At 63.5% G+C, this 108984-nt stretch carries 108 protein-coding genes and 1 riboswitch (1 of these 109 running past the window's edge); of the genes, 60 read left to right on the forward strand and 48 right to left on the reverse strand.

Annotated elements, in window-relative coordinates:
* The 3 genes from HMPREF3170_RS02900 to guaA form a co-directional block, all read left to right on the forward strand.
* Positions 1-832: the 3' portion of a GuaB3 family IMP dehydrogenase-related protein gene (locus tag HMPREF3170_RS02900; protein ID WP_070477608.1), read on the forward strand. Its footprint begins 323 nt before the window's first position; the window shows 832 of its 1155 coding nt (coding positions 324-1155); the start codon falls outside the window, past its left edge; it ends in the stop codon at positions 830-832.
* 24 nt (positions 833-856) lie between these two features.
* On the forward strand, positions 857-2149 hold the full coding sequence (locus tag HMPREF3170_RS02905; RefSeq protein WP_070477610.1) for a PAS domain-containing protein: 1293 nt from the start codon (positions 857-859) through the stop codon (positions 2147-2149).
* A gap of 212 nt (positions 2150-2361) precedes the next feature.
* Positions 2362-3915 carry a glutamine-hydrolyzing GMP synthase gene (guaA, locus tag HMPREF3170_RS02910; RefSeq protein WP_083290814.1) on the forward strand — a complete coding sequence of 518 codons (1554 nt, stop codon included), beginning with the start codon at positions 2362-2364 and terminating at the stop codon, positions 3913-3915.
* Position 3916: 1 nt separating this feature from the next.
* On the opposite strand, the gene HMPREF3170_RS02915 is transcribed toward guaA, so the two are convergent.
* Positions 3917-4993: a PspC domain-containing protein gene (locus HMPREF3170_RS02915; protein ID WP_070363031.1), complete on the reverse strand. Its 1077-nt coding sequence runs from the start codon at positions 4991-4993 to the stop codon at positions 3917-3919.
* Positions 4994-5104: 111 nt separating this feature from the next.
* Between HMPREF3170_RS02915 and HMPREF3170_RS02920 the strand changes: the two genes are divergently transcribed.
* Together HMPREF3170_RS02920 and HMPREF3170_RS02925 are read left to right on the forward strand one after the other, a co-directional pair.
* Positions 5105-6232 carry an ATP-binding protein gene (locus HMPREF3170_RS02920; protein ID WP_070363030.1) on the forward strand — a complete coding sequence of 376 codons (1128 nt, stop codon included), beginning with the start codon at positions 5105-5107 and terminating at the stop codon, positions 6230-6232.
* Positions 6229-6864, forward strand: coding sequence for a LuxR C-terminal-related transcriptional regulator (locus HMPREF3170_RS02925; protein ID WP_070477614.1), 636 nt, complete (start codon positions 6229-6231; stop codon positions 6862-6864). Before HMPREF3170_RS02920 ends, HMPREF3170_RS02925 begins: the two co-directional genes overlap by 4 nt.
* Here the strand turns inward: HMPREF3170_RS02925 and HMPREF3170_RS02930 are convergent.
* Positions 6861-8756, reverse strand: a complete 1896-nt coding sequence (locus tag HMPREF3170_RS02930) for an FAD/NAD(P)-binding protein (RefSeq protein WP_070477616.1) — start codon at positions 8754-8756, stop codon at positions 6861-6863. The genes HMPREF3170_RS02925 and HMPREF3170_RS02930 overlap by 4 nt on opposite strands.
* Before the next feature lie 211 nt (positions 8757-8967).
* On the opposite strand from HMPREF3170_RS02930, the gene HMPREF3170_RS02935 reads away from it, so the two are divergent.
* Genes HMPREF3170_RS02935 through HMPREF3170_RS02955 form a run of 5 tightly spaced genes read left to right on the forward strand, consistent with a single transcriptional unit; the run spans position 8968 to position 15167 of the window.
* On the forward strand, positions 8968-10521 hold the full coding sequence (locus HMPREF3170_RS02935; RefSeq protein WP_141742168.1) for a TIGR04028 family ABC transporter substrate-binding protein: 1554 nt from the start codon (positions 8968-8970) through the stop codon (positions 10519-10521).
* Entirely contained in the window at positions 10506-11519 is a 1014-nt protein-coding gene (locus tag HMPREF3170_RS02940) for an ABC transporter permease (RefSeq protein WP_083290815.1), read from the forward strand. The genes HMPREF3170_RS02935 and HMPREF3170_RS02940 overlap by 16 nt, the downstream gene beginning before the upstream one ends.
* A gap of 5 nt (positions 11520-11524) precedes the next feature.
* On the forward strand, positions 11525-12337 hold the full coding sequence (locus tag HMPREF3170_RS02945) for an ABC transporter permease (RefSeq protein WP_070477620.1): 813 nt from the start codon (positions 11525-11527) through the stop codon (positions 12335-12337).
* A gap of 3 nt (positions 12338-12340) precedes the next feature.
* The gene (locus tag HMPREF3170_RS02950) at positions 12341-13951 is read left to right on the forward strand and encodes a dipeptide ABC transporter ATP-binding protein (RefSeq protein ID WP_070477622.1); all 1611 of its coding nucleotides are present in this window, start codon (positions 12341-12343) and stop codon (positions 13949-13951) included.
* Complete coding sequence (locus HMPREF3170_RS02955; protein WP_070477623.1) at positions 13944-15167, forward strand: alkylhydroperoxidase domain protein; 1224 nt, start codon at positions 13944-13946, stop codon at positions 15165-15167. Before HMPREF3170_RS02950 ends, HMPREF3170_RS02955 begins: the two co-directional genes overlap by 8 nt.
* Here the strand turns inward: HMPREF3170_RS02955 and HMPREF3170_RS02960 are convergent.
* Complete coding sequence (locus HMPREF3170_RS02960) at positions 15164-15598, reverse strand: hypothetical protein (RefSeq protein ID WP_070477624.1); 435 nt, start codon at positions 15596-15598, stop codon at positions 15164-15166. The two genes, HMPREF3170_RS02955 and HMPREF3170_RS02960, sit on opposite strands and share 4 nt — an antisense overlap.
* A gap of 106 nt (positions 15599-15704) precedes the next feature.
* On the opposite strand from HMPREF3170_RS02960, the gene HMPREF3170_RS02965 reads away from it, so the two are divergent.
* Both HMPREF3170_RS02965 and HMPREF3170_RS02970 read left to right on the forward strand, forming a co-directional pair.
* A complete protein-coding gene (locus HMPREF3170_RS02965) occupies positions 15705-16418 on the forward strand; it encodes a hypothetical protein (RefSeq protein ID WP_141742169.1) in 714 nt (237 codons plus the stop codon).
* Positions 16415-17959, forward strand: coding sequence for a Y-family DNA polymerase (locus tag HMPREF3170_RS02970; RefSeq protein ID WP_070477626.1), 1545 nt, complete (start codon positions 16415-16417; stop codon positions 17957-17959). The genes HMPREF3170_RS02965 and HMPREF3170_RS02970 overlap by 4 nt, the downstream gene beginning before the upstream one ends.
* A 3-nt stretch (positions 17960-17962) precedes the next feature.
* On the opposite strand, the gene HMPREF3170_RS02975 is transcribed toward HMPREF3170_RS02970, so the two are convergent.
* A complete protein-coding gene (locus HMPREF3170_RS02975; RefSeq protein WP_246814896.1) occupies positions 17963-18556 on the reverse strand; it encodes an AMIN-like domain-containing (lipo)protein in 594 nt (197 codons plus the stop codon).
* A gap of 143 nt (positions 18557-18699) precedes the next feature.
* Between HMPREF3170_RS02975 and HMPREF3170_RS02980 the strand changes: the two genes are divergently transcribed.
* Positions 18700-19605 (forward strand): sucrase ferredoxin, encoded by a 906-nt coding sequence (locus tag HMPREF3170_RS02980; RefSeq protein ID WP_070477627.1) that lies wholly within the window; start codon positions 18700-18702, stop codon positions 19603-19605.
* Here the strand turns inward: HMPREF3170_RS02980 and HMPREF3170_RS02985 are convergent.
* From HMPREF3170_RS02985 to HMPREF3170_RS03000, 4 genes are read right to left on the reverse strand one after another with little or no spacing between them, the layout of a single operon-like run.
* On the reverse strand, positions 19602-20390 hold the full coding sequence (locus HMPREF3170_RS02985) for an HAD family hydrolase (protein WP_083290833.1): 789 nt from the start codon (positions 20388-20390) through the stop codon (positions 19602-19604). The two genes, HMPREF3170_RS02980 and HMPREF3170_RS02985, sit on opposite strands and share 4 nt — an antisense overlap.
* A gap of 29 nt (positions 20391-20419) precedes the next feature.
* Positions 20420-21112: a methionine ABC transporter permease gene (locus tag HMPREF3170_RS02990; RefSeq protein ID WP_070477634.1), complete on the reverse strand. Its 693-nt coding sequence runs from the start codon at positions 21110-21112 to the stop codon at positions 20420-20422.
* Positions 21109-22140: a methionine ABC transporter ATP-binding protein gene (locus tag HMPREF3170_RS02995; RefSeq protein ID WP_070477636.1), complete on the reverse strand. Its 1032-nt coding sequence runs from the start codon at positions 22138-22140 to the stop codon at positions 21109-21111. Before HMPREF3170_RS02995 ends, HMPREF3170_RS02990 begins: the two co-directional genes overlap by 4 nt.
* Before the next feature lie 3 nt (positions 22141-22143).
* A complete protein-coding gene (locus HMPREF3170_RS03000; RefSeq protein ID WP_070363016.1) occupies positions 22144-23034 on the reverse strand; it encodes a MetQ/NlpA family ABC transporter substrate-binding protein in 891 nt (296 codons plus the stop codon).
* Between the two features lie 144 nt (positions 23035-23178).
* Between HMPREF3170_RS03000 and HMPREF3170_RS03005 the strand changes: the two genes are divergently transcribed.
* Genes HMPREF3170_RS03005 through HMPREF3170_RS03015 form a run of 3 tightly spaced genes read left to right on the forward strand, consistent with a single transcriptional unit; the run spans position 23179 to position 28212 of the window.
* Positions 23179-26316: an error-prone DNA polymerase gene (locus tag HMPREF3170_RS03005; protein ID WP_070477638.1), complete on the forward strand. Its 3138-nt coding sequence runs from the start codon at positions 23179-23181 to the stop codon at positions 26314-26316.
* 19 nt (positions 26317-26335) lie between these two features.
* Positions 26336-26842 carry a PH domain-containing protein gene (locus HMPREF3170_RS03010; RefSeq protein WP_240492743.1) on the forward strand — a complete coding sequence of 169 codons (507 nt, stop codon included), beginning with the start codon at positions 26336-26338 and terminating at the stop codon, positions 26840-26842.
* Positions 26839-28212: a PH domain-containing protein gene (locus HMPREF3170_RS03015; protein ID WP_070477640.1), complete on the forward strand. Its 1374-nt coding sequence runs from the start codon at positions 26839-26841 to the stop codon at positions 28210-28212. The genes HMPREF3170_RS03010 and HMPREF3170_RS03015 overlap by 4 nt, the downstream gene beginning before the upstream one ends.
* Here HMPREF3170_RS03015 and HMPREF3170_RS03020 read toward each other — a convergent pair.
* Together HMPREF3170_RS03020 and HMPREF3170_RS03025 are read right to left on the reverse strand one after the other, a co-directional pair.
* Positions 28209-29177 (reverse strand): S1 family peptidase, encoded by a 969-nt coding sequence (locus HMPREF3170_RS03020; protein WP_070363013.1) that lies wholly within the window; start codon positions 29175-29177, stop codon positions 28209-28211. The genes HMPREF3170_RS03015 and HMPREF3170_RS03020 overlap by 4 nt on opposite strands.
* A 69-nt stretch (positions 29178-29246) precedes the next feature.
* Complete coding sequence (locus tag HMPREF3170_RS03025; RefSeq protein WP_070477642.1) at positions 29247-29717, reverse strand: tRNA (cytidine(34)-2'-O)-methyltransferase; 471 nt, start codon at positions 29715-29717, stop codon at positions 29247-29249.
* 23 nt (positions 29718-29740) lie between these two features.
* Between HMPREF3170_RS03025 and HMPREF3170_RS03030 the strand changes: the two genes are divergently transcribed.
* Positions 29741-30589, forward strand: coding sequence for a bifunctional methylenetetrahydrofolate dehydrogenase/methenyltetrahydrofolate cyclohydrolase (locus tag HMPREF3170_RS03030; RefSeq protein WP_205634833.1), 849 nt, complete (start codon positions 29741-29743; stop codon positions 30587-30589).
* On the forward strand, positions 30582-30917 hold the full coding sequence (locus HMPREF3170_RS03035; RefSeq protein WP_246814897.1) for a DUF3017 domain-containing protein: 336 nt from the start codon (positions 30582-30584) through the stop codon (positions 30915-30917). Before HMPREF3170_RS03030 ends, HMPREF3170_RS03035 begins: the two co-directional genes overlap by 8 nt.
* A gap of 7 nt (positions 30918-30924) precedes the next feature.
* On the opposite strand, the gene HMPREF3170_RS03040 is transcribed toward HMPREF3170_RS03035, so the two are convergent.
* Together HMPREF3170_RS03040 and HMPREF3170_RS03045 are read right to left on the reverse strand one after the other, a co-directional pair.
* Entirely contained in the window at positions 30925-32019 is a 1095-nt protein-coding gene (locus HMPREF3170_RS03040; protein WP_083290817.1) for a homoserine O-acetyltransferase MetX, read from the reverse strand.
* A gap of 1 nt (position 32020) precedes the next feature.
* Positions 32021-33343: an O-acetylhomoserine/O-acetylserine sulfhydrylase gene (locus tag HMPREF3170_RS03045; RefSeq protein ID WP_070477647.1), complete on the reverse strand. Its 1323-nt coding sequence runs from the start codon at positions 33341-33343 to the stop codon at positions 32021-32023.
* 345 nt (positions 33344-33688) lie between these two features.
* Here HMPREF3170_RS03045 and HMPREF3170_RS11235 point away from each other — a divergent pair, with 345 nt between their 5' ends.
* Positions 33689-34549 carry a hypothetical protein gene (locus HMPREF3170_RS11235; protein ID WP_168161608.1) on the forward strand — a complete coding sequence of 287 codons (861 nt, stop codon included), beginning with the start codon at positions 33689-33691 and terminating at the stop codon, positions 34547-34549.
* Positions 34550-34779: 230 nt separating this feature from the next.
* Here HMPREF3170_RS11235 and HMPREF3170_RS03055 read toward each other — a convergent pair whose 3' ends face one another.
* A complete protein-coding gene (locus HMPREF3170_RS03055; RefSeq protein WP_070477649.1) occupies positions 34780-36993 on the reverse strand; it encodes an NADP-dependent isocitrate dehydrogenase in 2214 nt (737 codons plus the stop codon).
* A gap of 103 nt (positions 36994-37096) precedes the next feature.
* On the opposite strand from HMPREF3170_RS03055, the gene HMPREF3170_RS03060 reads away from it, so the two are divergent.
* The 4 genes from HMPREF3170_RS03060 to HMPREF3170_RS03075 all read left to right on the forward strand — a co-directional run bounded on the left by HMPREF3170_RS03060 (position 37097) and on the right by HMPREF3170_RS03075 (position 41034).
* Positions 37097-38014 (forward strand): exodeoxyribonuclease III, encoded by a 918-nt coding sequence (locus HMPREF3170_RS03060; RefSeq protein ID WP_070477798.1) that lies wholly within the window; start codon positions 37097-37099, stop codon positions 38012-38014.
* A 1-nt stretch (position 38015) separates the two neighbouring features.
* The gene (locus HMPREF3170_RS03065) at positions 38016-38804 is read left to right on the forward strand and encodes a trimeric intracellular cation channel family protein (RefSeq protein ID WP_070363005.1); all 789 of its coding nucleotides are present in this window, start codon (positions 38016-38018) and stop codon (positions 38802-38804) included.
* Positions 38805-38847: 43 nt separating this feature from the next.
* Positions 38848-39855, forward strand: a complete 1008-nt coding sequence (gene trpS / locus HMPREF3170_RS03070) for a tryptophan--tRNA ligase (RefSeq protein ID WP_070363004.1) — start codon at positions 38848-38850, stop codon at positions 39853-39855.
* 81 nt (positions 39856-39936) lie between these two features.
* Entirely contained in the window at positions 39937-41034 is a 1098-nt protein-coding gene (locus tag HMPREF3170_RS03075) for a YhjD/YihY/BrkB family envelope integrity protein (RefSeq protein ID WP_070477651.1), read from the forward strand.
* Here the strand turns inward: HMPREF3170_RS03075 and HMPREF3170_RS03080 are convergent.
* On the reverse strand, positions 40994-42265 hold the full coding sequence (locus HMPREF3170_RS03080; protein WP_070363002.1) for a D-alanyl-D-alanine carboxypeptidase family protein: 1272 nt from the start codon (positions 42263-42265) through the stop codon (positions 40994-40996). The two genes, HMPREF3170_RS03075 and HMPREF3170_RS03080, sit on opposite strands and share 41 nt — an antisense overlap.
* 88 nt (positions 42266-42353) lie before the next feature.
* On the opposite strand from HMPREF3170_RS03080, the gene HMPREF3170_RS03085 reads away from it, so the two are divergent.
* Complete coding sequence (locus HMPREF3170_RS03085; protein WP_070363001.1) at positions 42354-43043, forward strand: VIT1/CCC1 transporter family protein; 690 nt, start codon at positions 42354-42356, stop codon at positions 43041-43043.
* Here HMPREF3170_RS03085 and HMPREF3170_RS03090 read toward each other — a convergent pair.
* The 4 genes from HMPREF3170_RS03090 to HMPREF3170_RS03105 form a co-directional block, all read right to left on the reverse strand.
* Positions 43040-44125, reverse strand: coding sequence for a trimeric intracellular cation channel family protein (locus tag HMPREF3170_RS03090; protein ID WP_070363000.1), 1086 nt, complete (start codon positions 44123-44125; stop codon positions 43040-43042). The two genes, HMPREF3170_RS03085 and HMPREF3170_RS03090, sit on opposite strands and share 4 nt — an antisense overlap.
* A 64-nt stretch (positions 44126-44189) precedes the next feature.
* A complete protein-coding gene (locus HMPREF3170_RS03095; protein ID WP_070477653.1) occupies positions 44190-45428 on the reverse strand; it encodes a hypothetical protein in 1239 nt (412 codons plus the stop codon).
* 12 nt (positions 45429-45440) lie between these two features.
* Complete coding sequence (locus HMPREF3170_RS03100; protein ID WP_083290819.1) at positions 45441-46403, reverse strand: C40 family peptidase; 963 nt, start codon at positions 46401-46403, stop codon at positions 45441-45443.
* On the reverse strand, positions 46403-46684 hold the full coding sequence (locus HMPREF3170_RS03105; RefSeq protein ID WP_070362998.1) for a hypothetical protein: 282 nt from the start codon (positions 46682-46684) through the stop codon (positions 46403-46405). Before HMPREF3170_RS03105 ends, HMPREF3170_RS03100 begins: the two co-directional genes overlap by 1 nt.
* A gap of 62 nt (positions 46685-46746) precedes the next feature.
* On the opposite strand from HMPREF3170_RS03105, the gene upp reads away from it, so the two are divergent.
* From upp to HMPREF3170_RS03125, 4 genes are all read left to right on the forward strand, one after another.
* Positions 46747-47382: a uracil phosphoribosyltransferase gene (gene upp, locus HMPREF3170_RS03110; protein WP_070477655.1), complete on the forward strand. Its 636-nt coding sequence runs from the start codon at positions 46747-46749 to the stop codon at positions 47380-47382.
* Positions 47383-47482: 100 nt separating this feature from the next.
* The gene (locus HMPREF3170_RS03115; RefSeq protein ID WP_070362996.1) at positions 47483-47800 is read left to right on the forward strand and encodes a helix-turn-helix domain-containing protein; all 318 of its coding nucleotides are present in this window, start codon (positions 47483-47485) and stop codon (positions 47798-47800) included.
* A gap of 52 nt (positions 47801-47852) precedes the next feature.
* Complete coding sequence (locus HMPREF3170_RS03120; protein WP_070477658.1) at positions 47853-49031, forward strand: amidohydrolase; 1179 nt, start codon at positions 47853-47855, stop codon at positions 49029-49031.
* 91 nt (positions 49032-49122) lie between these two features.
* On the forward strand, positions 49123-50529 hold the full coding sequence (locus HMPREF3170_RS03125; RefSeq protein WP_070477660.1) for an NAD(P)H-quinone dehydrogenase: 1407 nt from the start codon (positions 49123-49125) through the stop codon (positions 50527-50529).
* Here the strand turns inward: HMPREF3170_RS03125 and HMPREF3170_RS03130 are convergent.
* Positions 50510-51820, reverse strand: coding sequence for a helix-turn-helix domain-containing protein (locus HMPREF3170_RS03130; protein WP_070477662.1), 1311 nt, complete (start codon positions 51818-51820; stop codon positions 50510-50512). The two genes, HMPREF3170_RS03125 and HMPREF3170_RS03130, sit on opposite strands and share 20 nt — an antisense overlap.
* Positions 51821-52007: 187 nt before the next feature.
* Between HMPREF3170_RS03130 and prpD the strand changes: the two genes are divergently transcribed.
* From prpD to HMPREF3170_RS03150, 4 genes are all read left to right on the forward strand, one after another.
* Positions 52008-53519, forward strand: a complete 1512-nt coding sequence (gene prpD, locus HMPREF3170_RS03135) for a 2-methylcitrate dehydratase PrpD (RefSeq protein WP_070477664.1) — start codon at positions 52008-52010, stop codon at positions 53517-53519.
* A 1-nt stretch (position 53520) separates the two neighbouring features.
* Positions 53521-54441, forward strand: coding sequence for a methylisocitrate lyase (gene prpB, locus HMPREF3170_RS03140; protein ID WP_070477666.1), 921 nt, complete (start codon positions 53521-53523; stop codon positions 54439-54441).
* A gap of 51 nt (positions 54442-54492) precedes the next feature.
* Entirely contained in the window at positions 54493-55653 is a 1161-nt protein-coding gene (locus tag HMPREF3170_RS03145) for a bifunctional 2-methylcitrate synthase/citrate synthase (protein ID WP_070362990.1), read from the forward strand.
* 194 nt (positions 55654-55847) lie between these two features.
* Positions 55848-59297, forward strand: coding sequence for a pyruvate carboxylase (locus tag HMPREF3170_RS03150; protein ID WP_246814898.1), 3450 nt, complete (start codon positions 55848-55850; stop codon positions 59295-59297).
* A gap of 17 nt (positions 59298-59314) precedes the next feature.
* Here HMPREF3170_RS03150 and HMPREF3170_RS03155 read toward each other — a convergent pair whose 3' ends face one another.
* The gene (locus HMPREF3170_RS03155) at positions 59315-59812 is read right to left on the reverse strand and encodes a GNAT family N-acetyltransferase (protein WP_070362988.1); all 498 of its coding nucleotides are present in this window, start codon (positions 59810-59812) and stop codon (positions 59315-59317) included.
* A 64-nt stretch (positions 59813-59876) separates the two neighbouring features.
* Here HMPREF3170_RS03155 and HMPREF3170_RS03160 point away from each other — a divergent pair, with 64 nt between their 5' ends.
* On the forward strand, positions 59877-60779 hold the full coding sequence (locus HMPREF3170_RS03160) for a chymotrypsin family serine protease (protein ID WP_141742170.1): 903 nt from the start codon (positions 59877-59879) through the stop codon (positions 60777-60779).
* On the opposite strand, the gene HMPREF3170_RS03165 is transcribed toward HMPREF3170_RS03160, so the two are convergent.
* The 3 genes from HMPREF3170_RS03165 to HMPREF3170_RS03175 form a co-directional block, all read right to left on the reverse strand.
* Entirely contained in the window at positions 60766-61251 is a 486-nt protein-coding gene (locus HMPREF3170_RS03165; protein WP_070362986.1) for a GNAT family N-acetyltransferase, read from the reverse strand. The two genes, HMPREF3170_RS03160 and HMPREF3170_RS03165, sit on opposite strands and share 14 nt — an antisense overlap.
* A gap of 3 nt (positions 61252-61254) precedes the next feature.
* Entirely contained in the window at positions 61255-63027 is a 1773-nt protein-coding gene (locus HMPREF3170_RS03170) for an acetyl/propionyl/methylcrotonyl-CoA carboxylase subunit alpha (protein ID WP_070477672.1), read from the reverse strand.
* Between the two features lie 104 nt (positions 63028-63131).
* The gene (locus HMPREF3170_RS03175; protein ID WP_070477674.1) at positions 63132-63998 is read right to left on the reverse strand and encodes a sulfurtransferase; all 867 of its coding nucleotides are present in this window, start codon (positions 63996-63998) and stop codon (positions 63132-63134) included.
* A 295-nt stretch (positions 63999-64293) separates the two neighbouring features.
* On the opposite strand from HMPREF3170_RS03175, the gene HMPREF3170_RS03180 reads away from it, so the two are divergent.
* The gene (locus HMPREF3170_RS03180) at positions 64294-65352 is read left to right on the forward strand and encodes a Cj0069 family protein (RefSeq protein ID WP_070477676.1); all 1059 of its coding nucleotides are present in this window, start codon (positions 64294-64296) and stop codon (positions 65350-65352) included.
* A gap of 38 nt (positions 65353-65390) precedes the next feature.
* Here the strand turns inward: HMPREF3170_RS03180 and HMPREF3170_RS03185 are convergent, their stop codons facing one another.
* The 5 genes from HMPREF3170_RS03185 to HMPREF3170_RS03205 form a co-directional block, all read right to left on the reverse strand.
* Complete coding sequence (locus tag HMPREF3170_RS03185; protein ID WP_070477678.1) at positions 65391-65786, reverse strand: DUF3151 domain-containing protein; 396 nt, start codon at positions 65784-65786, stop codon at positions 65391-65393.
* 5 nt (positions 65787-65791) lie between these two features.
* Positions 65792-66385 carry a Maf family protein gene (locus tag HMPREF3170_RS03190; protein WP_070477680.1) on the reverse strand — a complete coding sequence of 198 codons (594 nt, stop codon included), beginning with the start codon at positions 66383-66385 and terminating at the stop codon, positions 65792-65794.
* A gap of 3 nt (positions 66386-66388) precedes the next feature.
* Positions 66389-66592, reverse strand: coding sequence for an acyl-CoA carboxylase subunit epsilon (locus HMPREF3170_RS03195; protein ID WP_070362979.1), 204 nt, complete (start codon positions 66590-66592; stop codon positions 66389-66391).
* Positions 66593-66607: 15 nt separating this feature from the next.
* A complete protein-coding gene (locus HMPREF3170_RS03200; protein WP_070477682.1) occupies positions 66608-68134 on the reverse strand; it encodes an acyl-CoA carboxylase subunit beta in 1527 nt (508 codons plus the stop codon).
* Between the two features lie 105 nt (positions 68135-68239).
* Positions 68240-68662, reverse strand: a complete 423-nt coding sequence (locus HMPREF3170_RS03205; protein WP_070477684.1) for a DoxX family protein — start codon at positions 68660-68662, stop codon at positions 68240-68242.
* Positions 68663-68693: 31 nt separating this feature from the next.
* On the opposite strand from HMPREF3170_RS03205, the gene HMPREF3170_RS03210 reads away from it, so the two are divergent.
* Positions 68694-69416, forward strand: a complete 723-nt coding sequence (locus HMPREF3170_RS03210; RefSeq protein WP_070477685.1) for a biotin--[acetyl-CoA-carboxylase] ligase — start codon at positions 68694-68696, stop codon at positions 69414-69416.
* A 10-nt stretch (positions 69417-69426) separates the two neighbouring features.
* On the forward strand, positions 69427-69888 hold the full coding sequence (locus HMPREF3170_RS03215; protein WP_246814899.1) for a hypothetical protein: 462 nt from the start codon (positions 69427-69429) through the stop codon (positions 69886-69888).
* On the opposite strand, the gene budA is transcribed toward HMPREF3170_RS03215, so the two are convergent.
* On the reverse strand, positions 69889-70626 hold the full coding sequence (gene budA, locus HMPREF3170_RS03220; RefSeq protein ID WP_070477688.1) for an acetolactate decarboxylase: 738 nt from the start codon (positions 70624-70626) through the stop codon (positions 69889-69891).
* A 57-nt stretch (positions 70627-70683) separates the two neighbouring features.
* Between budA and HMPREF3170_RS03225 the strand changes: the two genes are divergently transcribed.
* The 5 genes from HMPREF3170_RS03225 (at position 70684) to HMPREF3170_RS03245 (ending at position 73970) form a co-directional block, all read left to right on the forward strand.
* Positions 70684-71847, forward strand: coding sequence for a 5-(carboxyamino)imidazole ribonucleotide synthase (locus HMPREF3170_RS03225; protein WP_070477690.1), 1164 nt, complete (start codon positions 70684-70686; stop codon positions 71845-71847).
* Between the two features lie 18 nt (positions 71848-71865).
* Positions 71866-72366: a 5-(carboxyamino)imidazole ribonucleotide mutase gene (purE, locus tag HMPREF3170_RS03230; RefSeq protein WP_070362972.1), complete on the forward strand. Its 501-nt coding sequence runs from the start codon at positions 71866-71868 to the stop codon at positions 72364-72366.
* Positions 72359-72838, forward strand: coding sequence for a YdcF family protein (locus HMPREF3170_RS03235; protein WP_071572702.1), 480 nt, complete (start codon positions 72359-72361; stop codon positions 72836-72838). The genes purE and HMPREF3170_RS03235 overlap by 8 nt, the downstream gene beginning before the upstream one ends.
* Positions 72839-72898: 60 nt before the next feature.
* Positions 72899-73534, forward strand: coding sequence for a DUF305 domain-containing protein (locus HMPREF3170_RS03240; protein ID WP_070477692.1), 636 nt, complete (start codon positions 72899-72901; stop codon positions 73532-73534).
* A gap of 250 nt (positions 73535-73784) precedes the next feature.
* Positions 73785-73970 carry a DUF4282 domain-containing protein gene (locus HMPREF3170_RS03245; protein WP_240492828.1) on the forward strand — a complete coding sequence of 62 codons (186 nt, stop codon included), beginning with the start codon at positions 73785-73787 and terminating at the stop codon, positions 73968-73970.
* A gap of 6 nt (positions 73971-73976) precedes the next feature.
* Here HMPREF3170_RS03245 and HMPREF3170_RS03250 read toward each other — a convergent pair whose 3' ends face one another.
* From HMPREF3170_RS03250 to HMPREF3170_RS03310, 13 genes are all read right to left on the reverse strand, one after another.
* Complete coding sequence (locus tag HMPREF3170_RS03250) at positions 73977-75065, reverse strand: ThiF family adenylyltransferase (protein ID WP_070477696.1); 1089 nt, start codon at positions 75063-75065, stop codon at positions 73977-73979.
* On the reverse strand, positions 75062-75853 hold the full coding sequence (locus HMPREF3170_RS03255) for a thiazole synthase (RefSeq protein WP_070362967.1): 792 nt from the start codon (positions 75851-75853) through the stop codon (positions 75062-75064). The genes HMPREF3170_RS03250 and HMPREF3170_RS03255 overlap by 4 nt, the downstream gene beginning before the upstream one ends.
* A 2-nt stretch (positions 75854-75855) precedes the next feature.
* Complete coding sequence (thiS, locus tag HMPREF3170_RS03260) at positions 75856-76053, reverse strand: sulfur carrier protein ThiS (RefSeq protein WP_070362966.1); 198 nt, start codon at positions 76051-76053, stop codon at positions 75856-75858.
* A gap of 9 nt (positions 76054-76062) precedes the next feature.
* Positions 76063-77160, reverse strand: a complete 1098-nt coding sequence (gene thiO, locus HMPREF3170_RS03265) for a glycine oxidase ThiO (protein ID WP_070362965.1) — start codon at positions 77158-77160, stop codon at positions 76063-76065.
* Positions 77157-77807: a thiamine phosphate synthase gene (locus tag HMPREF3170_RS03270; protein WP_070362964.1), complete on the reverse strand. Its 651-nt coding sequence runs from the start codon at positions 77805-77807 to the stop codon at positions 77157-77159. The genes thiO and HMPREF3170_RS03270 overlap by 4 nt, the downstream gene beginning before the upstream one ends.
* A complete protein-coding gene (locus HMPREF3170_RS03275) occupies positions 77800-79308 on the reverse strand; it encodes a bifunctional hydroxymethylpyrimidine kinase/phosphomethylpyrimidine kinase (RefSeq protein ID WP_070477698.1) in 1509 nt (502 codons plus the stop codon). The genes HMPREF3170_RS03270 and HMPREF3170_RS03275 overlap by 8 nt, the downstream gene beginning before the upstream one ends.
* A riboswitch (TPP riboswitch) is annotated at positions 79300-79396 on the reverse strand. (Overlaps the previous gene by 9 nt.)
* Before the next feature lie 276 nt (positions 79397-79672).
* Positions 79673-79882: a PEP-CTERM sorting domain-containing protein gene (locus tag HMPREF3170_RS03280; RefSeq protein ID WP_070477699.1), complete on the reverse strand. Its 210-nt coding sequence runs from the start codon at positions 79880-79882 to the stop codon at positions 79673-79675.
* 3 nt (positions 79883-79885) lie between these two features.
* Entirely contained in the window at positions 79886-80200 is a 315-nt protein-coding gene (locus HMPREF3170_RS03285; RefSeq protein WP_070362961.1) for a hypothetical protein, read from the reverse strand.
* Positions 80201-80270: 70 nt separating this feature from the next.
* Positions 80271-81092: a carbohydrate ABC transporter permease gene (locus tag HMPREF3170_RS03290; protein WP_070477701.1), complete on the reverse strand. Its 822-nt coding sequence runs from the start codon at positions 81090-81092 to the stop codon at positions 80271-80273.
* Positions 81089-82093 (reverse strand): carbohydrate ABC transporter permease, encoded by a 1005-nt coding sequence (locus HMPREF3170_RS03295; RefSeq protein WP_070477703.1) that lies wholly within the window; start codon positions 82091-82093, stop codon positions 81089-81091. The genes HMPREF3170_RS03290 and HMPREF3170_RS03295 overlap by 4 nt, the downstream gene beginning before the upstream one ends.
* Positions 82094-82194: 101 nt before the next feature.
* The gene (locus HMPREF3170_RS03300) at positions 82195-83451 is read right to left on the reverse strand and encodes an ABC transporter substrate-binding protein (RefSeq protein ID WP_070477704.1); all 1257 of its coding nucleotides are present in this window, start codon (positions 83449-83451) and stop codon (positions 82195-82197) included.
* A 123-nt stretch (positions 83452-83574) separates the two neighbouring features.
* Positions 83575-84267, reverse strand: coding sequence for a TIGR03089 family protein (locus HMPREF3170_RS03305; protein ID WP_070477804.1), 693 nt, complete (start codon positions 84265-84267; stop codon positions 83575-83577).
* A 24-nt stretch (positions 84268-84291) separates the two neighbouring features.
* A complete protein-coding gene (locus HMPREF3170_RS03310) occupies positions 84292-85854 on the reverse strand; it encodes an LCP family protein (RefSeq protein ID WP_083290820.1) in 1563 nt (520 codons plus the stop codon).
* Positions 85855-86001: 147 nt separating this feature from the next.
* Between HMPREF3170_RS03310 and HMPREF3170_RS03315 the strand changes: the two genes are divergently transcribed.
* The 3 genes from HMPREF3170_RS03315 to HMPREF3170_RS03325 all read left to right on the forward strand — a co-directional run bounded on the left by HMPREF3170_RS03315 (position 86002) and on the right by HMPREF3170_RS03325 (position 88589).
* Positions 86002-86874: a glycosyltransferase family 2 protein gene (locus tag HMPREF3170_RS03315; protein ID WP_070477706.1), complete on the forward strand. Its 873-nt coding sequence runs from the start codon at positions 86002-86004 to the stop codon at positions 86872-86874.
* Positions 86875-86899: 25 nt separating this feature from the next.
* Positions 86900-87994: a mannose-1-phosphate guanylyltransferase gene (locus HMPREF3170_RS03320; RefSeq protein ID WP_246814900.1), complete on the forward strand. Its 1095-nt coding sequence runs from the start codon at positions 86900-86902 to the stop codon at positions 87992-87994.
* Between the two features lie 304 nt (positions 87995-88298).
* Positions 88299-88589 (forward strand): WhiB family transcriptional regulator, encoded by a 291-nt coding sequence (locus HMPREF3170_RS03325; RefSeq protein WP_305083192.1) that lies wholly within the window; start codon positions 88299-88301, stop codon positions 88587-88589.
* A gap of 9 nt (positions 88590-88598) precedes the next feature.
* Here the strand turns inward: HMPREF3170_RS03325 and HMPREF3170_RS03330 are convergent, their stop codons facing one another.
* Entirely contained in the window at positions 88599-89069 is a 471-nt protein-coding gene (locus HMPREF3170_RS03330; RefSeq protein ID WP_070477708.1) for a metallopeptidase family protein, read from the reverse strand.
* A 37-nt stretch (positions 89070-89106) separates the two neighbouring features.
* Here HMPREF3170_RS03330 and HMPREF3170_RS03335 point away from each other — a divergent pair, with 37 nt between their 5' ends.
* The 3 genes from HMPREF3170_RS03335 to manA all read left to right on the forward strand — a co-directional run bounded on the left by HMPREF3170_RS03335 (position 89107) and on the right by manA (position 92376).
* Positions 89107-89670, forward strand: coding sequence for a DUF3499 domain-containing protein (locus HMPREF3170_RS03335; protein ID WP_083290835.1), 564 nt, complete (start codon positions 89107-89109; stop codon positions 89668-89670).
* Between the two features lie 10 nt (positions 89671-89680).
* Positions 89681-91066 carry a phosphomannomutase/phosphoglucomutase gene (locus HMPREF3170_RS03340; protein WP_070477711.1) on the forward strand — a complete coding sequence of 462 codons (1386 nt, stop codon included), beginning with the start codon at positions 89681-89683 and terminating at the stop codon, positions 91064-91066.
* A 125-nt stretch (positions 91067-91191) separates the two neighbouring features.
* The gene (gene manA / locus HMPREF3170_RS03345; RefSeq protein WP_070477809.1) at positions 91192-92376 is read left to right on the forward strand and encodes a mannose-6-phosphate isomerase, class I; all 1185 of its coding nucleotides are present in this window, start codon (positions 91192-91194) and stop codon (positions 92374-92376) included.
* Here the strand turns inward: manA and HMPREF3170_RS03350 are convergent.
* Complete coding sequence (locus HMPREF3170_RS03350; RefSeq protein ID WP_141742172.1) at positions 92373-93164, reverse strand: hypothetical protein; 792 nt, start codon at positions 93162-93164, stop codon at positions 92373-92375. The two genes, manA and HMPREF3170_RS03350, sit on opposite strands and share 4 nt — an antisense overlap.
* A 199-nt stretch (positions 93165-93363) precedes the next feature.
* On the opposite strand from HMPREF3170_RS03350, the gene HMPREF3170_RS03355 reads away from it, so the two are divergent.
* The 8 genes from HMPREF3170_RS03355 to secA all read left to right on the forward strand — a co-directional run bounded on the left by HMPREF3170_RS03355 (position 93364) and on the right by secA (position 102613).
* The gene (locus tag HMPREF3170_RS03355; protein WP_070362950.1) at positions 93364-93723 is read left to right on the forward strand and encodes a DUF4259 domain-containing protein; all 360 of its coding nucleotides are present in this window, start codon (positions 93364-93366) and stop codon (positions 93721-93723) included.
* A gap of 30 nt (positions 93724-93753) precedes the next feature.
* Positions 93754-94359 carry a dTMP kinase gene (locus HMPREF3170_RS03360; RefSeq protein WP_070362949.1) on the forward strand — a complete coding sequence of 202 codons (606 nt, stop codon included), beginning with the start codon at positions 93754-93756 and terminating at the stop codon, positions 94357-94359.
* A gap of 18 nt (positions 94360-94377) precedes the next feature.
* Positions 94378-95049 carry an MtrAB system response regulator MtrA gene (mtrA, locus tag HMPREF3170_RS03365; RefSeq protein WP_070477811.1) on the forward strand — a complete coding sequence of 224 codons (672 nt, stop codon included), beginning with the start codon at positions 94378-94380 and terminating at the stop codon, positions 95047-95049.
* Between the two features lie 9 nt (positions 95050-95058).
* On the forward strand, positions 95059-96693 hold the full coding sequence (mtrB, locus tag HMPREF3170_RS03370; RefSeq protein ID WP_305764002.1) for an MtrAB system histidine kinase MtrB: 1635 nt from the start codon (positions 95059-95061) through the stop codon (positions 96691-96693).
* Positions 96683-98389: an MtrAB system accessory lipoprotein LpqB gene (gene lpqB / locus HMPREF3170_RS03375; protein WP_246814901.1), complete on the forward strand. Its 1707-nt coding sequence runs from the start codon at positions 96683-96685 to the stop codon at positions 98387-98389. The genes mtrB and lpqB overlap by 11 nt, the downstream gene beginning before the upstream one ends.
* A 5-nt stretch (positions 98390-98394) precedes the next feature.
* Complete coding sequence (locus tag HMPREF3170_RS03380) at positions 98395-99039, forward strand: ComF family protein (protein WP_070477717.1); 645 nt, start codon at positions 98395-98397, stop codon at positions 99037-99039.
* A gap of 129 nt (positions 99040-99168) precedes the next feature.
* Positions 99169-99861 (forward strand): ribosome hibernation-promoting factor, HPF/YfiA family, encoded by a 693-nt coding sequence (gene hpf, locus HMPREF3170_RS03385; protein WP_070477719.1) that lies wholly within the window; start codon positions 99169-99171, stop codon positions 99859-99861.
* A gap of 211 nt (positions 99862-100072) precedes the next feature.
* Entirely contained in the window at positions 100073-102613 is a 2541-nt protein-coding gene (secA, locus tag HMPREF3170_RS03390; RefSeq protein WP_070477721.1) for a preprotein translocase subunit SecA, read from the forward strand.
* A gap of 34 nt (positions 102614-102647) precedes the next feature.
* On the opposite strand, the gene HMPREF3170_RS03395 is transcribed toward secA, so the two are convergent.
* Positions 102648-103055, reverse strand: a complete 408-nt coding sequence (locus tag HMPREF3170_RS03395) for a hypothetical protein (RefSeq protein WP_070362944.1) — start codon at positions 103053-103055, stop codon at positions 102648-102650.
* A gap of 151 nt (positions 103056-103206) precedes the next feature.
* Here HMPREF3170_RS03395 and HMPREF3170_RS03400 point away from each other — a divergent pair, with 151 nt between their 5' ends.
* Complete coding sequence (locus HMPREF3170_RS03400) at positions 103207-103620, forward strand: HAD family hydrolase (RefSeq protein ID WP_070362943.1); 414 nt, start codon at positions 103207-103209, stop codon at positions 103618-103620.
* On the forward strand, positions 103620-104114 hold the full coding sequence (locus tag HMPREF3170_RS03405; protein ID WP_070477723.1) for a DUF6912 family protein: 495 nt from the start codon (positions 103620-103622) through the stop codon (positions 104112-104114). Before HMPREF3170_RS03400 ends, HMPREF3170_RS03405 begins: the two co-directional genes overlap by 1 nt.
* On the opposite strand, the gene rsgA is transcribed toward HMPREF3170_RS03405, so the two are convergent.
* Together rsgA and aroA are read right to left on the reverse strand one after the other, a co-directional pair.
* Positions 104088-105110, reverse strand: a complete 1023-nt coding sequence (gene rsgA / locus HMPREF3170_RS03410; protein WP_070477725.1) for a ribosome small subunit-dependent GTPase A — start codon at positions 105108-105110, stop codon at positions 104088-104090. The two genes, HMPREF3170_RS03405 and rsgA, sit on opposite strands and share 27 nt — an antisense overlap.
* 10 nt (positions 105111-105120) lie before the next feature.
* Positions 105121-106389 carry a 3-phosphoshikimate 1-carboxyvinyltransferase gene (aroA, locus tag HMPREF3170_RS03415; protein WP_070477815.1) on the reverse strand — a complete coding sequence of 423 codons (1269 nt, stop codon included), beginning with the start codon at positions 106387-106389 and terminating at the stop codon, positions 105121-105123.
* Between the two features lie 21 nt (positions 106390-106410).
* On the opposite strand from aroA, the gene HMPREF3170_RS03420 reads away from it, so the two are divergent.
* On the forward strand, positions 106411-107058 hold the full coding sequence (locus HMPREF3170_RS03420; RefSeq protein WP_070477727.1) for an SOS response-associated peptidase: 648 nt from the start codon (positions 106411-106413) through the stop codon (positions 107056-107058).
* On the opposite strand, the gene ybaK is transcribed toward HMPREF3170_RS03420, so the two are convergent.
* Entirely contained in the window at positions 107055-107522 is a 468-nt protein-coding gene (gene ybaK, locus HMPREF3170_RS03425) for a Cys-tRNA(Pro) deacylase (protein ID WP_070477729.1), read from the reverse strand. The genes HMPREF3170_RS03420 and ybaK overlap by 4 nt on opposite strands.
* A gap of 45 nt (positions 107523-107567) precedes the next feature.
* Between ybaK and HMPREF3170_RS03430 the strand changes: the two genes are divergently transcribed.
* On the forward strand, positions 107568-108179 hold the full coding sequence (locus tag HMPREF3170_RS03430; RefSeq protein WP_176754820.1) for a sigma-70 family RNA polymerase sigma factor: 612 nt from the start codon (positions 107568-107570) through the stop codon (positions 108177-108179).
* On the forward strand, positions 108179-108454 hold the full coding sequence (locus tag HMPREF3170_RS03435; RefSeq protein ID WP_070362937.1) for a hypothetical protein: 276 nt from the start codon (positions 108179-108181) through the stop codon (positions 108452-108454). Before HMPREF3170_RS03430 ends, HMPREF3170_RS03435 begins: the two co-directional genes overlap by 1 nt.
* The last annotated feature ends 530 nt before the right edge of the window (positions 108455-108984 follow it).

Here is a 108984-nt window from a genome sequence, read left to right on the forward strand (position 1 = left end):
GGAGAACTACCACGAGATTCCTAGCAAGATTGCCAAGGCTACGGCGACGCTGCAGAAACTCCATCAGGCGCCAATTAATTTGGACGTGTTGAGTGAGCGCATTGCGCAGGTCCGCGCGTCGGGCGCGACCATCGCTGTGCGCGTGAGCCCGCAGAACGTGCGCGAGCTTGCCCCTGCAGTGATCAAGGCCGGTGCAGAGATCCTGTTCGTGCAGGGTACGTTGATTTCCGCCGAGCACGTGCAGCCCGGTGGGGAACCGCTGAACTTGAAGGAGTTCATCGGCTCCCTCGACGTTCCGGTCATCGCAGGTGGTGTCTTCGACTACACGACGGCCACGCACCTGATGCGTGCTGGCGCAGCCGGCGTGATTGTTGGTTCGGGTCGCTCCTCTTCCGGCCTGGCGCTGGACGTTCCTCTCGCAACTGCGATTGCTGACGTGGCTGCAGCTCGCCGCGACTACTTGGACGAGACCGGTGGCCGTTATGTCCACGTCATCGCTGATTCGGCACCGTCGAACGCCGGGGACATCGCGTTGGCACTCGCCATGGGCGCCGACGCCGTCATGGTAGGCAGTCTGTTTGCGAAGGCGAACGAGGCCGCTGCTGGCGGCGCGTATTGGGAACCGGCGGCTGCGCACCCGCGCTTCCCGCGCGGCGAGGTTGCCAACTGGGAGTTCGGCGATCGTCTTCCGCTGTCTGAGATTTTGTTCGGTCCATCGAGCGATTCGGGCGCTGCCACGAACTTAGTGGGCGGTTTGCGCCGTATTATGGCGAAATGTGGGTACACTGATCTCAAGTCGTTCCAAAAGGTCGACGTGACCGTCCGCCCGTAAACAGATTGACCTAATATATCGAATATGGCCTACGAAGTAGTTATTAAACGAGATGCCCCTGACGGCCCACACCACGAGGTTGATGTCAACCACATCTTCTTCTCGGTGACGGACAGCAAGGGCATTATGACCCATGTCAATGAGGTCTTTATTCACTACGCGCAGTATCCCGAAGTCGAGATGATCGGGAAGCCACACAATCTCATTCGCCATATTGAGATGCCTGGTGGCGCGTTCAAGCTGATGTGGGACGTCATTGAGGACGGCCGACCGTTCGCAGGCTATGTCCGTAACCGCGCAAAGAGCGGCTCTGCGTACGACGTGTTTGCTACCGTGACGCCTCTGCCAAATGGCGACTACCTCTCGGTGCGCACCCGCCCGATGACCGAACTGTTCAAGGTCGTCGGCGACGTGTACCAAGCGGTGAACGACGTTGAGTGGAAGGCGCGCCACGAGGGCGTTGGCCGTCGCCGCCGTGCAGAGCTTGGCTTGGACAAGCTGCAGGAGCTTGTGCCTGATTACGACGCCTTCGTTGCCGAAGCGCTGCCGGCCGAGGTGCTGGCGCGTGAGGAAGCGGGCTTCGACCTTCCAGAGGGCACCGGCGAGGTGTACGAGGCCACTAAGCGCCTCTACCGCGAGCTGGACCGCTTCATGGAAATCCAGTCCTCCATTAAGGAAGCCGCCGAAGAACTGGCAAAGGCCAGCCAGACTTTGGTGGAAGAAAACGCTGTGACCAACAGTGTGAAGGGCGAGATGGAAAACGTCATGGCGGAGGGCGCTGCCCGTACGCTGTTGCTTGCACCGCTGCAGGTGTGGGCAACGATGCGTGGCATCATCGACGAGAACGCGCAGTCACTCAACGAGGTGGCTGGCGAGTTGGCGAAGAAGGCGGCGTCCGCGCGTATGGCGATTGCGCTGGCTCGTCTGCATACTGCGCAGACCGCGATTTTCTCCCTTGAGGCGAACCGCGGCGAGGTGCTCTCTATGCTGTTCGACGCCCTCGAGGTGGACGTGAAGCAGATGGACGACGCAGTCTTCCTGCACTCCTCCCTGGCGAACCGCGTGGACCTGAAGGTGAACTCGATTTCCGAGCTGACCAAGATGCCGCTCGAGATGATTCGTCGCTGGTCCCAGACCACGGCGCAGGAGCCGTTCGGCGAGAACATCGAGCCGCTTGTTGCTCAGGTGCACCGCGCTATCCAGGCTGCTGATAACTCTATCGAGCGCCTGCACGCTTCCTCGCAGAAGCTGGGCTCCGACCCGGCGATTGACGGGGTACACGATGCGCTGGAGAACCTGCGCGCGCTGCTGAAGTAGTCTGTTGTAACGTCGCAACGCTGAAGACACCACCCGCCAAGCGGGTGGTGTTTTGTTGTTTCGAAGGGATTCCCGCACCAGATTCCAGTATTTCGGCCGGGTGCATTGGCGTTTCCCCAGGTCCCGAATTGTGCGCGCGGGAATGTGGTGCGCAGGACACTGTCATCGGGCTCACGTACACATTAGGTGCTGCGTAGGTTAAGATTTGGTGCGTGACTACAGCTCAAACTCGCCCTGTTCTTGTTGTTGATTTCGGTGCGCAGTACGCGCAGCTCATTGCGCGTCGTGTGCGTGAGGCGCACGTGTTTTCCGAAGTCGTTCCGTCCACGATCTCCGCTGCGGAGGTGAAGGAGAAGCAGCCGCTGGCGCTTGTCCTGTCCGGCGGCCCGTCGTCCGTGTATGAGGATGGCGCCCCGCAGTTGGACCCTGAGATTTTCGAGTTGGGGATTCCGATCTTCGGCATCTGCTACGGCTTCCAGGTGATGACGCAGGCGCTCGGCGGCAAGGTTGAGCAGACCGGCGCCCGTGAGTACGGCCGCACGGCGATGAACGTCAAGGGCGGCGTGCTGCACGCCGACTTGCCGGAGGAGCACAAGGTGTGGATGAGCCACGGCGATTCGGTGACGCAGGCTCCGGAGGGCTTCGAGGTCACCGCGTCTTCGAAGGGTGCGCCGGTCGCCGCGTTCGAGAACGTGGAGCGCAAGTTCGCCGGTGTGCAGTACCACCCGGAGGTGATGCACTCGCCGCACGGCCAGGAGGTGCTGACGCGCTTCCTCACCGAGATTGCTGGTCTGGAGCAGAACTGGACGGCATCCAATATTGCGGAGCAGCTCATTGAGCAGGTTCGCACCCAGGTTGGGGACGGCTACGCCATCTGTGGTCTGTCCGGTGGTGTGGACTCGGCTGTTGCTGCGGCGCTGGTGCAGCGTGCGATCGGGGACCGCCTGACCTGTGTGTTCGTGGACCACGGCCTGCTGCGTCAGGGTGAGCGCGAGCAGGTGGAGAAGGACTTCGTCGCCGCGACCGGCGCGAAGCTGGTCACCGTGGACGAGCGCAAGGCCTTCCTGGACAAGTTGTCTGGTGTGACCGAGCCGGAGGCCAAGCGCAAGGCGATCGGTGCGGAGTTCATCCGTTCCTTCGAGCGCGCTGTGGCTGATGTGTTGTCGGACCACAAGGTTGATTACCTGGTGCAGGGCACGCTGTACCCAGACGTCGTGGAGTCTGGCGGCGGCGCCGGCACCGCGAACATTAAGAGCCACCACAACGTCGGCGGCCTGCCGGACGACGTCGAGTTCGAGCTGGTCGAGCCGCTTCGTCTGCTGTTTAAGGACGAGGTCCGCGCGGTCGGCCGCGAGCTGGGCCTGCCTGAGGTGATCGTGAACCGTCAGCCGTTCCCGGGCCCGGGCCTGGGCATCCGGATCATCGGTGAGGTCACCGAGGAGCGCCTGGAAACCCTGCGCGCTGCTGACGCGATTGCTCGCGAGGAGCTGACCAAGGCTGGACTGGATGACCAGATTTGGCAGTGCCCGGTTGTGCTGCTGGCCGATGTGCGTTCGGTTGGTGTGCAGGGCGATGGCCGCACCTACGGCCACCCAATTGTGCTGCGCCCTGTCGCATCTGAGGACGCGATGACCGCGGACTGGGTACGCATCCCGTACGAGACGCTGGAGGTCATCTCGACCCGCATCACCAACGAGGTGGCGGATGTCAACCGCGTGGTGCTGGACGTGACCTCCAAGCCGCCGGCCACCATCGAGTGGGAGTAAGTCAGTTTCTTTCGCCCGCGTCCTCGCGGGCGTAGTACGCGGACACGGATCCGACGCGCTGCGACACGTTAATCGTGAGTAGTGCGCTGTCTGTGTTCGCGTTTTGTCGTTCTTCGGGGCATGCGGCCTCGCCGATGTTCACCTTGCAGTTGATGTCGACGGGGACGTTTTCCGGCAGGATGATATCGGTGCTGCCGATGTTGTTCGCAATGTTGACCGTTTTCGGCTCACTCAGCGGTTCGAGATCGGTGAAGTCGATGTAGGACTCGCCGATGAAGTCGGGGGTGCCCATTGGGTCTGGTAGCTCGTCGACGTCGTACACGGTGATGTACGCGCTGCCGAAGCGGCTGTAATTGCCAAGTCGCACTTCGCTGGTGGCCCCCAGCGCAAACACTGTTGCCGTTGTCAGCACCAGCGTGACGGGGATCCACAGCCAGTAGCGCTTCTTTGGTCGCGCACGCTCCGGCGCTGGCTCGGTTGGTTCGGGTAGGTGCCACAGCCCGGGTGCCGCGCCGAGCGGGTCCCACGCGGGTGGCGTGCCAGGATGCTCGTAGCCTTCGGACACGGTGAGGTGCGAGGTGTCCACGGTGGGGCCTTCGCTTGTCGGCGCCTCCTCGGGGTTCATTGCCAGCAGTCCTGCCGGGGGCTCGGGTCGGCGCTGGTGAGCGAGGTACCAGCCGAGCGAGAACAACACGAACGTAACGAGCACCCCGTTGAGATCGCCTGCGGCTGAGACAGATGGGAAGAAGACCACTAGGCCAAGCAGCAGCCACCAACCGGTGCTGCGGTCCTTCTTCTCCGGTTCGGTGAGTTGTTCTTTCGGCGTGATAATTGCGTTCCACGGGCTGCGGGTCATGCCGAAGCGTGGCATGTTGATCCAGCACAGCAGGTAGAGGAAGAGGCCACCACCGAATATGAGTGCAAGTGCTACGAAGATAACGCGGATCAGTGTCGGGTCGATTTGGTAGCGGGCGCCGATGCCTTCGCAGACGCCGCCGATGGCAGCCTTGCCGCCCTGGTCCTTTGGGATGCGGGGTGGGCGGGTCTCCCACATGCGCTTCAGTGTGTTGGTTTCCATGTCTTTATTGTCCCGTGGTGGGCCCGCGGGCGGTATCGGGAATGACCCTGATTTTTGATTTCAGGGTTTACCCCGATGTGCCCAAGGAACTGTGCGTGTAAAGATGAGTGCATGTCTGCTTTGTATCCCCGGCTGACCCGGGACCCGTCCCGCCGCGTCATTGCGGGTGTGGCTTCTGGCGTGGCGGGACACCTTGGGGTGGATGTGCGGTGGGTGCGGCTGTTTTTTGTTGTCGCCAGTTTCGCCGGTGGGCTGGGGGCGTTACTGTACTCGGGCTTGTGGATGTTCACCCCGGTTGCCGAGAGCACCGAGCCTCGGCAGCGTCCTGGAGCGCTGGATGTTTTCCTCGTGTTGGTGGGGTTTGTGGGCGCGCTGCTGTCCTTGCAGGGCTCCTCGGGTGTTGGATCGGCTGTGCTGTTCGTGGTTGGCGTACTCATAGTGGGTGCGATTATCGCGTTGCAGGCCTACGACCGCGGTACGGCCTCATGGAAGAACCTCGCGGCGCTGTCCTTGGGAGCGCTGCTCGTGATGGGTGGGGTGCTGGCGGTAGCGCTGATGGGGGAAAGCAGCGGGGTCGCCGGTGTGGTTGTCTCTGTGCTGGTGACGGTGCTGGGGGTGGCGGTGCTGGTGGTGCCGTTGATTACGAAGTTGGCGAACTCGCTCGTCGCGGAGCGTGAACAGAAGGCGGTGGCGGACCAGCGCGCGGAGATCGCCTCCCGCTTGCATGACTCGGTGCTGCAGACCTTGGCGCTGATTCAGCGCCAGGCGGGTGACCCGGACGAGGTGGTTCGGCTTGCCCGTGGCCAGGAGCGTGAGCTTCGCGCCTGGCTGTTCGACGATACCGTGTCCAACCACACCACCACCTTCGCCGCGTTGCGCAAGGCTGCTGGCGAGGTGGAGGACGCCTATGGGGTCGTGATTCAACCGGTCACGGTGGGAGACGACTTTCCTTTCGACAAGCGCACCGAAGCGGTCGTGCTCGCCGCCCGGGAGGCGATGGTCAACGCCGCAAAGCATGCGGGGGTGGACACGATCGACGTCTACGCGGAGCACCTCGCGGGCAGGCTCGAGGTGTTCGTGCGCGACCGGGGTGCCGGCTTCGACCCGGAGGCGGTGCCGGCGGACCGGCACGGGCTGCGCGATTCCATCGTGGGGCGGGTTGAGCGGGTTGGGGGAGAGGCGCACGTGGTGTCGTCGATAGGCAATGGCTCCGAGATCGAACTAGCGTTAGACCTATGACGCGCGTGTTTCTCGTAGACGACCACTCGGTGTTTCGGGCCGGAGTGAAGGCCGAACTGGCTGCCGCAGGCGACGGCCAGCTGGACATCGTCGGTGAGGCTGGCACGGTCGCCGAGGCGGTGCGAGGGATCGAGCAGACACAGCCCGACGTCGTGCTTCTCGACGTCCACATGCCCGACGGCGGCGGCCTCGCAGTGCTGAAGCGTGCACCCGGCCCGGCGTACTTGGTGCTCAGCGTGTCCGACGCCGCCGAAGACGTCATTGCCCTAATCCGCGCGGGCGCCCGCGGGTACGTGACCAAGAACATCGCGGGCGCGGAGCTCACGGAGGCCATCGAGCGGGTACGCGGCGGGGACGCGTACTTCTCGCCGCGCCTGGCGGGGTTCGTGCTTGATGCGTTTGCGAGCAGGCCTGTCGTCGAGGAGGACGACCCGGCGGTGGACTCGCTGACCCGGCGCGAACTCGAGGTGCTGCGCCTGCTGGCGCGGGGCTACACGTACAAGGAGATCGCGCAGCGCCTGTTCATTTCCGTGAAGACGGTGGAGACGCATGCGTCGAGTATTTTGCGTAAGACGCAGACCTCGAACCGCCACCAGTTGACCCGGTGGGCGGTTGCGCGCGACCTGGGCTAGCGTACACCTACCTGCCGCAGCAGCGACTGTGCGGTTTTGTCTGTTTCCTGCAGTATGCGCGGGTCGGTGCCGGGCATTGGGGAGATGGTGGTGTCTGCCCACTGCTTGCCGGTGGGGATGCCTGCGATGTGCAGGCGCGGGTCCAGGGTGCCGTCGGGGTGGATGGTGCGGCGGGTATCTGCGTCGGTTTCGGGGGAGCCAGTGGGCGTGCCGAAGGGCGCGAAGGGGCGGATGCGCTCGCTTTCCAACAGTGACGCGGTCAGTGGGTCGGCTGCGCGGGTGATGTTGGGGGACGGCAGGAAGGCGTCTGCGAGGGTGTCCGCGGTGACGGTGCGCTCGGCGCTGGTGGCCGTGAAGTGTGTGCCCGATTGCGTGACGGTTGGGGTTGGGCCGAGCAGGGTGACCAGGCCGGCGTCGATAAGCGCGAGGAGCTCGCGGGAGCGGAACATCGGAGGACCGGAGCCGACCATCTGGCCGAACGCCATGTAGTCGGAGAGCGCGCCGCGCTGGTCCTCCGGGGTACCACGGCCGTTCTCGACGGCGATGGCGGTCGGTTTGCGGCCTGCGGAGATCACCCACAGGGCGGACTTGATGGGGGAGTCGTGGGCGGCGACGGCCTCGGCGATGTCGCGGGCCAGGGCGTCGGCGATGACGCAGTTCAGGCTCTCGGCGTCGAGGCCGTCACACCCGGCCAGGGGGTCGATCCAGTAGGAGATGTCGAAGGGCTCGGTGGTGGCGTCGGCAAGGGCGTCGTTGAGCGCGCGGGCGCAGGGCAGGAGGCTGGTGCGAGTGGCGGCGCCGGCGAGTGGTGCGGCGTCGATGCGCGAGATGATGTCCGCAAGCGGGATGCGCAGGGCGTCGGGGCGTACGCGCGCAAGCGTGGTGTAGTAGGCGGCGTAGGAGTCGCGGATGAGGGCAGGCCAAAGCTGCTCGCCGAAGCTGAGTGTTGTGGCGTCGCTGTGCTGCTCGATCGCGGCGCGCAGTCGCGAGAGGTCGGCCTTGGGCGGCAGCGAGTGGTACTCGGATTTCGGCAGGTAGGGGTAGCCGCGACCCGAGGTGACCACGAGGTGAGGCTCGGCGCCGCTGGGTTCGTAGCGCAGCCCGGAGCGGGTGTCTGCGGGCACGAAGCGGCCGCCACGGTTGATGGTGCTCAGCGCCATGAGGTCGAAAAAGCCCATGCCAAGCCCGCGCACGATTGCGGTTTCGCCAGCGACCAGCGTGTCGACGTCCTGTTCCACCGGGTTGCCGGGCTGAATCCAGTGCCCGCGGAAAGCCACCGGGTGCTCTGGGACGACCCAGCCCGTGGCGAGCACGGTGGCGTCGGCGTGGACGGTGGTGCCGTCCTCAAGCGTGATGGCGTCGCGGCCGTTCTCGGCGGTGATGCGCTGCGCGCGGGAGCGGTGGTTGGTGACGGTCACGTGTTCGGGGAGCTGCGCCAGCGCGACCGTGAGGACCCAGTGGAGGTACTCGCCGTACAGCGCGCGGGATGGGTTGGACTCCGGGCGGGTGGCAGCCAGCTCCGCGCCGAAGTCGGCGGTGACGTGGTCGGGGGTTGGGTGGGCGTCGAAAAGTGATTGCTTGGTGGCGGACACGGCGTCGCGCTCGCCGCGCAGGAGCTGGATCCACTCGTACATGGTCGGGCCCTCGAGTACGGGGGCGGTGACGGTCGCGCCGGGTTCGGTGAAGAGGGTGACGGCGCCGGCCAGCGTGTTCATGCACAGCGTGTGGGTTTGTGTGGTGTCCCAGACGCGCCCGGCGCCGTGCTGGGCGTCGTCGATGAGGTGGATTGTCAGCGGCTGGTTGGAATTAGATTCGTTGAGCGTGGCGGCGACGCGTTCGATGATGGAAATGCCGCGTGGACCTGCGCCGACGATGGCGATTGCTGGCTGCACTGTGTGTTCCTTCCTGTTGCGACAGTGACCGTTTAGACTGCTTAGTCTAGACGTATGAGACCGCTCCGTCTAATCTGTGTTAGCGTTATCGCTCATCGAAGGGAGAACAGTGAAGCACACACGTCGAACGCAGGCCGGAGCGCTGCTTGCGGCTACCACGCTACTCGGGTTATGCACCGCATGTGCAGGACAAACAGAGCAAAGCGGGGACATGCAGGCAATCACGTACCTGGAGCCGAACTGGTTTACCTCGCTCTATCCGCCTGCGGCCGGGTTCTACCCGAATGGTGGCGTCGTGAATCAAATAACAGACAGACTGCTCTATCAGGACCCGGAGACGCTCGAGCTGCACCCGTGGATCGCCACGAAGCTGCCGGAGATCAACGAGGACGCGACGGTATACACGTTCGACATCCGCACCGACGTCACCTACTCCGACGGCTCGCCGCTCACCGCGGAGAACGTCGTGGCCAACTTCGACCTCTACGGCAAAGGCGACAAGGAGCGGCTGCTCAACGCCTCCGAGCAGATCTCGAACTACGACTACGGCGAAGTCATCGACGAAGACACGGTGCGATTCCACTTCACCGCACCCTCGCCGGGGTTCGAGCAAGCGGTCTCCGTGTACAACGCCGGGCTGCTTTCCGACGCCACCCTGGCGCTCGACAACGAGTCCTTCGGGCCGGGCAGCGCCCACAACATCATCGGCTCCGGCCCGTTCGTCATCGCCGGTGAGGAGCTGGGCACCTCCATCGAGCTGCGGGCGCGCGAGGACTACGACTGGGCACCGCCCATCCTCGAACACCAGGGCCGCGCCCGGCTGGACAGCGTGACGTACCGGCTCGCCGCCGAAGAGGCGATGCGCACCGGCGCGGTCCTATCCGGGCAGGCGGACATCGTGCGCGACGTGACTGCGTCCGCCGAGCGCCACCTGAAAGACCGCGGCGTGCAGATTGTCTCCCGCGGCACGAACGCGATGAACAACCAGATCGCGATGCGCCCGCAGCACCCGTACCTGCAGGACATCCGGGTGCGCCGCGCGATCACGCACAGCGTGGACCGCGAAGAGCTGCTGCGCATCCTGTTCTCTGACTCCTACCCGCTGGCGACCTCGAGCGTGGCCGCCACCGGCTTGGGCTACAAGAACCAGGGCGACGCCTACACATACGACCCGGAGCTTGCCCGGCAGCTCCTCGATGAGGCCGGGTGGGTCGTGGGTGGCGACGGCATCCGCGTCAAGGACGGGGAGCGTCTGCACCTGACCGTCAACTACGCGCAGACCCAGCCGCGCGCCCGCGAAGTGATGACGATGGTGCAGTCCAACCTGCGCGACATCGGCATTGAGCTCTCCGTGCTCTCCGGCGACCGTTCGACGCAAAACGTGGCGTCGAAGGACCCGAACAAGGTGCAGCTCTACCACACGATGGTCGGCCGGGCGGACTACGACGCCATCGAGTCGCACTACGCGGTCGGGCGCCGAGACTCCTTCATTAACCAGGATGAAAACGACAACGTGATCGACCAGCACCTCGAAGACCTGCTGCAGACCGTGGTCTCCACACCCGACGACGCCGGCCGGGCCCGCGCAGTGGAAGCCGTCCAAGATTACGTCACTGAGCAGGCCTACACGCTGCCGCTGTTCGAAGAACCACAGGTATACGCCGTCAGCCCACGTCTGTGCGGGTTCGGCGTGGAAGCCGTTGCACGCCCTGCGCTCTATAGCGCCTACCTCCAGGAAGGGGATACGCCATGCCGTACATCGTAAAGCGGGTAGGCCAAGCACTGATCGTGCTGCTGCTGACCTACACTCTCGCATTCTTTCTGCTTTCGGCTCTGCCATCCGACGGTGTCATGGCCCGCTACGCTGACCCGGCACTGGGACTCAGCCAGGCTGAGATTGAGGCGATCCGTTCGGAGATGGGCGTCGATAAGCCGTTGCTTACGCAGTACGTGGCGACGCTGACGGGTCTGTTCACCGGCAGTCTCGGCTACTCCGTGCGCACTGGTACGCCGGTGGGCCAGCTCATCGCCGACGCCCTGCCGCATACGCTGGCGTTGGCCGCGACCTCGGTCGGGCTCGCGATCATCGTGGCACTCATCACCGCATTCGTCGCGACGCTGCCCGGCGCCGGGCGCATCGGCGCGCTGTTTCGCGCGGTGCCCTCCCTGATGGTGTCGCTGCCAGGGTTCTGGATCGCGATCGTGCTGCTGCAGCTCGTGTCCTTCGAGCTCGGCTGGATCAACGTGATTGCGCCGGGCCCGCTCGAGGGGCTCGTGCTGCCGACGCTCACGCTGTCCGTCCCGATGGCGGCCCCGCTCGCGCAGGTGCTGATCCGCTCCATCGACGAGGTGCAGCGCAGCCCATTCGTGCAGGTGGCGCGTGCGCGCGGCGCGAGCGAGACCCGCATCTTCTGGTCCGACGTGCTGCGAAACGCGCTGCTCCCAGCGCTGACCATGGCTGGTTTGCTCTTCGGCGAGCTCGTCGGTGGTGCTGTGGTGACGGAAACCGTCTTCGGGCGTACGGGGTTGGGCTCCATGGTGGTCACCGCCGTGTCGAACCGCGACACGCCGGTGCTGCTGGGCGTAGTCCTCATCGCGGCGGTGGCGTACGTGACCATCAACCTCATCATTGACCTGCTCTACCCGGTGCTTGACGTGCGGCTGCGCACCGCCGGCGGACCGTTTGCCGCAACACCGAAGCAGTACGCCAGCCAGTCCGCCGACGCCATCGACGTGCGGGCAATCGAAACGGGACGGGAGTAGCAACCATGCGAACGACGAATTGGAAACAGCATTGGAAACAACCAGGCACGGTTCTCGCACTGCTCGTGCTGCTGCTTGCGTGCGCGTGGGCCCTGCTGCCGGGCATATTTGCCACGCACGACCCATACAAGGGCGTCGACGTGGCCCTTGCAGCGCCGAGCGCGGAGCACTTCTTCGGCACCGACGCCGTGGGGCGCGACGTGTACTCGCGCGTGGTCTACGGCGCGCGCCAGTCGCTGCTCGGCGCGGTGATCGCGGTGGCGGTCGGGCTGGTGTTCGGCACGCTGATTGGCCTGGTGGCGGGCGCGCTGCGAGGCAAAGTCGACACCGTACTGATGCGGATCGTGGACGTCCTGCTCGCTATCCCAGGCATCCTGCTGTCTCTGTCCATCATCATCGTGCTGGGCTTCGGCTCGCTGCAGGCCGCGTTCGCCGTCGGTATGACCACGGTGGCGACGTTCGCCCGCCTCGCCCGCTCGCAGGTGATGCAGGTTGTCGGTGCCGACTTCGTAGAGGCCGCCTACGGTTCAGGTGCGACGAAGTCCCAGGTGCTGGTGCGCCACATCCTGCCGAACTCGCTCACCCCGGTCATCGCGCTGGCGGCCCTGCAGTTCGGCACGGCGATCCTGCAGCTGTCCATCCTCGGGTTCCTCGGCTACGGTGCCCCGCCGCCGATCCCGGAGTGGGGCCTCATCATCGCCGAAGGCCGCGACTTCATGGCCACCGCCTGGTGGATCATCGTCCTGCCCGGCGTGGCGATCATCGCCACCGTCATGAGCGCGAACCACCTGTCCCAACTCATTCGTACGGAGGCCTAACCCATGCAACCCCTGCAACCTTTACTTGAAGTACGTGGCCTGACCGTCGCGTACGGCAATCAGCCGCCATCGGCGCAAGACGTGTCCTTTTCCGTCGCGCCTGGCAAACTCACCGCGATCGTGGGGGAGTCCGGCTCTGGCAAGACGACCTCGGTGATGGCGACTCTGGGACTCCTCGGCGGGTCCGCGCGGGTGCTGGACGGCGCAGTCTATTTCCAAGGCAAGGACATCACGCAGTTGTCTCCGCGGCAGTGGCGTCAGCTGCGCGGTGCGAAGATTGGCTTGGTGCCGCAGGACCCGAACAATTCGCTCAACCCGCTCAAGCCCGTCGGGGCCTCGATCGAGGAGGCGATGGCGGTCCACGGTATTGGCACAGCCGCCTCCCGTCGCGCACGCGCGCTGGAGCTCATGGAGGCCGTCGGCATCGACGACCCGCAGCGCCGCCACGGCCAGTACCCGCACGAGCTCTCGGGCGGGATGAAGCAGCGCGTGCTCATCGCAGCAGCCATCGCGCCCGAGCCGCAGGTACTGATCGCCGACGAGCCGACGTCCGCCCTGGATGTGACCGTGCAGGAAAAGGTGCTGGACGTGCTCGACGAGATGCGTGAGCGCCTCAACCTCGGCATCGTGCTGATCACGCACGACTTGGCGGTGGCGGGTGACCGTGCCGACGACGTGGTGATTATGCAGCGCGGCGTCGTCGTGGAGGAAGGCCCCGCCGCGGAGGTGCTCGCCGACCCGCAAGAGGAGTATTCACAGCGCCTGCTTGCCGACGCCCCTTCGCTCGCCGTCGCGAACGCCTACCACCGGCCAGCGCCAGACGGCGACGTGCTGGTGCGCGTGGATCACCTGCGCCAGGAGTATGGGGACTTCGTGGCCGTCAACGACGTCTCCTTCGAAGTGAAGCGAGGGTCCACGCACGCGATTGTGGGCGAGTCCGGCTCCGGGAAGACCACGACCGGGCGGGCTATCTCCCTGTTCCGGGATCCGACGAGCGGCAGCGTCACCATCGGCGGCAACGTCGTGACCGGCGTCGACGACGCCGCCCGCCGGAGGCTGCGCTCCACGGTGCAGCTGGTGCACCAGAACCCGTTTTCTTCCCTGAACCCTAAAATGACGGTGGAGGCCATCGTGGCCGAGCCGGTTCGGAACCTGACGGGGGCGTCGAAACGCGAGGCGCGCGCGAAGGCGCACGAGGTGCTGGCGCGCGTGGCGCTGGACCCGCAGCAGTTCGCGCGGCGCACCCCGTCGCAGCTTTCCGGCGGGCAGCGCCAGCGCGTTGCCATTGCGCGTGCGCTCGTGGTGGAGCCGGAGCTCGTCGTGTTCGATGAGGCGGTTTCCGCGCTCGACGTGACGGTGCAGGCGCAGATCCTCCGGCTGCTGGAAGACCTGCAGCAAGAGCTGGGCCTGACCTATATCTTTATTTCCCACGATTTGGCGGTGGTGCGCCAGGTTTCGGACACGGTCAGCGTGCTCAGCCGTGGTACCCAGGTGGAGTACGGCCCGACGGACGACGTCTTCCAGTGGCCGCGCCACGAAGTGACAAAGAACCTGATCCATGCAATCCCGGGCGCGCGCTTCCGCGCCCGGCAGTTAGGAGAATTTAGTGTCTAACATCATCGATACGCTTGCCGACGCCTCTCCGGAACTCGCGCGCCTTCGCAGGCGCCGCCCGGAAGCAGTCGAGAACGCAGAGCTCACGTTTACGGCCCTCTTCGAGCCTGACGACGAGGGCGACGTGCCACTGGCCTGGCGCTATGGTGTCGCCGCGTTCGTGGCAGGGCTGACCGGCTTGCCTACCGCGAGTGCGTTCTACCGGGAGTTGCTCGAGGACCTCGAAGACCAAGCCCCCGGCCTAGCCGAGGCCGTCGACGCCGCCATCGCGCGCGGTGCATCCGAGGGGCCGTACTGGCACGGCGACTTCGTCCTGTTCGGTGACGTCATTGGGGAGGCGTCCGAGCAGTTCGCCGCTGCCCTGGACTTCGCACACCTGCTGGTCTTCCACCCGAAGGATTCCACCGCCGCAGCGATCGGTCACCTGCAGACCTCCGGGTGGAGCGACAACGGCATCGTCACGTTGGGGCAGCTCATCGCGTTCGTGGCGTTCCAGTTGCGCGTCGTGCACGGCGTGCGGGTGCTCGGCGGGGTTGACGCTGGTGGAGCGCAGCGGGCGTCGATTAGCGGGCGCGCGCACGGCGTGGCTGACCCCGGCTGGGAGCCCGGGCCGCGCACCTTGTTGCCCGAGGTCGTGGCGCCGACGAAGTTCGTGGAGCACTCCCTGGGCTGGCGCGCGTGGGTGCCCAGCCTGGACAAGTCCGAATTCACCGAGGTGCACCGCGACGCGCTGCTCAAGCCCGAGCGAATCGATATGGAGTACTTCCGGCTGCTCGCGCGTGACCCTGCGGTGCTCAAGGCTCGCACCCTGACTGACCTGGACATTTTCTACAACACCGACGGCGGGCTGGGGCGCGCCGAGCGCGAACTCGCCGCGACCGTGGTCTCCCGTCTCAACGGGTGCGAGTACTGTGCTTCCGTGCACCAGGGGCGCGCGAAGCAGGAAGGCGGCGACGCCGAGGCGATCTCCCGGCTCCTTGCCGAAGGCGTGACCGCGGACCTGGGCACCCCGCTGTGGAACGCGCTGCGCGACGCCGCCGTGGCGCTCACACACACGCCGATCGCGTTCTCGCAACAACATGTCGAAGCCCTCCGCGAGGCCGGCTGCGGCGAGCTCGAGATCCTCGACCTGATCAACTCGGCGGCGTTCTTCAACTGGGCCAACCGCCTCATGCTCAGTCTCGGTGCGGCTGACGTACCGAAGCGCTACCGCTAGCGCTTCTGGATGGGCGCTGCGGGCGCGTATGCGAGGCGCCGCGTGCCGTCGACGTGCGGCATGAGCACCCACGCCACCACAAACAGCCCACCCGCAAGCAGCGCCAGCCCCCAGCCGGGCAGCGGCGCGATCAGCGGGCTCAGCATGATTGCGAGCCACCACAGCATCAGCGGCACCACCATGCTGAGCGACGGCACCTGCGAGACGTTGCGGCTGCGCGCAAACTCGGCCATAGCCTTGCGGTACGGGTGCGCCCGGGTGGTGAAGCGGGCAACGAGCACCGCGGCGAGAGCAATGCCGACTTTCGCGGCTGCGGGCAGCGGTGCAGCCATCACGCTTATCGACGCCGCTACGCACCCCGCCGCCACAGCCCGCACAATGGGTGGCGTGGGAATTGGGGTGACGCGGTTGCGGAAGTCTGCGTAATACATAGGGCAGAGCGTACCGCATAGAGGCCTGCCTTGTGGCGCTACTATTCGAAATAGTGTTCGACCTTTACTGTTGCTCGTGTCGGGGGTGCGGTGCATACTTACATGCATGAATGGAACACCTATTCGCTTGCGTGAGTTTGCCTCGGACGGTGGCGGACAGCTCAGCAAAGCTGAGCAGATTGCGCAACTCCGAGCGCAATTAGCCGAGCTCGACGGTGGTGCTGTGCAGGAGCCGATCGGGAGCGAGGGTGTTGTTCCGCTGTCTGCAGAGTTGGCGCGCGTGCTCCCGAACGGGGGTTTGCCAAGACGGCAAGTCACACAGGTGAGCGATACGCCGTCGCTTATCGTAGAGATCCTGCGGCAGGTCACGGAAGCCGGAGGATACGTGGCCGTGGTGGGGTGGCCGGAGTTGTCCTACGCAGAGCTCTCGGAGCAAGCGCTGCGCAGAACCGTAGCGGTTCCGGAACCGGGGATGGACGCCATGCACGCCGCAGGGGTGCTCGCCGAGGGGCTAGACGTGGTGGTGCTACACACCCGAAGCGAAATCCAGTACACGCCCGCCCAGGCACGCCCACTGCTTGCCCGCGTGCGCGTCGGGGAGGCGGCGATGCTGTGTGTGAACGCGACGGTGCCTTCGCCTGCATTGCGCATGAGCGCGGACATTGCTAGCTTCCACGGCATCGGGCGCGGTCGTGGGCGCATCGCAGGCATTGACCTGGAGGTGTCCGCGCACGCGAAAGGCTGGAAGCGGCCACCGGCACTGCTGACGCTTGGGGCCGCGACGGGCGGTGTCACGCACTTGAAGGCGGTGCCCTCATGAGGGTTGCGGCGCTCTGGTTCCCGGATTGGCCCGTGCAAGCAGCCAAGCTCGAAGCCGAGGACACGCTGGAGGAACCGATCGCGATCGCGGTGCAGCACCGTATCAAGGTGTGTTCGCAGGAGGCGCGGCGCGCCGGGGTCCGTCGCGGGATGCGGGTGCGCAACGCGCAGGCCGTCGCGCCTGAGCTGACGGTGGTGGAGGACAACCCGGAGCGCGACGGCCGCACGTTCAGCGCGCTCGCGGGATCCCTGGATGACGTGGCGGCCTCCGTGGAGGTGCTGCGCCCTGGCCTGGTGGTTGCGGACCTCGCCGCGGCGGCGAAGTTCCACGGCGATGAAGATACGGCGCTTGAGATGCTTCTCGACGCCGCCGCACGCCACGGCATCGACGTCATGGCAGGGGCGGCGGACGAGATCGCCACCGCGGTGATCGCCACCCGGAGCTCGCACGTGGTTGCAGCGGGGGAGTCGGCGCAGTTCCTTGCAGTACAGCCGCTTCGGGTGCTCACCGCCGAGACAGCACTCGGCACGGACCCGGAAACGGTCCGTACCCTGGGCCAGCTGGGCATCCAGACGCTGGGGCAGCTCGCGCAGCTGCCGGCCTCTGCCGTGATGACTCGCTTCGGGGTCGCAGGCATCCACCTCCACCGGATCGCCAGTGCGGCCCCGGACCGGCGCGTCGCCCCGGAGCTACCCGTGGAGGACTTCGCCGTCGAGATGACGCCGGAGGAACCGATTGAGCGCGTCGACGCTGCCGCGTTCGCCGCCCGCGCGCTCGCGGCCACGCTGCACCAGCGCCTCAAGGGGGCCGGGGTGCACTGCCTCCGGCTGAAAATCTCCGCCGAGCTTGTCGACGCCGCCCGGGTCGAGCGCGTGTGGCGCACCCGGGAAGCGCTAACGGAGGCTGGCACCGCTGACCGGGTGCGCTGGCAGCTCGACGGCTGGCTCACCAACGGGGGCGCAGGGCCGATCGCCTCGCTCATGCTGGAACCACTTGAGCTTGCGCAGCCCGACGTGGTGGGGGAGCTGTGGTCCGACGGGGCGTCGGACGAGGGGGCGCGGCGCGTGATCGAGCGGGTGCAGTCCCAGCTCGGAATGGAGGCGGTGCTGCAGCCGGTCGCGGTTGGAGGTCGCGGCGTGGCCGAGCGTATTCAGCTGGTGCCCTATGGGGAGGTGCCGCCGCAGGGCCGCGGGGCGTTCGTCGGCGCCGTTCCGTCACCACTTCCAGCCCGGCTCGGCGGTGGGATCGAACACCCGTCATCGCGGGTGCAGCTGCTGGACAGCGCCGACCAGCCGATACTGCTCAATGCCGAAGTCCTGCTCAGCGGCCAGCCGACAACGCTAGTGTGGGGCAAGCGCTGCTACGACATCACCGCGTGGGCAGGGCCTTGGCCCGTTGACGAAGAGTGGTGGGGTGCTCATCCGACCCGGCTTGCGCGCCTCCAGGTGTTGGGCCACGACCAGGCGGCAGAAACAGGGGAGCGTGGGTGGCTGTTGGTGTGGCACCGGCAGCGATGGAGCGTCGAGGCGCTCTACCACTAGGTGTTAGGACTGCACGATGTCGACGACCAGGCGCAGCGGGTGCTCCAGAATCTGCACCGAATACGGCAGGTCAGAGCGCAGCCCTACGACCACGCGGCTGCGACCCTCGTAGGTGCCGGCGTTGACGACGTCGATAATGTTGCCGGTCTCTGCCGGGGTATCTACCTTGATCTGGTCCGCGTCCAGGCCAAGTTCGTAGGGGTAGACGGTGCCGTCGATGTTGATATTGAGGAACGCGTTGCCAGTCACCTTCAGTGGTTTGCCGGTGATCTCCTGCATCGGGGTGGAGGTGTAATCCACGAACCAGCCCGGCTCGCCCTTGCCGACGAGGTCCACGACAACGCGGTCGAACCCCTCGTGGGTGCCCACACGCACGCCAGCCACGGCGAGCTGAGCAGGCGCGGAAGGCCGCTGAGTCTTCGGGCTCGCGTTCGCGGTACCGAGCGGGCGCAGCTGCGTCGTTGATGGCGCAGCATGCATCGAGCCGACGCGGGTCGCGGCCTGGTCCTGAGCAGGAGAAGACACGCACCCAGCGAGCATGGCGCCAGCAATACAGGGCGTCAGCGCCGCAACGGCGAACTTCGGTAAGGGAAACACGCAAATTACCGTAGCCAGAACGAATCTCGAAGAGCAAAGCAGAACGGCAAAAAATCAAAAAGGTTATCAAAATGTTAACTGCCCGACTCGGCCCGGTTTAGGTATACCTAATCAATCGGGAAATTTTCGCTACAGTAGGTGACATGACTACAGCCCATGCACGCACACTCTGCTCCGATACGGACAGTGAGCCGCTGCCGGGTACCGCGAAACCCGGCTCGACCTACGTTTTGTTTGAGTGGCCACACAAGTGGAGCCACGACGTACTCGACGGCGACACCTTCGGGGACGAACTGACCGAAAAGTTGAAAGCGCACATGCAGCGCTACAACGCCACCTTGCTGCTCATCCGCCACCCAACGAGGGAAGGCCGCCAGATTGAAGACCACCACGTCTACCTGGTCTTCGCCGACCAAGCAGCAACCGAGGTGCTGCACGTCGATGGGCCTGAGGCGATCCTGGATCTCGACCTGTCAGGCCCAGGGCAAAACAGCGCCAAGTCGCGTACGAAACCGCTGGTCCTGGTCTGTACCCACGCGAAGCGCGACATGTGCTGCGCCATCAAGGGTCGCCCCATCGTCAACGAGCTCGTAGAGAAGTACCCGTTTGGGCAGGGCAACGACGTGGTGTGGGAAACCTCGCACATCAAGGGGCACCGTTTTGCCGCCACGATGCTGCTCATGCCGTGGGCGTACAGCTTTGGCCGAATGAACCTTGAGGCTACTGAGGCCATGCTTGAAGCTGCGATGCGCGGCGAGTACTTCGTGCCGGGCAACCGCGGCCGCGGCACCTTCAGCCCGGTAGGTCAGGTGGCGGAAGTGGACGTCGCAACGCAGCTCGCCACCCGAGGGGACAAGGTGCGCTACGGCCAGCTCGAAGTCACCGCCGAGCGTATCGACGGCCCCTCCGCCCACGTCACCGTCACCGACACCGCGACCGACACTGCCTACGAGGTGACGTTGGAACAGCGCGACGTTGATGCCGTGATGGCATCATGCGGGAAGGACCCGAAGCCCGGCAAGAGCTGGGTCGCAGTCGGGCGCTCCTAGATGTAGCTGGGCAGCACGTCTGCCACCCTGTTGATGACGTGGTCGGTGCGCTGCTGCACTTCGGCGGGCGAGTGGTGGAAGCTGTGTGAGTGATCTGCGATCTCGTGCATGGACAGGTCATTCCACGAGTCGCCGAAGGTGTACAGCTCGATGTCTTCGCGTGGGACGTCGAGGAGCTGCAACAGGTCCTGGATGCCTGCGCCCTTCGTGCGACCGGGCGCCATGATGTCGATGAAGTCCTGGTTCTGCGCTACCGATACATGCGGCAGCGCGCGCGTCCACTCGTAGACTTCGGCGCGAAGCGCTTCGTTGGCTGGGATCCACAAGGGGACGACGGCGAACTCGTGGTGGGGAATGTCGGCCGTCGTCATTGCGTCGAAGTTGACGGTAAAGCTGCTGCGGGCCTGGGTGTTGTTGCTGAACTCACCATCGACGTGGCCGATCGTGGTGCCGAACACCGCCACCCCATCCGTGTCAGCGAAGTGCGTGACCACCTGCTCGACGATCTCCGGGTCTACAAGGTGCGAGTAGAGCAGGCGCTCGTTATCGCCGGTGGTTGCGGAGCCGCCGTTGGAGAGCACCTGGTAGTCGAAGCGGATGGGGCAGTGGCGCATTCCGAACTCGAGCGCGGTGCGCGAGCGTCCGGTGGCAGAAATGGCGATGTGGCCGGCGTCGCGCCAGGCCTGGATTGCGGCCATGTCGGCCGGGTCGAAGCCGTGCTCGCCCGTGTCAGTGTCCGTGGAATGATGAAGGGTGCCATCAAAATCAAACGCTGCGATTTTCATGGCACCCATCCTAACCAACTGATCACACCTTAGCGGCGCATCACCTTCTTGGACAGCCAGTTGCCCAAGAACTGCGCCAGCTGCACGATGACGACGATGACGATCACAGCCGCCCACGTCACCTGCGGCTCGAACTGGCGGTAGCCATACACGATGGCGAAGTCACCGAGGCCGCCACCGCCGATGTAGCCGGCCATCGCGGACATATCGATCACCGCGATGAAGATGAACGTGTAGCCGAGGATCAGCGGACCGAGCGCCTCGGGGAGGATGACGGTGCGGATGATCGTCCACGGTCCTGCGCCCATCGAACGTGCGGCCTCAATCATGCCGGGGTCGATGGACACCAGGTTCTGCTCGACAATACGGGCCACGGTAAAGGTCGCGGAGAAGCACATCACGAACGTGGCTGCACCACGACCAATCGTCGTGCCCACCACCGACAACGTGATGGGGTAGAGCATCGCGATCATGATGATGAACGGGATCGGCCGGAAGAAGTTCACGGCGAAGTTAATCACCCAGTACACGACGCTGTTCTGCAGGATGCCACCCGGGCGGGTGGTGTACAGGAACACGCCAAGGATCAGGCCGCAGATACCACCGACCAGCAGGGTGATGCCCACCATCCAGAGCGTGTCGCCGATGGCGTCTACGAACGTGGGACCGAGGCGGTCCCAGTTCGGCTGCGCCAGAATGAATTCATTGACAGCACTGTTCATCGACGTATCTCCTGAATATCCGTGGTGCCCTGCAGCGTGTGCAGGAACTCGTTAATCGCTGCATCGTCGCCGTTGAGGCGGACCGTCATCTTGCCGAAGGAGTGCTCCTGCAGGGTCGTAATACCCGCATGCACCGGCTGAATCGACACGCCGCGTTGGCGCGCCTTCTCCGCCGCGCCGAAGAATCCCGAGTGTTCGGTCAGGTCGACGGTGAAGAGACGCCCAGGCGCCGCGTTCAGCAACTCGAGCTCCTCGTGCTTGTCTGGGGTGTTGCGAAGCGACGTCGATACGAAGCGCTGCGCGACCTTCGTCTTCGGGTCCGAGAACACCTTGTAGACGGAGCCATACTCGACGACCTTGCCGGCCTCCATCACGGCGACCTTGTCCGCAATCGCGCGGATCACGTCCATCTCGTGGGTAATCACCACGATCGTGATGCCAAGTTCCGCGTTGACGCGGCGCAGTAGCTCAAGCACCTCGTGGGTGGTCTCGGGGTCGAGGGCGGAGGTGGCTTCGTCGGCAAGCAAGAGCGAGGGATTCGTGGCGAGCGCACGAGCGATGCCCACGCGCTGCTTCTGACCACCCGAAAGTTGCTCGGGGTAGTTCTTGCCGCGATCCGACAGGCCGACGAACTCGAGGAGCTCCTCGACGCGCGCCCGGCGCTCCTGCTTGCCCAAACCGGCAAGCTGCAGCGGGTACTCAATGTTGCCCGCCGCAGTTCGGGAAGAGAACAGGTTGAACTGCTGGAAAATCATCCCAACGTTTCGGCGCACTTCCCGCAGGCGCTTCTCGCTCTTGCCGACGATATTGGTGCCGTCGAGGAGGAGTTCGCCGCTGGTAGGCATGTCGAGCCCGTTGATCAGCCGCACCAGCGTGGACTTGCCAGCGCCGGAGTAGCCGATCACTCCAAGGATCTCACCAGGCTCGACCGTCAGCGACACATTGTCGACGGCCACAACCTCGCGCCCACCCGTTGTAAAGACTTTCGATACGTCCCGGAACTCAACCCGGGTGCCGGTTTTCGTCACGGATTACTTCTCCTGAAGGCGTGCGAGGATAGCGTTTGCGTCATCACGGGAGCGCTCAACAGCGACCGCGGTGCCGCGGGAATCCTCCTGGACGGCAGCTGCGACCTCTGGGGAGTTCCACAGCTCTGCGAGGCGGTTGTAGGTCGGGTTGTCCAGGTCCTCAGCGCGTGCAGCGAAGACGTTGATGTATGGCTCGCCCTGCTCGGAAGCCGGGTCATCCTGGAAGATAGCCTGCTTTGGCTCAATGCCAGCGCGCTCCAGCCAGGAGTTGTTGATGATGGCCGGGCGGCCTTCCTTGTACGCGGAGGTCGTCTGGGAAGCGTCGACCGGAACGACCTTCACCTTCGACGCTGCCTCGTCGATATCTGCTGGGGACGGTGCCAGTTCATCAGCGCCATCCTTCAGCGTGATCAAGTCAGCCTGGACGAGGACGTTGATTGCGCGGCCCTGGTTCGAGTCATCGTTCGGGATAGCAACCTCGGTGCCTTCGATGCCGTCGAGGGAATCGTGATCCTTCCAGAACAGTGCCAGCGGGTAGATCTCCGTGGTGGACAGCACCTTCAGGTCGTTGCCGGAAGCCTCGTTGTAGGTGGCGAGGTAGAGGATGTGCTGGAACTTGTTCAGGTCAATCTCGCCCTGGGCAAGCGCCTCGTTGACTGGTGCGTAGTCAGAGAACTGCACGATGTCGAGGGTGATGCCGTTGTCTGCCGCGAGGTCCTCGAAGACGGACCATGCCTTCTGGTCAGCGTCGGTGGTACCAATCTTGACGACGGTGTCCTCGCCGCCACCGGCAGCGTCGGTGGTCTTCTCGGCAGAGTCGTTGGAGCAAGCTACCAGGCTGGTAGCGGCGAGGGCTGAAGCTGCGATGGTTGCAATCACACGGTTGAGGCGCATGATGTCTCCTTTATGTCTTTCGTTGGGGAATCATTGATGGTTTGAAAACTTAGCATCTATTGGACCGCTTAGTCTATCCCTGGCTGCAAACGTTGAATATAAATCCACTTGCGCGAGCATTCGAACATGTTTACACTATCGAACATGCGATTCAATGGGGGTGCTCCACTGACATGGTCAAAGCTGGAGCGGATACTGTCTGGGAACGACGTCGGTCCTGTCGTTCCGGTAGATCACCTCACCTTTGCTGGTGAAGCGGAGGGTGAGGGGGTCGGTGGGCGGCGCGGTGGGGTGCCATTCGCCGAGTTGCACGCGGTGTCGTCCTATAGCTTCCTTGGCGGGGCGAGCGAGCCTGAACAGCTGGTCGCGCGCGCTCGGTCGCTCGGTCTTTCGGCGCTTGGCCTGTGTGATCGTGACGGTTTCTACGGTGCAGTGAAGTTTGCGGAAGCTGCTGCTGCGGCCGGGATGCCCACGGTGTTTGGTGCAGAGCTGACGCTGAAAGAGGGGGTGCTGCCCGTCCTGGCCCGTGGTGCGGAAGGGTACCGGAGGTTATCGCATCTGATGTCGCGCGCACACATGGAGGGTAGGCAAAAAGGCGAGCTCTCGTACCCGCCGATGTGGGAAATCGGGGAGTGGCTTGATGGCTCCTGCTTAGCGCTTGGCGGGTGGGAGTGGACCCCGCTATTCGATAAATTGAGCGAGAGCTTCGGGGTGGAAAATGTGGTGAGGGAGTACGTGGTCTCACTCATGCCGGATGACGCCGATCATCACCAACAATTAGACCGCTTCGTTCATCTTCCCGCCATAGTGAGTACCCGGCCTGCCGCTGCGACGCGCCGACACGCGCGCCTCGCTGCAGCGAAACATGCGCTTGGCCAGCGCCGCGCGCTGCGGCAAGACGTTGCTGACCTGCACCCCATGGGGGCGCACTGGCTGCGCAGCGGGCAGCAGCTCGCCCGGCTGCTGCCGGGATGTGAGCCGATGCTGGCCACCACCGTGGAGGTTGCCGAACAGTGCGCGTTTACGCTCGACCTTGTCGCGCCAAACCTACCGGACTACGACACTCCTGCTGGCCACAATGAAATGGGCTATCTGAAGGAGTTGACCTACGCGAGTGCGCAGGTGCGGTACGCGACGCGACCGGAAAACATCCGTGAGCAGGCGATGAAGCAGATTGCTTACGAACTCAGCGTGATTGAGGAGCTCCAATTCCCCGGCTACTTCTTAATCGTGTACGACCTGGTCGATTTTTGTCGGCGCAGCAATATCCTGTGCCAAGGCCGTGGGTCGGCGGCGAACTCAGCGGTCTGCTTTGCTCTCGGGATCACGAACGCCGAGCCGATCAGTGCTGGCCTTCTCTTTGAGCGTTTCCTGTCGCCGGACCGCGATGGCCCACCGGATATCGATATTGATATTGAGTCCGGCAGGCGCGAAGAAGTAATCCAGTACGTTTACCGGCGCTACGGCCGCGAGCGTGCCGCGCAGGTGGCGAACGTGATTACGTACCGGAGGAAGGGTGCTGTTCGTGACGCTTCCCGGGCGCTCGGGTACCCACAAGGTGCTGCGGATGCCTGGTCAAAAGGACTCAGCGACCCGCCGGAGCAGGTATGTACGTTGGCGGAGGAGTTCATTGGCCAGCCACGCCACCTCGGGATCCACTCGGGCGGGATGGTGATCTGCGACCGGCCGATCGCGGACGTCGTTCCCATCGAGTGGGCGCGCAAGGAACAGCGCTCTGTGGTGCAGTGGGACAAAGACGACTGCGCTTCGGCGGGGTTGGTGAAGTTTGACCTGCTCGGGCTCGGCATGCTGGAGGCCCTGCACCACATGGTGGACCTCGTACGCGATACAACGGGCACCGAGGTGCACCTGTGGGAGCTCGACCTCGCCGACACCAACGTCTACGACATGCTGTGCCGCGCTGACGCCGTCGGGGTGTTTCAGGTGGAGTCGCGCGCGCAACTTTCCACGCTGCCACGGCTGAAACCACAGCGCTTCTTTGACCTCGTGGTCGAGGTGGCCCTCATTCGCCCAGGCCCAATTCAAGGCGGATCCGTTCACCCATATCTACGGCGCCGCGATGGCCTCGAGCCCGTTCTCTACGATCACCCGGTGCTGGAAAAGTCCCTCGGGAAGACGCTGGGTATTCCGTTGTTCCAGGAGCAGCTCATGCAGATCGCCGTCGACGCCGCAGGATTCAGCGGCCGGGAGGCTGACGCGCTGCGCCGCGCGATGGGTTCGAAGCGTTCTCCAGCAAAAATGGCGGCGCTCAAAGCCCGGTTCTTCGAGGGCTGCAACACCACGAACGGGATCGGGGCGGACGTCGCGGAAAAGCTCTGGAACAAGATCGTCGCGTTTGCCGCCTACGGATTTCCGGAGTCGCACTCGCAATCGTTTGCGTCGCTTGTGTACTTCTCCGCGTGGATGAAGTACTACTACCCGGCGCAGTTCTGCGTCGGCCTGCTGCGGGCACAGCCGATGGGCTTCTACTCGCCCCAGTCCCTGATTCAAGACGCCCGCCGCCACGGCATCACGGTGTTGCCGGTGAGCGTGAATGGGTCCGGCGTACAGGCGCGCTGTATAGATAATGACACAATTCGGATCGGGCTGAATTTGGTGAAGGGGGTCGGGGAGAAGGCTGCGGCCAGGATCGAGGAGGCCGCGCCGTTTACGGACATCGCGGACCTGGCGCGTCGGGCGGAGCTGACCGTGGAGCACGTCGAGGCGCTCGCTAAGGCCGGTGCGCTGGACTGCTTCGGAGGGGAGCGTCGACAAGCAGTGTGGGCTGCGGGTATCGCAGCAACAGAGCGCGACGGGATGCTTCCTGGGCTTTCAGGTATCGACGCCCCAGTGCTGCCCGGGATGACCGCGTTCGAGCTACTCGCGGCCGATGTTGCCGCGACCGGCGTCACCCCTGATGCTCAACCGATGCAGCTGCTGCGCGAACACTTGCAACGGGAGGGGATTCTCCGAGCGGTCGACCTTCGTAGCGTGGAAGACGGTACCCGCGTCCGCGTCGCAGGCGTGGTCACGCACAGGCAGCGGCCGCAGACGGCATCAGGCCTGACGTTTCTGGGGATGGAGGACGAAACCGGGCTGCTGAACATCATGGTGTCGCCGGGGCTGTGGAAGCGACAGCGCGTAGTGGCGCGCACAGCGCACGCGCTGGTGGTGCGCGGGATTGTCCAAAATGCGTCAGGTGCGGTCAGCGTCGTGGCGGACCGTCTGGAGCAAATCGATGTCGGCCAGTGGCTCTCGCGTGGTTCACGTGATTTTCGGTGAAGTCGCTAGGGTAGGGCCCATGGAACAGCAGACTGACGCACTCGCGAGACCACCGCTACCGGCCTCGGTTGAGCAGATGCACCGCGTATCACCGAAGTACATGGTGCCCATGCTGGTGACCAACACGGTGTGGGCGCTGATTGTCATCGGCAGCCTGCTGTGGGCGCAGTGGAAGTACGGCGGCTGGTGGATGTGGGGAGCGGCCGTCTGCGGAGTGTTCTTCATCTGGAAGTACTTCCTTATCCCGTTCCAGGTACGCAACCTGGCGTGGCTGGAAACGAACAACGAGCTCATCCTGAGCCAGGGGAAGATGTGGCACACGCTCACCGTTATCCCTTACGGGCGCATCCAGTTCGTGGACGTCAACACGGGACCGGTGATGCGGATACTTGGGCTCAAGAAGTTGGTGGTGAACACGGCATCGGTCAGTTCGGTGACCACGCTGCCTGGACTTCCCGCCCACGACGCCGACGCGCTGCGTGACCGGCTTGTAGTCAAAGCACGCGAACAGATGAGTGGCCTATGACGGCGGCCTCTGAGTACCGGCGGGTCCACCGACTGACCCCGTTGCTGCGCGTGTGGGCGACGCTGCTTGCGCTGCTCACGATCGCTGTCTTCAACTTCACGATGCCCCTAGTCAACTGGCTGCAGGACGAAGGCATCGGCATCATGGATGTGGGCGTGGCCGTTGGCGTGTTCGTCGTTGGCCTGCTCGTAGTGTTCATTATTTCGCAGCTGTGGTGGGCCAAGATCGGATTCCGCGTTGGCGAAGAAGACATCGAGCTGACGCGAGGGGTGCTCACCACTAAGGTGCGCACCGCTCGCTACGACCGGATCCAGGCAGTCGACGTCATCGAACCGTTCGCGCCGCGCCTGTTCGGGCTTGCGGCGGTGCGCGTCGAGGCGGCCGGAGGCAACAATTCGGCCATCGAGATCGCCTACCTGCCCCGCGCGGAAGCGGACGAACTACGCGCCGAGATCCTGCAGGCCATTGCTGCCCGCCCCGGCGCAGCTGCGTCCGCGTTGACGCCCACCGAGCAAGACGCCGACCCGGCTAATACGCTGGTGCCACCAATCCCGATTGGTCGTTCGCTGCTTGCTGCGGCGTTCCAACTCTCAACCATCATTACTGTCGTCTCGAGCGCCGTCCCGCTCTTCACCGATCTTTCGATCACCGCGGCAGTACCGATCCTCGTCGGGTTCGTGCCACAGATCTGGCGCACCATCGACCACTCGTGGCGCTTCAATTCAGTGCTTGACGACGCCACCTCCGGCAGCAACGGGGCCGTCATCAACATGACGTACGGGCTTGCGAACCGCAGGCACCAAGCAGTCCCGCTGCACCGCATCCACGCGGTACAGCTTCGCCAGCCACTGCTGTGGCGCATGTTTGGGTGGTGGACCGTCTCGGTGACTGTGGCCGGGTACGGGTCCGAGCGCAACAAGGCAACTGGCACGTCCAAGCTGCTGCCGGTCGGGACCTTGGAGCAGGCCATGCAGGTCATCGACGCGATTGCGCCGCTGTCCGGTGAGGCGATGCGAGACATGTCGCGTGCACAGCTGCGCTCCCCGCTCTCTGCGCGGTGGGTTTCACCGGTTGATTGGCGGCGGCAGACAGTCGCGCTGTACCCAGAGGTCACCGTGCTCACATTCGGTCGCCTGTCCCAGCGGTACCAGATGGTGGAAAACGCGCATATCCAGGAGCTTTCCTTCAAACAAGGGCCATTGCAGCGCAGGCTTGGCCTCGCGCACGTGCGCTTTGATCTGGTCCCTGGAGCCGTCAAAATGGTGGCGCGGGATATGCGCGCGGGGGAGGGGCGTTGGCTCGTCGATACGCTGCGCACCCGCACGCTGCCTGGCATGGACGATGCGGTAGCGCTCGTCGAGGAGACTTAGTTGTGGATGGTCAGGCCCCAGTATTGGATGGCGCTGCCGATCTCCATGGCGCCTACGCGGGTCTTATTCGCATCGGACACGTTGGAGTTGACGCCTACGGCCCACACTCCAGAGTTGTCGGCGGCGAAGACCGCGCCGCCTGAGTCTCCGCGATCGGTGATGCTGCGGAAGTAGAAGAGGCCGTTGTTTCCGATGCTTTCGAACTCTCCACATGAGTAACCGGTGGTGGCGCCGAGACGGCAGATGGCCATGCCGCGTGCCTGTGCTTCTTGCGGGGTGATCCAGCCGCGGAGCGGAAGATCCAACGGGAGTGTTGAGGAATATCGCGCATCGCCGGTGATTTCGATCAGCCCGATATCGGCGCCGACGATACCGCCGTATGCGTCCTTCTCCAGATAGGACTCCACCATCTCTCCGACATACGACCAGTTGCCTTGGGCGTCCTGCACGTAGAACTGATCGCCGCGATCGCCACAGTGGCCCGCAGTGATGATGAAGATCCGCTCGCCTTTGGATGCAAGGAAGCCCGTCGAACAGCCCGAGCTTTGTGTCTCGTTGATGATCCTGCCGCCAGGTACGATCCCGCCAGGCTGCTCCAGCCACTTCCAGTCGACGGAGTTGTGGTAGTACACGCCACGGTTGTCGTCGCGGCCCCGTTGCCCAGATGAGTCGTTTCTCGGATCGATGACGTTGCGTTGAATCGGTGGCTCGACGCGCTGGCTGGGGGCGCTTGGGCGTTCGCGGTAGTCCGGCTCTGGCCGGTACGGTGACTGACGGGCGGAGGTAGTAGTAGCTGGTGTCGGAGAGTTCTCGTTAAGCATTGAGGCTATGTCCGAGACTGCGGCGTCTTGCTCGGCGCGCCACGCGTCGAGCTCCTCATCGGAGGAACCCGAACAACTCGCCAACAATGCAGAAGCGGCGAGTACAGCGGTCAAACGGGCACGGGATGCAGTCGTAGAGAGCATGGCGGACTCGTTTCAATTAAGGGGCAGGGTAACAGGCACAGATCTTAACAGCTGTAGCAACCCTTCCGCTTAGACTCCGCCGACGAATCCCAACTGCCGCCAGGCCTCGAAGACGGCGACGGACGCGGAGTTGGAAAGGTTCATTGACCTGCGGCTCGGCAGCATCGGGATGCGTAGCTGCTTGGTCACGCGCGGGTGGCTGCGGTGTGCTTCGGGAAGACCGGTCGGCTCGGTGCCGAAGAGGAGGGCGTCGCCGTCGCGGTACTCGACGTCCTGGTAGTAGTCGGTTGCCTGCGTGGTGAACGCGAAGATGCGGGCGTCCGGGATGGAGGCGAAGCAGGCGTCGATAGTCGGGTGGATCTGCACGTCCGCTAGGTCGTGGTAGTCAAGGCCTGCGCGCTTCAGGTGCTTGTCTTCGAAGTTGAACCCGAGTGGCTCCACCAGGTGCAGTACGGCGCCGGTGTTTGCGCACAGCCGGATTGCGTTGCCGGTGTTGCCTGGGATGACGGGATTGTCAAAGATAACGTGAAAAGCGCACATGGTTACAGTCTAGGATGGTCACCGTGACTGCGATTAAATTAGACGGAAAACTGTACCGCGAGGAGATCTTTGCGGATCTCAAAACACGAGTTGCCGCCCTGCGCGAGCGTGGGATTACGCCGGGGCTGGCCACCGTGCTGGTCGGCGATGATCCGGCGAGCCAGAACTACGTGCGCATGAAGCACCGCGACTGTGAAGAGCTGGGCATTGCCTCCATCATGAAGGAGCTGCCAGGGGACATCACGCAGGAAGCACTCGAGGAAGTCATCGAGGAGCTCAACAACGACGACGCCGTCACCGGCTACATCGTGCAGCTGCCACTGCCGAAGCACTTGGATGAGAACCGCATCCTGGAACTCATCGATCCAGACAAGGACGCCGACGGCCTGCACCCGGTCAACCTGGGCAAGCTGGTGCTCAACGAGCCCGCGCCGCTGCCGTGTACGCCGAACGGCTCCATCAAGCTGCTTGAGCGCTTCGGTGTGGATCTGAACGGTGCGATCGTGTGCGTCATCGGCCGCGGAGTAACCGTGGGCCGCCCAATCTCGCTGATGTTGACCTCGCGCAACGTCAACGCCACGACGGTGCTGTGCCACACCGGCACCAAGGATCTGGCCGCGGAGACGCGCCGGGCGGATGTGGTCATCGCGGCGGCTGGCAAACCACACATGATTACTGCGGACATGATTAAGGAAGGCGCCGCGCTGCTGGACGTGGGCGTCTCTCGTGTCGACGGCAAAACAGTCGGCGACCTGCACCCGGATGTGTGGGAGAAGGCGGGCTGGGTCTCGCCGAACCCTGGTGGCGTTGGCCCGATGACTCGCACGTTCCTGGTCCGCAATATCGTGGAGCGGGCTGAGCAGCTTGCCTAACTCGGCCGAAGGGTTGTCGCTGGACAACCCTCATGACATTGGGAACCCGCCCTCGCCCCTGCCTCGGAACGTGCAGGTGGCGATGGTCGGCGTGTTCATCCTGGGGTTTGTCGCCGCTGGGGTGTGGTCGCTGACGGACCACTGGCGGCGTGCCACGTTCACACTGGGGGCGACCATGCTGTGGTGCGCACTGCTGCGCCTGACCTGTGACTCGCAGGTCATCGGCTTGTTGGCGGTGCGCTCGAAGCGGTTTGATATCGCGTTTGCCACCGGCCTGGGCGCCGCGATGGTGTGGCTAGCCTGGTCGGTGGACGCGCTGGGCTCCTAAAGGGATCTTACGCGCTGGTCAGCGCGATGAAGTTGCGCAAGATGTTGTCCATCTGGCGGGCCTCGACGAGAAACGCGTCGTGGCCAACCGGGGATGACAGCTTGTGCATCCCCAGCAGGTTTCCCAGGTTGCGGGACATGTGTTCCTGCTGGTGGTAGGGGTACAAAATATCCGTATCGACGCCCACAATCATCGTCGGCACCGTCGACGAGTGCAGCGCCTTGTTCAGGCCTCCGCGACCGCGGCCGATGTCGTGGCGGTTCATGGCTTCAGTGAGTGTGACGTAGGCGCCGGCGTCGAAACGCTTGACGAGCTTCTGCCCCTGGTAGTCCAGGTAGCTTTGCACAGCGAAGCGCTGGTCGTGCTCGCGGTAGGGGCCGAGTGGGTTTTCGCCTTCTTGGGCGCTTGTGCCGAAGCGCTCGTCGATTTCGAGCTCACCGCGGTAGGTGAGGTGTGCGATGCGCCGGGCGGCAGCCAGTCCCTCATCGGGGGAGGTGCCGGTGGAGTAGTAGTCGCCGCCGTGCCAGTTGGGGTCGCGCACGATGGCGTAAATCTGAGCCTCCTGGATGCCGATCTGCCAGGCGCTTGCGCGCGCGGAGACCGCCATGACGCAGGCGTAGCCGACAGATTCGGGGTAAAGCAGCGTCCACTCCAGGGTGCGCGCCCCGCCCATGGAGCCCCCCATGATGGCATGCACACGGTGGATACCGAGCTGGGTGAACAAGGTGTGTTCGGCGCGGACCTGGTCGCGGACTGAAAGTGCGGGGAAGCGGGACCCCCACGCGACGCCGTCGGGATGCGTGCTCGCAGGGCCAGTCGAGCCGTAGCAGGACCCGATCACGTTGGTGCAGATCACGCACCAAGTGTCGGTGTCGAGTGCTTTGCCGGGGCCAATCGCCCCGCCCCACCACTCGGCGGCGTTGGAATCGCCGGTTAAGGCGTGCTCAACAACAAGGATGTTGTTGTCGCCCTTCGGGTCACCCCGGAACTGCCCCCACCGCTGGTACGCGATGTGGGCGTCCTGGATAGTGGCTCCGGCCTCTGTGGTGAAGTCGCCAATCGGGACTATCTGCAGCTCGCCTTCAGGCGCCAGGTTGGGCATGTTAGATCGCTGCGAATCCGCGCTCGAGGTCCGCAATGATGTCGTCGGCGTCTTCGATACCGACGCTCAGGCGGATGGTTGCCTGGGAGATACCGGCGCGCGCCAGGCCCTCCGCGTCCGACTGGGAGTGCGTCGTCGTGGCCGGGTGAACCACCAGGGAGCGGACGTCGCCGATGTTCGCCAGGTTCGAGTGCAGCTTGAGGGCGTCGATAAACTTCCAGGCGTTGGTGTGGTCGTCCTTGTCGCCTGCGATCTCGAAGGAGAGCACCGAGCCGGTGTAGCGCAGGCCGAGCTTCTCCTTCACGGCGTAGTGCGGGGAGGACTCGAGGCCAGCGAAGTTCACTTTCGCTACCTTGTCGTGCTCGCTGAGGAACTTTGCCACCTTCAGTGCGTTCTCGTTGTGGCGCTCCACGCGCAGGCTGAGCGTGTCCAGTCCCTGCAGCGCAACCCACGCGTTGAACGGGGAAATCGCAGCACCGGTATCGCGCAGGATGCCCGCGCGGGCCTTGAGAGCGAAAGCCGGTGCGCCGAGGTCGGCGTACTTCAGGCCGTGGTAGGCCGGGTCCGGGGTGACGAAGTACGGGAAGACAGGCTTCCCGTCGCGCTCGACGGTCCAGTCGAACTTGCCGCCGTCGACGAGGACGCCGCCGATAGCTGCGCCGTTGCCGGTGTAGAACTTCGTGGTGGAGACGACCACGATGTCCGCGCCGAGCTCCAGTGGGCGGACCAGGGCAGCGGTGGCCATCGTGTTATCGATAATCAGTGGCACCTGGTTGCGGTGCGCGACCTCCGCGACGGTCGGGATGTCGAGCACGTCGGCGATCGGGTTGCCGAAGGTCTCGCCGTAGAACGCCTTCGTGTTCGGCTGGACAGCCGCCTGCCAGCTCTCTGGATCGTCAGGGTTGTCCACGAACGTGACGTCGATGCCGAGGCGTGGCAGCGTCACCTGGAACAGGGTCTCGGTGCCGCCGTAGATGCGAGGCGAGGTGACGATGTGGTCACCTGCTGACGCCAGGTTCGTGATGGCGGCGGTCTCTGCAGCCATGCCAGAGGCGAATGCGGTCGCTGCGACGCCACCCTCGAGGTCCGCGATGCGGTCTTCGAGCGCCTGCTGGGTTGGGTTTGTCAGGCGGGTGTAGATCGGGCCTGGATTGGAGAGGTTGAAGCGGTCTGCTGCGTGCTGAGCGTTGTCGAACACGTAGGAGGTGGTCATGTAGATGGGCTGGTTGCGAGCCCCGTAGTCGCTATCGACGGCCTGCCCGGCGTGGATAGAGCGTGTGGTGAAGGACCAGTCTTTCGTATTGCTGTTGTCGTATTGTGTCATGGGGAACAATGTAACGCTTGGTAGGTTCTGTGTGAACCAAGCTGTCTAGCAATACTGTTTAACCAGGCGATATATGTGAATATAAATAGAATAGTGAAGAGCGTCCAGCGCCACGCTCACCCCGGGCGGTAGTCATGCCAACTTGCTGGTTCAACCATGTTGACAATAGTGACGGTGATGTACGTTCGTGAACCTTCGCGTCGCGCAACGCGGGGTAGGCCTTCGGCGACGGGAGGGAACCGGTGCCGGGTTTTCGCCGTCAGAAAAGACATGGGGATTGACAGAGCTCATAAGGCACAACAGCAACGGTGGGAGGAACGGAAGGAAGAGCTACGGCGGGGGATTGTGGACAAGCGGGTTCTTTCCCACAAGAAACTCGACAAACTCCGAGGTCCGTATCGGGTGCTCGACACGAGCATTGTGTATGCAGAGACGGGATGGAAAGCGCTGAGGTTCCACGAACGTCAGTGGCTGCGCGTCGAAGCTGCTGCGATGATGAGCAGGGAAGCGGTGTTGGTCGGAAGATCGGCCGCGCGCATGCACGGCATTTGGGTGATCAGTACGACGGAAGAACCCGTCGAACTGTGTCTGCTTTCGAGGGGGAGCCCGCCATCTCGCCGAAACCGGGAGGGGATAATGTTTCGGCGCATGGTGCTGCGTAGCAACGAAATCTCGTTGCGCGACGGCCACCGGGTTACTAACGGTTTCCGAACGTTTGCTGACATCGCTCGCCATTACGGCTTTGTCGAAGGACTCGTCGCTGCCGACTACCTTCGGTGTAGTGGGTTTACGTTTGAACTTCTTGAACGGGAGGCATCCCAACTTGGCAGGCTAAAGGGCGTTGCCGTGGTCCGGGAGTGCATCCGGCACTGTGTCGCGGATTCCGGTTCGCCCTACGAATCTTTCGCACGCGCTCTGCTGATCCGGGCGGGGATCGGCCCTTTGTTTACGCAGTACGAAGTGGCTGGACGCTACGCGGACCTCTGCGTCGACGGCTGGCTGCTCATCGAGATCGACGGCAACGTGAAATACCAGGGACCCAACGCCGAACGCGCGCGGCAGGAAGAGTTCGAGCGACAGAAGATGATCGCCAACAGGGGGTATGTCTTCCTCCGCTACTCGCCGTCGTTCTTGCGTCGGTACCCTGATCAGTTCGTCCGCGAGGTCCGCGACACCATCGCTGGCCGCCGGGCAGCCCTCGGGTGAGTACCTGCTTCTCGACGCCACCACACCCGCAGCCCGCTCTTCGCCCAGGATGGTAACCAGAGGATGGTAATCAGCCGAGTAGAGGTGATCGCCGTTGGCCCAGTTACTCGGCTGATTACCATCCTCTGGTTACCACGTAGAGGTACCATCCTGGGCGCCAGGTCAAGAACCGTAAACGAAACCCCGGCCGCCGCGAAAACGCAGCAACCGGGGCCGATCAAACCGAGGGTTTACTTCAAACCGTCAATCACCTTGTTAAACGTTGCCGACGGACGCATGACGGCAGTGACCTTGGCCTCCTCAGGCCAGTAGTAGCCACCCAAGTCGGCAGGGGAGCCCTGCACCGCGAGCAGCTCTGCGTCGATGGTCTCGGCGTTCTCTGCCAGCGCCGCAGCAACCGGGGCGAACGTGGCCGCCAGGTCTGCGTCCTCGGACTGTGCAGCGAGCTCCTCAGCCCAGTAGCGTGCCAGCCAGAAGTGGGAGCCGCGGTCGTCGATCTCGCCGACCTTGCGCGATGGCGACTTGCCTTCGTTGAGCAGCTTCTCCGTTGCGCGGTCCAGCGCGTCACCGAGGACGCCTGCCTTCTCGTTGCCCTTGGTGTTCTTCTCGTGGCGGAAGGACTCTGCAAGTGCGAGGTACTCGCCGAGGGAGTCCCAGCGCAGGTGGTTCTCCTCCTGGACCTGCTGCACGTGCTTCGGTGCGGAGCCGCCAGCACCGGTTTCGAAGAGGCCGCCGCCAGCCATCAGTGGAACGACGGAGAGCATCTTCGCGGAGGTGCCCAGCTCCAGAATCGGGAACAGGTCGGTGTTGTAGTCGCGCAGGACGTTACCGGTCACGGAGATGGTGTCCTCGCCGCGGCGGATGCGCTCGACGGAGACCTTCGTTGCCTCAACTGGGTTCAAGATGGAGATGTCCAGGCCGTCCGTGTCGTGGTCCTGCAGATATTTCTCAACAAGGGAGATGAGGTTGCGGTCGTGTGCGCGCTCCTCGTCGAGCCAGAAGATGGCCTTCATGCCGGACAGGCGTGCGCGGTTGACCGCGAGTTTGACCCAGTCCTGGATCGGGGCGTCCTTGGTCTGGCATGCGCGCCAGATGTCGCCGGCCTCGACGTCGTGCTCAATGAGTACGTCGCCGGCCTTGTTTACAACCTGGACCTTGCCGTCGGCAGGGATCTTGAAGGTCTTGTCGTGGGAGCCGTACTCCTCAGCCTTCTTCGCCATCAGGCCGACGTTTGGCACGGTGCCCATGGTGGTTGGGTCGTAGGCGCCGTTGGCGCGGCAGTCGTCGATAACCGCCTGGTAGACGCCCGCGTAGGAGGAGTCCGGGATGGTCGCCAGGGTGTCCTGCTCCTGGTCGGCAGCGTTCCACATGTGGCCCGAGGTGCGGATCATCGCAGGCATCGAGGCGTCGATAATCACATCGGATGGTACGTGCAGGTTGGTGATGCCCTTGTGGGAGTTGACCATCGCCAACGCCGGGCCGTCCTTCAGTGCCTGCTCGAAGGCCGCGCGGATCTCCTCGCCATTATCGACGCCAGCAAGGCCATCGAGGATCGCGCCCAGGCCGTTCTCGCCGTTCAGGCCAGCAGCGAAAAGGGTCTCGCCGTACTTGTCGTAGACGTCCTTGAAGTATGCGCGGACGACGTGGCCGAAGATGATTGGGTCGGAGACCTTCATCATCGTTGCCTTCAGGTGAGCGGAGAAGAGCACGCCCTCTTCCTTGGCGCGCTTGACCGCGTCGAGAAGGAACGCGTCGAGCGCCTTGGCGGACATGAAGGTGCCGTCCACGACTTCGCCAGCTTCGACAGCCAGGGAGTCCTTGAGGACGGTCTCGGTGCCATCATTGGCGACCAGCTTGATGGTCAGGGAATCGGCCGCCGGCATGATGACGGACTTCTCGTTGTGGCGGAAGTCTCCAGCATTCATGGTCGCAACGTTGGTCTTGGAGTCCTTCGACCACGCGCCCATCGAGTGTGGGTGCTTCTTTGTGAAGTTCTTGACGGCCTCCGGCGCACGGCGATCGGAGTTGCCCTCGCGCAGGACGGGGTTCACGGCGGAGCCCTTCACGGCGTCGTAACGCTTCTGTACTTCGCGCTCTTCGTCGGTGGAAGGATTGTCCGGGTACTCCGGCAGGTCGAAGCCAGCGGCCTGCAGCTCTGCGATGGCCTTCTTCAGCTGGACCAGGGAAGCCGAGATGTTCGGAAGCTTGATGATGTTCGCTTCGGGGGTAGTAGCAAGCTGGCCGAGCTGCGCAAGTGCGTCGTCCATCTTCTGCTCGTCGGTGAGACGCTCCGGGAACTGCGCAATGATGCGGCCTGCAAGCGAGATGTCAGCGGTGGTGACATCGAGTCCCGCCTGAGCGGCGAATGCCTCAACGATTGGCTTGAGGGAATAGGTTGCCAGCAGTGGCGCTTCATCGGTGCGTGTCCAAATGATTTGAGCCATGGTTCTCCTTAAGTATCGCGTCAAATGTGTTGCCTAAACCCACAGCGTACAGCTTTTACATACCGCGTGTCTTGTATTAGCGGGGAAAGGTAGGGTCATGGGCATGGTTTTAAGCATTGCTTCGGTCAACGTCAACGGAATCCGCGCGGCCACGAAGGTCCGCAACGAGCTTAATCACGGGATGCACGCATGGCTCGACGCCTCGTCTGTCGACGTCGTGCTGATGCAAGAGGTGCGGGCAACGCAGCAACAAACCGAGCTCGCGCTGGCGCCTGCGCTTGAGCAAGGGTGGTATCTCGCCGTCGCCCCGGCAGAAACTCCGGGCGCGAAAGGCCGCGCGGGTGTGGGAATTCTCTCACGAACCCCCCTATCTGAGGTAAGTGTTGGTATCCCAGGATTCGAGGACGCGGGGCGCTTCATTGCGGCGACGCTCGAAAATGGTGTGCGGGTGGCATCGCTCTACCTGCCGTCGGGTGCGGCGGAGACGGCCAAGCAGGACGAGAAGTACCGCTTCTTCGACCAGTTCGGCCCGGTGCTCGAGGAACTGCCCGCGAAGTACCCCGACATGGTGATCGCAGGCGACTGGAACATCTGCCACCGCCGCGAAGACTTGAAGAACTGGAAGACGAACCGGAAGAAGTCCGGCTTCCTGCCCGACGAGCGCGCGTTCATGGACTCCGTCTTCGGTGCGTTCCCGGATGACGCCGCGCAGGACCTCGAAGACAAGGAAGCAAGCCGGTGGGCTGGGGCGGTGGAGTATGAGTCGGAGGGGCGTCGACAAGCGAATGAGAGCCCGCAGTGGTTCGACGTCGCGCGCCGCCTGCAGCCCGAGGACGCGCCGTACACATGGTGGACCTACCGTGGCCAGGCGTTTAACAACGACGCCGGCTGGCGCATCGACTACCAGGCCGCAACGAAGTCCATGCTCGAGCGCGCGCAGCGCAGCTGGGTGGAAAAGGCGCCTACGGTTGAGCAGCGCTGGTCGGATCACTCCCCACTCATCGTGGAATACGACATTTAATATGGACGCAGTCAGCACCGATCAGCTCATCACCGCGCTCTTCATCATCGGCATCGTCGCAGAGGCCATGACCGCCGCCGTGTCCGCGGGCCGCATGCGCATGGACCTCTTCGGGGTCATCACCCTCGGCGCGTTGACCGCGCTCGGCGGCGGCACGGTGCGCAACCTGCTGCTGGGGATTTACCCGATGGTGTGGGTGGAAAAACCCGAGTATCTGCTGCTCGTCGTAGTTGCTTCCGTACTGACTGTCCGCATTAGTTGGCTGATGCACCAGCTGCGTCGCGGCTTCTTAGTTGCCGACGCCATCGGGCTCGCCGCGTTCGTTGTTGTTGGTATTCGAATCGCGATTGAGAACGGCCACGGGTTCATCATTGCCTGCGTGGCCGCCATCACCACCGGTGTGTCCGGCGGTATCATTCGCGACGTCCTCTCCGATCGTGTGCCGCTGGTGTTCCGGAAAGAGCTGTATGCGTCGGCGGCGGTGATTGGCACCGTGGCGTGGTGGCTCATGATGATGGCGAGGGTCCCGGAGTGGGTCAACGTCATTGTTACCGTGCTGCTCGTGCTGGGTATCCGCCTGGTTTCCCTGAAGCGTGGCTGGTCACTGCCGGTCTATGTGTACGACGACGAGCGCGTCGCCGAGATCGACCCGAAGTACGCGCTGACCTCTTACTTCTACCGGCGAGCGCGGATGGTGCCGGGGGCGCGCCAGGTCTACCGCGGCATCAAGCGCATGCGCCGAACCGACCCGCGGCCAAACAATAAGACCGACAAAGAGGAAAAAGAATAGGGCAGGTACCGCACGCGCACGTTCCGGTCTACAGTAGGTAGGCATGACTAAAAAACAGCGCGTACTTTCCGGCATTCAACCCACGGCAGATTCCTACCACCTCGGCAACTACCTTGGGGCATTGAAGCAGTGGATTGACCTGCAAGACGGGTACGACGCGTTTTATTTCATCCCGGACCTGCACGCCATCACGGTCGACCAGGATCCGAAGGAGCTGCGCGAGCGCACCATCGCGGGCTGCGCGCAGCTGATCGCGCTCGGCATCGACCCAGAGAAGTCCACTCTGTTCGTGCAGTCGCATGTGCCTGAGCACACGGAGCTGACCTGGGTGCTGCAGTGCCTCACCGGCTTCGGCGAGGCAAGCCGCATGACGCAGTTTAAGGACAAGAGCCAGAAGCAGGGCCAGGATCGCACCTCGGTCGGTCTGTTCACCTACCCGGTGTTGATGGCCGCCGATATTTTGCTGTACTCGCCACAGGTTGTGCCCGTTGGTGAAGATCAGCGTCAGCACCTTGAGCTGACCCGCACGCTCGCCGAGCGTTTCAACTCCCGCTACGGCTCCACGTTCGTTGTGCCGGAGGGGCTGATTCCGGAAGGCTCGGCAAAGATTTACGACTTGCAGGACCCGACGTCGAAGATGAGCAAGTCTGGGCAGAACCCCAAGGGTCTGATTAACCTGCTGGATGATCCGAAGGTGTCCGCGAAGCGGATCCGTTCCGCGGTGACGGATGATGATGGCGTCGTCGCCTATGACAAGGAAAACAAGCCAGGTGTTTCCAACCTCTTAGTGATCCAGTCTGCGCTGACCGGCACCCCGATCGACTCGCTGGTGGCCAGCTACGAGGGCAAGGGCTACGGCGCACTGAAGGTTGACACGGCCGATGCACTTGAGGCCTTTACGACGCCACTTCGCGCCCGCTACGACGAACTCATGAACGACCGTGGACAGCTGGAACGCATCCTTGCGGACGGAGCGCAGCGCGCACGCGAGATCGCGGCGCCGTTGGTAAAAGACGTGTATGAGAAGGTTGGTTTTCTCGCGGGAGCCTAGCAATTCGGTGGCTAGATGGTGGACCTTTCCTCTACGATGGTGTGCTTAACGTAACAAACCAGAAGTAGGGAAGGGACTGTGATGGCCACTTCGACGTCGCCACAGACGGAGTACACCGATCGGCAGGGCATTGAGCGCGCCACGAAGCAGCAAACAGAGGGCGCTGCGGACGAGATTGCGAAGAAGGCTCCGGCGGTCGGGCACCTGATGCGGATGAACGAGCGTTTCTCCGCGCAGGGCGGAAACCAGCTTTCAGCAGGTATTACGTACTTCTCGGTACTGTCACTCTTCCCGCTGGCGATGTTGCTGTTCGCTGCCCTCGGTATGTTTTTGAACGGGCGCCCGGACATCATGCAGCAGGTGCAGGACCAAATCACTGAGAACCTCGAAGGGGGACTCGGCGAGACCGTCAACGAGTTGCTACAGGCAGCGATCGACCAGCGTGGAGCCGTCGCAGGTGTCGGTTTGCTCACAACCCTCTGGTCCGGCTTGGGATGGATGAACAACCTGCGAGTCGGCGTTTCGGCGATGTGGAACCTTGACGCGAATGATGGTGGAAACTTCGTCGTGAAGAAGCTGACGGACCTGTTGGGCTTGATCGGTTTGATTCTGCTCTTCATCGTGGCGTTCGGTGTGACCGCTGTAGGTGCATCCTCCTGGACCTCGCAGGCGATGGAGCACTTCGGTCTCGGTGACTTCCCGGGGGCCCGCCTCGTGGTGTGGGCCGTCGGCCTGTTGGTCGGTGTGCTGGCGAACTTCCTGGTTATGTGGTGGATGGTCACGTACATGCCGCGCACGAAGGTGCCGATGAAGTCCGGCCTGAAGGGCGCGCTGCTCGGCGCGGTCGCGTTCGAGCTGGTGAAGCAGTTCGCAACCGTGATCGTCAGCTCGGCGACGGGCAACCCAGCCGGCGCGATCTTCGGCCCAGTGATTGTGCTGATGGTGGTGCTCTATCTCATCTGGCGCGTTGTGCTCTACGTTTCTGCCTGGACCGCAACTACAGAGGAGTCGTTGGAGCTCGAGCCGGTTGAGGTCCCGGAGTCCGCGATCATTAATGTGCGCGCGGGCGCGTACCAGGACCCTGCTAGCAGCGCCTCGGCATCGGGCAAGGCGCTAGGCATTGGGGCCGCGATTGGTGCTATTGGCGTCGGGATCGTTTCTTTGCTGACGCGAAACTAAGCGCGACGGCGAGTGCGGTAACCACCAGCACGCCGCCGACGAGCGCGATGGAAAGCCAGGGAATGCCACCCTGGCTTTTTGCTGTTCCAGGCTGCTCATCAGCGGTATCGGTCGGCTGCGATGTTGTCGTCGGCGTTCCCTCGACAGGGTTCAGCGACGCCACGTGGGTGTGGCCCTCGGAGGCGTAGGCGTAGGACTCGTGGAGAAGCGTCTGCGCCTGCTGCCACGCGCGCATTTTATCCACCGTGGTGTCCAGCACTACCGCCACCAGACGCACGCCGTCGTGGTCGACTGCGCCTACAAACGTGTGGTTCGCGTCATCCGTGTAGCCGGTCTTGCCGCCGATGCCGTCTGGGTCGTTGAGGTAGAGCTTGTTGTCGTTCCACAGCTCGTAGCCCGGGATGTCACCATAGCCGGGGAAGGGGTAGGAGGCGGTGTCTGCGATTTCGGCGAACGCCGGGTTGGAAAACGCGGCCCGGTAGGCGAGCGCCATATCCCATGCCGAAGTGGACATCCCAGCCCGATCCAGCCCGGAGTAGGAGGTTGCGCGGGTGTCGAGCATGCCGAGCTCGCGGGCTTTCGCGTTGATCTTCGTCAGGGTGGCGTCGTCACCGCCGAGCGCCTGCGCGAGCGCATGGGCGGCGTCGTTGCCCGAGGCCATCAGCAGGCCGTGTAGCAGGTCGTTGACGGTGTACTCGCCGCCGGCCCCGATGCCGACGGCGGAGCCCTCCTGGCCAGCGGATTCCTCGCTGACCACAACGCGCTGCTCGCGGGGCAGCTCGTCAATCGCCACGAGTGCGAGCAGCACCTTAATAATCGAGGCCGGCCTGTACCTGCCGTGCGGATCCTTCATCGCAATCACGTCGCCGGTATCGAGGTTGGCGACCAGCCACGCGGACGCGAGCACCCCCTCATCGACATGGAATCCCTCGGGCGCCTCGATGCCGCAGGAGCCCTCGTAGGTTACGGGGAGTGGTTGGAGCGTCTCGGTTTCGCGGGCCTCGGACGTCGATACTGGCTCGGGTGGCCACAGGGAGCGCTCGCAATTGTTCGTGTCCGGCGCATGGAGGCGGACAGGGGGGACCCAGTTGCCGTAGTCGTCGTAAAACCCGGGGCGGGGTGTGACCGTGGTCGTGACCGTCGTATCCTCCGCCTGCGCAAGCGGGGCAGGGGCGAGAGTCAGGCACAGGGGCGCGCACACGGCGCTTGCGATGCGTATTGCAGTGTTCATCGCAGGCTATCGTACGCCAGGTCACCCACGATATTGGTGAGGCTGCGCTTTGTTGCGCGGGTGTGTAGTTTCAGCCACGATGTAGCGCATGGTTGCGGTTGAAGGCATGAATGAGCGGCTGAACAAGCTGCGCGCGGCAGTGCTCGGCGCGAATGATGGCATCGTTTCGACGGCCGCGGTGGTCGTCGGCGTCGCGGGTGCTACCCCGAACGTTCCCGCGATCGCTACGGCCGGCATCGCCGCGCTGATCGGTGGCGCAGTGTCGATGGCGCTCGGCGAGTACGTGTCCGTGTCCTCCCAGCGGGATATGGAAAGCGCCTTCATTGAGCGCGAGCTTGAGCTGCACAAGGAGGACCCGCACGAGGAGTTCGAGCACCTGGTCGCAGGCTACGTCGCGTCTGGTTTGAGCTCGAAGACGGCGCTGAAGGTGGCGAAGGAGCGCACCGCCGAGGACCCCATCAAGGCCCACTTGGAAATGCACTACGGCATCGACGAGGACGACCTTGCGAACCCATGGTCCGCGGCCATTGCGTCGTTCATTTCCTTCTTCCTCGGTGCGTTGCTGCCGCTTGCTGCGGTGCTACTTCCGCCAGACTCGTGGCGTGTGGCGTCGACGTTCATTGTGACTCTCGTGGCGCTGGCGGCAACTGGCGCGATCTCTGCTCGCACTGGTGGCGCGAGCGTGACGCGCGCCGTGTTGCGCTTGGTCATCGGCGGTGGGCTTGGACTTGCCATCACCTTCGGCGCTGGCTGGGCCTTCGGCACCGCGGCGCTCTAAGAGTTTCGTGCCTCGTACTGCTTGACCAGCCGCTCGATGAGTTCGTCGGTGAGTTTGTCGTCCTGCAGAATCATGTCCAGCATCTTGCTGGCGGTCTGATCAAGGTTGCGGTCCTCGTCGTAGGAATCGCCGGAGAGATCCACCCCGATGCCGTCGAGCAGCGACTCGCTTGTCGACGCCCCCTCCGCCACATCCTGGCCTTCCTCCACGTTGATCGCCTCGAACTGGGATGTGAACTCCTGGAGGAACGCATCCGCCTCGTGGACTGCTTCCGAACGGCCTTTGCCGCGCTTGACTTCCGATTCGATCCTGCGCTGGAGCGCCTTTTCCATCTGGCGGTGGCGCCAGGAGCGCACGCGGGTCGGCTCGAGTTCACGCGCGATGTTGCGTGAGCGACGCTCCGCTTTCCGAGCCAGTTCAGCGAGGTGTGCCGCGGTCTGGTTTACCGGCGCGAACTCGGAGTTCGTGGAGATTCGCCAGTTTCCGTAGTAGCCGAGCAGGAAGAGTCCGAAGCTCACCATCGGGCCAATCACCATCCCGATCGCCATGTGGCCCGTGGCGTGCCCAAGCAGCACGATGACAGAGCATGCCACGGCTGGAATGACCGTTGGTTGGTTGTTGCCGAAGACACTCGGCTCGCGGCCGGTGACGACGTCGCGGATCATGCCGCCGCCCGTCGCGGTGAACACGCCCATCATGATCGCAGGCAGGACCGGCAGCCCGTACGTCAGGGCTTTCGACGCCCCGGTGGCCGCCCACAGCGCTGAGACGAAGGCGTCGCCATGGCTTTCAAGCACGCTCCACGCGCGCCCTTTGAAGTATGTAAAGCGCGCGATCACCGCGCCGGTAAAAGCCAGGATGAGGTACTCCGGCTGGCTCATTGCCGCCACGGTGCCTTCGTTGATGAGGACGTCGCGAAGCATGCCTCCGCCGAGTGCGGAGAGCATCGCGATGAAGAAAAACCCGATGATGTCGTAGCCACGGTGGCGTGCGATTGTGCCACCGATGATGCCCATCAGTAAGACACCGGATACATCGAACCAACGATAAATAGCGGAGATTAACGGATCGACCTGGTCCATGGTGGCACATTTTACGTGTGCCAGAATCCGGCGTCTTCGACGGCCTCAGGAATTTAGGCTGCGACTAGAACTTGGAGAAGCGCTTGATGAGCTGCAGCTCCATCTCGTTCCACGCCTCAGCCTTATCCGTAAACGGCGCAGATGGGACGTAGCCTGCGGCTTCGGTGGAGCCCAGCATGTACGCCAGGTAGTCCTGCATGCGTGGGTTTGCCAGGAGGAATGAATTGAGCGAGTCGTCCTTGGCCCAGTCGGCGGCGTCGGCAAGCAGCTCGTAGGCCTTCGCCATCTGCTTGGTATCGACGCTATCGACGCCCTGCTTGATGTCCTGCGCGATGCCGTTGAAGGAGTAGGAGTTGTCCGGGTGGACGGTGACCTCGAGCTCACCAGCGTTTGCCAGGGTAACCAGGTCAGGCCAGGTTGCTACTGCGGCGAGGTCATGGTCATCGTTCTCGATAATCCAGCGTCCAAGGTGTTTGGTGGACGGGAACGTGAAGATTTCACCGTACTTGCCCAGGAATACCGGGTTGGAGCCCAAGTAGGTGCGCAACGTGTAGACGCTCTTGCCCTGGATGGAAACCTTCACTGGGTCGATTCCGGCACGTGCCCACGCGGAGTTGTCGTATGGGTCTTGCGCCTCCTGCTCAGCACGCTCGGCCTCGCTGGCTTGCTGCTTCGCCTCTTCGCGGGCCTTTTGCGCGGCCTCGATAGCTGCGGCAGCGGCGCTGACCGCTGCCGCGTCGATGGAGTCCGTCTGCACCACGCGGACCGACTCATCGAGGGATTTGACTACCTCTTCCCAGTTCGCCAGCACGACGCGGCCGACACCAGACCACTCGTCCAGGCCGTTCTCGCCCTGGTAGTGATCAGAGCCGCGGTTGACGTTGCCCAAAATCGAGTGAGAGGCGAAGAAGATCAGTGCTGGCTCTGCCGCCGCTACCTCCGCGAGGGAGCGCGAAATCTGCAACACGCGGGACAGGTGCGAGACGTTCTCGTGGCTTGGGCGGCCAGCCAGCAACTCCGGTGCACCAATGATGTCGAAGTACTGCTTGTCATTCGGCACCACACGGTCGTCGCCCTGGTTGGAAAACTGCTCCCACTTGGGGTGGTCCGCCAGGTCATGCTTCGGCGTGTTGTTGATGTATGCGAGCAGCGCCTCGGGGGATTCGAAGACGAGCACCGAGTTTTCATCGCCGAAAAAGGCCTGCCACTCGGAGCCGTGCTCCTTCCAGGTTGGCGCCCACAGGGTGTAGAAATCGCCGTCGGTCAGTGAAAGCTTGACGGGCAAAATAGCACGGGTAATCATGCAGCAAATCTATCACGCTGTTGGACGCCAGAAACCTTTGAAGGCCATTCCCATGTTTTCTGTTCGCACCGGGTTCATCTGAACTGGGTCGCCAGCTTCGATGAGCATCCCGTCACCGGCGTACATGGCAACGTGTCCATCCCACACCGCGAGGTCGCCCGGTTGCAGGTCCTCGTAGCGGACCTGTTGCCCGATATTTTGCTCTTGGGCTAGGCGTGGCAGCTCCACACCGGCCTGCCGATACGCCCAGCTTGTCAGCCCGGAGCAGTCGAACCCGCCGGGCGCAGATCCACCCCACGCGTACCGTGTGCCGAGCTGTTGTTTCGCCGCCGCGACCGCAGCCTCACCAGTTGCCGAGCCGCCCCGGGAGGGAGGATGTCCCGCCTGCTGGACGGCGGCGAGCGGGGTGACCTCGTTCTTAGCGTGAGGGAGTTCGCGGGCTGTGATGAGGCGCTCGAGCTCGTACATGGCGGCTTTTGCTTGCGAGGATGCGGCAATAGCGGGTTGGCTCGCTGCGTGTGCCACGATCTCCGAGAGCTGCTTGGCTAGTGGTGCGAGGTCGTTCGCCAGTCCGTTGAGAGTGAGCCCAGCCTGGGTGACCGCCCACGCGACCTGGGCGGCGATCTTGATCCCCGCTCCGATCGCAGTTGCAGGGTTGAGCAACAGTGGGATGAGCGGCTGGGTGTCTCGGATGAGGTCAACCACGATATTGCTCAGGTCTTTGGCGGCAAAGAACACGAGGCTGCTCGCCTGGCCGAACATCTTCACAATGGTGTCGCGATCTTTCCCCAGCAGGTTCGCAGCATTGCGCAGCGCCTGGCCCGCAGGGTGTGCCCCTACGAACGCGGCGAGGGGCTCGATGGCGGAAAAATCTGGAGTGGAAAGGAATGGGAGTTGGGGAAGTGGGGCAGGGACGTGTCGCAGAATGAGCTGCGCTGCCGCGATCGGGTCAATGCCCGCAGCTAGTGCAGCCATTACAGCACCGCCTGAAGAAGGTTGCTGAATCGCTCATCAACGCTGATGGCCGCTTTTACAGCCAGGAGCATCGCGAAAGCGACGCGGCTTGCTTCCTCACTCAAAGCCTCGCTTCTCGCGTTTTCCTGCTCCACGGCCTGCGAGAGCGCCTGGCTGAACTCCGCGAGCGGCCACACATTGGGAACCGGAACGTTTGGCAGTGGTTGGAGCGCAGCGGCGTCGTCGCGTAGCGAGTCAGCGTGCGAATGGATCGTTGATTGGTCAAAAGCGAAAGTAGTCATAAGAGGTTGGACGCACAGAGTCAGTAAACGGTTCCCTCCGAATTTCAATTACCATGAGAATCATGGAAATTACCGTTGTTGACCACCCCCTAGCAGCCTCCCGTCTGACACTGATGCGCGATGAGCGAAGCGACAACACCGCGTTTCGTGCCGCACTCGCTGACCTGGGCGCGATGCTGATATATGAGGCGTCGCGTGACCTGAAAACCGAAACCTTTGAAACCAAAACGCCGGTTGCAACAGCCACCGGCGTTCGCTTGGAAAAGCCCCCAATTATTGTTCCGATCATCCGTGCCGGCCTCGGCATGATTGACCCGGCGCTGTCCATGATTCCGGACGCGCAGGTCGGCTTCATCGGCATGGCGCGCGACGAGAAGACGCACGAGCCGGTTCCGTACCTCGAGGCGCTGCCCGACGACCTGTCGGGACAGCCGGTGTTCTTGGTTGACCCGATGCTGGCCACGGGAGGTTCCCTCATCCACGCGATTGAACTGTTGGAAGGCCGCGGGGCAGACGACATTACTTGTGTGTGCATGGTCAGTGCGCAGCCGGGCGTCGACAAGCTGAAGCAGCACGGCGGATCGGTGCGACTGATCACCGCCGTCATTGACCCAGGACTCAACGAGGACGCGTACATCGTGCCGGGCCTCGGCGACGCCGGAGATAGGTTGTACGGGCCACGCAATATTGACCTCTAGTCAAAGTAACGTGCGTCGGATATAATCACCGGAAGTTTGTTACGTACACGAGGGGGTATACGTGTTCTTTCAGGGGAGTCTTGGCGCACGTTTTTCGGGCGTGGATTCGGACCAGTACTGGGCCAGCTACGCGTTTGCGTTAGGGGAGAAGATCCGCGCGCTGCGAACAATGCAGGGGCTATCGCAGGCGTACCTGGCGGAGCGGGCGGGGATCTCTCGTTCGCTGCTCTCTAACCTGGAGCGCAATAGCTACAACAGGAATAGGGCTGCTGATCCCACGCTTTCGACGATCTACCGGATCGCTGCCGCGCTCGATGTTTCGCCGCTGCAGCTGCTTCCAGCAGACGAGGAGCAGGTGGACGAACACGACCAGTCACAAGATTCGGCGGAGATGAGCGTAGAATCATTGCCACAATAAGGCGCAGTGGGAGCCACGCGCACAAATGCTGGGTGAAGGGTGAACATACACGATGACGGCCGGAGGAATTGCGCGCGCGGTAGACCAATGGGTGAAGGAACATCACTCGACAATGGTGGAGTGGCGCCGTCACTTCCACTCCTACCCGGAGCTTTCCAACCAAGAGTTCGCCACCACCGAGTTCATTGCGAAGGTGCTGCGTGAGCACGGCCTTGAGCCCGTCCTCTTTCCCGGCACGGGACTCTACGTCGACCTGGGCCCAAAGGACGGCAAGCGGCTCGCGTTCCGCGGCGACATCGACGCCTTGAAAGTGCCGGAGCAAACCGGCCTGCCGTTCGCATCCCAGCACCCGGGCGTTTCCCACTCGTGCGGCCACGACGTGCATACGACGGTGGTGCTCGCGCTGGCGTGCGCCTTATCGACGGTCCAGCTGCCGCTCGGCGTACGCATCATCTTTCAGCCGGCGGAAGAGGTGATGAACGGCGGTGCGCTCGACGTGATCGAGTGGGGCGCGCTGCAGGATGTCGCGAGCATTTACGCCCTCCATGCTGAACCGAAACTGCGCGTAGGCCAGATCGGTGTGCGCACGGGCGCGATTACCTCGGCGTCGGACGTGCTGCGCATTACGGTCAACGGGCCTGGCGGCCACACCTCTCGCCCGCAACTTTCGGCGGACGTGGTCTACGCGCTCGGGGCGCTGATTACGCAGTTGCCGGCGCTGCTGTCGCGCCGGGTCGACCCACGTACGGGCACGGTGTTGGTGTTCGGGCACGTCGAGTCGGGCGACGCGGCGAACGCGATCCCGAAGACAGGCGAGCTACTGGGCACGTTGCGGACAGCGGATATCGGGACGTGGCGGATCCTCGAAGATCTGGTCACTGACCTGATTGACCTCGTCGTCGCACCGACCGGGTGCACGTACCACCTCGACTACATGCGGGGCGTGCCACCGGTGCTCAACGATGACGCCGCGACGGCGATCGGGGTACAGGCAGGGCGCAGGATCGACCCACACGCGGTGGTGACCGCGCCGCAGTCCTCGGGCGGGGAGGACTTCTCTTGGTACCTGGAGCACGTCCCCGGGTCGATGTTCCGGCTCGGTGCCTGGAGCGGTGAGGGAGAGATGCAGGACCTGCACCAAGGCAACCTTGATATTGATGAGCGAGCACTTGAAGTTGGGGTGCGTTTGTTCGGAGGGGTCGTCGAAAAGTACGCCGAAAACCTCAGCTAGTGCAACTTTTGGTTGGTAACGAAGCCATGGGCGGCCGTGTAGACTAGCCAGGTATTTGTGCGAACGACGAAGACCGTTGAGGAGTATGTAGGTGTCGAAGAAGATCGTCATCATTGGCGGAGGGCCAGCTGGTTACGAGGCTGCGCTGGTTGCATCAAAGTACGGGGCCGATATCACCATTGTGGAAGACAATGGTTTGGGCGGCTCCGCTATCCGCAAGGACGTTGTTCCTTCGAAGAGCTTTATCGCCGGCGCCAACATTAAGACGGACCTTCGCCGTGCAGACGACATGGGGCTCAACCACGGGCTTGGGGAAGCCCAGCTTTCGCTGACCGCCCTGAACGCGCGCGTGATCGCGCTGGCTGATAAGCAGTCCAGTGACATCGCTAAGCAGTTGGAGCAGCGTGGCGTGCGCCTTATCCAGGGGCGCGCTCGTTTTACGGACCAACAGCACGGTCACACCACGCACCGCGTGGAGGTGCACTGCGAGGGCAAAGACACCGAGATTATTGATTGCGACATGGTGCTGGTGTGCACCGGCGCGAACCCGCGCGTGCTGCCGGGCGCTGAGCCGGACGGCGAGCGCATCCTGAACTGGCGTCAGATGTACAGCCTGCAGGAGATGCCGACGCACCTGATCGTGGTCGGTTCCGGTGTGACCGGTGCTGAGTTTGTTTCTGCGTTCGCTGAGCTGGGCGTCGAGGTGACCATGGTTGCTTCGCGTGACCGCATCCTGCCGCACGATGACGCCGATGCCGCTGACGTGCTCGAGGAGGTGCTCGCGGGCCGTGGCGTCCACTTGGAGAAACACGCTCGCGTGGAGTCGGTGACGAACACCGGCGACGGCGTGGTTGTGCGCACGACGGACGGGCGCGAGATCGCCGGTTCGCACGTGATGATGTCCATTGGTTCGATTCCGAACACGGCGGACCTCAACCTGGAGGCGGCCGGTGTGGAAGTCGCCCCGTCGGGCCACATCATTGTTGACCGTGTGTCGCGTACCAACGTTGCAGGTATTTACGCTGCGGGTGACTGCAGCGACCTGATGCCGCTGGCATCCGTCGCGGCGCAGCAGGGCCGCATTGCGGTCGACCACGCGTTGGGCGAGGGCGTGTCACCGGTGCGCCTGAAGACGGTGGGCAACGCGGTCTTTACCCGCCCGGAGATCGCCGCGGTCGGTGTGACGCAGCAGCAGATCACCGACGGCGAGGTTGACGCGGACATCTACAAGCTAGACTTGGCGACGAACCCTCGCGCAAAGATGCGTTCCCTCCAGCACGGTTTTGTGAAGATCTTCGCCCGCAAGGGCTCCGGCCAGGTACTCGGCGGCGTGATCGTCGCACCGACTGCCTCCGAACTGATTCTGTCGCTGACCATCGCGGTAGCCAACGACCTGACTGTGCGCCAGCTGGCGAACTCGATGGCGGTATACCCGTCCCTGTCCGGTTCGATTACGGAGGCGGCACGCAGGCTGATTGCTAAGTCTGATCTGGACTAGCGCTCCGGCTAGAACTAGGCGGCCCCGGAAACGCTCGCTGCGGACAGGATGTTCGTGGGCAGGTAGCGCAGCCGGGGCCGATTTTTGTTGCCGATTCGGGGGAGATGTTCAGCCCGTCGGCGTAAATCATGCGCTGGGCGAATGCGATATCGCAGCCCAGCACCACCGCGTGTTCCCGCCGCGGGGAATCGAACCCCACGACGGGGCCCTGCACCATCCGCGCAATCCATAGGTAGGTCCGGCCGTCCGGCATGACGGCGACCTGACGCGTCACTCTATTCGAAGTTTCAAACGCGCGGTGCACGACCCACAACGGGCAGCCCCCACCGTGGCGCGAGAAGTGGAAGGCTGTCGATGACTGCCGCTTCGAAATGTTGCCTGCCCGGTCGGTGCGCACGAAGACGAACGGAATCGCCTCTGCGCCGGGGCGCTGCAACGTCGCGAGGCGTTGGCAGGTTGACTCGAAACCAGTGCCGAAGCGCGCGGAGATGACGTCGATGTCGTAGCGGGTTTCTTCGGCAGCTTGGAGGAGCTCAGCGTAGGGCATGGTGACAGCGGCGGCGAAGTACTGCGCCAACCCGTGGCGCGCGAGCTGGACGGGCTCGGGCTGTGTCGATTCGTCGAAAGTGTCGCGGACGTACTCGTCGATGAGCTCCGCGAAGGCGGTGCGGCCGTAGTGGTAGGCGAGTTCAAAGCACTGCTGGGACTCGGTGAGTCCGGTGCGTAGGCGGATCTCGCGCTGGTCGTGCTGCAGGGTCGAGCGGGGGCCGTGGGCGTATTGGTTGAAGCGCACTTGGATGCCGTATTCCCTGTCGAAGGTTGCCGCGAGGCGTGTCAGTCGCAGTTGCCGGTTCGCGGCGTGCGCTGCGAGCTGTTCGGCAGCAACGTCGAGCTCGTGGAAGTAGTTCTTGTGGTTCTGGAAGAATTCACGCACGAGTGCGTGGGGGTGTTCGGAGTCGGTGGTCTCGGGTGAAGTCAGCGCCCGTAAGGAGTTGGCGATGTCGGGGAAGCGCTGTGCGAACTCGTGCAGTTTCGGCTGCGGGACGTCGGGGAGTAGCTCGGAAAGCTCGTTGACCACGCGTTGGTCTTCATCGGGGGAGAAGAACGTGGTGGAGAGCTGAAACGCGTGGGTGAGTTGGAGGAGCACGCTGACGGTGAGCGGGCGCTGGTCGTTTTCGAGCTGGTTGAGGTAGCTCGTTGAGATGTCGATGCGGCGGGCCATTTCGCCTTGTGTGAGTTCGAGTTCATGGCGGAGCGTCTGTATCTTTGCCCCCGCGTACAGCTTTGCCATCGTACCTTTCTCCCATTTTGTATGCGTGTACTGCGTAGTTAACAGAATTTGCACAAGTAGCAGAATTTGTACGCAGAAGTTTACATGCGAAAATCATGGCCCGCATCACATTTGGCTCCCTAGTATGAGCTGCAACATCAACGAGGTTTCGCGGCAGCGGAACTACAACGAAGACGAAGGAGCCAAGATGATCGAACACAACGTGCGCACGCACCGTTCGGCAGAAGAATTCCCGATTGAAGAGCACCTCGCATACAAGATCGCCAAGGTTGCAGCAGACCCGGTAGAGGTTCCAGCTGATACGACTGAGATGATCATCAACCGCATTATCGACAACGCCTCGGTCGCCGTCGCTTCATACGGTCGCCGCCCAGTCGCCACCGCTCGCGTGATGGCAGAGGCACATCCAGTATCCGAAGGCGGTGCGCAGATTTTTGGTGTCGACGGCTCCTACTCCGCAGAGTGGGCCGCATTCGCCAACGGTACCGCGGTCCGCGAGCTGGACTTCCACGACACCTTCCTCGCGGCGGAGTACTCCCACCCGGGCGACAACATTCCGCCGATCCTCGCAGTAGCACAGCACAAGGGCCTCGACGGTAAGGCGCTGATCCGTGGTATCGCGACCGGCTACGAGATCCAGGTCAACCTGGTCAAGGGTATTTGCCTGCACGAGTGGAAGATTGACCACGTGGCGCACCTCGGCCCATCTGTTGCGGCGGGTCTGGGCACCATGCTGAACCTGGACATTGACACCATCTACCAGGCGGTTGGCCAGGCGCTGCACACCACGACAGCGACGCGCCAGTCCCGCAAGGGCCTCATCTCTTCTTGGAAGGCGTCCGCCCCGGCATTCGCGGGCAAGATGGGCATCGAGGCCGTCGACCGCGCGATGCGCGGCGAGGGTGCACCCGCTCCGATCTGGGAGGGCGAGGACGGCTTCATCGCCTGGATGCTGCACTCCCCAGAACGCACCTACGTAGTGCCACTGCCTGCAGACGGTGAGGCAAAGCGCGCAATCCTGGATACCTACACCAAGGAGCATTCGGCTGAGTACCAGTCGCAGGCCCCAATCGACCTGGCGCGTCGCATGAAGCAGACCATCGCGGATGCCGGTAAGTCCACCGCCGATATTGAGTCGATCGTGCTGCACACCTCGCACCACACGCACTACGTCATCGGCACCGGCGCGAACGACCCGCAGAAGATGGATCCGAAGGCGTCCCGCGAGACCCTCGACCACTCGATCATGTACATCTTCGCCGTAGCGCTCGAGGACGGCACGTGGCACCACGTCGATTCCTACGCTCCTGAGCGTGCGAACCGCCCTGAGACGATCACGCTGTGGCACAAGATCTCCACGGTGGAGGACCCGGAGTGGACGCGTCGCTACCACTCGCAGGACCCGGCCGAGAAGGCGTTCGGCGCAAAGGCCGTCATCACCTTCAACGACGGCACCGTCATCGAGGATGAGATGGCCGTGGCGGACGCTCACCCATTGGGGGCGCGCTCGTTTGCCCGTGAGCAGTACATCCAGAAGTTCCGCACGCTGGCGGAGGGGATCGTCGATAAGGAAGAGCAGGACCGTTTCCTTGCGGACGTGCAGAACCTCGAGCAGCTCACCGACTTGAGCAAGCTCAACATCAAGGTGAACGCGGACGCGCAAGCCAATGCTCCTCAGATCCCAGGAGGGATTTTCTAAGATGTTTGTTCCTGATACAACGCCAAATGAGCGCCGACTGGCGCTGCGGGGCTCACTCGAGTCCGCGGAAATTACAAAACTGCCCGGCGCGTTCAATCCGCTGACGGCTCGGCTCATCGAGGACATCGGTGGCTTCGAAGGCGTCTACGTCTCCGGCGCGGTACTCGCCAACGACCTAGGCCTGCCGGATATCGGTCTGACCACACTGACGGAGGTCGCACAGCGCGGTGGCCAGATCGCCCGCGCTACGAACCTTCCAGTGCTTATCGACGCCGACACCGGCTTCGGCGAACCGATGTCCGCAGCACGCACCGTGGCTGAGTTCGAGGCCGCGGGGCTTGCCTCGCTGCACCTGGAGGACCAGGTGAACCCGAAGCGCTGCGGGCATCTCGACGGCAAGGAAGTGGTGCCGCGCGACCTGATGGTGCGACGCATCAGCGCCGCAGTAAAGGAGCGCCACGACGATGCATTCGTCATCTGCGCGCGTACCGATGCGGCTGGCATAGAGGGCATCGACTCCGCAATCGAGCGGGCCAAGGCTTACGCAGATGCCGGCGCGGACCTTATCTTTACGGAGGCGCTCTATACCGAGAAGGACTTCGAGACCTTCCGCAAGGCCGTCGATATCCCGCTGCTGGCGAACATGACGGAGTTCGGTAAGACCAAGCTGCTCTCCGCCGGAACCTTGCAGGACCTTGGATACAACGCGGTGATCTGGCCGGTGACCACGTTCCGCCTCGCAATGGGGCAGACCGAGGCCATGCTCCGCGACATCGCGGAAACCGGCACGCAGGAGCCGTGGTTGGACCGCATGCAGCACAGGTCCCGTCTATACGAGCTGGTCAAGTACGAAGACTTCAACCAGTTCGACCAGTCCGTCTTCACATATTCCAAGGACACCTACTCGCCCACATTCGAGTAATCCCTATCCCGCATCCCTAACCCAATCCCTATCCCGAAAGGACTTCATCCCATGACCACTCAAGAAATCAAGAAGGGCCTCGCCGGCGTCGTTGCGGACTACACTGCAATCTCCAAGGTCAACCCTGAGACGAACTCCCTGCTGTACTACGGTTACCCGGTCCACGAGCTGGCAGAGCACTGCACCTTCGAAGAGGTTGCGTACCTGCTTTGGCACGGCGAGCTGCCAGACAAGTCGGGCGCAGAGGAGTTCCGCCTCGGATGCATGAACAACCGCGACATCGATGAGGAACTCATCCAGGTCATTAACTACCTGCCGAAGGACTGCCACCCGATGGACGTGCTGCGCACCGCAGTGTCCTTCCTGGGCACCCGCGACGAGTACAAGTTCACCCCGGATGCTGACCACATCCGCAAGATCGGTACCGAGCTGCTGGCGAAGCTGCCGACCATCGTGGCCACCGACATTCGCCGCCGCCAGGGCAAGGGCTACATCGCCCCGAGCAAGGACAAGGGCTTCTCGGAGAACTTCCTCTGGATGGTCTTCGGCGACGAAGAAGGGTCCCCGGCAACCATCCCGTCGGATATCGAGGCATTCGAGAAGACCATGATTCTCTACGCGGAGCACTCCTTCAACGCGTCCACCTTCACCGCCCGCACGGTGACCTCGACGCAGTCCGACGCCTGGTCTGCGATCACCGCGGCGATCGGCGCACTGAAGGGCCCGCTGCACGGTGGCGCGAACGAGTTCGTCATGCACCACATGAAGGAAATCGACGACCCAGCAAACGCGGAGCAGTGGTGCCTGAACAAGCTGAAGAACAAGGAGCTCGTCATGGGCTTCGGCCACCGCGTGTACAAGAAGGGCGACTCGCGCGTGCCGACCATGGAGGCAGCGTTCAAGAAGCTCGCCGCGGAGCACAAGGACCAGGGCGCCGAGAAGTGGGTGGAAATCTACGACATCATGGCGAAGACGATGTACGAGAACACGTCCATCAACATCCGCCCGAACCTGGACTTCCCGTCCGGCCCGTCCTACTACATCCTGGGTTTTGATATCGAGTTCTTCACGCCGTTGTTCGTGATGAGCCGCATCACCGGCTGGACCGCGCACATCATTGAGCAGTACGAGAACAACTCGCTGATCCGCCCGCTGTCCGCGTACAACGGCCCGGAGGAGCGTCACCTGGACGGCACCTACCAGCCGCAGTAGGTCTGAACGACGGGTGGTCTGCCTTTGGGTCGGACCATCCGTTTTGTTTTGCTTTACAGAAACTCGTTGACCATTGACCCCAACTTGGGGGGTAATCGCTGTGGGAACAGATGCAATTGTGCATTTTCCCGTGGTGTGGCGCCAACCTGCGTTAGGATTGTCAGGCCAACCAAATAACATTCAAACTGTCACGCATGTCACAGTATGGAAGGATTGCATCGATGGAGCAGCTCCCCCTGAATGACCTCCCGGCATTCAAAAAGATCTTGGTAGCAAACCGTGGCGAAATCGCGGTTCGTGCCTTCCGCGCAGCATTTGAGACTGGCGCAAAAACCGTCGCGGTGTACCCGCGCGAGGATCGAAAGTCCTACCACCGACCGTTCGCCGACGAAGCCGTACGAATTGGTGTTGAGGGCCAGCCAGTCAAGGCGTATCTGGACATCGACGAAATTATCCGTGCGGCGAAAGAGACCGGCGCCGATGCAATTTACCCGGGCTATGGGTTCCTCTCGGAGCGCGCAGACCTTGCGCGCGCTTGCCGCGACAACGGCATTAAGTTCATCGGCCCAAGCCCAGAGGCGCTTGAGCTGACTGGTGACAAGGCGGCCGCTGTGCACGCTGCTGAGCGCGCCGGGCTGCCGACGTTGAAGGACTCCGAGCCGTCAACTGACCCGGCGGAGCTTGCCGAGATTGCGAAGGAATTCACCTTCCCGGTCTTCGTCAAGGCAGTCGCCGGTGGTGGCGGGCGTGGTATGCGCTTCATCGAGAAGATCGAAGATGTCGAGCGCCTCGCAGCAGAGGCATCCCGCGAGGCGGAGGCAGCGTTTGGCGACGGCCACGTGTACCTCGAGCGCGCGGTCATCCGCCCGCAGCACATTGAGGTGCAGATCATGGCGGACTCCTACGGCAACGTGGTGCACCTGTTCGAGCGCGACTGCTCGCTGCAGCGCCGTCACCAGAAGGTCGTCGAGATCGCTCCGGCACAGCACATCACGCAGGAACAGCGTGAACGCATCTGCCAGGACGCGGTGAACTTCTGTAAGGAGATCAACTACGAGGGCGCCGGTACCGTCGAGTTCCTCGTTGACGAGCAGGGCAACCACGTCTTCATTGAGATGAACCCGCGTGTCCAGGTGGAGCATACCGTCACCGAGGAAATCACCGGCGTGGACATCGTGAAGAACCAGATGTACATCGCTGCGGGCGCGAAGCTCGAGGACGTGCACCTGACCCAGGACCTTATCGAGATGAACGGTGCGGCGCTGCAGTGCCGCATCACCACGGAGGACCCGAACAACGGGTTCCGTCCGGACTCCGGCGTGATCACCGGCTACAGCTCCCCGGGTGGCGCGGGTGTGCGCCTCGACGGCTCCGCGAACGTCGGTACCGAGATCACCCCGAACTTCGACTCCCTGCTTGTGAAGATGACGTGCCGTGGCCGTAACTTCCAGGTTGCCGTCGACCGCGCACTGCGCGCGCTTAACGAGTTCACCGTCACCGGTGTCTCCACCAATATTGGCTTCCTGCGCGCGCTGCTGTCCGACGAGGACTTCCGCTTCAAGCGCATCAACACCGGCTTTATCAACGATCACCCGTTCTTGCTTGAGGCTCCTGCCGCGGCTGACGATGCCGGCAAGATCCTCGACTACCTGGCGAACGTGACCGTCAATAAGCCAAACGGCCCGCGCCCGACCTCGATTCGTCCTTCGAAGAAGCTGCCGGAGTTCGACTACGGCGACCTGCCGCGCGGCTCCCGCGACGACCTGCTGGAGCTCGGCCCGACGAAGTGGGCGGAAAAGATCCGCAACCAGACAGCGCTTGGCGTGACCGAGACGACGTTCCGCGATGCGCACCAGTCGCTGCTGGCAACCCGCATCCGTACGAACACGCTGGTCGCTGCGGCGAAGCACGTCGGCCACATGACGCCACAGCTCGCCTCTGTAGAGGCGTGGGGCGGCGCCACCTACGACGTGGGCATGCGCTTCCTGCACGAGTCTCCGTGGATGCGTCTCGACGCCCTGCGCGAAGCCATCCCGAACGTGAATATCCAGATGCTGCTGCGCGGCCGCAACACCGTGGGCTACACCCCATACCCGGATTCGGTGACGAAGGCGTTCGTGAACGAGGCGGCGTCGTCAGGCATTGACATCTTCCGCATCTTCGACGCCCTCAACGACGTTTCCCAGATGCGCCCCGCTATCGAGGCTGTTCTGGAGACCAACACCACCGTCGCCGAGGTTGCGATGGCGTACTCGGGCAACCTGCTCGACCCCGCCGAGGACATCTACACGCTGGACTACTACCTGCGTCTGGCCGAAGAGATTGTCGACGCCGGCGCGCACGTCCTGGCGATCAAGGATATGGCCGGCCTGATGCGTCCGGGCGCTGCCGCGAAACTGGTCAAGGCGCTGCGCGAGCGCTTCGACCTGCCTGTTCACGTGCACACCCACGACACGGCTGGCGGCCAGCTAGCGACCTACCTGGCGGCCGCAAATGCGGGCGCGGACATTGTGGATGTGGCGTCGGCACCGCTGGCGGGTACCACCTCGCAGCCGTCGCTGTCCGCACTCGTTGCTGCCTTCGCCAACACCGAGCGTGACACCGGCATTGACCTGCAGGCTGTCAGCGACCTCGAGCCGTACTGGGAGGCCGTGCGCCAGGTTTACGCTCCGTTCGAATCTGGTATCCCTGGCCCGACCGGTCGCGTGTACAAGCACGAAATCCCGGGCGGTCAGCTTTCCAACCTGCGTACGCAGGCGAAGGCGCTGGGCCTGGGCAACCGCTTCGAGCTCATCGAGGACTACTATGCCGCGGTGAACGAGATCCTCGGCCGCCCGACGAAGGTCACGCCGTCGTCGAAGGTTGTGGGTGACCTTGCGCTGCACCTGGTGGGTGCGGGCGTGGACCCGAAGGACTTCGCGGAGAACCCGCGCAAGTACGACATCCCTGAGTCCGTCATCGGCTTCCTGCAGGGTGAACTGGGTACGCCTCCAGGTGGCTGGCCGCTGCTGCGCGACAAGGCGCTCGAGGACCGCCAGGAAGTCGACCACACGGTGGACGTGCCGGAAGAGCTCGCTGGTGACCTTGATTCCGAGGAGCACGTGACGCGCCGTGCTGCGCTGGACCAGCTGCTGTTCCCGAAGCAGTACAAGGAGTTCCTGGAGCACCGCCGCACCTACGGCATCACGGACCACCTGTCGGACCGCACTTTCTTCTACGGCCTCGTTGAGGGTGAGGAGACGATGATCTGGTACGGCGAGCTCGAGGATCACCTGCCGCCGCTCGTGGTCAACCTTGACGCCGTGGGCGAGCCCGATGAGAAGGGCATGCGCCAGGTCATCCTGACGGTCAACGGCCAGATCCGTCCGATGCAGGTCAGGGACGAGAACGCCGAGTCCACAGTCGCCGAGGTGGAGAAGGCTGATCCGGCACAGGAAGGCCACGTTGCGGCACCGTTCGCTGGTGTGGTGAACGTGACCGTCAAGCCTGGCGACGAGGTCAAGGCCGGCGACCAGGTTGCTTCTATCGAAGCGATGAAGATGGAGGCCGCGATCTCGGCGACGAAGGACGGCACCATCGAGCGAGTCGCCTTCACGCAGGCAACCAAGGTGGAGGGCGGCGACCTGGTCGTCGTGATCTCCTAAAGGGTTTCTCGCCGCAGTTAGCCGACGTTGCAGTCAAAAACCATGACATTGGCAACGTCGGCAACCGTGGTGAAGCCGAACTGCTCGTAACGGTGGCGCGCACGCTCGTTGTCTGGATCAACCCAGAGAGCGACGCGGGGCGCGCCTTGTTGCGCTGCAAGCTCAATGACTGCGCGTAGCAGTTTCGAGCCGAGCCGGTGGCCTGCGAAGCGGCGTTCCACCGCGATGGCGAGCTCCGGCACGTCGGGGCCGAGGTTTGCGTGGCCTGCATCCGGGTCATCCCAGTAGCGCAGCCACACGCCGCCAGCGGGGGTGCGGAACTCATCGCAGGCGATAATGCCGCCGTCGCGCTCCGGGTCCCAGTGGTCCACGTAGTCGGTCACCCCGAGGCGCTCCTCGTGCCCGACGGGCGCGGTTTCATCGCCGAATACGTCCGCAAGAAAGTTCAGGCGCTGCAGGTACATGCGGTCTGATTCGGTGGCTTGGCGTAGAGTAAACGACTTGTTTTGTGTCATGGTGCCACTGTAACGCGACTACTACGGATAGGCGCAGCCAGGGCCGTGCGGTACCCTGTGGCCTATGCGAGGAGGAACTGCACGCGGCATCGGGGCCGTCACTGTGGCGTTGTCCCTTGGCATCTCACATGGGGCTGCGGTCGCTGCGCCGGTAGTGCAGCAGGGGGGTCTGATTGTTGTTGGTAGCAACGTGAAATGCACCGTCGCGATGAATGACAAAAACCAGGGCGTGAGCTACACCAGCGCCCACTGTGGGAGCAACGGGGATCGTGTCACCGTCAAGGGGGCCGAAGGCCTCACCGGAACGTTTATCCCCTCGCCGTTGTACCGCGATGAGGAGGATTACACCGCGAACGACTGGGCCATGGTGGTCTGGGACGACGGCGTGGCCCTCGGCCCGAACTGGCTCAGCGGAGACACCCTTATTTCCCCAGGCACGACGCTGACCTCGAAGGATCGCGTGTGTACCTACGGCGGGGTGACGAAGGCGAAGCGCTGCGGCTCGTTCGCTGCGCGCCTCGGCAACACGGTGTTCAGTACGCTCCCAGATGGCCAGGCAGGCGACTCCGGTGCACCCGTGTGGGTCGAAGGCAAAGGAATGATCGGGCCGTACTCGGGCGTGAGCAACATCTCTTCATCGTCGGGCGTGCGCGGGCTTTCCCGCGCGGTTCACCCGGAAGACGGCCGCGACTACGGCAGCGATGACGAAATCGAGGTGCTCAAGCGCTGGTTCCATATCGACGGCCCCGTGGTGCACACCGCCAAGCGCCCAGTAGAAACGGCCGCGAACGTAGGGGCGCAGTTGGGCAAGCGCCTGGACTCGCTGTCCTCCGAGGATGACTCCGCAGTGCGCGGTGTGTTGCCAGTCGTGCTGGCAATCGTGTTGGGCGTACTCGTCGCCGCGGCACCCGACATCGTCTCTATCGTCGAATCGTGGCGCTCAATCGCAGCAGCTAGAGGTCAATAACCATCGTGCCCGGGTGTGGGGCATCGGCAACATCCCGGAAGCCGAATTTCTCGTAGACGTGGCGCGCTTTGGGGTTGTCGGCGTCGACAGATAAAGCGAGCTGTCGCGCACCCTTGTCGCGCGCGAGCTCGCAAGCCTGCTCAATCAGCGTGCGTGACAGGCCCTTGCCCTGCGCGCGGGCCTCAATCGCGATGGCGAACTCGGGGATATCCGGCCCAAGGTTTGCCCACCCCACGGCGGAGGTATCCTCCCAGAACCGCAGCCAGATCGCCCCGGCCGGTACGCCGAGGGCGTCGTAGACGATGACGCCGCCGTCGCGCTCCGGATCCCAGTCGCCGATGTAGCCTGCGGCGTAGGTGGGGTAGTCACTGAACAGTTCGCTCGATTCATCACCGTGCGCCTCGGCGAGGAAGTAAATACGCTCGAGGTACGTGCGGTCGGACTCGGTGGCCCGACGGAAACTAAAGTCCATGGGCTACTTCAACTCCATGAGCGTTGCGCCCTTGGCCGCTTGAGCGCCCTGCTCGGCTGCCAGGCCCGTCACGACGCCATCCTTGTGCGCCTTGACCGGGTTTTCCATCTTCATCGCCTCGAGCACGACGAGGACGTCGCCCTCAGCGACGGTGTCGCCCTCTGCCACGTTGACCTTGATTAAAGTTCCCTGCATCGGCGCCGTCACGGCGTCGCCGGATGCGGCGGTCTTCGCGGCCGATGCGCGGCGCTTCTTCGGCTTACGGGCAGGGCCCGCGCCGGGTACGAGTGCGGAAGGCAGGGCTACCTCGATGCGGCGGCCGTCAACCTCCACGGCAAACACCTGCTTATCGACGCCTGCTTCGCCCTCCACACCTTGATCATCAGCTGCGGTGACGGCTGGCATCTCGCCGTCCCAGGCCTCTTCGATCCAGCGAGTGTAGACGTCGAACGAGGTGCCGTCGCCGATAAAGGCGTCGTGCTCGACCATTGCGCGGTGGAAGGGGATCACGGTCGGGATGCCCTCGACGACGTATTCCGCAAGCGCGCGGCGGGCACGATTCAGCGCTTCCTCGCGCGTTGCGCCGTACACGATCAGCTTGGCCAGCATCGAGTCAAACTGACCGTTAATCGCCGAACCTTCGCGCACGCCGGAGTCCACGCGCACGCCGGGCCCGGCTGGCTCGCGATAGACGTTGATCGGGCCAGGAGAAGGCATGAAGTTGATGGTTGGGTCCTCGCCGTTGATGCGGAACTCAAATGCGTGCCCGCGCGGCGTTGGGGTCTCCGTGATGCTGAGCTGCTCGCCACGGGCGATACGGAACTGCTCGCGTACCAAGTCCAGGTCGGTGGTCAGCTCAGTGACCGGGTGCTCTACCTGGAGGCGCGTGTTGACTTCCAAGAAAGACACCAGGCCGTCAGCGCCAACCAGGTACTCTACGGTGCCTGCGCCCGAGTAGCCGGCTTCCTTACAGATCGCCTCGGCGGAGCGCTCAATGCGCTCGCGCTGCTCATCGGTGAGGAACGGTGCAGGGGCTTCCTCGATAAGCTTCTGGAAGCGGCGCTGCAGCGAGCAGTCGCGGGTACCCACGACCACGACGTTGCCGTGCTGATCCGCGAGCACCTGCGCCTCAACGTGGCGAGCCTTATCCAGGTAGCGCTCCACGAAGCACTCGCCGCGGCCGAAAGCGGCAACGGCCTCACGGGTCGCGGACTCGAACAGCTCCGGGATTTCTTCCCGCGTATGCGCGACTTTCATGCCGCGTCCGCCGCCGCCGTAGGCGGCCTTAATCGCGATCGGGAGGCCGTGCTCATCTGCGAACGCAAGGACTTCCTGTTCGTCTGCGACCGGATGTTTCGTGCCGGGGGCCATCGGGGCGTCGACAGCTTCGGCGATCGCACGGGCCGCCACCTTGTCACCCAGCGTGGCGATAGCCTCGGGGGAGGGGCCGATCCAGGTCAAGCCGGCGTCGATAACTTTCTGTGCGAATTCAGCGTTTTCGGCGAGGAAACCGTAGCCGGGGTGAACGGCGTCCGCGCCCGAATCCGCCGCCACTTTGAGCAGCTTCGCCATGTCCAGATAGGTCTCTGCGGCGGTTTCCCCGCCGAGGGCGAACGCTTCATCGGCAAGGGAAACATATGGTGCGGCCGCGTCGCTGTCTGCGTACACCGCAACGGACGCGATGCCTTCATCCTGGGCAGCACGAATGATGCGCACCGCGATCTCGCCGCGGTTTGCAACCAACACCTTGGTCACTTGCTGATTGTGAATAGGCACAAAAAATCCCGTCTTTCTCAAAGAGTCTGAGCTTTGCCGAAATATATCGGATTTTGCCACCCTATGTTACAACCCAGCGGGATGGGCAGCGAACCTTTTCTATCTTAGCGTTCGCCGCGCTCCACTGGCACACGCACCATGTTTCCCCACTCCGCCCACGAGCCGTCGTAGAGCGAAACCTGCTCGAAGCCGAGCACGTGCTTCAGCACGAACCAGGTATGGGCCGCGCTTTCGCCGAGCTGGCAGTAGACCACAGTCGGTGCAGCTGGGTCGAAGTCTTTATAGACGTGCGCAATGTCATCCCTGCCCTTGAGGCGCGCGTTCGGGAACACGGAGTTGCCCCACGGCACGTTCACTGCGCCGGGGATGTGCCCGTTGCGCAGAGTATCGACGCCACCATCCTGTGCGGCCGCCTCTGTTCCTGCGTAATGTTCGGGCGAGCGGGCGTCGATAAGCTGGGCGGGTGTTTTCTGCAGCAGCTCGGATGCGAAGGTGCGAAGCGGTGCGTCCTGGCGCTCGACTACCGGGTACTCAGTGCGTGGATACTCCGGCACCGCGAAGGAGGTATCGCGCTCTTCGCCCATCCAGGCGTCGCGGCCGCCGTCGAGGATGCGCACATCCGGGTGACCGAACAGCTCGAAGACCCACGCCGTGTAGGCGGCCCACCAGTTGGAGCGGTCGCCGTAGATCACCACGGTATCGTCGCGGGAGATGCCGCGCGCGCTCATGAGTTCTGCGAAGGCCTCGCCGTCGATAAAGTCGCGCTGCGCAGGATCATTGAGGTCGTTGTGCCAATCGATCCGGACGGCGCCTGGGATGTGCCCAATGTCGTAGAGGAAGGCGTCCTCGTCGCTTTCGACTACCCGCAGACCCGGCATGCCCAAGCGTGCAGAAAGCCACGCGGCTGACACGAATCGTTCCGGATGTGCGTAGTTCGCAAACTGCGAGTGATCGTCGAGTTCGATGCCCACGGTGGGTTAACCTCCAATAGCAATGGCCAATAACACAGAGCGAAGTTATTTACTGCCCCTCACCCTACATGTCAAGGAAAATAGGTGACGCAAAATTCCGCAAAAACGGGTCCAGTGTGCGCGGTGTCACTCGCGTGCGCAGGGTGTATTCACGGGGGTTATACGCGGTGTGAACTTGGGCACGTTTTCCCAGGCGAGTGCGGAAAAATTCATCCTGCCAAATAAAGTTACTAATTGGAACATACAGACACCCGTTTCCACCCACAAGGTGGGACAATGACTAGAAAGGTGCCCCATGCATAAAGCTATCGTCGTATTCGAGGTCGAGGGCGGCTCGGATAAGTATTTCGACGGACACCGGAAAGACACCATGCCGATCGTCAACGCGATCAAGGCTATGGGATGGCACGCCGAAGTTGTCTTCTACCGCCCTGAGTGGAAAGACGCGATTTACACCTACGTCTCCGAGAACTTCGACGGTTACATCTCCCGTGTCAACCCAGGCAACATCCCTGGCGGTGAGAAGGGCTACTTCGACCTGCTCACCAGCCTTTCGGTTGCGGGCCTGGTCGGCATGTCCACGCCGGGCGAGATGATGGCCTACGGCGCGAAGGACGCCCTGGTGAAGCTGAAGGACACCGACCTCGTCCCGTCCGACACCGCCGCGTACTACGACGTCGAGACGTTCCACGAGACCTTCCCGACGTCCCTGTCCTACGGCGAGCGCGTGCTGAAGCAGAACCGTGGCTCAACTGGTGAAGGCATCTGGCGCGTCCGTATCGCTGACGAGGACCTCGCGGTCTCCGTCGAGCCGGGCACCGCGCTGCCGCTGGACACCAAGATCCGCTGCACCGAGGCCGTCGACAACCACACCGAGACGCGCGAGCTCGGCGAGTTCATGACCTTCTGCAACCAGTACATCGTTGGCGACAACGGCATGCTGGTGGACATGCGCTTCATGCCACGCATCGTCGAGGGTGAGATCCGCATTCTGCTCGTCGGACCGCACCCGGTGTTCGTTGTGCATAAGAAGCCCGCAGAGGGCGGCGACAACTTCTCCGCAACCCTGTTCTCCGGCGCAACGTACACCTACGACAAGCCAGAGGCATGGCAGGAGCTCATCGACATGTTCGCTGAGGCCCGCCCGGTCATCGCCGAGAACCTCGGCGGCGACAACATCCCGCTCGTTTGGACCGCGGACTTCATGCTGGCCGACGGCGAGAACGGCGAGGACACCTACGTGCTCGGCGAGATCAACTGCTCCTGCGTTGGCTTTACCTCCGAGCTCGACATGGGCATCCAGGAGCTCGTTGCGCAGGAGGCAATCAAGCGCGTCGAGGCGAAGTTCGCCTAGTCGCTTTTAGCCATAGGCGCCATGGCACCGACCGGGGTTTAGAGGAGCGTAGCGACGCTGTCCGGGTCGGCGTCGGAGAGCATTTGGCGGCAGCGGTCGTACTCGGCGTCGTCACCGATCGCCTTGGAGGTCAGGGCGAGCATCGCGATGGCCTTGAGCACTGGCACGTTCGCCTCGTGCGAGGCCGGAACCGGGCCCCAGCCCTTCCAACCGTTGGCGCGCAGCCGGTCGAGCGAGCGGTGGTAGCCGGTGCGGGCGTACGCGTAGGCGACGATCGTGTCGCCGTCCGCCAGCTCGCGCTCGGCGCGGGCAGCCCACACGGCGGGGGAATCGGGGTGTGCGACGGCGGTGGCGTCGGCAAGTAGGTCGCAGCCGGTTGCTGGGTCTTCTGGGAGGTGAATTGGGTCGGGGGCAAGCATGTCGTTGAACTTCATGCCGACTAGGATACCCAGAACTCCGACGCGTCCAGTCCGAAGTGATAGAGGCAGCGCCGCAGCAGCGGCATGGACAGGCCGATGACGCTGGTTGGGTCGCCGTCAATGGAGTCAATAAACCAGGAGCCGAGCGCCTCCAGCGTGAACGCGCCCGCGCACTGCAGCGGCTGGCCGGAATTGGCATAGGCCACGATGTCGGCGTCGCTCGCCTCGCCGAAGCGGATGGTGGTGCGCACGGTGTCCGTCACCCACTCGCCGTTGTAGGTCACAGCGTGGCCGGTGAGCAGTTCTGCGGTCTTGCCGCGTTGCGCGCGCCAGCGCTCGATCGTGGCCTCAACGGTGTGTGGCTTGCCCAACAGCTGGCCATCCAGAAGCAGCATGGAATCGCAGCCGACCACGACGTCGCCCGGGAACTCGTCGGCGATGGTTGTAGCCTTAGCGCGGGCGAGGGTAGCGACGGTGTGGGCAGGTGGGGCGTCGACAAGCGAGGCGATCACCGCATCCTCGTCGATGTTGGCGGGCCGCAGCACCGGCTCGACGCCACCCTGCTCGAGCAGCATTCGGCGCGACGGCGACTGTGAGGCGAGAACAATCCGCATGGCTTAGGAGTACGTCGAAGGGGAGAACGCGAGCGGGTTAAACAGCGTCGGCGCATGCACCGGCGAGGGCGCTACGCCCCACAGGTTGCGCTGCCCGCGCTTCGCCGCCTGCGCCTGCTGCTGCAGTTGCTCCAGCACGAGGCGCAGCGCCTCGACCTCCTCGGGGGAGGGGTTGCCTTTCACAACGTCGAAGGGGAGGGAAGACATACGTTCCTTTCGTGGTTACAGCGGCAGGTTGCCGTGCTTCTTCTGCGGCGGATAGACAACCTTGCGCTCCAGCAGGCGCAGGCCCTCCACGACCTGGGCGCGGGTGTCGCTAGGTGCGATGACGGCGTCGACAAGGCCGCGCTCGGTAGCGACGTAGGGGTTGAGGTTTTCTTCCTCGTACGCCTGCGTATCGACGCCCAAAGCCTCAGCAGCCGTCGGGGCGTCAGCGAGCGCGATCTGTGCGGTCGGCCACGCAAAGACCAAGTCAGCGCCCAGCCCCTTCGAGCCGAGCACCGAGTAGGCGGTGCCGAGTGCTTTGCGCGTGATCACAGTCATGGTGCCCACCTGGGCCTCAGCGAAGGCGTACGCCAGGGTGGAGGCCGCGGACAGCGCGCCTGCCTGTTCTTCCTCAACAGTCGGGACGAAGCCTGGGCAGTCCACGATGTGCAGCAGTGGCAGGTTAAAGGCGTCGCAGGTGCGGATGAAGCGCGCGGCCTTTCGGGCGGCGTCGGCGCTCAGGCAGCCAGCGAGCACACTTGGCTGCGTGGCAACGATGCCGAGCGCCCGACCGTCAATGTGCGCGAACCCGGTGACGACGTTGCCGGCGTGGGCGCCGCCGAGCTCGTAGAAGTCGCCGTCGGTGATCGTCTCGATGACGGCGGTGATGTCGTATGGCTGGGCGTCCTCGTCGGGAACCAGGGAATCAAGCACGCTGGCGTCAGCGCCCTCTGCGACGTCAGCCACGGGAGCAGCCGCGCGGTTGTTCAGCGGCAGGTAGCTCACGAGCTTGCGTACCTCGTCGACAGCCTGCTCATCGGTGCTGACGCGGATGTTGGCCACACCGGTGGTGGCCGCGTGGACGTCGGCGCCGCCAAGCTGCTCCGCGGTCACCTCGCTGCCAGCGACCTTGGAAGCCACATCGGTCGCAGCTAGGTGCAGGCTCGCGCCGTCGACCATGATGCGCATATCGGCCAGTGGGACGGTGGTGGCAGCAAACGTGGCCACCTCACCGGCAACCACGGCGATCTGCGGCACCAGGCCAGAAGCCTGCGTCGCGGCACGCAGGATCTTCGCCTGCATATGCGCCGTGACGACGCCCTCCTGCCAGCGCGGGCCGAGCGAGTCGTAGAACCCGATCACCGGCACGCCAGTCTTTGCGGCCAGCTCGTAGACTTTGAGGATCTTCTCGGCGTACACCTCGCCGATACCGCCGTCGAAAATGGTGGCATCCTGGGAGAACACGCAGACGCGGCGGCCGTCGATGAGGCCATAGCCGGCCACGACACCATCCGTCGACGGCTTGGTGCGGTCCATCTTGTACGCCTCGACGCGGTGGCGTGCCAGCGCGTCGACCTCCACGAAGGAGCCCGCGTCCAGCAAACGCTCGACGCGCTCACGCGCGGTCAGGTCCCCCGCATCGTGGACCGCGTCGATCGCGTCCTGGCCAAGCGGCGCCTGGGCCTCATCGAGCCGGTTGCGCAGATCTTGGATGCGGCCTGCAGTCGTCGACATATCAGGTTTGGAAGAAGATTTATCGCCCATATCGCCTCAGTCTAACTAGCACGGAAAGAAAACCACATTATAAATCGCGCGGCGGGGCCCTTATGTTTCAGGTGCCAGGACGCTAACACGGCACGGGCAACGCGCTTAGCGCATGCTCGGGTCCTTGAAAATGCTCCACGCAGCTGAGATCAGCGGCAGCTGCAGCGGAAGTCGACCGATGCTGATCACCTGCTTTTGCCACGGCTTGTTGCGCCACTGGCGGGCCATCTCGAAGTTCGCAGGCCACACGGCCAGCAAGAGCGCTGCTGCGAAGCCACCACCGAGTTTGCGCAGCTTCGGCGCACGTTTCTGATGCCCGGCGTGCGAAGCCGGGCCAAGCTTGGGCGCGGCCAGCAGCACAGCAGCTGCCAACTCCGCGGCGCCGGACGTGTAGGTATACGTCCGGGCCTCACCTGGGAGGGCCTCGGGAACGATGGAGTCGAAAGGTTCTGGTTTGATGAAGTGCAGGATACCGGCCACCCCGAACGTCGGGATGAGGGCCTTGCGGAGGAAACGTTGAATCGTCATGTGTCTAACAGTAGCGCTAGATTAGGTCAACATGAATGCTGAAGAACTGAGCAGGCTCCAGCGGGGCGTCGAAAAGTATTGGCCGGTGGTGCGCTGGGTGGAAACCACCGGGTCGACGAACGACGATCTCCTCAACAAAGGCGAACCCGGCACCGTGCTCATCGCGGGGGAGCAGACGGCGTCGCGCGGAAGGCTTGGTCGCAAGTGGGTAAGCCCGAAGGGTGCGCAGCTGGCGATGAGCATGGTGCTGCCTATCGACGACAACCCGCCACCGTTTGGGCTGCTGTCGATCGCGCCGGGCGTCGCGGTGACCGACGTCGTGCCGCAGGCCCAGCTCAAGTGGCCGAACGACGTGCAGATCGGCGGGAAGAAGCTCGCGGGGATTCTCTCCGGGCTTGCGGACGGGCGCGTAGTGGTCGGCATCGGCATCAACCTCAACTTTGAGCGTGAGCAGTTGCCCATTCCCACCGCAACGGCGCTGAACCTTGAGGGCATCGACGTCGACTTCGTGGACTTCACCACGCAGGTACTGTGCGCGATGGGTGAGCGTTTCGCGCAGTGGCAACAGCGTGACCCGCAGCTGCTCGCCGACTACCGCAAGGTGTGCAGCACGATTGGGCAGCACGTGCGCATTGAGCTGCACAACGGCGAGGTGGTCGGCACCGTCGATGGCGTCAACGACGAGGGCGAAGTGATCATCGACGGCACGACGTACAGCGTCGGAGATGTGCACCACCTCCGGCCGAAACAGTAGGATCTGTGCCGTGCAACAGTCGCGGGTGAAGTTTCAGCTGGCAGAGGGCGAGACCGTCCTCGCCGACACGAACCCGCCGTTAACGAGCCTCATTTTCCCGTTGCTCGAGCTCATCGTGATCACCGGGATCGCCTGGATTGCCATCGGCTGGATGGACGTCACCCCGTTTGTGAACCCCCAGGCGCACAACATCGTGGTTGCGGTGTGGGCGCTGCTGTCGGTGTGGCGCTTCGTGTTGCCGGTGGTTCGCCACCGCCGCCAGCGTTTCCTGCTCACCGACCGCCGCATCCTCGCCCGCTCGGCGCGCGGTGCGGTCGATTCCATTCCGCTGCGTCAGATTCATTCTTTTCGACGCCAGCGCGGCGGGCTGTCCATCGCCCTGTGGGGGTTCGACCAGCCGGTGTTCTTCCCGCAGGTAGGCAAGGCGCGTGCGGTGGAGCGTGCGCTGGACGAGAGCCTGCGCCGCCGCTAACTACTCCTTAATTTCCGTTGTGTGCAGCTGGCTATCCAGGTCGCTCGGGCTGAGACTGCCTGCCTGGAAGTCTGCCGTGATCGGCAGGTGCAGATCCATGTCGGTGGCGGGGCACAGCTCGATGATGGCGTCGTTAATGGTGTAGTCGAGCACGTGGCCGCCGGCTGTGCGGGCGTCGTCAATGAAGTGGACGTGGCAGCCGGGCACCCCGATGCCTTTGGCATAGGCGGGCGTGCGGAAGCCGCCGATGATGCCGTGTACGTCGGTGAAGTGGTGCTCGGCGTCATCGCCGATGGCCTCCGTCATGGGGCGGTACGGTTTCTCCTGCTTGGTCACGGTGCGGGTGACCACCTCGTCGAAGGTGCCGGTGATTCTGACGGCGTAGAAGAAGTTGTGGCTCGGCTCGAGCGCGTCGATGAACTCGGCAAGTTCCGCGCGGCGCATGCCTTTCGGCGCGTCGACGCGGATGCGCGGCACAAAGTTCGTCACGACGGTAAACGGCGTGCGTTGGTCAAGGCTGGCGACGCGCGCTTTGCCGTCGCTGGTGAGCTGGTAGCAGACGCCGTCGAGAATGATCATCTCTCCGTCGAGCCCGTCGAAGGTGCCAAGGCCGAAGTTCCCTTTGCCGAGGATGTCTCCGATGGTCAGTTCGCCTTCGTAGATGCCGTCGAGAAGCGCGGTCATCAGTGAGTTCTGGAAGATGGTGTGGCGAACAATCGCGGGATTCGTTTCAGTCATGCCCACATCGTAGCGCCCATAAGGCTAAGGTAGTTCGTTGTGAGAGACGCTCAAGGAATGCCCAGAGTTGCCGTTATCGGTGACGGTCAGCTTGCCAGAATGATGCACACGGAAGCCATCGAACTTGGACTGCAGCCCAGGGTGCTTGCAGGCGCCCCGGACGCCTCGGCCGCCCAGGTGTTTGGTGACGTCCAGCTTGGTGACTACACCAACTTCGACGACCTGCACGCGACCATTCAGGGTGCCTCGGCGATTACGTTCGACCACGAACACGTCCCAAACGAGTTCCTGCAGCGCCTGCTGGACGAAGGTTACAACGTGGAGCCGCGCCCCCAGGCGCTGATTTACGCCCAGGACAAGCTTGAGCAGCGCACCAAGCTCAAGGAGCTGGGGGCACCGGTGCCGCCGTTTGCGAAGTTTGACTCCGTGGAGGACGCCCGCGAGTTCTGGAAGCTTGTCGACGGCCGCGTGTGCGTCAAGGCGACGCGCGGAGGCTACGACGGGCACGGCGTCTGGTTCCCAGAGACCCTGCAAGAGTGCGAGCAGCTGGTCACCGATCTGCTTGAGAAGGGCGTTGTGCTCTACGCGGAAGAAAAGGTGAACTTCGCCCGCGAACTTTCCGCGATGGTGGCGCGCAACCGGGACGGCGAGGTCAAGGCGTGGCCCGTCGTCGAGTCACGGCAGGCGGACGGCGTCTGCCATATCGCGATTGCTCCAGCGCCAGAACTGCCGGCTGATGTGGCGAAACAGTGCCGTGATCTTGCCACCAATATTGCGACCAAGCTTGACGTTACGGGCGTGCTCGCCGTTGAGCTCTTCGAGTGCATCGGGGAGGACGGGGCGTCGAAAATTCTGGTCAACGAGCTTGCGATGCGCCCGCACAACACGGGGCACTGGACGCAGGACGGCTGCGTGACCTCCCAGTTTGAGCAGCACCTGCGCGCGGTCCTGAACTGGCCGCTCGGGTCCGTGGACACGCTCGAGCCGGTCACGGTGATGGTGAACACTCTCGGTGCGGAGGAGGATCTGCAGATGCCGATGGAGCAGCGCGTCATCGAGGTGATGCGCCGCTACCCGGAGGCCAAGGTGCACCTGTACGGCAAGAGCTGGCGCCCTGGGCGCAAGATGGGACACGTCAACGTCACCGGCTACGACGCCACGTCCACCTTGGCAATTGCGCAGCACGCCGCGCACTTTATTGTTCACGCGAACTGGTACTAACAGGAGGAGAGTTTCTTCATGAACGCACGCGTTGGCCTCATCATGGGCTCGGATTCGGACTGGGACACGGTTGCGCCTGCCGCAGAGGTACTTGCGGAGTTCGGGGTGCCGTTTGAGGTCGGGGTGGTCTCCGCGCACCGCACCCCTGAGAAGATGCTTGCCTATGCGAAGCAAGCACATGAACGTGGCATCCAGGTCATCATTGCGTGCGCCGGTGGGGCAGCCCACCTGCCGGGGATGGTTGCCGCGGCAACGCCACTGCCAGTCATCGGTATCCCTCGCGCATTGAAGGACCTTGACGGGCTGGATTCTCTGCTTTCCATCGTGCAGATGCCAGGGGGTGTTCCAGTCGCGACGGTGTCTATCGGCGGCGCGAAGAACGCGGGCCTGCTTGCTGTTCGGATGCTCGGTGCCGGGGATCCGGAACTAGTGGACAAGATGGCGAAGTACCAGGCCGACATGGCGGCCGAAGTTGAGCGTAAGGATGCCGCGCTGCGCAGCCGGTTGCTGGGTGAGTAGCAGTCCCATCGTGGTGCTGGGTGCGCGAATTGTCGACGGCCACCCGTCGCGCATGCTGCACGCCCGGCTCTGCAGCGCACTGCTCCGCTGGCGGACGGACGCGCACGCTGGCGTGCGGCGCGCCATCGTGGTCACCGGCCGCGGGGAGGCGGCCGTGATGGCTCGCTGGCTTGTCGAGCGCGGCGTGCCCCGTGAACTGATCATTCAGGAGCCCCATGCGTCGTCGACGAACGAAAACCTCGAGCGTACCCGCGCGTTGTTCCCGCACGCGCCGCGGCTGATCGTGGTGACCAGCAACTTCCACGTGCGCCGCACGCGCGTGTGGGCCTGGCACCTGGGGATTCCAGTGGAGATGGTGCCTGCGCGCACCCCGCGCCGCTCCCGGCCGAAGAACTACGCGCGCGAGCTCGTTGCGTTGCCGCACTCCGCGGCGCGGGTTGTGTGGCGACGCCTTATGCACAAAATGCGCTAGAGTACATCCGATGGTGCTACTTTTGGTGCCATGTGCTTCAGTCCTAGGAAGGCTCCATTCATGACACACTTACATCGCCGCATCACCGGCTTGATCACCGTTGCAGTACTGGGGGCCAGCGTGGCTTCATGCGCCGGAGATGGCCAAGACGCCACAGACGCGCCCCAGACCGACAAGGACGGTGCCGCAGTGATTGCCGGGGCCAACCAACCCGCAGAAGTCAATGGGGTCGATTTGCATTTTCTCGCGATGATGACACCGCATCACCAGCAAGCCGTGGACATGAGCGAGATCATCCTGGCCGCCGATGGCATCAGCGAAGCCACCGCGGACTTGGCCGAACGGATTAAAATCGGGCAACAAGAAGAAATCGACACCATGGTCGACTGGGCTGAACAATGGGACCAGGGTGACTTGATGGCACATCACGCCCCACACATTGCCAATGGCATGATCACTCCAGAACAGATGGACCAGCTGAAATCACTTTCGGGCGAGGAAGCAGACACCCGGTTCCTCCAGCTCATGCACTTCCATCACGCGGGTGCCGTTGCCATGACCCAAGACCAAATCGACAACGGCGGCTACCAGCCTCTCGTGGAACTGGCTCAACAAATGGTCGACGTGCAAACCGCTGAGATGCACGAGATGGAACAACTCCTGGAAGCCAGAGGCGAAAGCCTGCTGACTGAGTAACCAACCTGGATAAACGAAGCGGGAGCGCGTTAACCCGGGTATAAGTTCGTAGTGCACCTGTAATACGACTGAAAGGGAACACCCATGACCGCCAACTTCAACGCCGCGCAAAGCAAGCAGACCGCCGACGGCTTCTTCTCCGCGCTTTTCGACTTCTCCTTCTCCCAGTACATCACCCTGAAGTTCGCCCGCGTGATCTACCTGATCTCCGCAGTCTTCATCGGACTGTGCTGGGGTCTTCGGCCTTTTGGTGTCGCTGGCTACGTTCAGTGTTGGTTTTGGCACCGGCCTGCTCATGCTGATCGGCTTCCTTCTCTTCGGTACGCTTTTCGCGCTGTTCTCATTGATCAGCGCGCGCGTCACCCTCGAATTCATGGTCTCGGCGATCAAGACGGCGCAGAACACTTCCGAGATCGCAGCGGCGCAGCGTCGTTAGGGGTCGCTAGACCCCGCCCGGCAAACTGTGCAGAGTGAGGCCGCGCGCGGCGGCAGCCTCGCCGAAGCGCGCAACGAAATCGGCCGAGCGCTTGCCGGAGGCGCAGTAGACCACGACCTCGCCCGCGCCACGCAGCTCGTCGAGGAGCGTAAGCGCGGCGTCCGGGTCTTCGCGCCACACCGAGGCCGGCAGGTGGAAGGACGCGTGCGGCAGGTCCTTGATCGCTTTTTCACCGAGTTCGCGCACGTCCAGCGCTGTGGCGTGACCATCCGCGACCTGCGCGAGTAGGCGCGTTTTCTCGCCGTCTGGCGGCAGCATACACGGGGCAGCTTCGGCGACGAGTTCGGTGACCAGCTCGCGCTGCGGGTCGGCAGCGACCTCGAAGCGCCGGAGCGTCCCGGCGAGCGCCTCGTAGACATGGAGCACACCGACCTCGGCGTCCATGCCCGCGAGGTATTTCACGGCCTCCGTGGCCATCAGCCCGCCGACGACCGAGGTCGTCACCCCGAGCACGCCGGCGGTGGCGCAGTCCGGAGTGTCCTCGGGTGCCGGGTGGGTGGGGTAGAGGTCGCGTAGCCCGACCCCGCGTGCATCCGGTCCGGAGTACCACAGCGCGAGCTCGCCGTGGAAGCGCAGCACCGAGCCCCACACCAGGGGCGTGCCGGTGAGTTCTGCGGCGTCGCCGGCGAGGAATTTCGTGGTGAAGGTATCGGAGCCGTCGATGACCAGGTCGTGCTCGCGGAACAGCCCAGGTGCGTTGGAGGTGTCGAGGCGCTTGCGCAGCGGCACGATCGTGGCGTCTGCGCGGTGTCGGCGCAGCTGCTCGGCTGCCACCTCCACCTTGGGCCGGCCCACGTCGGAGGCGCTAAACAGAATCTGGCGGTGGATGTTGGTGTCATCCACCACGTCATCATCAATCACCGTGATCGTGCCGACACCTGTGGCCGCCAGCGCCTGCATCACCGGGCAGCCGAGCCCGCCCGCGCCGATGACAAGCACCCGCGCGCGGTTCAGCGCCTCTTGGCCCGCTAGCCCGAAGCCGGGCAGCAGCGTTTGGCGCGCGGTGCGCCGCAGCTCAGCGTGAGGCAGGCTCATAGGACCTCATCCGCCCAGCTCGCTAGGCCATCAAAGCTTGACGACGCCAACGCCCCTTCCGCATGCGTCCGCCGCGGAATCCGACCCGCATCCCGCGCGAGCCGGCCAGCCTCGACCGCGTGTCGCATCGCACGCGCCATCGCGACCGGGTCCTGGCAACGGTTGACCGCGCTGGCGAGCAGCACGCCGTCGCAGCCGAGTTCCATGGCCAAGGTGGCGTCGGAAGCGGTGCCGACGCCGGCGTCGAGAAGCACGGGCACCTGCGCACGCGCGCAGATCAGCTCGATGTTGTGCGGGTTCAAAATGCCAAGGCCGGTGCCGATCGGAGAGCCGAGCGGCATCACCGCATGCACCCCAACCTGCTCCAGGCGGGCGGCGACGACCGGGTCGTCGGAGGTGTAGGCAAGCACGACGAAGCCTTCGGCGACGAGGAGCTCGCAGGCGTCGACAAGCTCGACGACGTCCGGCAGCAGCGTGTGCTCGTCCGCGATGACCTCCACCTTGACCCAGTTCGTGCCGAGCGCCTCGCGCGCCAGTTGCGCGGTGAGCACCGCGTCGCGGGCGGTGCGGCAGCCCGCAGTATTCGGCAGGGGATCGATGCCGAGCCGGGTGAGCATCTCGAAGACGCTCTCGCCGCCATTGGTGCGGGCGGCATGCCGACGCATCGCCACGGTGGTCAGCTGCGTGCCGCTGGCCACCAGCGCGTCCTCGAGCAACTGCTGGCTGGTCGCCCCGCCGGTGCCCATGATCAGGTGGGAGTCGAATTTCTTGTCGGCGATGTTCAGCACGTCTAGCCTCCTTGGACGGCGGTGAGGATGTCGACGGTGTCGGCGTCGGCAAGCGAGCTGTCCCAGCGACTTGCGGGCACAACCTTGCCATTGACAGCGACGGCGACGCCTTCTGCGTGGCCGACGACCTCCTCGACCAGCGACCGCACAGTCGGCGCGGTGTCGAAGGTATGGGGCTTCTCGTTGATGATGATGCGCATGATGCTCCTTTACAGTTCGTGGCGGCCGGGGTCGCAGTCGGAAATATCGACGGTGGTTTCGCGGTCCAGCCCGAGGTCGGCGCCGACGCGCGCGCCGAGCGCTGCCAGCAGGATGCCGTGGCGGAAATAACCGGTGGAGACCACCAGGTTCTCGCCGCGCAGCCCCAGGTAGGGCAGGTCGTCGGGCGTGCCTGGGCGATTGCCGACGAGCGCCTCAACCAGCTCGCAGTCCTCGATGGCGGGGACGACGCGGATGGCGTCGCGAAGCAGCGTATACACGCCATCGACGGCGGGCCGCACGCGCGCGTCTTCGCGGCTGGTTGCGCCCACGGCGATGGTGCCGTCGGTGCGCGGGATGATGTAGACGGGGCGGTCCTCGACGAAGGCGCGCACGACCCGGCCGACCGGCATGCGGCCGGTAAGACGCAGCATGTCGCCGCGCACCGGTCGCAGGTTCAGCGGCAGACCGAGCGCGCTGGCACCGAGACCGTTGCACGCGTAGATGGTGTCGCCGCGCAGGCTGCCGGTGCTGGTTTCGACGCCCACGCAGGTTTCGCCCTCCCAGCGCAGTGCTGTGGCCTGCTCGCGAACCAGCGTCACGCCGCGCGATGCAAGCTCGCGCAGCAGAGCGGCGGCGAACATGCGCGGGTTGACCTGGTGGTCGCCGGGGATCTCCACCACGCTGGCCAGCTGGGGGCTTAGGCCCGGCTCCTGCGCCCGCGCCTGGCGCAGCGTGAGGCGGTCGACGTCCATGCCGTGGGCGTGCTGGTGCTCGGTGAGCTCGCGCAGGTGGGTAGCGTCGGCGCGGTCGGCGGCGACCACGAAGGTCGACTCGGTGCGGTACCCAACCTCGATGCCCGGCAGGTCTGCGATCAGCGAAGGATAGAGCGCCGCCGACTCCAACATCAGCGGATAGAGCGGCTCCTGGCGGTACTGCACTTCCGCGGCCGGGGCGAGCATGCCGCCGGCCACGTTGGTCGCGCCGCTTGCCGGGGCCGGGTCCACCAGCGCGATCCTGCGGGGATCCACCCCGCGGCGTGTGAGCTCGAACGCGGTGGTCAGGCCGATGATGCCGGCGCCGACGATGACGTGCTCGAAACTACTCACGACGCTTCCTCGAAATCCTTGACGATACCCGCCGCCATCGCGCGCGGGTCCTCAGCGTGCATGAAACCGCGGACGATCGCCACGCCGGCCACGCCCGTGGCGGCAAGCGCGGCGGCATCCGTGGCGTGTACGTCGCCGATCGCCACGACCGGTACCTGCGAGGCCTCGACCAGCGCCGGGTAGCCGTCGAGGCCAAGTGGGGCGCGGCCGGAGTCCTTCGTCGGGGTCGGGCGGAAGGGGCCCGCGCCGACGTAATCGATCACGTCGGCGTACGCGTTCGCCGCCTCCACCAGTGCGAGCGTGCCGGTGGTCAGTCCGAGGATCGCGTCCGGCCCGAGCAGTTCGCGCGCGGCGCGCGGGTCCATGTCGTCCTGGCCGATGTGCGCGCCGTGGATGTGGTGGGTGCGCATGAGGCGGGCGGCGAGGGGAACGTTGTCGTCGATAAGCACGCGCGTGCGCGGGTTCGCCGCGGCGACCGCATCGGCGACCTCGCACGCGAGACGCTCGAGGTCGGCTTTGGCGATCGGCTTGCTGCGCACCTGGATCACGCCCGCCCCGCCGGCCGCGGCTTCGGCGGCGACGCGCGCGACATCGGCGGTAGGCTGGCCCGTGACGAAATAGCAGCGTAGGTCGAGCGACTTAGGCATCGCGCACCACCCACGCGCGGTCGGCCTGGTCGAAGAAATCGCGCTCGTAGCGCGAGGCGACCGCACACGCGCGCACCGCCGCGTCCAGGGCGTCGGGGTTCGCCTCAAGGGTGGCCTCGCAGCGGTCGATCGCGCCGCGCACCGCCTCGTAGAAACCGTTGCCCGAGTAGGTGGCCAGCCAGTCGTGGTAGGGATGCGAGGCGTGGTTGTGCTCCGCGAGGCGCGCGCCGACCTCGTAGTAGAGCCAGTAGCAGGGCAGCACCGCCGCCTGCCCGAGCGCCGCCGACTCGCCGAGGGCGGAGGCGAGCAGGAAATCGGTGTAGGCGCGTGTGACCGGCGACGGCAGCGTCTCGCGGCCAAGATCGGCGAGCCAGGTGCGTTGCATCTCTTGCTCGTCGGTGATCGCGGCGTCCGCATCCTTTGCCCACGCGCCGCCAAGCGCGTGCAGCGAGCGCGCGTACTTGGTCAGGTAGTAGGCGTCCTGCTCGAGGTAGAACATGAAGTCGGCGTGGTCGAGGGTGCCGTCGGCAAGCGTGCGGATGAACGGCAGCTCCATAATCGCGGTGAGGTACGGCGCCGAGGCGTCCCACAGCGCCTGGGTGTACGGGCCAGCAGGCGTGGCGAGTGGCGCGGTTGGTGGGGCGTCGATGCGCAGGAAGCGCTCGGGGTTGCAGTCGGCGGCGCGCTGCATGCGGCGGCCGACGTGCCCGTGGTCGACGGGGCCGCGGCCGTGTCCAACGGCGAGCGCGTCGGCGTGCGCAATCGCCTCGTACAGCCAGCGCGACGCCCACTCGGTCGCCGCCGACGTATCGAAGCCGGCGCCCAGGCGCGTCGCCAGCGCCGAGGAAAAAGAGCAGCCCGTGCCGTGCGTGTTCTTCGTGTTCACGCGGCTTACCGACACGTGGTGCACGCGCTCGGCGGTCACCACGGCGTTGTCTGCGCGCGGGCCGGTGAGGTGCCCGCCCTTGACAATCACGGTTGTGTCCAGCTTTTTCGCCAGCCCCTGCGCCTGCGCGATCGCGGTGTCGAAGTCGGTGGCCGGGTCTTCGCCGGTGAGGACGGCGAGTTCGGGGAGGTTGGGCGTGATGATGTCGGCAAGCGAGGCGAGCTCGCGCAGCGCGACTTCCGCCTCGGGCGTCAGGAGCCTATCGCTTGACGACGCCACCATCACCGGATCCAACACCACCGCGGCCTCTCGTGCGTGTGTGGTGAGGAATTCGCGCACGACCTCGATGATTTCGGTGGTGCCGAGCATGCCGATCTTGATCGCGTCGACCGCCACATCATCGGTGACGGAGCGCAGCTGTGTGCGCAGAAAGTCGATCGGCGGGGTGAAAATCTCCTGCACACCGGTGGTGTTCTGGGCGACCAGCGAGGTCACTACGCTGTAGGAAAAGCCGCCGGCGGCCTGGATGGATTTGATATCGGCTTGGACGCCTGCGCCTCCGGTCGGGTCGGTGCCAGCAATCGTGAGGATGCGGGGCAGGGCAGGTGCATTCATGTGGGACATCCCTTCGCTAGGTTGAGCTAGAGCAGGTTCGACGGGTCTGATCTCAGCACCACTTCGGGGTGCACCCCGTGTCACATTGGTGACACTAGCACAGCGCGAATCCTGCCCTGCGCACGATCGCAGCGGCAAAAACCAGACCTATATTAGGCGTATGGATTGGGCTGCCGGTTCTCTTTTGAGCTGAAAGTGGAATGCTTCTCACAATCGCTTGTTTGTGCAGCGTGTGGGTGTTTATTGTGGGTGGCATGATACTCGTAGACGCATTAATCGCCGGCGAAGTACCAGTCCGACATGGCGGCTGAAGTTGAGCGTAAGGACGCCGCGCTGCGTGAGCGTCTGCTCGGCGAGGAGTGATTTAGTCTTCGCCTGCGCGCCACTGGCGCCACCGGCGAATCAGCCACCACAGTGCTGCGACGAAGGCGGCAAGAACGAGGCCCGGCCAGATTGATGGCTCGGGCTTTGTGATGTTGATGGCGGCCTGTACGAAGGCGAGCAGGGTGAAGAACCCTACGAACCCAATGATTGTTTGCCAGAGCAGATCCTGGCGCTGTGAGGGCCGTTGCACTCGTTAGAGGCGGGGGCCGAAGTTCAGGCCCATGTGCGGGGCAGCGAAGTATAGCCACCCGGCCATCAGGGCCCCGAGTACTGCCAAGAGCCCAACCACAACTCCGGCGACCTCAAGCGCGTTTGCTTCTTCCTTGGTCACACCACCGTTTGCGGTGGTGTTGGTGGTGACGTTGGTGGTCACTGTCGTGCCGTTGTTATCGGCGTTGGTGTGCACCGTTGCGGTGGTTTCGGCGTGTGCCGTGCCAGTCATGCCGCTCAGTACCAGGGAGGATGCGAGTGCGGTTGCCGTCGCGATTCGGAGTGTGGTGTGGTGCATAGCTGCTCTTTCTAGGGGCGGGAAGTAATAAAGTGAATACAGCTTAATCTAGACATAAGAAAAAGTTAAGTCAGCCCTTCACGCCGCCGGCTGTGAGGCCAGACACAATACGGCGCTGGAATACCAGCACCATGATGATCAGCGGAATCGTCACCAGCGAGCCCGCCGCCATAATCGCAGCGTACGGGTACTCGAAGGCGCTCGGCCCCGAGAATCGTGCAATTGCGACGGTGACAGGTTCAGTCGCCGTGGACGACAGCTGGCGCGCCAACATAAATTCATTCCAGGTGGTGATAAACGCCAGGATGGCCGTCGTGAAGATGGCCGGTGCTGCCAACGGCAGCAAGATGAGGCGAAATGCCTGGCCGCGGGAGGCGCCGTCGACACGCGCTGCTTCCTCGAGCTCCCAAGGAAGTTGCTGGAAGAACGACACCAGCGTGTAGATAGTCAGGGGGAGGGCGAATGAGATGTTCGGGATGATCATGGCACGGTATGTGCCGATCCACCCGAGGTCACCGAACAGCTGGAACAGGGGAGTGACAAGCGCAATGCCAGGGAACATCGAGGCCGCCAAAATGATGCCCGTGATGAATCCCTTGCCGCGGAAGTCCAGGCGAGCAAGCGCGTAGGCGGTGAACACGCCCACGGCGACCGCCAACGCCGTCGTCGCCAACGAGATAATCAGCGAGTTGAAAATCGCCCCGAGGAAGTCATTGCCGGCGTCCGTGGCCAGCGCGTCCCGGTAGTTCTCGAGGGTGACGTGCGTGGGCCACGGCGTGGTATCGAACGTGAACCGCTTGTCCCGCAGCGCCGTGATCACCATCCAATAAAACGGGGCGAGCCCCCAGAACATGATGAAGATGATGCCTGCGTAGTGGCCGAGTCGTTTCATCGCGCTGCCGCCTCCTTCTTCTCCTGCTTGCGCTTCGCGCGCCGGGCTTCACGCTGTTCGTTCGCGCCACCAACGTTCGCTCCGAGGAACCGCACCATGACGAACGCAACCGCGAAGATCAGCAGGAAGATGAGAGTCGACAGCGCCGAGGCCGAGTTGAAGTTGCCCTGACGCATATCCTCAACCACCAGCTGCGAAATTGTCGCGGTAGGGGAGTTCGAGGAGCCCGAAATCATGATGACCGGCAGGTCGTACATGCGCAGCGCGTCGAGCGTACGGAAGAGCACCGCCACCATGAGCGCTGGCCGCACCAACGGCAGGGTGATGCTGGTGAAAGTCTGCCATGCGGAGGCGCCGTCGACGCGCGCGGCCTCGTAGACGTCCTTCGGAATCATTTGCAGGCCTGCGAGGATGAGCAGCGCCATAAACGGCGTGGTCTTCCACACGTCGGCGATGATCACCGCGAAGCGTGCCGCCCACGGGTCAGTTGTCCACGCCACGCTCGCGCCCAGCAGCGAGTTCACGATACCGCTCGGTGCGAACATGAACTGCCACAACTTCGCGGTCACCGCGGTTGGGATCGCCCAAGGGATGAGTACGGCCGCGCGGATCAGACCGCGGGCGCGCGACGGCCGGTTCATGATGATGGCCATCCCGATACCGAGCACTGTCTCCAAGGCGACGGTGACCACGGTGAAGAAGAGTGTCACCGACACTGCTGGCCAGAAGTCGGTCGCAAGCACGCCAGGAGGGCAGGCACCCACCACGCCCGACGGCGTCATACAGCGGTTCGACAGCCAGTACAAGTAATTATCGACGCCAGCAAAGCCACCATCGACGAACACTCCGGTAGAGGCGTCGAGGTGCCGGTTGGACTGGAATGAAAGCCATATTGCGCGGACGATCGGGTAGCCGATCACCACCGCCAACACCAGCAAGGCGGGCGCGACGAGCGCTGCTGCCTTCGTGGTATCGCGAGGCTTGGATGGAGATGTGCTCATCGCGGGCCTTTGCAAAGTAGACGGGAAGATGGAGATATACGAACTATAACGCCCGCCCGAACACAGTCCGGGCGGGCGTTCTGCTCATACGACGTATCGTATTAGGAAGCCTGCTTGATAGCAGCTGCCATGTCGGCGGTGGCGTCATCGACGCTCTTACCGGCGGTCAGTGCTGCGTAGGCGTTGTCCTGGATAGCCTTCGAGATCGCAGGGTAGAACGGGGAAACCGGGCGAGGCTGCGCGTTCTCCAGCGAAACCTTCAGTGCTGGCAGGTATGGGTGCTTTGCAACCAGCTCGGCGTCGTCGTAGATCGATGCGAGCACTGGTGGGAAGGATGCTTCAGCGAACGAGAGCTGGTTGTCTTCGTTGATGATGAACTCGATGAAGTCCTTCGCGGTCTGCTTGTGCTTGGAGTTGACGTTGATGCCGTTGTTGTAGCCACCGAGGGTGGAAACACCCACGCCGTCCTTGCCAACCAGCGGCTGGACCTCAAAGTTCACGCCAGCTTCCTGGGCGTTGGTGTACATGTACGGCCAGTTGATCGCCAGGGCGGTGTTGCCCTCGGTGAACGCGAGGTTGGTTTCCTCCTCGGTTGCTGCCGTAGAGCTCTTGGCGATGACGCCGTCGTTGTATGCGTCAACGAGTGCCTGCAGTCCGGCCTTTGCGGCGTCGGACTCGACGGTTGGCTCGCCGGCGTCGTCAAGGACGCTGCCGCCCCAGCCGTTGATGAAGCCGAGTGTGTTCACGGTCAGGCCCTCGTACTGCTTGAGCTGGGTGGTCAGGCAGTCTCCCTCGACCTCCTTGCAGGCGGCAATGACGTCATCGAAGGTGTCAGGCGCGCTTGGGACCTTGTCGACGTTTCGGAACAGCAGCTGGCCGTTCGTGTTCTGCGGCAGGGCGTAGAGCTTGCCGCCGTAGGTCGCGGAGTCGACGGTGGACTGCAGCAAGCCGGAGGTGTCGATGGCGTAATCGCCCTCGAGTGGCTCGAGCCACTGGTTCGCTGCGAAGTCGGCCGTCCACACAACGTCGAGGGCCATCACGTCGTAGTCGGCGTTACCCGCCTGGAGGGACTGCACGAGCGTATCGCGCTGGTCGTCGGCCTCGCCGGCGAGCTCAGAGAGGGTGACCTGCTCATCTGGGTGAGCCTCGTTCCACTTCTCGATGATCGGCTTGAGCTTGTCCGTGTCATTGCGGCCCATGGCGAACGTGATCGGGCCGCGCTCCGCGCCGCCCTCGGAAGCGGAGGTGCCGGAGTCCTTGTTGGTGTCCGCTGCCTCGTTGTCAGAAGAGCAACCGGTCAGAGCTGCGCCAGCGAGCGCAATTGCACAGAGGGTTGCACCAGTCGTACGGAGTTTCATTCATCCGCCTTTCGTTGGGTCATGTGTGACTCGTGTGAATTCGGTGTCTTCAATCTAGTGAAAAACTGGACCCGGGCGCGCAGAAATCTGCCGAATTACCTACGAACGGGGGAGAAAACGGGGTTAAATGTCCGGTTGTATGTGGTTTACGTGTTCCGCCTGGGCGATGGCTGCGATCCTGTCTTTACCAGGTGTTTCCGTTCCGCCTGTCACCACGACGACCGAACCGCCCCCAGCCAGCGGGGCAAGCACGCGCTGTTCGAATTCTTCGGCGCTGTTCCAACCGGCAATCAATACCCGTTGGGGGGAGGCGGGCTGCTCAGCCCCCTGAGGAGCCGCTTGTGACCACTGCGCGATGTCTGCAGTCTGTCCAAAGTACTGGTCGCCGTAGCTGCGCACCGTGGGACTGAAGTCCACGGTTCCAAGTGGCAACGTGCCGCCTGATTCGACGACGCCGCGTCCGAAGGGGTCACTTGAGACAACGACGCACTCGTCCGCATCAGCCCAGGTGTCGACGCGCTCCGCCACGGTAAACACGAGCGGGACATCGTCGCCTGTGCTCGCGAAGACCGGGCGACACCCAATGTTGTAGGCGCCAAGCGCGATCACCGCAGCCTGCCAGGACACTGGAAGGTCGATCACAATGGGGTCAGAGCCCTCGAGGTCGAATTCCTCGTCCAGCAAGTTGCCCACTTTGCTTAGCCAGTTGTCCAGAGTCAGCGCAGAAAATTCCATGCGGCTGCCCTGTGACTCGTCGTAGACGGTCAGGCGTGGTGTGGCGGGGTCTTCCTGCAATAAGCGTGCCAGCATACTCATGGCAGCCAAGCATAGGTGGCCAAGCTAGTTCACGCAGCGAGGCCCCTGGCCGCCAGCGTCGATCTCCGGGCCCAGACTCATTCCGCTGATATCGTCGCCAGGTGTGCCGACGGGCACATGCTGTTGGGCATCTTCCGGATCGACCTTCGCAGGCCCGTTGTAGTCTTCCGCGACAACCGCGATGATGCTGCCCGGTTCGAGAGCATTGTTCGCCGTGACTGGGACGCCGCCAAGCATCTCGGCGAGCTTGCGTGCTCGTGGGTCTTCGGGGTCGGCGGCGACCACCTGGGATTCCCAGTAGATTCCGTCCATTGCGTTGGATACATCGGAGACCGTAATGCCTGCGTCGGCCAACCACTCGCCGGTGGCGCGGGCTTGGCCTGGAACGGAGCCCGCGTTGAGGACGGAGACCTGCGCACCTGCAAAGTCTTCGGCCTGCTGGGGAGCTTGCTCCGGTTGGCTGTCCTCGGGGACCTGTTCCTTGGCTGCGGACTCCATGAAGCTGTGGACCTCGTTGATGTCCACGGTCACGATGGATTCGCCGAAGTCGCCGACACCGTTGACCGAGGTCACAGGGATGGTGGTGAAGGTGACGTTGCCGCCCGCCAGGCCGGACATCTGCTGGGCAAAACGCATCACGTCGAGGCTCTGGTCAAGAGTGACCGAGCGCTCCGCCGCGGTTGCCAAGTCGCGCAGTTTCGCTGGGCTTGTCAGCGTGCCTGCGGAGAGCACCTTCTGTACCAACGACGCCATGTATGCCTGCTGGCGCACGATGCGGTCGAGGTCGCCGCGCGGCAGGTCGTGGCGCTGCCGCACGAAGGACAGCGCCTGAGCGCCGTCGAGCGTTTGTTGCCCGGCAGGGAAGTGTGCGCCGGAGAGTGGCTCGTCGACCGCGGCGTTGAGGCAGACGTCCACCCCGCCAACCGCGTCCGTAAGCAGGACGAAGCCGAGCAGGCCAACCTGCGCGTAGTGGTCTACTTCCACGCCGGTGAGGTCATTGATGGCGTCGATAAGCCCGAGCTGGCCTGCGCGTGCAACCTCTTGCTCGAGTGCCGGGCCCTCCGGCTTGCCCGCGGCGATGAGCTCCTCGCGTTTGGCGGCGGCGTGCGCACCGTAGACACCATTGATCTTCATGTTTCCGTAGTCGTCGGTGTGTACGTACGTATCGCGCGGGATGGAGACTGCCGTGGCCCGAGAACCGTCGTCGGGCACACGGATAATCATGATGGTGTCCGTGTTGATCTCACCGTCGGCGACACCCGCGTTGAGGTGCGCCAACTCGGACTCGCTTAACGGATTTCCTTGGGCGTCGGTGCGGGAGTCCGAACCGACCAGCAGGATGTCCATCGCGCCGTCGAGCTGGTCCTTGTCGCTCTGCCCGCGTCCCGCGTTGATCCGCAGCTCAGAGGCACTGAGCTGATTGCTGACCCGGCCGACAGTGAAGTAGCCGACGGCCGACACTGTCAACGCAACGGCAGACAGCACCGCAAGGGTTGTCTTCACAACCGGGTGCCCCAACTGCGAGATGTCACGCATCTGCGATGGGGCGGGCTGGATGTCGCGCGCAGGCCTCAAGGAGTCAGTCACAGGGCGCAATTATACAGGGTGCGAAAACAACAAAAGACACGTGCGTGGGCGAGTTCAAGATGCTTCTCACACTTTTGGATGGGTAAGCTGATTCGCATTGTGTACATGAAGGCTGGCCGAGAGGACCGATAGGAGGGGCAGGCAGCTATGACAGCTCCACTCGCCGTGGTGGCGGTGACGTACTCGCCAGGCAAGCACTTGGCGCAGCTCATCGCTTCGCTTGACGACGCCACCGAGGGTCAAACACTGCTTATCTGTGCAGATAACGGCTCTACCGACGGTGCCCCGGAGGCTGCCGCACGTGAACACGACAACGTCGAACTGCTGCGCACCCGCGGCAACATCGGGTACGGCGCTGCGATCAACGCCGCGGTCCGGGAGTTGCGGCCACGTCGCGAGCGGGGAGAGATCAACGGTGACTACTTCTTGATCTCCAACCCGGACGTGGTGTTCCAGCCGGGGAGCGTGGACACGCTGCGCGCCTGCATGGACGCGCTACCGGAGGCGGGCGCCGTAGGGCCGCGCATTGAGGACTGCGAGGGCAACCTGTACCCAAGTGCGCGAGAGGTGCCGGGCATCATTACCGGCGTGGGGCACGCCTTGTTATATGAGGTGTGGCCGTCCAACCCATTTTCTGCCTCGTACAAGGCGGAACAACACATGGACCACCAGCGCAGTGCGGGCTGGCTCTCTGGGGCGTGCCTGCTTGTGCGGTGGGACGCCTTCGACGCCATTGGTGGGTTCGACGAGCGCTACTTCATGTACCTCGAGGACGTTGACTTCGGAGACCGCTTGCGCCGCGCCGGATGGGAGAACGTGTACTGCCCTTCCTCGGTCATCGTGCATGACCAGGGCCATGTTGCTAGCAAGTTCCAGCGAGTCACGGTGCCGGCGCACCACACTTCCGCATATCGTTTCCAGTCTGACCGTCACCCGCACTGGTGGCAGGCCCCGCTGCGCGCGCTGCTGTGGGTCGGTTTGAAAGTGCGGGCGGCACTGTTTGTTTCGCGCAGTAAATAAGAAGAACGCTTTGAAAGGATTCCACGTGAATGCATCCCGCACCGTGACCCCGGAGAATACCGACGCGGTCATTTTGGTTGGTGGTCGCGGCACGCGCCTGCGTCCGTTGACGGTGAGTACCCCGAAGCCGATGTTGCCGACCGCAGGGCACCCGTTCCTCTCGCACCTGCTTGCGCGGATCCGGCAGGCGGGGATGCGCCACGTGGTGCTGGGGACGTCGTACCGCGCTGAGGTGTTCGAGGAGTACTTCGGCGACGGCTCCGACTTCGGTCTTGAGATTGAGTACGTTGTCGAGGAAGAGGCGCTGGGTACCGGGGGCGCGATCCGAAACGTTGCCGACAAGCTGCGCTTCGATAACGCGATGGTGTTCAACGGGGACGTGCTGTCCGGTGCTGACCTGAGCAAGATTTTGGACTACCACGCGGAGAAGGACGCCGACGCGACCTTGCACCTGGTCCGCGTACCCGATCCTCGCGCGTTCGGTTCCGTCCCAACCGACGAGGACGGCAATGTGCTTGCGTTCTTGGAGAAGACGGAGGATCCGCCGACCGACCAGATTAACGCTGGGTGCTACGTGTTCCGCCGCGAAGTCATCGAGCAGATCCCGGCTGGTCGCGTGGTCTCTGTCGAGCGCGAGACGTTCCCTGGTTTGCTTGAGTCGGGCGCGAAGATGGTCGGCTACGTGGATACCTCTTACTGGAGGGACATGGGTAGGCCGTCGGATTTCGTGCAGGGCTCCTCGGACGTGGTGCGCGGTATTGCGTACTCGCCGCTGCTGGAGGGCCAGACCGGTGAGGCGCTTATCGACGAATCCGCTGGCGTCGCGGGTGGTGTCATTTTGATGGGCGGCACCGCGGTTGGACGCGGCACGGAGATCGGCGCCGGGTGTCGCGTGGATGACAGCGTCATCTTCGATGGGGTCACTATTGAGCCCGGTGCCGTGATCCGCGATTCCATCATCGCCTCGGGTGCCACGATTGGCGCGAACTCGCGCATCGACGGCTGCGTGATCGGAGAGGGCGCACAGATTGGGGCGCGCTGCGAGCTGCAGGGCGGCATGCGAGTGTGGCCTGGTGTGACGATTCCGGATTCGGGAGTGCGCTTTTCCCCAGATGCGTAAGCGACACGCCGTATGGGTGGAATTTCTGGCCCGTTAGTAAGGGGTAGCTAATTCTCCTACCACATGTAGTACCCCCGTGCTGTACCCCCGTTTCTAGCCCCCTGTGACTGTTGTGACTCGTGTGACTGATGGCGTGCAATTCTTGCGGGAAAGGTCAAGGTTTCACCCCGATAGCTTGCACCTATTTAGTGGTTCGGTGTGTAATCGCATGAGTGCAAGGGTCACTCGTCGCACCCCTCAAGCGGGTAGACGACGCAGCTGGCCGAAACGAAGAACGACGGAGAAAGGGGACGGCGTGGAAGACATGGCGAATGGTGCTGACATCCGTGGCGTAGCCGCGGTCGGCATGAGCTTCGATGAGCTGTTCGGTGCCGTCGAGCAGGAATGGCAAGATCAAGCGCTGTGTGCTCAAACCGATCCCGAGGCGTTCTTTCCGGAAAAGGGTGGCTCGACTCGCGAGGCAAAGCGAATTTGCAAAGCGTGCGCCGTGCGCGATGAGTGCCTCGAGTTTGCGCTCGAGCACGACGAACGCTTTGGCATCTGGGGTGGCCTCTCGGACCGTGAGCGCCGCCGCTTGAAGAAGCAGATCGGCTAAACGCCTGCACTACCAGGGAAAGTCTGAATCGATATCCCGCTGGTCCAGGTTGATATATGAAGCAACAAGGGCGGTCAGTACCCAATGAATGAGGGCTGACCGCTCTTCTGCCGTTTCGGTGCGCTGCTCAATCGGGCGGCGAAACAGCACAAAGCGCGCCCGGGTGGGCACCCCGTAACGGTCCACGCCCGCCTGCAAGATTCGGCCGAGTGGGACGGGGCCGTCGGCAACAATCTCATCGCTGAAGCGCGCGACGTCGGGGCTTAGGCGCATCCGGGGGATCGTATCGACGGCCAAGTCCACCGTTGCCAGCTGCTCAAAGTATGCGTTGTGCAGTGGTGCGTACGTGTCCAGTACTAGCTGATCGAACTGTGCGGAGCGGGTTCGATAACGCGGAACACCAACGGGCAGCAGCGGGCCGCGGGCCCCACGACCGTGGCGGTCCCGCGCGGTCCGAAGGTGGTGAGTTGGCGCGTTCATGCACCCAGATTCTAGAGATGTTGCCGCTGCACCGGGCATGGCGCGCCGGGGCCGTACTACCAAAATCTCAAGTTGGGGTTTAGGCTTAGACGGCGTGAGTACTTTCCGTCGGTGTTGTCGTCCTGGTTGTGGCAGGCCTGCTGTGGCCACGCTGATTTATGCCTACTCGGAATCGACAGCAGTAATCAGCCCGCTCTCGCCGAACCCCGAGCCCCACGCGTGGGACCTTTGTGAGCGCCACTCGGCGCACATCACGGCTCCCGTTGGCTGGGAGCTCGTGCGAGTAGAGGCCGTCGATATCTTTGACGACGAAGCCCACGCTCTCGAGGACGAGGAGCTCACGGCGCTGGCGCAGGCCGTCCGGGAGGCTGGCCGTGTGACCACGGGGCTGGTGGACAACGGCGGAGATCCAATCGAGTACGAGGCCACCAAGGACTTTAACGACCCGTCGACTTCGAACCACCCGGTGCACCGCACGAAGCGGATCGAGGAGCACCTCGCCGCGGAGAAAGATGCGCGGCGTTCCCACCTCCACGTGGTCCCTGACCCAGCCGAAGCCGCTGAAGACGCCGAAGATACCGGCGAGGAGCACAGCAACTAAGATTGCCTGTATGGCTATTGAGCACACCTATGAGTCCTTGAAGGACCTTATTAAGGCGTATGACATTCGCGGCGTTGTTGGCTCCACCATTGATGCAGACACAGTCCGCACAGTAGGCGCAGCATTCGCCCACATTCTTTACAGCGAGGGCGAGCGAACTATCGCCGTCGGACACGACATGCGGCCATCCTCGCCGGAGCTTTCCGCCGCGTTCGCAGAGGGTGCGACCTCGCAGGGGCTGCACGTTCTTGACCTCGGACTGACCTCGACCGACGAGCTCTACTACGCAGCAGGCACCTTCGAGTGTGCCGGCGCGATGTTTACCGCCTCCCATAACCCTGCCCAGTACAACGGAATCAAGCTGTGCCGCGCGGGTGCTACGCCGGTCAGTACTGATACGGGCCTGTCCGAGATCAGCCGCATGCTCATCGAGGGGGTTCCGGCGTTTGAGGGCGAAGCTGGGAGCGTCGAGAAGCGGGATGTGCTCGACTCCTATGCGCGTTTCCTCCGGCAGCTTGTGCCGCTGCCGCAGGGCAAGGCGTTAAAGGTCGCGGTCGATGCTGCGAACGGCATGGCCGGGCTGACTGTCCCGGCGGTGCTCGGAGACCTGGATATTCGGCCGCTCTACTTCGAGCTCGATGGCACGTTCCCGAACCACGAGGCTAACCCGCTCGACCCGAAGAACCTTGTGGATCTACAGCGATTCGTTGTCGAAGAGAAGGCGGACATTGGCCTGGCATTCGACGGTGACGCGGACCGCTGCTTCGTCGTGGACGAGCGCGGGGAGGCGGTATCTCCATCGGCGATTACGGCACTGGTGGCTACTCGCACGCTCGCGACGCACCCGGGCGCGACCATTATCCACAACCTGATCACCTCGCGTGCAGTGCCGGAAATTATCCGTGAGCAGGGCGGAAACCCCGTGCGCACCCGAGTGGGGCACTCGTACATCAAGGCTGAGATGGCGCGGACAGGTGCCATGTTCGGTGGGGAGCACTCCGCGCACTACTACTTCACGGAATTCTTCAACGCGGACTCTGGCCTGGTCGCGGCGCTGCATGTGCTCGCGGCATTGGCGGAGCAGGACAAGCCGTTGAGTGAGATGATGGCCCAGTACGAACGCTACGAGGCGTCCGGGGAAATCAACTCCACCGTCGATGACCAAGAGGCTGCCACCGAGCGTGTTCTTGAGGCACTTGGTGACCGCGTCGCGGACATCGACCGTCTTGACGGGGTTACGGTCACACTTCGCGACGAAGACAGTGCCCCCGGGCCGGTCTGGCTGAACCTGCGTGCGTCGAACACGGAGCCACTGCTGCGACTCAATGTCGAGGCCCCAACGAAGGCGAAGGTCGACGAGATTGTGCGGGAAGTCTTGGCTGTGATTCGCCAATAGTGCAGGTGGTCTTCGTCGCTGTTCCGTGAAACGGCGCCTCGCTGGTATCCTGGAACGCTGTTGTTTCAACCGTTTCAATGCCGACGGAACTGACGGAACTGACGGAACTTGCGAAGGAGACACTTATGGAGCACCTACAGGGGGCTCTGCGGAACTACCCGTGGGGGTCACACACGTTGCTTGCACAGCTGCGTGGCACCCAGGTGCCCAGCGAGGCGCCGGAGGCTGAGCTCTGGTTCGGCGCCCATAGTGCCGCACCTTCCCAAGTCGCAGGCCGGGGCCTCGACGCCGTGATTGCCGCGGACCCCGAAGGCACGCTGGGCAAGCGCGTCGCGGACCGTTATGGCTCGCATTTGCCGTTCCTGCTGAAGCTGCTCGCCGCTGATGAGCCGCTGAGTATCCAGGCGCACCCGTCGCGCTCGCAGGCGAAGGCGGGGTTCGCGCGCGAGGAAGAAGAAGGCATCGGCCTGGACGATCCGACGCGTAACTACAAGGACCCGAACCCGAAGCCCGAGCTCATCGTGGCGCTCACCCCGTTCGAGGCCCTCGCCGGTTTCCGCCCGCTTGCGCAGACTCGCGAGTTCTTCGCCGCGCTCAACTGCGAGGAGCTTGACCACTACGCCTCGCTTCTCGACGCCACTTCGGAGGAAGCTGGACTCCGTGCGGTATTCACGACGTTCATCTCCCTGCCCGAGGACGTGCGTAAGACTCTGATTGACGCGATCGTTCCGGCCGCCGAGCGCGTCGCGGATGACGCCGGAGCTGGCGCGGCTCGTCCGCTAGCTGCGATGTTCCTGCGGGTCCACGACAAGTACCCGAACGACGTCGGCGTCCTCGCAGCACTTCTGCTGAACTATGTACAGATGCGCCCGGGGGAGGCGCTTTTCCTGCAAGCCGGGCAGTTGCACGCGTACCTGTCCGGGCTCGGCGTGGAGATCATGGCGAACTCGGACAACGTGCTTCGAGGTGGACTGACGTCGAAGCACGTGGACGTGCCTGAGCTGGTCAAGGTGCTGGACTTCTCCACGTTGGAGGACCCGTTCGCGAACACCACCGAGCGTGACAACGAAGTGAGTTTCCATCTGCCGGTGGATGACTTCATTATGAGTGCCCACCGTATCGACGCCGAGCATCCGCTGCTCGTGGACACCGACGGCCCCGCCATCGTCCTGTGTACCGAGGGAACTGTGCGCGCGGGCGACTTTGTGCTGAAGCCTGGTCAGGCGGCGTGGATCCCAGCCGCCGACCCGGCTGTGACCTTCGAGGTTGCGGAGGGTACCTCCGCGCAGTGCTTCTACGCGCGGGTCTAGGCAGGCCCCTGCCCGTCAGTTGCGGCTGTGGGTACTGCGTCTTCTTGGGAGGCTGGCTCTTCGGAAGTAGTTGATGCGTCTTCCTGTGAGGCTTGAGCCGACTCTTCGCTCGTTGGTGTTGGCGTGTTAACTGGCAGCGATGTCGTCGCTGCGGCGCCGGGGTGTAGCGCTGACGTCGTGGGGGTGGGAAGCTTCTGCGTCGGCTCAGATGGCAGCACCGTCGGGGATGCCGGCTGCGTCGAGCCAATGGTGGTTGGCGTCGAAATTGTGGTTGGCGCCTGCTGCGTCGCCCGTGGCCGCGAGGTGCTCGACGTGGTACTTGGAACGTTCGGTGCGTCCGGCGTGTCGGGGCGAGGGGAGCGCTGCTTCGGGCGCTGCGGCTCTGCTGTTGGGGCGGGACCAGCTGGGCGCGACGCAGGCGCGGCCGGGGCCACGTTCGACGGGCGGTACTGTTTCGTCGGCTCCGTTACGGCTGGCGCACCGGAAAACGCGTGCGCAGGGGCCAGCGGGTCCGCGGATAGGTTGTAGGCAGACGGCGCAGTCGTGGCAATGTACGCATCGGCGGTGTGCGACGCTGCGGAGTCGCCCCGGGAAGAGCGTGCAGAGCTCGAAGGGGTCGTCGATAAGGAAGAAGCAGACGTGGTGGAGGTTGTCTCAATGAAGCCTGCTTGTGTGGTGGCGTTCGAGCGCCCCGGCGAGGACGCGTTCCAGACCACGACTCCCACTGCGATGGCAACGCAGATGCCGAGCGCCATGAACGTGGCGACTCTCCTTTGCGTCTGATTCATACGTTGCCCTTCGCCGCAGAATTTCCAGAATTACAAAACGATAACAATTTCGTTGCTTGAAATGTTTATAGCACGGAAGTCGGACATTGAAAAGAGTGTGTCCACGCGGTTATCAGGTGGGAAGCAGGGGAGTTCGCAATGCGTGCCGTGCCGTGTAGATTGCAGGGTATATACAGCCCCCACCTGAAAGGAAACACTGATGAGCAGCTGGGACCAGAAGATTTTCTCCAACGACGACAACATTGATTTTCTCGACGAGATCGCGGATTTGGACGAAGAAGACATTCTGGAAGCTGTCCGTGATGCCGTCTTGCTAGCCGCTGACCAGGACAGCGCCTCAGATGAAGAACGCACCAACGGGCTCGCTGCGGCGACCATCACCGCGATCTGGGCCGGCGCGCCGTTTTCCGCCGGTGAGATCGCGGAGCGTTTCCCCTTCATCCGCGGCAACAGCGGTGAGCTTGACGAGCAGCTCATCGAGAGCGCAGCCGAGCTCCTTGAGGCTGTTGGCGATGAAGAGGACGAGGACGTCGAACAGTTCTTGGAAGCGCTCGCGTAGGGGGCCAGTAGCCGTTAGGAGGTCTGTGGCATGATCATCGCCATCGAAGGCATTGATGGGGCGGGGAAGAACACCATCGTGAAGCGCATTGTGGAGGAATACGGCGCGGACACGCTGTCCTTCCCACGCTACGAGGACTCGCTGCACGCGCAGCTGGCACAGGACGCCTTGTACGGCAAGATGGGTGACCTGGTGGATTCCGCTTACGGGATGGCGACGATGTTCGCGCTCGACCGTTTTGGTGCCAAGGCGCAGCTTGAGCAGTACCAGGACACACAAGATCGGATCTTGTTGCTTGACCGCTACGTTGCCTCCAACGCCGCCTACACCGCGGCGCGCACTGGGGATGATGCCGCGGCGGAGTGGGTTGCTGAGCTCGAGTTCGGAAAGCTTGGGCTGCCGAAGCCCGACCTGCAGGTGCTCGTCGCTACCTCCCCGAGCGTTGCGCGGGAGCGCGCGCAGCGCAGAGAAGCACAGGACGCGACGCGCACCCGCGACCACTACGAGCGCGACGGCGGGCTGCAGGACGCGACGTTTGCCCAGTACAACCGCCTCGCGGAGACTGACTGGGCGAGTCGGTGGATTTCCACGTCGGATGCCACGGCTATTATCCAAGCAATACAAAACGCGCGTTAAGAGGAGCTGCCAATGTCCATGTCGAAAATCCTGGTCGTTGACGACGACCCAGCTATCAACGAGATGCTCACCATCGTGCTGGAGGCCGAAGGCTTTGACTCCCGCCCCGTCACCGATGGCGCCGAAGCCGTCCAGGCCTTCCATGAGTACGAGCCCGACCTGATCCTGCTGGATCTTATGCTTCCGGGAATGAACGGCATCGACATTTGTAAGGCGATTCGCCGCGAATCCTCCGTACCGATCGTCATGCTCACCGCGAAGACGGACACCGTCGACGTGGTGCTCGGCCTCGAGTCCGGCGCGGACGACTACATCACGAAGCCCTTCAAACCGAAGGAGCTCGTCGCCCGCATTCGGGCGCGTCTGCGCCGGACGGATGAGGAGCCGGGTGACGTCATCGAGATCGCCGATTTAGTAATCGACGTCCCCCAGCACATGGTGACCCGCAACGGGGAAGAGATCGCGCTGACCCCGCTCGAGTTCGATCTCCTGTTGGAGATGGCGAAGAAACCAAACCAAGTGCACTCCCGCGACGAGCTACTGGAATCGGTGTGGGGCTACCGCAACAACTCCGATACCCGCCTGGTCAACGTGCATGTGCAGCGCCTGCGCTCCAAGATTGAGCACGACCCGGAACACCCGGAGATCATCCAGACCGTGCGTGGTGTGGGCTACAAGTCCGTGAAGTAAGAGTGGGAGGTGGCGCTCCTGTTCGCCGTACTGAAACGTAGCAGGGACCGGATCGTAGAAGCGTGGCGCACTTCGCTGCAGGTGCGCTTCGTCGGCACAGTGCTGATCGTCTCCGCCGTGGTGATGATGGTGCTGGGGTTTGCGCTGGCGTCGGTAGTGAGCCAACGTATCGCTGCATCCAAGATTGAGGCGGCGAGCGCGGAGATAGACCGTGCGCGTGTGACCGTCGAGGAGCAGATTAATAACTCGGGGTCCGCGACCTCACTGCAGAGCCGCTTGAATTCGGCGCGCGCCGGGCTGACGCAGCGTGCGCAGCAAAACTCGGAGGCGTCTGCTGTGTATGAGCCTGTGCTGGTGGTAAAGAACCCGAACGGGGTTGTTACGTCCTCGCCGGAGTCGTACCAGATCCCTGACAAGCTGGAGGAATACGTCGCTGAGGGCAATATCGCCTACCAGTTTTCCTCGGTGCAGCGCGGCGACCACTCGTCGTACAATGCCCTGATTATTGGCACCCCGACGACTTCGGATGTGCCGCACCTGCAGCTCTACCTTGTGATGAACATGGACAATGAGGCCTCGACGCTTGCGCTGATGCGGGGCATCTTAGCGACGGCCACGGTGATCGTCAGCGTCCTGCTGGTGGGCATTGCGTGGCTGGCGTCGCAACAGATTGTTGCACCGGTGCGCTCGGCGTCGCGTACTGCGCGCCGGTTTGCTGAAGGCCACTTGCGTGAGCGCATGCCTGTCGACGGCGAGGACGAGATGGCGGTGCTGGCGCTGTCCTTCAACAACATGGCGGATAAGCTGTCGCAGCAGATTGATCACCTTGAGCGCTACGGCGACCTGCAGCGTCAGTTCACGTCCGACGTGTCCCACGAGCTGCGTACGCCGCTGACCACGGTGCGGATGGCGGCGGATATGATCGCCGCCGACGAGGACACCCTGGAGCCTGGTACCCGCCGCGCTTCCCAGCTGATGACTCGCGAGCTGGACCGCTTCGAGGCCCTGCTCAATGACCTGTTGGAGATTTCCCGCCACGACGCCGGTGTCGCCGACTTGTCCGTCACCCAGATGGATATGAAGTCGCCGATCATGTCGGCGTGGCAGCAGACGCAGCACCTCGCGGACGAGCTCGGCGTGGAAGTTTCCTTCGATATGCCGGAGGAACCAGTGATGATGCTGGGCGAGTCCCGCCGGATCGAGCGCATCGTGCGTAACCTCATTGCGAACGCGATTGACCACTCGGAGGGCAGGCCGGTTACCGTGACACTGCGCGCCAACGAGAGTGCCGTCGCGGTGACGGTCAGGGACCACGGCATCGGGCTCAAGCCTGGGCAGGAGGAACTGGTGTTCAACCGTTTCTGGCGCGCCGACAAGTCCCGCAAGCGCCACTCTGGTGGCACCGGTCTTGGCCTGGCCATTGCCCGCGAGGACGCGCAGCTGCATCACGGCACGCTGGAAGCCGTCGGGGAAGAGGGCGTCGGTGCGCTGTTCCGTCTGGTCCTGCCGCTGGATCCGGAGGCAGGCTTTTCGACGTCCCCTCTGCCCCTCGAGCTGGAACCCGGGGCGGACGCGGACAGCGTCGAAGTGGACGTCGAAACGCAGGACGAGGAAAGGCAGCCAGATGAAGTGCATGAAGCGTAGGTACCTTGCTATAGCGATGAGCACGACGCTGCTCTTGGGCGGGTGCGCGACGCTGCCGTCGAATACTGACCCGCATGTGCTCCGGCCCTACCAGGAGGAAGCGCCGGAGTCGGAGATTATCGGCCCGATCAAGGACCGCGAGCCGGACCTTTTGCTGCGTGACTTCTACGCGGCCTCCGCGATCCCAACCGGCGACTACGAAGCGGCGCGCGCCTTCCTCACTGAGGCCGCGAAGCCCACGTGGAGCGCCAACGAGCAGACGCTCATCGTCGACCGGATCGGGTTGAATACGGTGTCCGGCAGCTCGGGGAGCAAGCGCAGTTTTGCGGTGCATGGCAACGTGGTCGGCGCGCTCGGCAGTGGTGGCGTGTTCACTCCGGAGCGCGGTACCTACGAGGCCACGCTGGAGCTCGAGCAGGTCGACGGCCAGTGGCGCATTTCCTCGTTGCCGCCCGGCGTGGTCATGGAGCGCACCGAGCTGCGCAACCAATACCAGCCTTACAACCTGTACTTCTTTGATCCGACCGGCAAGGAGCTGGTCACCGACCGGCGCTGGGTCTACGCGCCGCGCGATTTCCTACCCAGTACGCTGATCTCGCTGCTGCTCGAAGGGCCGGCTAGCCGCTTGCGCCCCGCGATCATGGGGACGCTGCCATCGACGGTGCGCTACACCGGTTTCGAGGGCGGTGTCTACCACTTTGCGGGCCTCGGCAATATGGACGAGGCCGCGCGCAGCCGTTTCGCCGCACAGGTGGTGTGGACGCTCGCCTCCGCAGGCGTGACCGGCCCGTTTTCGCTCCTCGCCGACGGCGAGCCGCTCATCACCGGCGCCCGCGAACTGACCACCGACGACTTCATCGACGTCAGCCCCGTCGTCGAGCAAGTCGGGGAGAGCACCCTGTACTCGCTTGCCGACGGCCACGTCTCCCAAATCACCGGCGGCGGCCCGCAGCCTGTTGCCGGTGTGCTGGGCAACACGCACAGCGTGGTCACCGCCGACATTTCCGGTGAGGGGCAGTGGGCCGCGGTGTTCAACGTCGGCGACGGCCCCGAAGGCGCCGAGCTGCGCCTCGGGCAGCTCACCGGCGGCAGCGTGGACGTGGTGAAGGCAGAGACCTTCTCGCGCCCATCGTTCGAGCCAAACAGCAAGGCGGTGTGGACCGTTTCGGACGGCAAGCACATCCTGCGCTCCACGCAATCCTCGGCGACAGGGGAGGTCACCACCGAGGAAGTGCACGTTGATCTTCCCGAAGATGTCGACGGCAACATTTCCGTGCTGCGTCTTTCCCGATCGGGCTCGCGCGTCGTCATGGTGATTGACGGCCGCCTGTACACCGGCATCATCGAGCAGCGCGCCGCAGGCGCCGGCGCAATTGTCAACGTTCTCGAGTACAGCTACGAGCTCGGTGGCAGCGTGGTCTCCGCGGACTGGCATCCCGACGGCTCGCTCATCGTTGGCACCTCGAACCCGGCGTCGCCCGTGATGCGTGTGGAGCAGGACGGATCCTCGACCACCGCGCTGTCGCTCGGGAACATCTCCGCGCCGGTGGTGGCCGTGGCGGCGTCGCCAAACATGCTGTACGCGACCGACGCAAACGCCATTTTGCAAATGCCCGTCAGTGGTGCTGACACCCCGATCTGGCGCGAGGTGCCTGGCCTGCAGGGTGTGCGCTCACTGCCGATCATCGCGAGGTAGGCGGCGTGACGCTCGCAGAGGTTGGTGAACTCTTCCTACCGCGCCACTGCGCTGGGTGCGGCACCCCAGGCTCCGTGTTGTGCCCAGCCTGCCGCACTGAACTGTCGGCACTGCCGCGCCGGGTGTCGCCGCAGCACTTGCCGCACGTGCCGGTGTTCGCGCTCGGGCCGTACGGCGGCGCGCACCGTGGGGTAGTGCTCGCGATGAAGGAGCGCAGGAATTTGGCTGTGCGCAAGCATGTCGGGGCGGTGCTGGACGCGGCGCTGACCTTTCTTGAGGTTCGCGGTGAGATTCACCCGGACGCGCTGCTGGTCCCTGCGCCGACGCGCGCGGCCTCGGCAAGGGAGCGCGGCGGGGACCCGGTGAGCGTGATCTGTAAGCGTTCGGGGCGCAAGGTGGTGGACGTGTTGGAGCTCGCGGAATCAACGACTGACCAGTCGGAGTTGGACGCGGCGCACCGCCGGTCCAACTTGGCCGGCGCGGTGCGGATGCGCCGCGGGTGGGAGGCGCTGCACACGGGCACCGGCGCTGGCCCCGTCATTGTTGTCGACGATGTCGTGACCACCGGCGCCACGCTTCAGACCAGCGTAGAAGTGCTGCTCGCGCACGGGTTTGACGTGGTCAGCTGCGTTGCCGTGTGCGCCGCCTAGCCGCGCAGCACGCATGGTGTTCGCTGGTAGCAAACTGGCAGGGAGTTTTACACAGATACGTAGCCATTGGTTATTACCAGTTGTATAGTGGTGATAGACCCAGTTCCAACAACGCTAGGGAGGAAGCAGATGACTTCTGCAGAGCACACCGACGGATTCGCACCAGCAGCCCAGGTTACGATTACTGGCCGTAACGTCGAGGTCCCAGAGCATTTCCAAGAGCGCGTCAACACCAAGCTCGCCAAGATTGAGAAGCTTGATCCAACGTTGACGTTCTTCCATGTTGAGCTGCAGCACGAGCCGAACCCTCGTCGTGAGGCACAGGCACAGCGCGTGCAGATTACTGCGACCGGCAAGGGCCACCTGGCACGTGCGGAAGCCAAGGAAGACAGCTTCTACGCAGCGCTTGAATCCGCGCTGGGTAAGCTGGAGCGCTCCTTGCGTAAGGTGAAGGTCCGCCGCGAGATTGCTCGTTCCGGCCACCGCGCACCGAAGTCCACCGGCGAAATCGCAGCTGAGCTTGCGCACGAGGCAGAGGATGCTCGCGCAAAGCAAGCGGAGGGCCAGTACGACACTGACCCGTACGCTGGCACCTTTGAGGATGCCCCGCTCGGCCAGGTTGTGCGTCGCAAGCTGCACCCGGATACCCCGATCAGCGTCGATGAGGCGCTCTCCGAGATGGAGCTGGTTGGCCACGACTTCTACCTCTTCATCGATGAAGAGTCGAAGCGTCCAGCAGTGGTCTACCGCCGCCACGCATACGACTACGGTCTGATCACCCTGGCTCCAGAAGATGAGGTCAAGGCAAACGACGAGAAGTAGCGTCGTCACTGTATGATTCGTCGCCTGCTTGTGTAAGCAAAAAGCTTGTACGGGCGGGCGGCGTTTTCACATTCTTTTCTTATTGATTCCACCAGTTGTGATTGCCTGTTTTCGTTGACGCGTGCGTACAATGGCCGATTGGTACATAAAAGCAGCGCGTAGAGCTGGCGTGATCGCTTTGTTTTTCTAACTTTTGAAGGATTCTAGAAACGTGTTTGGACTGTCGAAACTGCTGCGTGCGGGTGAAGGGCGTATGGTAAAACGCCTCTCGAAGATCGCTGATCAAGTCATGGATCTCGATGACGAGTACGCGGCACTCACAGATGACGAGTTGAAGGCCAAAACGGAAGAGTTTAAGCAAAAGATTGCCGACGGCGCTTCGCTCGACGACATTTTGCTCGATGCGTTCGCGACAGCCCGCGAAGCATCCTGGCGCGTGCTGGGGCAGAAGCACTACAAGGTGCAGATCATGGGCGGTGCCGCGCTCCACTTCGGTTCCGTCGCCGAGATGAAAACTGGTGAAGGTAAGACCCTGACCTCGGTGCTGCCTGCCTACCTCAATGGTTTGAGCGGCAAGGGCGTGCACATTGTTACCGTCAACGACTACTTGGCAAAGCGTGACGCCGAGATGATGGGTCGTGTCCACCACTTCCTGGGGCTCGACGTGGGTGTGATCCTGTCCGACATGCGCCCGCAGGAGCGCAAGAAGGCGTACGACGCGGCGATTACGTACGGCACCAACAACGAACTCGGCTTCGACTACCTGCGTGACAACATGACCCGTTCGGTCAACGACATGGTGCAGCGCGGCCACAACTTCGCCATCGTGGACGAGGTTGACTCGATTCTTATCGACGAAGCCCGTACCCCGCTGATTATTTCCGGCCCGGTTGATGGCTCCAGCCAGTTCTACACCGTGTTCGCGCAGCTCGCACCGCGTATGCGCGAGGGCATCCACTACGAAGTGGACCACCGCAAGCGCACCATTGGTATCTCCGAGGAAGGCGTGGAGTTCGTCGAGGACCAGCTGGGCATTGACAACCTGTACGCGCCTGAGCACTCGCAGCTGGTGAGCTACCTGAATAACGCTATTAAGGCGAAGGAACTCTTCGAGCGCGATAAGGACTACATCATCCGCCAGGGTGAGGTCATGATCGTCGATAGCTTCACGGGTCGCGTGCTGGCGGGCCGTCGCTACAACGAGGGTATGCACCAGGCGATCGAGGCGAAGGAAAACGTCGAGATCAAGAACGAGAACCAGACGCTGGCGACGGTGACGCTGCAGAACTACTTCCGTCTCTACGACAAGCTGGCTGGCATGACCGGTACCGCTGAGACTGAGGCGGCGGAGCTGCACCAGATCTACAAGATGGACGTTGTACAGATTCCACCGAACCGCCCGAACCAGCGCGTGGACCGCGACGACCTGATCTACAAGACGCAGGAAGCGAAGTTCGCCGCTGTTGCGGAGGATATTGCGGAGCACGTCGAGAAGGGCCAGCCGGTGCTGGTCGGTACCACCTCGGTGGAGCGCTCGGAGTACCTCTCGCAGCTGCTGACGCGCAAGGGCATTAAGCACAATGTGCTCAACGCGAAGCACCACGAGGAAGAAGGCCGCATTATTGCGGAGGCTGGTCTGCCGGCGAAGGTGACGGTCTCTACGAACATGGCTGGTCGCGGTACGGATATCGTGCTGGGTGGCAACCCGGAAATTCTGTTGGATGCGAAGCTGCAGGAGCAGGGCCTCGACCCGTTCGAGGATGAGGAGCGCTACCAGGAGGCGTGGAACGAGCAGCTGCCGAAGGCGAAGGAGCGCTCGAAGCAGCTCGGCGACGAAGTGCGTGAGGCCGGTGGCCTGTACGTGATCGGTACGGAGCGCCACGAGTCTCGTCGCATTGATAACCAGCTGCGTGGCCGTTCTGGCCGTCAGGGTGACCCGGGTGAGACCCGTTTCTACCTGTCGATGCGCGACGAGCTCATGGTTCGCTTCGTTGGCCAGTCGATGGAAAACATGATGAACCGCCTCAACGTTCCGGACGATGTTCCGATTGAGGCGAAGATGGTGTCGAATGCGATTAAGGGCGCGCAGTCGCAGGTTGAGAACCAGAACTTCGAGATGCGTAAGAACGTCCTGAAGTACGACGAGGTGCTCAACGAGCAGCGCAAGGTGGTCTACGGTGAGCGCCAGGAGATCTTGGCGTCGAAGGACATCAAGGATCAGGTCCGCCGCATGATCAGCTCGACTGTCGGCGCGTACGTGGATGGCGCGACGATGGAGGGCTACGTCGAGGACTGGGACCTGCAGGAACTCTGGCACGCACTCGAGTCCCTGTACGGCCCGTCGAAGACGGCCCAGGAGCTTATCGACGGCGACGAGTACGGCAAGCCGGGCGAGCTCACCGCTGAGCAGCTGCGCGAGGCACTCATCGACGACGCCCAGGCGCAGTACGATCAGCTCGAGGCGAACGTTGCCGAGATCGGCGGCGAGGAGCAGATGCGCAACGTGGAGCGTATGGTGATCCTGCCGATCATCGATACGAAGTGGCGTGAGCACCTCTACGAGATGGATTACCTCAAGGAGGGCATCGGCCTGCGTGCGATGGCGCAGCGCGACCCGCTGGTCGAGTACCAGAAGGAGGGCGGCGACATGTTCAACGCTATGAACGAGGCGATCCAGGAAGAGACGGTGCGCCAGCTCTTCATGATGCGTAAGCAGTTCGAGTCCGCGCAGGAGGAGACTGCGCAGGCCTAAGTTCGACAGGTAGGCCCTGGCCGGGTGGTGTCACTTACAAAACTTTGAAGGACACCAGCCGGCCGTTGTCCATTTTTGCCACGAACCCGAACCGTTTTTGGCCTGTGGCGACGGTGCCGAAGAACTCGCCGCCGTCGCGGGCGTGGCAGGTCACGATGCGCGGCGGGCCCGCGTGTTGCTGCTGGAAGCGCCGGTAGGCGCGGACATTGGTGCGGGCGGCCGTCGAGAAGCGGTCGGCGCGCAGTGCACGGAGGTTTGTGGCTCCGAAGCTTGCTGCGAGCGCTGTGCGCACGAGCGGGGCGACGTTGGATCCGGTGCGGCGAGGGTCGCTGGGTGAGTACCGTGCTTGGCGGCGGCGCGTTTCCGCTGCGCGTCCGGAGCGCTTCGGGGAGGGAACGAGCAGTTGAACGTGCTGGTGGCCAGGGGCGGGGTAGTAGGTCACGGCGGGGTCCTTTCGTATCGTTGTGCACGGTGCGGGGTGCTGGTAGGTAGTATTGTGCACGTTCGCGCCGTGAGGGCGCTAGGAGAATTTGCGCACTTTGGTGTGCACTGCAGAAGAACCGAAAACGAAGTACAGGAATTGAGGCGTCCAAATGCAGGGACTCATTATTGACTACGCAGGTGTGTTGGACCAGGACCCGGAGGACCAGCGCCGCTGGCAGCAGCTGATTGAGGCTGTGAAGGAGAAAGACAAGGCCGTAGGCATTTTGTCCAACGAGGAATCCGAGGGCCAAATGGCGGACGCGGCGCGGGACTGGGAGTTCCGCGGTGTCGTGGATGCGGTGGTGCTCTCCGGCGACATTGGTGCGGAGAAGCCGTCCCCGGCAGCATTCCAGGCCGCGGCGGATGCGCTGGATATTCCGCTCAATGACTGCGTCATGATCGATGACGACATCATGAACGTCCGCTCGGCCGTCGAGTGCGGCATGATCGCGATTTTGCACACGGCGTTTGACCGCACCGCGGTGGAGATCCAGACGCTGTTCAATATCGAGGGGGAGTTTTAATGCGCGTCTACATCCCCGCGACGTTCTCCATGGTGGAGGGACTCGCCGCAGACAAGGTGCTGCACCCGCGCAACGGGTGGGGCTTCGCCGCGACGACGGCGCTGCGCGAGTTCTTCACCTCCGGCGATGAGGAGGAGATCGAGGCAGTAGCGTTTGACGACGCCGCGCTGGCCTCCATCCGTCTGCTGGCGATTGGTGACCAGGATCGGTTCCCGCACCGCCGTGTGGTGATCTCCGCGGACGTGGACGCCGAGGAGGCCGACGACATGGGGGACTCCGTCGTGCGGGTGTCTGGGCCGGTGGGGTTGGAGGACGTTGCCGCGATCCATATCGACCTGGCAGAGGCAGAAGCGGCGACGGCGAAGGCCATCGAACACATCGACGCCGCAGACCTCGGGGACGAGGACGCGGAGCTGGCTGTCGGGGACGCGCAGGACAATTACTTGGCGTTTTACGATGTCAGCGAGCTACCGTTCCTCGTCGAGCTGCTTTAGATCCCACTCGTTGTTGGAGCGCAGCGCGCTGAGTAGGCGTCGCACGGCGGCGACGCGGCGCGACAGCGCCCCTCCCTCGAAGGCGTCCCAGGCGCACTCCGGGTCCGTGGGCGGGCCGGCATGCGTGCAGCCGCGCGGGCATTCCTGGGCTGCCTCGGCGAGCTCGGGGAAGACGTCGATGACTTGGTCGGGGGAGACGTGCGCCAGGCCGAACGAGCGGATGCCCGGTGTGTCGATGATCCAGCCGCCGCCCGGAAGCTCGAGCGCCACGGACTGCGTCGAGGTGTGGCGGCCTTTGCCCACGCCGGAGACGTCGCCGGTTTCGCGTTGCGCGTCCGGGACGAGGCGGTTGACCAGTGTCGACTTGCCCACGCCGGAGTGGCCGACGCAGGCCGATACGTGGTCGTTGAGGCGTTGTGTGAGTTGGTCGAGGGGATCGTCGATACCTACGGTGAGGACTTCGACGTTGAGGTCCTCGATTTCCGCAATGAACTCGTCGGGGCGCGCGAGGTCCGTTTTTGTCATGCAGACAATGGGGCGCACCCCGCCGACGAATGCGGCGATGAGCGCGCGCTCTACAAGCCCGGTGCGTGGCGGCGGGTCGGCGGCGGCGACCACGATGAGCAACAGCTCCGCGTTGGCGACGACGACACGCTCGAAGGGGTCGGTGTCGTCCGCGGTGCGGCGCAGGACCGAGGTGCGGTCGGCGCGCAGCACGATGCGGGCGAGCGTGTCCTTGCGCCCGCTGGTATCACCCACGACGCTGACTCGGTCGCCGACCTCGATGCTGGTGCGCTTCAGATGGCGCGCCCGCATGCAGGCAACCAGCGTGCCGTTATCCAGCATGACACCCCAGCGCCCCCTATCCTTCGTGACCACCATCCCGATGAGCGCATCCTCGTAGGAAGGGCGGTCCTTGGTGCGGGGGCGCGAGCCGCGGCCGGGGCGGACGCGGACGTCGGATTCGTCGTAATCGCTGAACTTGCGGCGTGCCATGGGGTTCTTTCTATGCTTCTTCGTGCTGGAGCGCGGTGTGCCACATCGCGGGGAAGTCGGGCAGGGTCTTTGCCGTCGTTGCGATGTTTTCCACCTGCACACCCGGGGTGGTCAGGCCGATGATGGCGCCGGCGGTGGCCATGCGGTGGTCGTCGTAAGAGTGCCACGTGCCGCCGTGGAGGGGCTGTGGGTGGATACGGAGGCCGTCGGCAAGCTCCTCGCAGGCGCCGCCAAGCCTGTTGATTTCGGTGGTGAGCGCGGCCAGCCGGTCCGTTTCATGCCCGCGCAGGTGCGCGATGCCGGTCAGCTCCGATGGGGTCGCCGCCTGCGTGGCCAGCGCCGCGACGGTCGGGGTGAGCTCGCCGATGTCTCCCATGTCCAGGCTGATGCCTTGCAGGGCGCCGGGGGGCGGGCCCTGCACTCGCAGTGAGTTGCCGGATAGTTCGACCTCGCAGCCCATTTGTGCCAGGATGTCGCGGATTACGTCGCCCGCCTGCGTCGTCTGCGTTGGCCAGTGCTCGATGCGCACTTCGCCGCCGGTGATGGCCGCGGCGGCCAAAAACGGCGTCGCGTTCGACAGGTCCGGCTCAATCTCCCAGCGCCTCCCGCGGATCTCCTGCGGGGCAACGTGCCAGGTCGCGTCCTCGCACTGCGTCTCGACGCCCGCTTCGCGCAGCATTGCCACCGTCATATCAATATGCGGCATGGATGGCAGCGAGTCGCCCGTGTGGGTGATGGTGACGCCTTGCTCGAAGCGCGCCGCGGCAAGCAGCAGTCCGGAGACGAACTGGGAAGACCCGGAGGCGTCAATGCTGACGTCCCCGCCTGCGACAGTGCCGGTGCCGTGGACAGTGAAGGGGAGGCGCTCCCCGTCGATATCGGCGCCGAGCTGGCGCAGCGCATCCAGGATGGTGCCCATCGGCCGGGTGCGAGCGTGCGGGTCGCCGTCGAAGCGGGTGGTGCCGTGCGCGAACGCTGCCACGGGTGGCACGAAGCGCATCACGGTGCCTGCCAGGCCGCAATCGATGTTGCCGCCGCGCAGCGGTGCTGGCTGGACGTGCACGGTGTCGCCGTCGTGGGTGAACTGCACGCCGAGGGCAGCCAGGGCTGCCTCCATGAGGTCGGTGTCGCGGGAGCGCAGCGCCCCGACCAGCGTCGACGGGCCAGAGGCTAGCGCCGCGAGAACATAGGCGCGGTTCGTCATCGATTTCGACCCCGGCAGCGCGAGTGTGGCGCGGACGGGGTCGGCAATGGAGGGGGCTGGCCACAAGTCAGTCATGTCGTACATCATAATGGAGGAATGTGTGGCCGTTTCGTTTTGTTTAGCACCGGCGAGCAACTCCTCGGATTCGTCGGCTCTCTCCCAGGCGTGCGCGAAGTTGTAGCGCCCGACGGCACGCCACCCGCCCGCTACAACGTCGCGCCGACGCACCAAGTACCCATCGTGCGCTTCCACGAACACGAGGCGCTCGTCCAAGCCGCGCGCTGGGGCCTTCTCCCGAGCTGGAAGCGCGACGACTCCGGCCCGCCACTGTTCAACGCGCGCGGGGAGACCGTCGCGGAGAAGCCGTCGTTCCGTAGCGCAATGCGCTCGCAGCGCGGCATCATGCTTCTCGACGGCTACTACGAATGGCACGAAAAACAGCCCTACTACGTCACCCCGGAGTCCGGGATGCTCGTCGCCGCCGCACTGTGGGACACCGGCGCTAACCGGCTTTCGACGACCATGGTCACCACCGACGCCGCCGAACGTATCGCGTGGTTACACCACCGGCTCCCGCTGTTCCTCTTGCCTGAGGAAATCGAGCAGTGGACACAAGGCACAGCAGAAGAGGCTCAAGAGCTCATCTCTCCCTCGCGCGCGGCACCGCAGCTGCAGTGGCATGCGGTTGGGCGCGAGGTGGGCAACGTCCGAAACGATTCGCCCGAGCTCATCCAACCGATCTAGGCGCCGATCGGCGCGAACTTCCCGGACGTCAGTTTCGCCAGGTCACCCGGGGCCAGTTGCACGGATAGCCCCCGCTGACCGGCGGAGACGGTGATGGCGTCGAGGGATTCGATGGTGGCGTCGAGAAGCACTGGGAGCCTCTTGAGCGTGCCCAGCGGCGAGATGCCACCCACGACATAGCCCGTGGCGTGCTCAGCCTGTGCGAGCTCCGCCATCGCAGCCTTCTTCCACCCCAGCGCCTTCGCTGCTGCCTTCAAACTCAGGTGCCCAGAGACCGGCACGCAGCACAGAGCGAGCTTCTTCGGGTCCTGCACATTCGACACCACCAGCGTCTTGAGCACCGTCGTAGGATCAAGCCCCAGCTCATGGGCCGAATGCTCACCGAAATTATCCTGGCTCGCGGCGTACTCCAACACCTTATGAGGAGTCTTCGCCACAACTTTCAAAGCACGAGTTCGTTGCATACAGACGATGCTACGTCGCGCGCCCGGCTGGCTACAATGGCCCCTATGGCCGAAACAGACCTCAAAACACGCTTTACTGAGGAAGCGATGCCGCTGCTAGACCAGCTCTACGGCGGCGCGCTGCGGATGACCCGCAACCCCCAAGACGCCGAAGACCTCGTGCAAGAGACCTTCTTAAAGGCGTACAACGCATTCGACAGCTTCAAACCAGGCACCAACCTGAAGGCGTGGATGTACCGAATCATGACGAACACGTACATCAACTCCTACAGAAAGAAGAAGCGCCGACCACTGGAAACCTCGGCCGAGGACGTGACCGACCACCAGCTGTACACCACAAGCTCGCACGATTCGACCGGCCTCGAATCAGCGGAGGTTGAGGCGCTCAAGGCGATGCCGAACTCGCGGATCAGCGAAGCGCTCAACGCGCTGAATGAGGACTACCGCATGGTGGTCTACTACGCGGACGTCGAAGGCATGGCGTACAAGGAAATCGCCGAAGTGATGGACATTCCACTGGGGACCGTCATGAGCCGACTGCACCGTGGAAGAAAACAACTGCGCGAGATGTTGAAAGACGTGGCACATGAACAGGGCATCGGGCTCGACCATGCGGATATGGCGGAGTTGAAGCAGCAGAAGGTGGAGGAGAAGTAATGGCAACAGAACATAACCACGCAAGTGAAGCTGACTGCCGCGGCATGCACCAGCTGCTGTGCGAGCTGTTCCAGCCGGACACGCCACCTGAGCGCGTGGCCGCCATCCGAAAAGAATTAGCGAGCTGCCCTGACTGCCTCCGCCAGCTTGAATCGGAGGAAGCGATCCGTGGCCTTGTGCGCGACTGCTGCGGGCAGGCCCACGCGCCACGGGTATTGAGGGAGCGGATTATCACCTCAATTTCCTACACAGAGGTGCGTATTCAGCGGCGTTAAATGCCGCGTGTTGGCGTTGTTTGCCGGGCCCGAACCAGTACAAGCATCATGCTGGTTCGGGCCTTTCATACTTTCGACCCAACCCAACGGGGGTAAAACACGGGGGTGGCAACTGTTCAACGATCACGAAAAGGTCTGCCTAACGCATCCATAGGGCCTAAGTTTGGCTACACCAGACCACGAAAGGTTTTTGACATAAAAAGGTTGTGCATTAATAGTGTCGGCGACACGTGTCGAATGACACATGTCGTGCCTGGTAATCCCGATTTGCTTAGCAATCTCTTACCAACCCTTGCATATATGCGCATAATATACGGGTGGGTTGATTGTTGAACACCCATCGACAGGTGTCGGTGGGTTTGTTGAACATGTTGGGTTTGCTGCGATGGTTTCTGAGTGTTTTTTAAGCTATGTGTGCAGGTTGTAGGGCTAGATGTGTTGAACAATCCGAGTTTTGTAGGCGTGTTTTTGCCTGTTTTGTTGTCGTGTTTTGGGTGGATTGGCCATGTATAGTTGCGGTGCATAAACTT

This window comes from Corynebacterium sp. HMSC08D02 (genome assembly GCF_001807505.1).
Lineage (GTDB): Bacteria > Actinomycetota > Actinomycetes > Mycobacteriales > Mycobacteriaceae > Corynebacterium > Corynebacterium pseudogenitalium.

Excerpts from the sequence above, each read along its gene's own strand:
- HMPREF3170_RS02970 (WP_070477626.1), top strand. The coding sequence starts at position 16,415 with ATGAGGGTTGCGGCGCTCTGGTTCCCGGATTGGCCCGTGCAAGCAGCC.
- HMPREF3170_RS03200 (WP_070477682.1), bottom strand. The coding sequence starts at position 68,134 with ATGGGCGATAAATCTTCTTCCAAACCTGATATGTCGACGACTGCAGGC.
- HMPREF3170_RS03205 (WP_070477684.1), bottom strand. The coding sequence starts at position 68,662 with ATGACGATTCAACGTTTCCTCCGCAAGGCCCTCATCCCGACGTTCGGG.
- hpf (WP_070477719.1), top strand. The coding sequence starts at position 99,169 with ATGACTTCTGCAGAGCACACCGACGGATTCGCACCAGCAGCCCAGGTT.
- HMPREF3170_RS03020 (WP_070363013.1), bottom strand. The coding sequence starts at position 29,177 with ATGCTCTCTACGACTGCATCCCGTGCCCGTTTGACCGCTGTACTCGCC.
- HMPREF3170_RS03340 (WP_070477711.1), top strand. The coding sequence starts at position 89,681 with ATGGCTATTGAGCACACCTATGAGTCCTTGAAGGACCTTATTAAGGCG.
- HMPREF3170_RS03100 (WP_083290819.1), bottom strand. The coding sequence starts at position 46,403 with ATGGCTGCACTAGCTGCGGGCATTGACCCGATCGCGGCAGCGCAGCTC.
- HMPREF3170_RS02985 (WP_083290833.1), bottom strand. The coding sequence starts at position 20,390 with ATGAAAATCGCAGCGTTTGATTTTGATGGCACCCTTCATCATTCCACG.
- HMPREF3170_RS03075 (WP_070477651.1), top strand. The coding sequence starts at position 39,937 with ATGGCCACTTCGACGTCGCCACAGACGGAGTACACCGATCGGCAGGGC.
- trpS (WP_070363004.1), top strand. The coding sequence starts at position 38,848 with ATGACTAAAAAACAGCGCGTACTTTCCGGCATTCAACCCACGGCAGAT.
- HMPREF3170_RS03325 (WP_305083192.1), top strand. The coding sequence starts at position 88,299 with ATGGCGAATGGTGCTGACATCCGTGGCGTAGCCGCGGTCGGCATGAGC.
- HMPREF3170_RS03240 (WP_070477692.1), top strand. The coding sequence starts at position 72,899 with ATGACACACTTACATCGCCGCATCACCGGCTTGATCACCGTTGCAGTA.
- HMPREF3170_RS03130 (WP_070477662.1), bottom strand. The coding sequence starts at position 51,820 with ATGGCAAAGCTGTACGCGGGGGCAAAGATACAGACGCTCCGCCATGAA.
- HMPREF3170_RS02980 (WP_070477627.1), top strand. The coding sequence starts at position 18,700 with ATGACTACAGCCCATGCACGCACACTCTGCTCCGATACGGACAGTGAG.
- HMPREF3170_RS02925 (WP_070477614.1), top strand. The coding sequence starts at position 6,229 with ATGACGCGCGTGTTTCTCGTAGACGACCACTCGGTGTTTCGGGCCGGA.
- HMPREF3170_RS03165 (WP_070362986.1), bottom strand. The coding sequence starts at position 61,251 with ATGGACTTTAGTTTCCGTCGGGCCACCGAGTCCGACCGCACGTACCTC.
- HMPREF3170_RS03095 (WP_070477653.1), bottom strand. The coding sequence starts at position 45,428 with ATGATTACCCGTGCTATTTTGCCCGTCAAGCTTTCACTGACCGACGGC.
- HMPREF3170_RS03195 (WP_070362979.1), bottom strand. The coding sequence starts at position 66,592 with ATGTCTTCCCTCCCCTTCGACGTTGTGAAAGGCAACCCCTCCCCCGAG.
- HMPREF3170_RS03120 (WP_070477658.1), top strand. The coding sequence starts at position 47,853 with ATGACGGCCGGAGGAATTGCGCGCGCGGTAGACCAATGGGTGAAGGAA.
- HMPREF3170_RS03080 (WP_070363002.1), bottom strand. The coding sequence starts at position 42,265 with ATGAACACTGCAATACGCATCGCAAGCGCCGTGTGCGCGCCCCTGTGC.
- HMPREF3170_RS03285 (WP_070362961.1), bottom strand. The coding sequence starts at position 80,200 with ATGCACCACACCACACTCCGAATCGCGACGGCAACCGCACTCGCATCC.
- prpD (WP_070477664.1), top strand. The coding sequence starts at position 52,008 with ATGATCGAACACAACGTGCGCACGCACCGTTCGGCAGAAGAATTCCCG.
- HMPREF3170_RS03040 (WP_083290817.1), bottom strand. The coding sequence starts at position 32,019 with ATGCCCAACCTGGCGCCTGAAGGCGAGCTGCAGATAGTCCCGATTGGC.
- HMPREF3170_RS03025 (WP_070477642.1), bottom strand. The coding sequence starts at position 29,717 with ATGTGCGCTTTTCACGTTATCTTTGACAATCCCGTCATCCCAGGCAAC.
- HMPREF3170_RS03000 (WP_070363016.1), bottom strand. The coding sequence starts at position 23,034 with ATGCGCCTCAACCGTGTGATTGCAACCATCGCAGCTTCAGCCCTCGCC.
- HMPREF3170_RS02950 (WP_070477622.1), top strand. The coding sequence starts at position 12,341 with ATGCAACCCCTGCAACCTTTACTTGAAGTACGTGGCCTGACCGTCGCG.
- HMPREF3170_RS03105 (WP_070362998.1), bottom strand. The coding sequence starts at position 46,684 with ATGACTACTTTCGCTTTTGACCAATCAACGATCCATTCGCACGCTGAC.
- HMPREF3170_RS02915 (WP_070363031.1), bottom strand. The coding sequence starts at position 4,993 with ATGGAAACCAACACACTGAAGCGCATGTGGGAGACCCGCCCACCCCGC.
- HMPREF3170_RS03360 (WP_070362949.1), top strand. The coding sequence starts at position 93,754 with ATGATCATCGCCATCGAAGGCATTGATGGGGCGGGGAAGAACACCATC.
- HMPREF3170_RS03045 (WP_070477647.1), bottom strand. The coding sequence starts at position 33,343 with ATGACACAATACGACAACAGCAATACGAAAGACTGGTCCTTCACCACA.
- HMPREF3170_RS03400 (WP_070362943.1), top strand. The coding sequence starts at position 103,207 with ATGCAGGGACTCATTATTGACTACGCAGGTGTGTTGGACCAGGACCCG.
- HMPREF3170_RS03180 (WP_070477676.1), top strand. The coding sequence starts at position 64,294 with ATGCATAAAGCTATCGTCGTATTCGAGGTCGAGGGCGGCTCGGATAAG.
- HMPREF3170_RS03190 (WP_070477680.1), bottom strand. The coding sequence starts at position 66,385 with ATGCGGATTGTTCTCGCCTCACAGTCGCCGTCGCGCCGAATGCTGCTC.
- HMPREF3170_RS03335 (WP_083290835.1), top strand. The coding sequence starts at position 89,107 with ATGGCGCGCCGGGGCCGTACTACCAAAATCTCAAGTTGGGGTTTAGGC.
- HMPREF3170_RS02940 (WP_083290815.1), top strand. The coding sequence starts at position 10,506 with ATGCCGTACATCGTAAAGCGGGTAGGCCAAGCACTGATCGTGCTGCTG.
- HMPREF3170_RS03225 (WP_070477690.1), top strand. The coding sequence starts at position 70,684 with ATGCCCAGAGTTGCCGTTATCGGTGACGGTCAGCTTGCCAGAATGATG.
- HMPREF3170_RS03305 (WP_070477804.1), bottom strand. The coding sequence starts at position 84,267 with ATGAGTATGCTGGCACGCTTATTGCAGGAAGACCCCGCCACACCACGC.
- ybaK (WP_070477729.1), bottom strand. The coding sequence starts at position 107,522 with ATGCAACGAACTCGTGCTTTGAAAGTTGTGGCGAAGACTCCTCATAAG.
- HMPREF3170_RS03300 (WP_070477704.1), bottom strand. The coding sequence starts at position 83,451 with ATGAAACTCCGTACGACTGGTGCAACCCTCTGTGCAATTGCGCTCGCT.
- HMPREF3170_RS03405 (WP_070477723.1), top strand. The coding sequence starts at position 103,620 with ATGCGCGTCTACATCCCCGCGACGTTCTCCATGGTGGAGGGACTCGCC.
- HMPREF3170_RS03315 (WP_070477706.1), top strand. The coding sequence starts at position 86,002 with ATGACAGCTCCACTCGCCGTGGTGGCGGTGACGTACTCGCCAGGCAAG.
- HMPREF3170_RS03185 (WP_070477678.1), bottom strand. The coding sequence starts at position 65,786 with ATGAAGTTCAACGACATGCTTGCCCCCGACCCAATTCACCTCCCAGAA.
- HMPREF3170_RS03010 (WP_240492743.1), top strand. The coding sequence starts at position 26,336 with ATGGAACAGCAGACTGACGCACTCGCGAGACCACCGCTACCGGCCTCG.
- manA (WP_070477809.1), top strand. The coding sequence starts at position 91,192 with ATGGAGCACCTACAGGGGGCTCTGCGGAACTACCCGTGGGGGTCACAC.
- HMPREF3170_RS03355 (WP_070362950.1), top strand. The coding sequence starts at position 93,364 with ATGAGCAGCTGGGACCAGAAGATTTTCTCCAACGACGACAACATTGAT.
- HMPREF3170_RS03005 (WP_070477638.1), top strand. The coding sequence starts at position 23,179 with ATGCGATTCAATGGGGGTGCTCCACTGACATGGTCAAAGCTGGAGCGG.
- prpB (WP_070477666.1), top strand. The coding sequence starts at position 53,521 with ATGTTTGTTCCTGATACAACGCCAAATGAGCGCCGACTGGCGCTGCGG.
- budA (WP_070477688.1), bottom strand. The coding sequence starts at position 70,626 with ATGACTGAAACGAATCCCGCGATTGTTCGCCACACCATCTTCCAGAAC.
- HMPREF3170_RS02945 (WP_070477620.1), top strand. The coding sequence starts at position 11,525 with ATGCGAACGACGAATTGGAAACAGCATTGGAAACAACCAGGCACGGTT.
- HMPREF3170_RS03420 (WP_070477727.1), top strand. The coding sequence starts at position 106,411 with ATGTGTGGCCGTTTCGTTTTGTTTAGCACCGGCGAGCAACTCCTCGGA.
- HMPREF3170_RS03270 (WP_070362964.1), bottom strand. The coding sequence starts at position 77,807 with ATGCCTAAGTCGCTCGACCTACGCTGCTATTTCGTCACGGGCCAGCCT.
- HMPREF3170_RS03295 (WP_070477703.1), bottom strand. The coding sequence starts at position 82,093 with ATGAGCACATCTCCATCCAAGCCTCGCGATACCACGAAGGCAGCAGCG.
- mtrA (WP_070477811.1), top strand. The coding sequence starts at position 94,378 with ATGTCGAAAATCCTGGTCGTTGACGACGACCCAGCTATCAACGAGATG.
- HMPREF3170_RS02920 (WP_070363030.1), top strand. The coding sequence starts at position 5,105 with ATGTCTGCTTTGTATCCCCGGCTGACCCGGGACCCGTCCCGCCGCGTC.
- rsgA (WP_070477725.1), bottom strand. The coding sequence starts at position 105,110 with ATGGCACGCCGCAAGTTCAGCGATTACGACGAATCCGACGTCCGCGTC.
- HMPREF3170_RS02935 (WP_141742168.1), top strand. The coding sequence starts at position 8,968 with ATGCAGGCAATCACGTACCTGGAGCCGAACTGGTTTACCTCGCTCTAT.
- HMPREF3170_RS03290 (WP_070477701.1), bottom strand. The coding sequence starts at position 81,092 with ATGAAACGACTCGGCCACTACGCAGGCATCATCTTCATCATGTTCTGG.
- upp (WP_070477655.1), top strand. The coding sequence starts at position 46,747 with ATGGAAATTACCGTTGTTGACCACCCCCTAGCAGCCTCCCGTCTGACA.
- HMPREF3170_RS03350 (WP_141742172.1), bottom strand. The coding sequence starts at position 93,164 with ATGAATCAGACGCAAAGGAGAGTCGCCACGTTCATGGCGCTCGGCATC.
- HMPREF3170_RS03430 (WP_176754820.1), top strand. The coding sequence starts at position 107,568 with ATGGCCGAAACAGACCTCAAAACACGCTTTACTGAGGAAGCGATGCCG.
- HMPREF3170_RS03275 (WP_070477698.1), bottom strand. The coding sequence starts at position 79,308 with ATGAATGCACCTGCCCTGCCCCGCATCCTCACGATTGCTGGCACCGAC.
- HMPREF3170_RS03015 (WP_070477640.1), top strand. The coding sequence starts at position 26,839 with ATGACGGCGGCCTCTGAGTACCGGCGGGTCCACCGACTGACCCCGTTG.
- thiS (WP_070362966.1), bottom strand. The coding sequence starts at position 76,053 with ATGCGCATCATCATCAACGAGAAGCCCCATACCTTCGACACCGCGCCG.
- HMPREF3170_RS02965 (WP_141742169.1), top strand. The coding sequence starts at position 15,705 with ATGAATGGAACACCTATTCGCTTGCGTGAGTTTGCCTCGGACGGTGGC.
- lpqB (WP_246814901.1), top strand. The coding sequence starts at position 96,683 with ATGAAGCGTAGGTACCTTGCTATAGCGATGAGCACGACGCTGCTCTTG.
- HMPREF3170_RS02905 (WP_070477610.1), top strand. The coding sequence starts at position 857 with ATGGCCTACGAAGTAGTTATTAAACGAGATGCCCCTGACGGCCCACAC.
- HMPREF3170_RS03330 (WP_070477708.1), bottom strand. The coding sequence starts at position 89,069 with ATGAACGCGCCAACTCACCACCTTCGGACCGCGCGGGACCGCCACGGT.
- HMPREF3170_RS03065 (WP_070363005.1), top strand. The coding sequence starts at position 38,016 with ATGGACGCAGTCAGCACCGATCAGCTCATCACCGCGCTCTTCATCATC.
- HMPREF3170_RS03090 (WP_070363000.1), bottom strand. The coding sequence starts at position 44,125 with ATGGACCAGGTCGATCCGTTAATCTCCGCTATTTATCGTTGGTTCGAT.
- HMPREF3170_RS03145 (WP_070362990.1), top strand. The coding sequence starts at position 54,493 with ATGACCACTCAAGAAATCAAGAAGGGCCTCGCCGGCGTCGTTGCGGAC.
- HMPREF3170_RS03055 (WP_070477649.1), bottom strand. The coding sequence starts at position 36,993 with ATGGCTCAAATCATTTGGACACGCACCGATGAAGCGCCACTGCTGGCA.
- aroA (WP_070477815.1), bottom strand. The coding sequence starts at position 106,389 with ATGACTGACTTGTGGCCAGCCCCCTCCATTGCCGACCCCGTCCGCGCC.
- HMPREF3170_RS03060 (WP_070477798.1), top strand. The coding sequence starts at position 37,097 with ATGGTTTTAAGCATTGCTTCGGTCAACGTCAACGGAATCCGCGCGGCC.
- HMPREF3170_RS03155 (WP_070362988.1), bottom strand. The coding sequence starts at position 59,812 with ATGACACAAAACAAGTCGTTTACTCTACGCCAAGCCACCGAATCAGAC.
- purE (WP_070362972.1), top strand. The coding sequence starts at position 71,866 with ATGAACGCACGCGTTGGCCTCATCATGGGCTCGGATTCGGACTGGGAC.
- HMPREF3170_RS02960 (WP_070477624.1), bottom strand. The coding sequence starts at position 15,598 with ATGTATTACGCAGACTTCCGCAACCGCGTCACCCCAATTCCCACGCCA.
- HMPREF3170_RS03160 (WP_141742170.1), top strand. The coding sequence starts at position 59,877 with ATGCGAGGAGGAACTGCACGCGGCATCGGGGCCGTCACTGTGGCGTTG.
- HMPREF3170_RS03150 (WP_246814898.1), top strand. The coding sequence starts at position 55,848 with ATGTCACAGTATGGAAGGATTGCATCGATGGAGCAGCTCCCCCTGAAT.
- HMPREF3170_RS02990 (WP_070477634.1), bottom strand. The coding sequence starts at position 21,112 with ATGAACAGTGCTGTCAATGAATTCATTCTGGCGCAGCCGAACTGGGAC.
- HMPREF3170_RS03085 (WP_070363001.1), top strand. The coding sequence starts at position 42,354 with ATGGTTGCGGTTGAAGGCATGAATGAGCGGCTGAACAAGCTGCGCGCG.
- HMPREF3170_RS03435 (WP_070362937.1), top strand. The coding sequence starts at position 108,179 with ATGGCAACAGAACATAACCACGCAAGTGAAGCTGACTGCCGCGGCATG.
- HMPREF3170_RS03250 (WP_070477696.1), bottom strand. The coding sequence starts at position 75,065 with ATGAGCCTGCCTCACGCTGAGCTGCGGCGCACCGCGCGCCAAACGCTG.
- HMPREF3170_RS03210 (WP_070477685.1), top strand. The coding sequence starts at position 68,694 with ATGAATGCTGAAGAACTGAGCAGGCTCCAGCGGGGCGTCGAAAAGTAT.